The sequence below is a fragment of the Croceitalea sp. MTPC5 genome (assembly GCF_036985505.1).
GTDB lineage: Bacteria > Bacteroidota > Bacteroidia > Flavobacteriales > Flavobacteriaceae > Croceitalea.
The window spans coordinates 114,565-229,907 of record NZ_BTGQ01000001.1 but is presented as its reverse complement, the minus strand read 5'-3'; the positions used below and the strand labels follow the sequence as shown (position 1 = coordinate 229,907).

Below are 115,343 nucleotides of genomic sequence, written 5' to 3'. Positions count from 1 at the left end.
ACTTGTTAGGTGCGACTCAGATGCCCTCACACAACAAGTATTACATAATATTCAAAAGTTAAGAACATGTTGGTTGGGAGGTTCCGTGTGGTTTGGTAAAAAAGTCATGCGCGTAAGTATATGCTCTTGGGCGACCAATGAAAGTGACATCACCATATCGATTGAATCGTTTGAAAAGGCTATGGGAATTGCACTGGCCGACACTACCAAGATATCAAAATAAGTACTTCAAAGCATGCTGAACCCAAAATATACTATAAATTCAGGTTACAAAGGCAGTGTTTTTCAATTGGCTATCATGCTACCCTTGAACCTATAACAAAATAGTAATGGACATTAGTACATTCTTAACGTATTTAAACAACTACATCGATTTAACTGATGAAGAAGAAGCCCTTCTACGAGCTAAAGTAGTTCGAAGAACGTATTTAAAAAACCAATATATCGTTCAACAAGGTGATGTTTGTACTAGTGTGAATTTCATTATTTCCGGCTGTACAAAAACCTTCTTTATGGACGCCGAGGGCCAAGAGCATATCGTAATGTTCTCTATTGAAGAATGGTGGACTTCTGATTTGGGCAGCTTTACCAGCCAAACACCTTCTGATTTTAATGTGCAGTGTATCGAAAACACGCAACTAATACAAATTACCTATCAAAACCTTGAAACCCTATACCGGCAGATTCCTAAACTGGAACGGTTCTTTAGAAAAATAGTGGAACGGGCTTTTGTGGCTTCACAGAAACGGATAATTCGAAACTTCAGCCTTGATGCCAAAGAACGCTACAAGATTTTTGAACATACCTATCCAAGGATCAATCAACGGGTTCCGCAATACATGATTGCCTCATACTTAGGTATTTCAAAAGAGTTTTTAAGCAAAATAAAGAGTCAGCTTATAAACGAACAGTAGATAACCCAGGCATAAGCCTCGAAGATATCAAAAGGAAATTCTAGATAGGTTTCCACACAAGCGTCTGAGGATTCAAATCTCGATCATCGCGTAAAATGTTAATCTAGTTCAACATCATTTGATAGTATAGTTCATTTTTTAGGTTTTGAATGTTACTGAGATTTGTACCATAACATTTAAACAATAAAAGATGGATACTTTATTAGAAAAAATCAGCACGATAAATGACATGATCCTTGACGGAAAAGCTTTGGAGGCTTTTGATGAATACTATCATGATGATGTTGTCATGCAAGAAAATGACAATCCGGAAATCGTAGGTAAGGTGGCGAACCGAAAAAGGGAAGAAGAATTCTTCGCTTCAATCACGGAATTTAGAGGAGCAAAGCCGTTAAACGTAACAATAGGGGAAAACACAACGATGGTCGAATGGCATTTTGACTATACCCATAAAGACTGGGGTGAAAAGAATTATACCCAAGTTGCGCTCCAAGAATGGCATAATGGCAAAATCATTAAAGAAAAATTTTATTACGGATCATAAATTAACAAGCTAAAAACAAGAAATAATGAAAACAATAAAAAAAACAACAGCACTAATTGCCATTACATTGTTAATGGTATCCTTTAAATCTTCAGAAGGTTTAAAAAAGGAGGTAAATATTGAAAAAAGCAACGTAACGTGGAAAGGCTATAAAGTAGCCGGCTCGCATACCGGTACTATCACCATTAAATCAGGGAATCTGGTTTTCAATGACGACAATTTAACCGGAGGAAACTTTGTAATCGATATGACTACGATTAGCGTAACCGATTTGGAGGGCGAATATAAAAACAAGCTAGAGGGACATTTAAAGTCTGATGACTTCTTTGGGGTAGCTAAATTTCCTACTGCAGCCCTTGTTTTCAAGAACATAAAAGCAAATGGTAAAAACTCTTACGATGTAACCGGCAACATTACAATCAAGGGTAAAACCGAAAGCATCGACTTTGATTTATCCGTCTACGGCAATAAAGCAACCGCATCGTTAAAAATCGATAGATCCAAGTTTGATGTGCGCTACGGATCAACCAGTTTTTTTGATGGATTAAAGGATAAGGCCATCTACGATGAGTTTGATATTGTAGTAGATTTGGAATTTTGATAGAAGTCTAAATAAAGGGGTACTACCCAAAGCTATAGGCCCACGAAAAGCACGGATGAAATATTCCGTGCTTTTTGTATTTTGATGCAAATACCCATTTTTATCAAATAAGTTCGGAATAATATGAAGGGCGAAGGTTCATCATTGATGGTGCTGAATCATACCGTAAAGTCTTGTTTTCTTTCCATCCCCGTAATCATATTGCAGCATAAGATGTATATATTTGGATAAAACATGCGTAATGAAGTGCAATATAAAAGTTGTTTCCTGTTTAGTGCTAATTACCTTAATTATAGGCTGCACCAAGCATAAAACCAATGACAGCAACCAACTTGCATATACCTTTTTAAAAGATAACAATACCGTAAACCCCTTGATTCAAGGAGTTTGGAAGTCCATCGGAAATGGATATTATCTTGAGGCCAGACAAGATAGTATTCTATTGTACAGCTTTACGAAAAACTTCTGTTATAAAGAAAAGAACGACTATTTAGAGGGGCTTTTGAATACCCAAAGTCAATTTATCAGAAACGAGGATACCCTTGGTATCTATTTGACCGATTTCGGCAATAATACCAAGAACTTACAAACAAAAAAAGACTTTGTCAAAGTCGACAAACTCCCTGAGAACACTATCGGGTTTACTGAAATGACCCAGTTAGACCCTGAGGAACTGTTTAAATTGTATATGGAAACCATTCAAGGGAATTATGCCTTTAACAAAAGAAGAAATCTTGATTGGGATACGATTTTCAACAATTACAAAGACAGTATTACCGCTGATAATGAAAGGCTCTTCAACATATTAGGTGAAATTGCCACACTCACAGAAGACCAGCATACAAAGGTTATTTCAGAAAATGGGAAGAGCCTTCAATACCGGGTCACACCATCGGCGAAAATTGTTGAGGAAGCCTTCTACAAACAATCGGATGTCCAGAACCTGAATGACTATTTTAATATGTTCTTTGAACATAATTATAAGAACATAACGGACAGTCTATTACATGGAACCGGAGAAAAAACGGCAAATGGAAAATTGGAATGGGGGCATTTAACCAAGGATGTTGGTTACATCCATATTCATTCGTTTTCAGGTTTTCTAGGGAAAGGATATACCAGAAAACAACAAATTGATAGCCTCAATATGTATATGCAAAAAATAATAGGCGCTTTTCAAAATAAAAAAGCCATTGTGCTTGATGTCAGTTTTAACTTTGGTGGCTATGACGCTACCGCATTAACAATTGCTGGTTATTTTACCGATATGCCTGTTTTATCACATACAAGTCAGGTCTACAACAATGGTAAATTCCATGATGAGGATGTCGTTACGATTTACCCCGCCGATTCTACGATATTCAACAAACCGGTATACGTGCTAATGACGGATATTAGCAGAAGTGCCGCTGAAGGTTTCGCTATGATGATGGGTGCTTTACCCAATGTAAAACTTGTCGGGTCCAATACTTTAGGCACCCTATCGGGTATGCTGGGTAAATCAATTGGTGATTTTTATACAACCTATTCCAATCAAAGGTTGATAGATTCTGATGGCAAGTTCTACGAGGTATCAGGTGTTGAACCGGATATTGAACTCAATGTATTTTCTAGGGAGAATGCATTCAATGGACACCGAAAAGCGGTTTATGATATCATAGAATTGGTAGAAAAAGACCATTAGTCATGCGTAGCATGGTTCCAAAACATACTTTTCCAAAAAATAAATATGCAATGACTTGTTGAAGTCAGTACCACGAATGTAGTAGCAATTTTTCAGCTTTACATTTAAAACCTGTTGGCCTTTTGTACGATGTTCTTCCGTGGTTTAGGCATACACTTCACCCTGTCAGCGCTACATTTCTTGAATTATCGACATCGGGAACACCCTTTACATAAATTATTTTAATGCAAATCATATTAAATATAAATAAAAATTTATGAATATTTTTCTACACATTTGTACTATTAAAAATCAAATCATATGGAAAATAATCTTGTACTGGAATCAAAAAAAAATAGTGCCGTAACAAAAAGTACGAAAATCGCTGTGGCACATGGCGATGGAATCGGGCCTGAAATCATGAAGGCTACGCTAAAAATAATGGAAGCCGCAGGTGCCAATATTATGGCAGAACCCATGGAGATTGGGGAACAGGTATATCTTTCTGGAAACAGCTCGGGTATAACCGAAGCTGCTTGGGACACTATTGGACGGAACAAGGTTATTTTAAAAGCACCAATTACCACACCACAGGGCAAAGGGTATAAAAGTTTAAACGTAACCCTTAGAAAATCTTTGGGTTTATTTGCCAACGTAAGGCCTGTAAATGCTTTGCACCCTTTTGTGAAAACGAACTTTCCAAATATGGATATCGTGGTCATTCGCGAAAATGAAGAGGATCTTTATGCCGGTATTGAGCACAGACAGACAGAAGATGTAGTACAGTGCCTTAAGCTGATTACAAGACCGGGATGCGAGAAAATCGTTCGTTATGCCTTTGAATACGCAAAAGCCTACAATAGAAAAAAGGTCACCTGTATGGTGAAGGACAATATCATGAAACTGACCGATGGTTTGTTCCATACCGTATTTAAGGAAATCGCTGCACAGTATCCTGAAATTGAAAGTAATTCACAAATCATCGATATCGGTTCAGCAAAGATTGCAGCTTCACCAGGGCAATATGATGTTATCGTTACCTCAAACCTTTACGGTGATATCATCTCTGACATTGTCGCAGAGATAGGTGGCTCTGTGGGTATGGCCGGTTCTGCCAATATCGGTAGAAATGTTTCCATGTTTGAGGCCATTCACGGTTCTGCCCCTGATATTGCAAGGCAGAAAATTGCCAATCCTTCAGGATTGTTGAACGCCGCAGTGATGATGTTGGCCCACATCGGCCAAGCCGAGATTGCCGATAAAATCAAAAATGCTTGGTTGGCCACTTTAGAGGATGGTATCCATACTGCTGATGTCTACCAAAAGGATATCAGTGTCAAAAAAGTAAACACCGAAGAGTTTGCTGACGCCATTATCGAACGTTTGGGCCGCAATCCTAAAAAACTATCCCTAAGCTCTTTATCAAAAGGTTCTGGAACTATTGAAATACCGGAATACAAGAGACGAGATGAAGATAAAGAATTGGTTGGGGTAGATGTTTTTATCGATTGGAAAGGAACCGATCCAGAAATCATTGGAAAAGGATTGAGCGAAATAAAATCACACAACCTTAAACTCAAAATGATTACCAATAGGGGCGTAAAAGTATTTCCAAATGGATTAAAAGAAACCTACTGTACCGATCATTGGCGATGTAGGTTTGTAGCGCAAGATGCACAGATCAAAACAAAAGAGCCTATTTACGAAGGAATTGAGTATGAGCAGGTAATCGCATTACTCTCGAAACTCCACCAAAATGATTTTGATGTCATCAAAACGGAAAACCTGTATGAATTTGATGGTAAAAGGGGCTTTTCACTGGGTCAAGGTGAATAAAATAAAAATATAGCCTTAAAAACAAACCCCCGTAAGATTCCATCCTACGGGGGTTTTTAGGATAAATGCCATCCACTATTTTGATAGGTACATCTTTCTTCTCGAATACAGGTTGTAAAATTCATCATCTTTTAAACTGTCGATGAACAAGATGCTTTCACCGGTACTTTTCATCTCAGGACCTAAATTTTTATTTACATTAGGAAACTTGTTGAAGGAGAATACGGGTTGTTTTATCGCATACCCTTCCAATTGTGGGTTAAAATTAAAATCCTTGACCTTCTTTTCACCTAACATCACCTTTGTGGCATAGTTTACGTAGGGCTCACCGTAGGCCTTTGCAATAAAGGGCACGGTTCTAGATGCCCTCGGATTGGCCTCTATGATATAGACCGTGTCATCTTTGACGGCAAATTGAATATTGATCAAGCCAACGGTATTCAAAGCCAGCGCGATCTTCTTGGTGTGGTCTTTTATTTGTTGCATTACGAATTCACCCAAATTAAAAGGTGGCAAGGTGGCGTTGGAATCCCCAGAGTGTATTCCACAAGGTTCAATATGCTCCATCATACCGATAATATACACTTCCTCACCATCACAAATGGCATCAGCCTCGGCCTCAATGGCACCGTCTAAATAATGATCCAACAACAACTTATTATTGGGTATTTTACGTAACAGATCCACTACATGAGCCTCCAAGTCCTCTTTATTGATGACGATCTTCATACCCTGACCCCCTAGAACGTAAGAAGGTCTAACCAATAAAGGAAAGCCCAATTCATCTGCCAATTCCAAGGCTTCATCAGCACTTTCAGCAGTACCAAATCTAGGATATGGAATATCATTTTCTTTCAATAATGTGGAAAAACTACCGCGATCCTCGGCCAAGTCGAGTGATTCAAAGCTAGTACCGATAATCTTGATCCCATACTTCGAAAGTTTCTCTGCCAGTTTAAGTGCCGTTTGTCCCCCCAATTGCACGATGACTCCTTCTGGTTTCTCATGTAGGATGATATCGTAAATATGTTCCCAAAAAACAGGTTCAAAATATAGTTTATCAGCGGTATCAAAGTCCGTCGAGACGGTTTCCGGATTACAATTGATCATAATCGTTTCGTAACCACATTCCGCAGCTGCCAAAACGCCGTGTACACAACAATAATCGAACTCAATACCTTGACCTATCCGGTTTGGGCCAGAACCCAAGACCACTATCTTTTTTCTTTCAGTGACCTCACTATCATTGGCCACATAACGTTTACCGTCTGCCGTTTCAATCTCCTCTTCAAAAGTGGAGTAATAATATGGGGTCATCGCTTCAAACTCTGCCGCACAGGTATCCACCAATTTATAGACCCTATTGATGTTTTGCGCAGTACGTTTTTTATGTACCTCACTTTCGTAACAATCCAACATATGGGCAATTTGCCGATCTGCAAATCCTTTCTGTTTTGCTTCTAAGAGCAGTGCCTTAGGTAGGCTTTCAATAGTATATTTTGAAATTTCCTGTTCCAACATATGGAGTTCCTCATATTGCCTTAGGAACCACATATCAATTTTGGTGATTTCATGGATACGGGTCAACGGAATCCCAAGTTGAATAGCGTCATAAATCACAAAAACACGGTCCCAACTAGGTACCGTCAATTTTTGGATGATGGTTTCATAATCTGTGTACCCTTTGCCATCTGCGCCAAGTCCATTTCTTTTTATCTCTAAGGATTGGGTGGCTTTGTGTAATGCTTCTTGAAAAGAGCGGCCAATACCCATCACTTCACCTACGGCCTTCATCTGTAGGCCTAAGGTTCTGTCTGACCCTTCGAATTTGTCAAAATTCCAACGTGGTATTTTTACGATCACATAGTCTAAGGTGGGTTCAAACAACGCCGAGGTGGACTGCGTGATTTGGTTCTGCAATTCATCCAAAGAATAGCCTATTGCCAATTTAGCCGCCACTTTAGCGATTGGATAACCTGTGGCCTTGGAAGCCAACGCAGACGAACGTGAAACCCTTGGATTGATTTCAATAGCAATGATTTCTTCTTCTTCATCTGGGCTAACGGCGAACTGCACATTACACCCCCCCGCAAAATCGCCAATGCTTCGCATCATGTGGATGGCCATGTCACGCATACGTTGGTACGTTCGGTCTGAAAGTGTCATTGCAGGGGCAACCGTAATGGAATCCCCCGTATGGATACCCATGGGGTCCATATTTTCAATGGCACAAATAATGACCACATTATCGTTCTTGTCGCGCAACAGTTCCAGTTCATATTCCTTCCAGCCCATCATGGCCTTGTCGATCATGACCTCGTGTATGGGCGAAACTTCCAAACCATGGCTCAATAAATTGTCAAAATCCTTGGGATCGTGAACAATCGACGCTCCCGCCCCACCCAAGGTAAAGGAAGCCCTTATCACTAGGGGAAAACCAAATTCTTGTGCAATCTCCTTCCCCTTAAGAAAAGAAGTAGCCGTGGCCTGAGGTGCCATGCCAATCCCTATCTTGGTCATGAGTTCACGGAACTTTTCGCGGTCTTCCGTAATGTTTATCGCGTCAATATCAACGCCTATGATCTCGACATCAAAATCTTCCCAAATACCCTTCTCATCAGCCTCAATACAAAGGTTCAATGCTGTTTGGCCGCCCATAGTGGGCAATACGGCATCAATGTTCGGGTGTTTTTTGAGAATTTCTATTATCGATTTAGTATTCAAGGGTTTCAAATAGATATGATCCGCCATTACGGGGTCGGTCATAATCGTAGCAGGATTGCTATTTATCAAAATGGTTTCTATTCCATCTTCACGTAATGAGCGTAAAGCTTGGGAACCTGAGTAATCAAACTCACAGGCTTGACCAATTATGATGGGACCTGAACCAATAATCAAAATCGATTTTAAATCTTCTCTTTTAGGCATTTGTTACTTATAATTTTTATTCGAGCGTTAAAAATAGGCCAAAAAAAAGGTGCTAAACTTGATGAAGTAGCACCTTTATTTAAAAGTTATTGACAGTCATTATTTTTTATGACGTGGTTCTGATGAAACGGTTAATCTCTTTCTTCCTTTTGCCCTTCTTCTAGCAAGAACTTTTCTACCATTGGCAGAGGCCATTCTTTCCCTAAAACCATGTTTATTTCTTCGCTTTCTTTTTGAAGGCTGATATGTTCTTTTCATTTCGAAGTTATTAAGAAAAAGCGATACGCTTTCTGAAATTCTGGGCGCAAATATACGAAGACTTTTTACTTTAACAAGTAGTTGCAAAAATAATTTTGAATTGTTTTTAGTAGCTTTGCAAATCGTAAAAAACATGGGATTTTACGCCCAAACCAAAATAAAACATTTCGCATGTTCAATAAAAACATAAAACTTATCCTTGCCTTCTTAATCATTGCCTACGCAGTTTACCAGTTCATTGAGGGCTATATCGGCAACGGTATTTTTTTGATACTGCTATCACTGATTTTCATATTCCTTTATTTTAGGAACGAAATCATCCTTTTGGCCTTTCTTAGAATGCGTAAACAAGACATGGTAGGCACTGAGAAATGGTTGGGCAAGATAAAAAACCCCGATGCCGCATTGGTGAAAAAACAACAAGGGTATTACAATTACCTGCACGGTATTATCTTTTCACAAAAAAATCTGACACAGGCCGAAAAGTATTTTAAAAAAGCCTTGAAGCTCGGTTTGAACATGGATTATGATGTAGCCATGGCCAAATTGAGTTTGGCTGGTATCGCGATGCAAAAACGTCGTAAAAGGGAAGCGACCACCTTACTACAAGAGGCCAAAAAATTGGATAAAAACAATATGCTTACCGATCAGATAAAGATGATGCAACAGCAAATGAAAAAAATATAATTTTATCGTTTTTGCCTTTTGCGCCTGCAACCTATCGAATGGGAGCTACTACTTTGATTCTTTATAATAGCCCTTATTCGGTATTTCTATGACATATTCCTTTTTTGAGGCATTGTTCAAATGCGGCTCCCGCAACCAGGGATTATGCCTTTTCAAGATTTTGTAATTGATCTCGTATTCTTTTGCAAAATCCGCCCAACTTGCAATGGGTTCGTCCACTTCAACACTAAATGAGGGCACCGCCTCGTAGAGGTCTTTCTTTTCAACATCGAAACCATAGTTGCCCGGGTTCGAAATAATTTCTTTTATGGCCATTATTCGAAATACATACCGACCCGTTTCTTCGCCCAATAAAAGGTCGTAATAGTCATCGGCTTTTTGAATACCCATATATTTTTGAATTCCGCCAGGTCCAGCATTGTATGCAGCAGCGGTCAGTGTCCAACTTCCGAAACGTTTTTTCCATTTGTTCAGATAGTCGCAAGCTACTTGCGTCGCCTTTTCAATATGATAACGTTCATCGACATTGGCATTGACTTCAAGACCATATTCCCTACCTGTAGCTTTCATGATTTGCCAAAATCCGGTTGCCCCGGCCGGTGAGACCACATTTTGCAATCCGCTTTCCGCCACGGCCAAATACTTAAAGTCATCGGGAATATCGTTTTTGGCTAAAATCGGTTCGATGATAGGAAAGTATTTATGGGCCCTTTTCATCAATAAAAGTGCATTGGATTGCCAGTAGGTATTGACCAAAAATTCACGATCGACGCGTTCCATCACCTCTGGATCATCGAAAGGAACGGGTTCACCCGCAAAATTAAGATCATCCGGAATTTCAATTGCACTGATTTTATAACCGTCGCCTGTACTTTTAACATCTTGTGTAACACCTGAAACTTCGTTGTCCAATTCATCTGAGTCTGACATCTGTGTGGCATAGATCAACGTGGCAACAACACATAGGGCGCCGATGGCCGCTAAAATATTCTTAATGTATTTCATTGGTTTCATTTTTCTTTATGCAATATACCCTGAATTTAAGCCTTTGTGGCGATCAAGGATGGTAAATTTTCATTAAACCATCTGGCACGATGAATGATCATCGTATGGGTACCGTTTTTAACGGTGATACAATCCTTAATATTGCCAATTGGAAAAACGGGGTCCTTATCCCCATGAATATGAATCAGGTCTTTGACTTCTTTCTTAGGGCTCCAGTTTACGATATTCTCAATAGACCAATCAATATAGTACTTATCACGGATCGATAGATACATCTCATAAAGGGCCAACCGTTTGGTCACGGTTTCGCCAAAGGCATATTTGGCCAACAACTCAACATTGTTGACCAGACCGGTGGGCAACAGTTTATGTATTTTAGTGTATTTTGCAAAAATCATCCGTTTGGGCAATTCCTTGTTCGATTTGACACTAGAGACTATAATGACTTTTCGTGTAGGAAGGTAGCATGCCATTTCCTGTACCAGCAAGCCGCCAAAAGAAACCCCAAGTAAAACGGGGTTTACATGGGTTATCTTGGCGCACATCTTTTTAGCATAATCTTGAAATGAGATTCCCTTTTCAGGTTGAAACCACGCTAAAGTAACCACTTCGAAACGCGCCGGATCCAATCGAATTCCGTCAAAAATTGAAGGGTTGGCTGCCATACCCGGCATGAGATAAACAGGAATCTTGTTTGCGTCCATATTGGTAAAATGCTATGTTTTGCTAGGAAATCCGCTATTTTTGACCTACCTTTGCATTCCGTTTATAATTCACTTTGCATTATTATAAACCTAAATCAATAGAAAGATAAACAAACCTTACGATCTACAACGAATCGTTTTTTTATCTGCCAGCAAATAGAAAACTATAACTTTATGATAGAGATGGAAATTAATGACAACAGTTTCTTGCGTCAATTTGAGGCCAAAATGGACGGCCATTTAGCCAAAATCGAATACTCTTCTCAAGAACGGAAAGTTTTTCTAACCAAACTTGTTATACCTGAAGAAATTACCGAAAACGGATTTAAGGAATCTTTTATTAAAGCGGTTCTGCATCACATTCAAGAACAAAACTTGAGAGTTGTACCTACCAGTCCACATATTGCTGGTTTTCTGCGGAAAAACAGACAATACAAAGAAATGTTGCCCGTAGGCATTCGAATCTAAAAAAAAGGACCCCGATTAAAATCGGGGTTTTTTTATGCGATTACAGGTTCTTCGATTAACCGAAACCGCACCAAACCATCTTCATCGATTTCCATTAATTCGACCCGTTGTAGGGTATTTACCCATTCTGGGTTCCAAGGGGCCTTCACCTTTACATAGTTCTCCGTAAATCCGTGAATATACCCTGACTTGTTATCCCCTTCAAAAAGAACGGTTCTTTCCTTGCCCAATTGACTTTCATAAAATGCACGCCTTTTCTTCACCGAAAGCCCTCTTAGCATCTTGCTGCGCTTACTTCTAGCATTTTTTGGAACGACACCATCCATTGTCGCCGCCAAAGTATTGTCCCTTTCAGAGTAGGTGAAAACATGTAAATAAGAGACATCAAGCTCATTCAAAAAATGATAAGTCTCTAAAAATAGTGCATCAGTCTCCCCAGGAAACCCGACAATGACATCCACACCGATACAAGCATCGGGCATCACCTTTCGTATACGGGCTATTCTATCTACATATAGATTCGAAAGATACCTACGGCGCATTCGTTTTAAAATGGTGTCACTACCACTTTGCAATGGAATATGAAAATGGGGTACAAAAGACCTGCTCTGGGCCACAAAATCAATAGTTTCGTTCTTTAATAGATTAGGTTCAATCGATGATATGCGCAATCTATGGATTCCATCAACATCATCAAGGGCCTTGACCATATCAAAAAAGGTATGTTCATGCTTTTTATTACCAAACTCCCCTTTACCGTAATCACCGATATTTACACCGGTAAGTACAATTTCCTTAATACCTTTGGATGCTATTTCGGCAGCATTGCGCAACACATTGCCCAAAGCGTCACTACGCGAAATTCCCCTAGCAAGCGGAATGGTGCAATAGGTGCACTTATAATCACACCCGTCTTGAACCTTTAAGAAAGCTCGGGTTCTATCACCTATGGCGTAACTACCGACATAAAAATCAGCGTCTTCAATCTCACAAGAATGCACTTCACCATGGTCATTTTTAGAAAGGCCGTTCAGATAGTCCGTAATCTTGAATTTCTCGGTAGCGCCCAAGACCAAATCTACCCCATCAAGGGCCGCAAGTGCCTCAGGCTTTAGCTGTGCATAACAACCCACCGCAGCTATAAAGGCTTCAGGGTTCGCTTTTTGTGCCTGCTTAACTATGGTTTTAAAACGCTTATCGGCATTTTCGGTCACCGAACAGGTATTGATAACATAAATATCGGCTTCTTGCGAAAAATCAACGCGATCAAAACCCTCGTTTTGAAAGGTTCGTGCAATAGTCGAGGTCTCAGAGAAGTTGAGCTTGCAACCTAGGGTGTAAAACGCTACTTTTTTATTCATAGGAATATCCCCGTATTTTAAGGCTTGCAAAGATACTAATTACTGCGAGTAACCTCAACATGATAAATTTTTCAAAAAATATCCAATAATCAAAAAAGAAGCTGGATTTTATATATTTTACAACTCGTGTACCAATTTGCCCTTACCAAAGGATAAACCGATTACAATATATAGTCGATTACTAAATACATTTTGAAATGAAACCACATGTCAAGTCACTTTTTTTACTAATGACCTTTGTGTGCTGTACATTCGCCAATATACAGGCACAAAAAACACCAAAAGAAGCAGGTTGGTATTTTAGGGCAATTAGCGGATATCCTGCGGCAGTAACCTTTGAGCCTATTGTGCTATTTGAGGATGGTACTTACTTTGAGGTCGCCGAAGAACCATTGGAGGATACCGATCTGGCCAAATCGAAAATCGACGAACCCCAACTATGGGGCACTTGGCAGAGGAAAAATAGCATCTTTACCCTGACCAACGCCGAAGGTAAAATATATGAATACGATTTAAACTCAGGCAATTGGTTTAAGGCGTTTCCCTTCAACGCTGAAACGACCCTTAAAGGCACATATGAAAAAATATCCGGAGGGAATTTTGGAAATTCGACCTATGCGCTTTTCAGGTCTGAAATCGTTTTCTTGGACGATACCCATTTTACCCAAGCCGAAAATGGCGGCATAACCTCTTTTTCTTCCAGTGCCTGGAAAAACAATAACGATTCGGGTACGTATGCGATTGACAAGAATACCATTACGTTCAATTACAATGATGGTAGGGTCTTACGGTTCTCCTTCGCATTTGGTGCAGAAGGTGAAAATATATTGGATACCGATATGATCTTCATCGGAGGGAAAACCTACGTTATTGAGTAATGCCAATTGGTGGTCCAGTTGTAGAAGAAATGGTTTAAGTACTTTGAAAGACTAGTACTTACGCCATTTTTTGGTCAACTCGAAAACGTGGTACAAAATGTCGGCTTCTTTTTCATCAAATTCAACTCCCCGTCGGGCCATCATAACTTTTGCGGCCTCAAAGGCTTTTTTGGGCAAATAGGCACTAAAACCCGAAGCGCCCCCCCAACTAAAGCTCGGAACATAATTTCTTGGAAATCCCGGGGTGTACACATTTACGCTGACCCCGATTACCGTACCCGTATTGAACATGGTATTGATAGCGGTCTTACTATGATCGCCCATCATCAAACCACAAAACTGAAGATCGGTTTGGTCAAAACGCTCGGTAGCATAGTTCCATAAACGTACTTTGGCGTAGTTGTTCTTTAAGTTGGAGTTGTTGGAATCGGCCCCAATATTACACCACTCCCCTAGTACTGCATTGCCCAAATACCCATCATGCCCTTTACTGGAATACCCGAATATCACGGAATTATTGATTTCACCACATACTTTGCCATAAGGGCCTATGGTGGTAGGTCCGTAAATCTTAGCCCCCATTTTTACAACGGCCTTCTCACAAAGTGCAAAAGCACCCCGTATCATATTCCCTTCCATAACCAACGTATCCTTACCCAAATATATCGGGCCGGTCGAAGCATTGAGAATACTATGTTCTACTTGTGCCCCTTCTTCTAAAAAGATGTTTTCTGGTGCTATTACACGATTGGTATCCGCTATCGGGGCACTTTTTCGGCCTGCGGTGATTAAATCATAATCAGCTTGTAAGGCCTCACCATTTTTAGAGAAGATATCCCAAGTGTTTTTTACCGTAATCAAAGTACTGTTAAGTACTATCGATTTATATGCAGCGAGGTCAAACCCTTTCTGCGGATCACCCGTGGCATAAGCAATTACCTCTTCATTCGAAATCAATGCTTCGCCAAGTCTCAACTTGCGTACCGCATCGACAAAATCTTGATTCGGAAGAAAAGAGGCGTGAATGACAACATTCACCTTAGCCAATACCAGTGGATACTTCACTGAAAGATACGACTCCGTTAGCGCACTTACCTCGCAATTCAAAACACGTTCCCATTTTTCACGAATGGTCAGAATACCTATTCGAATGTCTGCAACGGGTCTGGTGAATGTAAATGGAAGCAGGTGCTCTCTGTAATTTCCATCGGCAAGTATAAAATTCATTATCGGATTTTTAGAATGGCATAAAAATAAAAACGCCTTCGCAATAAAACGAAGGCGTTTGTCATATATTTCCAAAAAGACTATTCAGCCTTCTTTTCTTCCTTACTGAACTTTTTGTATTTGTTCTTGAATTTATCAATTCGACCCGCGGTATCGATAAGTTTGGTCTTACCGGTGTAAAATGGATGTGAGGTTCTTGAAATTTCCAATTTGATCAATGGATATTCCACACCATCAACGGTAATGTTCTCTTTGGCCTCTGCAGTCGACTTTGTAATAAATACATCATCATTTGACATATCTTTAAAAGCAACTAATCTATAATTCTCTGGGTGTATACCTGTTTTCATTTTAAATAAAATTGACGTGCCCATTCCGACAGGCACTTATTTCAGGCTGCAAATTTAATCAAATTTTAAACAAGCACAACTTAGAAATCCCAAAAAAGAAAAAAATGTATCTTTAACTGTAACATTTTGACCGTTAGGCTAACTAACACCACATAACCAACAAAAATTAAATCATGGAAGAAACAACACCCACAACTGGTAAATTTTCATTTAAATATGGATTAATCCTAGGATTAATTGGAGTGGTATTCGGTATACTACTCTATACCCAAGACATGCACACCTCACAAAGTTCAGGGGTTATGATCATCAGTATCGTTATGGCTGCAGTGGTAACCTTCTTAGGGATATCAAATTTCAAAAAAGACAATGGGGGCTTTCTTACTTTAGGGCAAGCCCTTAAAATAGGTGCGGGAATTGCACTTATAGCCGGAATTATAACGGTAATTTACAATGTGATCTTAGTAGAATTCATTGACCTCGGAGCGAAAGAAGCCATAATGGATGCCCGTTTGGCACCTGCTTTGGAAAGTGGCCAGATAACCCAAGAACAGTTCAATGTTCAAAAAGAGCAGAGTATACAATTCTGGTGGATGGGATATCCCGTAATAATTATTTTAAACATAATTATTGGGCTCGTTCTCGGTTTAATAACCGGCTTAATCTTAAAAAAGGCAAAACCAGATTACTAAACGAGAAAATGCTACTTTTGGAGGGAATTCCAGATAAGAACAATGCAGTTATCCATTGTAATTCCACTACTTAACGAAGAAGAATCCCTTGAAGAGCTTTATGATTGGATTGCACGGGTCATGCAATCCAATCAATTTTTATACGAAGTCATCTTTATTGATGATGGAAGCACGGATAATTCATGGTCCATCATCAAAAGACTTGCCGATACACATCAAGAGGTAAAAGGGATTCGTTTTCTAAAGAATTTCGGAAAATCCCAAGCCTTGCATGCAGGTTTTAAAGATGCCATTGGTGATGTGGTCATCACCATGGATGCCGATTTACAAGATAATCCTGAGGAAATACCAGAACTTTACCAACTCATCGCAAAAGGTAATTTTGACCTGGTCTCAGGATGGAAAAAAAAGCGCTATGACTCCATCTTAGCAAAAAACCTGCCTTCAAAACTTTTCAATTGGGCCGCACGCAGAACCTCGGGTGTGCAGCTACATGACTTCAACTGTGGTCTAAAGGCCTATGATCAAAGTGTTATCAAAACGATAGAGGTTTCTGGTGAAATGCACCGGTACATTCCCGTATTGGCCAAAAATGCCGGATTTGTTAGAATAGGTGAAAAGGTTGTACGTCATCAAGCAAGAAAATACGGCAGTACTAAATTTGGTATGGAACGTTTTATCAATGGTTTTTTAGATTTGCTCACGATTTGGTTCGTATCGAAATTTGGAAAACGGCCGATGCATCTCTTCGGTGCCTTGGGCGTCTTGATGTTTTTTATCGGTTTTTGTTTTTCACTCTATTTAGGGGTGGACAAACTCTTCTTAAACCCGACCAGTCGTTTGATTACCGATAGGCCCCAGTTCTATATTGCCCTGACTTCGATGATCCTGGGTACCCAATTATTTTTAGCGGGTTTTATAGGGGAAATATTGATTCGTTCAAAACGAACTTCTGAGAATTATCAAATCGGCGAGCGAACGGCCAACTAGCGCTTTAGCACAAAAGAACCCTTGAAAACCCGACCGTCACCAAGTTCTAAGGCATACCAATAGCTATCGGCTGGCATATCCTGGTTTTGGTAGCGCCCGTCCCACCCTTGTTGGCCAGAATCAAACGAAAACAACAAGGCACCATATCTACTGAAAATGGAAACTTTATATTCAGGAAAATATATGGGATTGTCAAGGTTCCAGGTTTCATTCCTGTCATCACCATTGGGCGTGAAAAACGAGGGTAACCCACCTACCACTATTTCTTCTTCGTATATCGAACATCCATTATCAACAATCAATTCATAAAGTCCGGGTAATACGTTTGAAAAGGTGTTTGTATTTTGAAAGTTTTGCCCTCCGTCTATCGAAAAAATGGTGTTTTCAATAAGCTCATCGGCACCCAGAATGATTTGTATCCTGTTGTTACGACTAAAGTCGTCAATGACAATTTCAGCAATATCGATTTCCGGTTCGGGCAATACCTCAATAGTTTGCGTGTAAGCGCATTTACCATTTGCAAAGACGACATCGTACAACCCCGTTTCAGTCACTTCGATTGTTTGGTCGGTCGCACCAGTTGACCATAGGTAATCGGCATAACCCGCTAAAGCGGTCAAGGTAGCCCTTCCGCTACACAATGCGAGGGTCAATTGTTCTTCAAAATTTGGTATTTCAAATACCTTCAAAGCCACCCTGCCCACAAAAGCACAGGTATTTTCATATTCTACCCTAAAAAATAATTCGGGCAATGGAAACGTATTAAAGCTGAAATCTTGAAATGCCAATGAATCCAGTTCTAAAAGTGCATCATTACTATTCAGATATAGGGTGATGTCACCATCGATAAAATCTTCTGAAAGTTGTTCAGCGACCTGCGAAAGATTTGCAGTAACCGAGTTTTCAGATAAAATGCCATCACAAATATAAAGGGTATCATAAAGCCCTAAATCAGTAATTGGTTCAACGCTTAGGGTAATGTCGACGACTACAAAACATTCTGGATCTTTAAAAACCCTGGCATACACCCTTTCATTTTCAATCGCATTGGTATACCCAATCGGTGTAATTTCCCCTACATTGGCGACTGCATCCGCTTCAGAAGTAAAGAATGAGGCCACAATGGTTTCATTTTCGATATTAAATAAGGGCATTGCTTCCAACAGGTTAAATGAGGTTATTCCATCATTGGTGCCATCAATATCACACTGTATCAATTCAACCTCCTGCAATACATTTGGAATTTCTTTGATATCCACATATTCCACGAACTCCCTGGTCGCCCTATTTGCATAAGTTACATCGATGGTGACCTGAAATGTGCCTGCTGACGAGAAACGATGTTCCCCTACCAAGCTATTGGAAAAATTGGCCCCACCGGAATCCGGATCCCCAAAATCCCAAGAAATACTTGAAATATTGGTACTATCTTCTGGAGTAAAGGTGGTTAGCGTTCCGAAACAGAAGCTTTCAATATCAAAAACGGTTTCAAAAAAAGACTGCACGAAGGGTGGCAGCCCGAAAGTTGCTGCCCTTCCCCCTAAATCTATTCGGAATCTTTCTGCATCGATAAGCTGTCCTTCAGCATTCGGATTGCGTATTACCGATAAACTTGGACTTGGCAGGGAATGGTATATTCGCTTGTCTAAACCTATTTGCAGTGCGCCCGCAACAAAAACATCGGATTCATTATCGAAATTCAAAACGACGGTTTCCGAGTCAAAGAAATCAGGCCTTTCCAGATCAAACTGAACGACATCAATATTTTGCAATTGGTTGCTCGTATCGAAATTGACCCCTGATGCATACAATCTATTGGAATTGGAAGAAAATTCGAGCCCATAGTACGCCCTGGTATGCCCCAATGCCTCATCGGGGTTACTGACCACACCTGTTTGGGCATCAAAATCAAAAACGAATAAATTGGAAGCATACCTTGGTTCGGTAATGAGGTATGACATGGCCAACTTTCTGCCATCCGGTGATAATTTCAGGGAACCCCGGCCATTGGCAAAATTGGTTACCGAAGGGCCGATTATGGAAATCACGGGATTGGTATTGACCCCATTTCCATCTACCTTATAAGCATAAAAGCGATCTACATAATGGGTGATGACCCAGTAATGATTATCCTCAAAATTCAAAACCCCAGATACCTTTTCAGAACCCACCGGCAGCAATTCGATATTCTTTTCAATGACCGCCCCTCCACCATTGTCCAATGACATATCCACTACGTTGTAGTTAAAACCATTGAAATCATCTGAATCTGCCAATAATGCGTCATCAGTGGTAAAAATGTAATATTTGGCACTGTTCGTAGGGTCTGGAACAATTAATGCGGTCTGTGAACTTGAAGAGCTTCCTTTTAGTCCCTCCCCATTGGCCATAATTTGATGTCTTCTATTCCAAATGGTAATACCATCGGTATAGAACAACAAGTTACCATTTGCATCAGAAATACTCGCACTGCCCTCAACGGTTCGCACTTGACCGTCTAAAAGGGGTAAGGGTGTCCCCGAATTAAAGTCAAGACCAGCATTTTGTCCAAAGTACCAATTGGCCGCTTCCTTTTGCGAAAAAGAAGTGCACATAGAAGTGATGAAAAAAAGAAAAATCAGCTTCCTCATGACTGCGAAACTTAATGAAAAATCATACTAAAACCCAATTTAGCGGTTGTTTTAATATTTTTGGACTATTAACATTGTCTTTTAAAGATAAACTGACGTAATTTACTATACTATTAAAAAACCCTTTTATGGATTCTATAACTACCACTGCCAAGACCTGGTTAACCGATTTCTTTGATCAAGCCACGCGGCAAGAAATTGAACATCTCATCGCAAATGACACAGAAGAGCTCAAAGAACGTTTTTATAAAAATCTAGAGTTCGGCACTGGTGGTATGCGCGGTGTAATGGGGGTTGGTACCAATAGGATCAATAAATATACCTTGGGTAAAAGTACGCAGGGACTGGCCAATTATTTAAAAAACACCTACTGCGAAGGGGAAATAAAAGTGGTTATTGCCTATGACTGCCGTCATAACAGTGATACCCTATCGCAAGTGGTGGCAGAAGTATTATCGGCCAACGGCATCAAAGTATTTCGATTTTCTGAGCTTAGAACAACACCTGAACTATCGTTTGCGGTTCGACATTTGAAATGCTATGCAGGTATTGTATTGACAGCTTCACACAATCCGCCTGAATACAATGGCTATAAGGTGTATTGGGGTGATGGGGGGCAGATAGTGCCTCCTGAAGATGGTGAGATTATCGCTGAAATTGATTCCCTTTCATTCGAGGACATTAAATTCAAGGCCAATCCTGATTTAATCGAATCCATTGATGTAGCGGTAGATGAGGCCTTCTTTGAAGAATCCGTTAAAAATGGGAGTTTTGGTGCGAAAGGAAAAGATGATTTTAAGATTGTTTTCACCTCCATTCATGGCACTTCGATAACCGCAATTCCTGAGGTTTTAAAACGAGCGGGCTATAAAAACGTGACGGTCATCGAAGAACAGGCCAAACCTGATGGAAACTTTCCTACGGTCAAGTCACCAAACCCAGAAGAACCCGAAGCTTTGGCTATGGCCATTCAAAAAGCGAAAGAGATAGGGGCCGATATGGTAGTGGGTACAGATCCCGATAGTGACCGTTTGGGCATCGCCGTACGAAACCTTGATGGAGAAATGGAACTCTTGAACGGAAACCAGACCATGGTCTTGATGACCAAGTTTTTATTAGACCAGTATCAGGCCCAAGGCTTTAAGGGTAACGAATTCATAGCAACGACCATTGTATCGACCCCGATGATGGAACAAATGGCAAAAGCCTATGGCGTGGAATTCAAAACTGCCCTAACAGGTTTTAAATGGATTGGAAAAATGATAAAAGACTTTCCCGATTCAACGTTTATTGGCGGCGGAGAGGAAAGTTTTGGCTATATGGTCGGTGACTTCGTTCGCGATAAAGATGCGGTGACTTCCACCCTATTGGCCTGTGAAATAGCTGCACAGGCAAAAGCCAACGGCAGTTCTTTTTATAAGGATTTGATTGATGCTTATGTACAGTTCGGATTCTATAAAGAGAAATTGATCTCAATCACCAAAAAAGGGATGAGCGGTGCTGAGGAAATCAAGCAAATGTTGAAAGATTTTAAGGAAAATCCCGTGTCGACCGTACAAGGTTCAAAACTACTTTGGATAGAAGACTACAACACCTCCATCGCCAAGAATGTACAAACCGGAGAGGAAAGGCATATCGACCTTCCGAAATCAAACGTATTGATCTATGAAACCGAAGATGGTACGCGAATAGCGGCCAGACCTAGTGGCACTGAACCTAAGGTTAAATTTTACATGAGTACAAATACGACCTTGGGCGAAGCAGCGGATTTTAAATCCGTAAATTCGCAGTTGGATTCTAAATTGGAAGGAATCGTTGCGGAACTGAACTTATAGTGAATGAACTACTTTAAAAAGATTTTACGGTTTGCCAGACCGTATAAATCGTATGCGATACTCAACATTATCTTTAATGTACTTTACTCGATATTCAACGTATTGTCGATTATCATATTTATACCAACCTTGGGGATTTTATTCGGTACACAAGAAAAAGTGGCACAAGCCCCTATTTATGATGGCCTTGGTAACCTTCAGGCCTATTTGACCGATTCGTTGAACTATTATTTGACCGTAAAAGTGGATCAAGAAGGTCCGGTAGCGGCCTTAGTATTCATATGTATTACCAGTATCATCATTTTTTTTCTTAAAAATGCTTTTCGCTATGCAGCAATGTATGTATTGGCCTTTTTAAGAACCGGTATGGTGAAAGACATTCAAGACAAGCTGTACCATAAGACCTTAGATTTACAGCTGGGCTATTTCACGGAGACCAGAAAGGGAGACCTGCTCGCTAGAATGACCTCTGATGTCAAAGAAATCGAGGGTTCTATCATAAACTCTTTAGAGGCACTGGCGCGCGAACCCATAACAATCATCATTGTTCTGGTCTCGATGCTTGCCATAAGTCCGCAATTGACCCTATTTGTTTTTATTTTTTTACCGATTGCCGGATTTTTAATTTCCGTAGTGGGCAAACGGTTAAAAGCGCAATCTTTAGAGGCCCAACAAGAAACAGGAACCTTTTTATCTTTTTTAGAAGAGACCCTTGGGGCCTTAAAAATTATAAAAGGCTTTAATGCCGAAGAACGTCTGAGTACAAAATTCACGGATTCTACATCACGGTTTAAAAAAATTATGACTGCTGTGTTACAACGAAAAGGCCTTGCCTCACCATTCAGTGAATTTCTAGGGGTAACCGTCGTAATTACCGTTCTATGGTACGGTGGCAGTCTGGTCTTAGGGAACAAAAGCACCTTGACACCACAAGAATTTATGGGCTATATAGGCTTGTTTTACACGATTATCAATCCTGTAAAGTCGATAACCACGGTCAATTACAATATTAAGAAAGGGAACGCATCCGCAGAGCGGATTTTTGAGGTATTGGACAAAGAAAATACCATTAAGGAAAATGCCAATGCTTTGACCATAAATGGACTAACAGATAATCTGACCCTACGGGACATCTCCTTCAAATACGAAGATGAGTGGGTACTTAAAAACTTCAACCTAAAGGTCAATAAGGGGCACACGATTGCTTTGGTTGGGCAATCAGGAAGTGGAAAAAGTACCATCGCCAATTTGGTCACACGATTTTATGATGTCAATGAAGGTGAAATTTTGATTGATGGCACCAATATCAAGGACATTACCAAAAAATCACTTCGCGCATTGATGGGCTTGGTAACCCAAGATTCCATTTTATTCAATGACAGCGTAAAGAACAACATTGCCCTTGGTAAAGAAAATGCTACGGACGAGGCGATTATGGAAGCTGCAAAGATTGCCAATGCCCATGATTTTATCATGGAGCTACCGAGTGGTTACGATACCAATATCGGTGATAGTGGCAATAAGCTAAGTGGGGGACAAAAACAACGTTTGTCGATTGCGAGGGCCGTTTTGAAAAATCCACCCATCATGATATTAGATGAAGCTACCTCAGCCCTTGATACGGAAAGTGAACGTCTGGTACAGGATGCTCTAGAGAAAATGATGCGCAATCGAACCTCTATAGTTATTGCCCATAGATTATCCACCATTCAAAACGCCGATTCGATCGTGGTACTTCATAAAGGCGATATTATGGAACAGGGCACGCATGAAGAACTTATGAAGTCAGCAAAAGGTTATAAAAAATTAGTTGAGATGCAGAATCTTGGTTAATGGTTAAAAATTTGAAAAATTAGTATACCTATTCCTGCTGCATAAACTTCGTTATTGAAATTTAATTAAATATCGCGCATCAGAAATTCCATACAACAATCAATTAAACCTTTTCATAACTTTAGGGTCATAGTAACAAACCAGGCTTTAATTGATATCAGAAGAAACGCTTGTTACCGAATTAAAAGACAAACAAAGCCAAGCCAAGGCCTTTGAGGTGCTCGTAAACACCTACAAAGAGAGGCTCTATTGGCATGTCAGAAGAATTGTATTAGATCACGATGATGCTGATGATGTGCTTCAAAACACGTTTATCAAGGTATACAAAAGCATTGATGGTTTTAAAGGCGAAAGCAAATTATATTCTTGGATGTATCGTATCGCAACCAATGAGTCATTGACTTTTTTAAAACAAAAACAACGTAAAGCAGGTATCACAGACCAAGAAATGAAAGAAAGCATGTTGGGCGCATTGCAATCCGATGTGTATTTTGAAGGCGAAGAAATTCAGTTGAAATTACAAAAGGCCTTGGCCACACTGCCCGAAAAGCAGAAACTGGTTTTTAATATGAAATACTTTCAAGAAATGAAGTACAATGAAATAGCCGAAATTTTAGAAACCTCGGTAGGTGGCCTAAAAGCATCATACCATCTAGCGGTTAAAAAGATTGAAACCTATCTCAAAGAAGATTAAACTATTTTAGAATTTGAGAGTCAAATAGTTGACATGAAAAAGAACCACAAAAATAAATTCAAGACCCCTGAAGGCTATTTCGAATCCTTTAACGAAAGGTTAATGGATAAGATTGCGGCAGAAGAATCCATTATTCCGAAAACGGATGGTTTTTCGGTTCCCGAAGGCTATTTCGATTGGGTTCATGACAACATTGCTAGCAAGATTACTACAGATGAGTCCAAGGTTATTTCATTGGTGGACTATAAGAAAATCTTTTTCGCCGTAGCCTCGATTGCTGCAATTTTGGTGTTGGTATTTTATCTTAGCCCTGATACTACGAAACCGGTACGGTTTGACGATTTGGCCAATGCCGAAATAGATGCTTATTTTGAAAATACGGATATTGGGCTTTCTTCTTATGAAATTGCCCAAGTGGTCGATATAGACGCCTCTGAATTGGGCACTATAAATGACGATGCCATTGAAATTGAAGAAGAGGTGCTTATAGACTACCTTGATTCGAACATAGCGGATTTTGAGGAATTAAATTTAGAATATGAATTTGAAGAATAAACTACTTCTACTGCCTATACTTTTATACGCTTTGGGCATTTTTGCACAACAAGGACCTGGCAGGGAACGTATAAAAACCCTAAAAGTGGCATTTATTACGGAGCAGCTAAGCTTAAGCCGCGAAGAAGCGCAGCTATTTTGGCCAGTCTACAATGCCCACGAGCAAAAGATAGCCGACATTAGAAAAAAAGAACGGCAACAGTTTGGGGGACGTTTGGCCAATCTATCACAGACGTCGCCAAAAGAAGCTGAAGTTATGGTCGCCACTTATGCAAAACTGCAGTCTGAAAAACATGCGGTAGAGCAAGACTTTATTGCGGATTTAAAAGAGGTGATTCCTGCTTTGAAAATCATTAAACTCTTTAGGGCCGAAGAGAGCTTTAAAAAAAAGCTATTGCAGCAATATCAAAAACGTCGTGGAGGGGGCTGATCCTACAATAGTCTCCGTCAAATTTAAAGTACCCTTGAAACATAACGTAGTGCACCTACCTATCTGACCGATAAGCAGTCTAAAATCTTATTTATACAAGTAGTCTGGTTCTCGACGTTATTGAATCCAACGATTACGGCATTCTTAGCATAAGGCATATTGATTTTCAAGAATAGAGCATTGGCTACTACCTTTGATACCATAATTCGACGTACGACCCATAAAAGGGGCCAAAAGGCCTTTTTTTCGATTAAACCTATACCGCTCATAAGGGTCATAGTAACAGTAACCCATAAAATCTACATTATGAAAAATTTAAAAACAGTATTGTTGACTATGGCACTTGTTGGAGCAATGTTTATGAGCAACGCACAACGAAAAGTAGTTCGTGTATATCCTAAACATGGTACCGTGGTAACCACAGTGGTAAAACCGCGTGTTGTCGTTCATAAGAAAACCAATTTCTACGTTGCAGATGGTGTCTGGTATAAAAAAAGAGCCCGAAAATACATGGTCTGTGCTGCCCCTGTTGGAGTTAAGGTAAGAACACTGCCTAGAGGTAATAAAGTGGTGGTTGTAAAAGGTAGAAAGTTCTATAAATACAAAGGCATCTGGTATCAAAAAACAGGACGCAATTATGTTGTTGTCAATGTTTGATATCAGATTTAGTTTGGATTGTTGTTGCAAAGAAGGGGCGTTTATAAACGTCCCTTTTTTTATTCAAAAGTTAATCGGGCAATTCGATTTTTTCCGGCCGCATAAGCGGTATTTTCATTTAAGAACCGAATAGTGTAAAAACCTTCTTTGCTAAGTTCAGACCAAGTAGCTCCCCTATCGTTCGAATATGAGATACCGGTAAACCCCACTGCCACCAAATCTTCCGTCCCTGAATTAGGGATGTATTGTACACAACTTTTATATCCCGGTATTTTCCCGTCAGCTGCGGGCAACCACGTACCACCACCATCGGTGGTCACAATTTTATTCGCCTTGTTCAAATTGGGTTGGGTATAGTCCCCTCCAATTCCATAACCGTTTTTTTTATCGTAAAAATCAATGGAATAGATTCCTTGTGAATCCGTGGTATTGATTATCGGGGTTTTTACGACCTTCCAAGTCAATCCCTTATCAGCAGAAAATAAAACACGACCGACCGAAGTGGCCACCCAAGTATGCTCGCCTATAATATCTATATTGGTATTACTGGCTGCAAAAGCCCCTTCATTGGCTATAGGTTCTGGTAATTGACTGCAAGACAGTTTATTCCAAGTAGTTCCACCATCTCGGGTAATGATAATCGATAAACATCCATCTGTGGCATCACCAATGGCAATTCCCTCTTGGTCGTTCCAAAACTTCAGGGCATCATAGAATACCTTTTCACCTTCTTCTTTATAGACCAATTCCATTTTTCCGGCATCCCCTGTTTTGTACAACAGTGCAGGATTTGCTACCGACAGCATAAAAAAGTCATTCGTCGTATGCCCGATGGCCCGAAACTCTGGTATGCTGGTATGGTACTTCATGACGTTGGAGCGCACTCTACCACTTGTTACATCAACCGTACCATACACTCCCCCACTCCCTGCAAAAGCAAGGGTATTATCATCTAAAAAAGTAATGGCTCGAATACTAACGGAATCTTCAAAAACAGTTTCAATGGCAATTGATGTATATTCATGTGATTTCAGTCGTGACTGACATCCTGCCAAAAAGACCAAGGCAGCCAAAAAAATGAAATAGCGCATAAAAAGAATTTGTTCAAAAATAGAAATAGTTCATCGAGATTCCTTGTGAACCATTCAAGATATCGGTATTTCATAAAATCATTTTAGAGTTCCGGGATTCAAAAATGCGAACAACACCTCGTTTAATCTTGCCTAATTAGCTGGAAAGTCGTTCTGATGACTATACTGATTTTCCTCTAAAATTATGGAACGGAGGGAGGGTGAAAACAAAACCAGTGGATTTATAATACCATTTCACATTAAGTAAAAATAGAGAAGAAGAATATCTAACAGGTATGCCTACCTTTGCACACTTATTTTTAGTTCATGCGTTTACACCGAAATTTAGTATTTGCCGTTATCGATGCCTTAAACTTCATTTTCAATGAAGGGGAGTACGCTGACAAGGTCATCGAAAAAGTTTTACGCTATGATAAACGTTGGGGTGCCAGGGACCGTGGTTTTATTGCAGAAACCACCTATGACATCGTACGTTGGAAACGACTCTATGCCGAAATAGCCGAGGTAAGTGCACCCTACTCCCGCGAAAACCTATTCCGCTTGTTTGCCGTTTGGTGTGTACTACGGGGCATTTCATTGCCCGATTGGAAACAACTGGAAGCCACACCGGTACGGCGTATCAAAGGTCGTTTTGATGAGCTTTCAAAAATCAGGAAGTATCGGGAATCCATACCCGACTGGTTAGATGAATTGGGCGAAAAAGCTTTGGGTACTGAACTATGGACGAAAGAAATCGCGGCACTGAATGCGCAGGCCGAGGTAATTCTTAGAACGAATACCTTAAAAACCGACAAACAACGCTTAAAAGGGCTCTTAAAAAGCGAAGAAATTGAAACGGAAACCATTTCAGGCGCAAAAGCTGCCTTAAAACTGGTAGAACGTAAAAATGTGTTTACAACCCAAGCTTTTAAAAACGGACTTTTTGAAGTACAAGATGCTTCTTCACAGTTGGTTGCACCTTATTTAGAGGTGAAACCGGGACAACGTGTGGTTGATGCCTGCGCCGGTGCGGGCGGCAAGACCTTGCATTTGGCCTCATTGATGGAAAATAAGGGGCAGTTAATAGCCCTGGACATTTATGAAAGTAAGCTCAAAAAATTAAAGATACGTACGAGAAGAAATGGCGTTCATAACGTAGAGACCCGAACCATTGACTCTACCAAAGTAATTAAGAAGCTCCATAATTCAGTAGATAGACTTTTGTTGGATGCACCATGTTCAGGCCTAGGGGTTTTACGTCGTAACCCAGATTCTAAGTGGAAGTTACAGCCCAAGTTTATCGAGAAGATCAAAGGTGTTCAATATGATATTCTTCGTAACTATTCTAAAATGGTGAAACCAGGGGGAAAAATGGTCTATGCGACCTGTTCTATACTACCAGAGGAAAATGCAGAACAGGTGCACTCTTTTTTAGCCTCAGAAGAGGGTAAAACCTTTAGGTTTGAGAAAGATCAAAACATCTATGCATCAGAACACGGGTTTGACGGATTTTACATGGCTTTGCTGCAAAGGACCGAATGATCTTGGTGAAAACTCCTGATTTTGGTCGATGGTACCGAATTTTATCCTAAATGATCATTTTCAAAAGTCTTTAACGCTTCAATCAACAATTAATCTTAAACTTAAAAAAAACCTAAAGTGTCCTGATTTTTTGCAATTCTGCAAAAATCTTTTAAGTTATTTAGATGATATCAAAACAAAAAGAACAAAATCAAGACATTTTAGAACAATCAATTTCCCATTTACAATTCAAGGGTTTCGAAAACATCAAAGCGGATATTCCGGGATACGACACTCCTAAAACCTTTAAAAGTAAAAGAAGCGGTGTCGAGGTCACTCCTGATATTTCAGCTACGAAGAATGGTAAGAAATACTTTTTCGACATTAGTTTAAAATCCACTAAGGTAGATTTACTGAAATCAAAGTGGTTGTTGTTGGATACCTTTAGCCGTCTGAAGACCAACCGGTTTAAAATTATTACAACAAGAGGTCATTTGAAATTCACTAGGGACCTGTTGAACGATATTCAATTGAGCCAAAAAGAGTTCATTAAAATCTAATCTTTTTTTTCATAAGGCATTTAAAAAAACAGCTATTTCTACAATAGCTGTTTTTTTTACATCCATTTTCAAGAGTTATGGCAATATTCGCATTAAGCCCAAGACCCAATCAAAAAAGAGATATGCAACGAATACGGGCATTATCACCACTCAAGTAACTTATGCCAAAAAAGTGGTTTTTGGCCTACCCATAAAAACCGGGGCTTACCAAAAAACAGTATCTTATGATGCGCAATTCAAGGCTTTACATAATCAATTGGAGGTCTTAAAGAACAAAGCTATCGTATAATTCGTTAATACAATTACCGCATGGCAAAGAATAAAACTACGGTTACTGAAATCGATGTATTTGATTTTATCCATTCTTATGTTGAAAATGAGCAAAAGAAATCAGATAGTCTTGAACTCATAAAACTAATGGGCAAATGGTCTGGTTTTGAACCTAAGATGTGGGGACCCACTATTATTGGTTTTGGAAGTTATCATTATAAATATGCCAATGGCCATGAGGGCGATGCACCGATGTTAGGGTTCTCGCCAAGAAAAGCACAATTTTCATTCTACATCTATGCTAAAACAGGCAAGAACGATGCATTATTGAAAGCGTTCGGTAAATTTAAAATGGGGAAGGCCTGTATCTATGTTCAAAAACTTGCCGACATAGATATTTCAATTTTGGAACAAATCTGTAAAGAAACCCTAATCTACCTCAATGAGAATCATAAATGTGGGGCATGTAAAGGTGAATAATAACTTGCTTATAAAGACGTAAACTGACCTATTGCATTGGTTTTTTAGAGTAAGAACTTTAGGGGATACAGCAATGATTCCAACAATATCGTTGAAATGATTTCACTATATTTCCATTAAAATATACATGTACCCTATATGGGGTAAATGGCTTAATCTTAATAATGTTTTGATAAAAACAAAACTCTTTACAATAATGATGTTGTTTGGATTTTTAGCTTGTACCAATAAGCCGAGAATACCTGAAATAAAATATTCAAATAATATCGTCGCACAACCAATTCCATTTGCGAAAGGCATAATCTCCACTGAGGACAATAGTGAATTTGAATTGACTTTTTCCACGGACGGGCTTAAGGCTTACTTCTCTAGAAGGGCCCCTAATGAAAAACAAAAGATTTATGTGAGTGATTTTAAAAACGATGAATGGACAACGCCAAAACTTGCTAGTTTTTCCACGGACAGGGATGAAACAGCATATATTACACCAAACGGAAAGTTTTTTTTCTTTGGTTCAGAACGTCCGATTCCGAACCAACCCAATAAAGGAAACTTTGATATGAATATTTGGATGATGGAAAAAACGGATAATGGTTGGGGTGAACCAAAACCATTACCAGAACCGATAAACGAGGTTCAAATAGAACAGGAAGACTGGCCATCATCAAACAATAACTTCTTTTTTTCGAATGACAACATCACTTTTTATTTCACTACCATGATGCGCGGTACAAAAAGTGTAAAGCTTTACGAAACCAAGTTTGATGGGGAGACTTTTTCCGAACCAAAAACGATAGACGGAATTTTTGAAGATGAAAAGCTTTGGATTTATTCCGCGGTAATTTCCCCGAACGGCGAATATTTGGTTTTCAATTCATATGGTGCGCCAGGCGGAAAAGGAGGTGAAGATATTTTTGTTTCTAAAAAAACAGGAAAGGGATGGAGCCATGCGAAGCCAATCGGACCACTGATCAATTCAAAAGACGAAGAAAGTAGTCCGAGATTTTCGAGGGACGGCAACTATTTCTTTTTTAGTCGAGCTGAGAATTTAGGGAACTATGAATATGGGGAATGGAGCATTTTCTTTATCGAAACCAAATATCTGGACCTAGAAGGATTATTTGATTGAAAATCATGGCCGGACCATGGTGGGATGCAATCATTTTTCAATTTGGTAACATTCGTATCGGTTTCTACTTTTACCCAGGTCGTAAAACCCCATCGGTTGATGAATGTAGGAGGGATAAGGGCATCGCAAATCCATTTTCTAAATAACTATTGGTCCTTTTAGTAAAAGAAAGATAAACCTTGCAAAAAATTGGAATTCTTCAAAACTTAAATAAATAAAAAATAGGGTGTCACGGTTATACGAATGAGTCATTTGGTTCCCCCGTGGTGACTAATTTATGAATACCAAAAAAGACTTCAACGATAAATTAAGAATGAACAAGATACAGGCCAAACCAGCTCGAATAATTGCCCTTTCAGCAACCAGTTTAAGCTATCTGCTTTTGATTTTTATACTGGTATTCGAAACTAGAACTACTGATTATACCTATCTCTTTTATAGCGCTTGGTTTTTTGGTATCGTCAGTGTAATCTCAAACATGATACTGGCCATCAAAATCAAAATAAAATCTTGGTTGATCGTTGTGTTGGGTATTTCTGGCATCATATGGCTTTTTCCACCACTTTTAATGAGTTTTTATGGTTTTCCATGTATCTTCATTTTCTTAATCGTTGCAATTTATCTACACTTAAAGGCGTTCCAGAGCAAAAAGGGTAAGACGCTTTAAATAAGGTTGTAAACTATTGAATCCTTAAGCCTATCAGTCGATTGAGAAAGCCTATTAGGTTTCTCACCTATACCTTGCCAGCTAGATATTGAGATTCGAAATGACAAAATTCAAACTCCAAAAATCAAGTTTCCATAGTGCTGCAAACCGAAAATTTCTCAGAAAAAGTGAAGCGTCTAGCAGAAGTGCGTCCGACGAAGGCGGAAAGAGCATGCAGTGCCAGATGTGAGCGGTTTTATCCGAAGGATAAAAATTTCCTTGAAAGCTTCTTGATTTTTTCGTCCCTTTTGTATCAAGACAAAATGGACAACGAAAAGACTATTTAAAAGGACGGTCTTTAAAACATAAAAACTATCAACACCCTCCGTTAAAAACTGTTTCCGAGCCCTCGGTATAAGGCAGCAAAAAATCGTAAATTTGCACTTTGCTAAACCGCTCAATACGTAAGCACATATGATTCATTTCTTCGGAGATATGGCGACCAAAGTTTTCGCCGTCCAAACTGCTCAAGAAATCACACCTGAAAACGAAAAAAAACTAAGCTGGTTGTTCGGCGACCAACCCAAACTCAACGTGGCGTCTCTTGACGCCTTTTTTATTGGGCCACGGGCCGCCATGATTACCCCTTGGAGCACCAATGCTACTGAAATCACCCAAAATATGGGCATTGTCGGTATAATTCGTATTGAGGAGTTTAAAAGTATATCGAAAGACTTTACCGATTTTGACCCCATGCTATTTCAAAAGTATAACGGGCTCGACCAAGATATTTACACCATAGCAGTTTCACCAGAACCCATCTTAGCCATTGACGATATCGCTGCTTATAATCAACAAGAAGGGTTGGCCTTAAGTACTGATGAAGTGGAGTATCTAGAAAATATCGCGAAAAAAATAGGCCGTAAATTGACCGACTCCGAAGTATTTGGCTTTAGCCAGGTAAATTCAGAACACTGTCGCCATAAAATCTTTAACGGCACCTTTGTAATTGATGGTGAAGAAATGCCGACTTCGCTATTTAAGCTAATTAAAAAGACCTCAGCGGAACATCCAAATACTATCGTTTCGGCTTACAAAGACAATGTAGCCTTTGTAAAAGGACCTAAAGTAGTACAGTTTGCACCAAAAAGTGCCGATAAACCCGATTATTACGAAGAGACCCTATTTGATTCCGTACTCTCCCTAAAAGCAGAGACCCATAACTTTCCCACCACCGTAGAGCCCTTTAACGGGGCCGCTACAGGTTCTGGCGGAGAAATTCGTGATAGACTCGCAGGTGGTAAAGGCTCTTTACCCCTAGCAGGAACTGCGGTATATATGACCGCTTATTCACGATTAGAGCCGGATCGCGAATGGGAAATGGCCTTTCCAGAACGTCCGTGGTTGTACCAAACACCCATGGACATTCTCATTAAAGCCTCCAACGGGGCGTCAGATTTTGGTAATAAATTCGGGCAACCCTTAATTGCTGGTTCGGTACTCACTTTTGAACATACCGAGAATGTCACCGCGAGTACAGTCAAAGGGTCAGACATTCGAGATGACAAAAAGGTCTCGACTGCGCTCGACCTGACAGTTAAACTTGGCTATGACAAAGTCATCATGCAAGCAGGTGGTATCGGCTATGGTAAAGCGGAACAGGCCTTAAAGGACACGCCTAAAAAAGACGATAAAATTGTAATCTTAGGGGGTGATAATTACCGAATCGGTATGGGTGGAGCCGCAGTATCAAGCGCCGATACCGGTGAGTTTGAATCTGCCATTGAACTGAATGCAGTACAACGTTCCAATCCTGAAATGCAGAAACGTGCGGCCAACGCTATACGTGGCATGGTCGAAAGCCACGAAAATCCCATTGTTTCCATTCATGATCATGGTGCTGGCGGACACTTAAATTGTCTTTCTGAACTTGTTGAGGAAACTGGCGGCCATATTGACTTAGATAAGCTTCCGGTGGGTGACCCTACGCTATCCGCCAAAGAAATTATAGGTAACGAAAGTCAAGAACGTATGGGCTTGGTGATAGGAGATTCCGATACCGATCTATTACACCGTATTGCAGACCGTGAACGCTCACCCATGTATGAAGTAGGCAATGTGACGGAAGAACACCGTTTTACGTTTGAATCGGCTACCAATGGTGACAAACCCATGGATCTCGCACTCTCAGATATGTTTGGGAGTTCCCCTAAAACCATCATGGAAGACAAAACAGTCACCACTACATTTAAAGATGCGGAATACACCTTAGAACACTTTCACGAGTACCTGAACCATGTATTGCAAATTGAAGCTGTTGCCTGTAAAGACTGGCTGACCAATAAGGTAGACCGTTGCGTAGGTGGCCGTGTGGCCAAGCAACAATGTGCAGGACCCTTACAGTTGCCCTTGAATAATGTTGGGGTAATGGCCTTGGACTTTAAAGGAAAAGAAGGAATAGCGACCAGTATTGGCCACTCCCCTATTTCTGGTTTGGTAGATCCCGTTGCGGGAAGCCGCAACAGTATTGCCGAAGCACTGACGAACATTATTTGGGCACCCCTAAAAGACGGATTACAGTCCGTGTCCCTTTCCGCCAACTGGATGTGGCCATGCAAGAACGAGGGTGAAGATGCGCGTTTGTACAAAGCAGTTGAGGCCATTTCAGACTTCGCCATTGCCTTGGGCATCAACGTACCCACGGGCAAGGATTCCCTTTCCATGAAACAGAAGTACAAAGACCAAGAGGTTATTGCACCCGGTACAGTGGTAATTTCAGCTGCTGGTAATTGTAACGACATTACCAAGGTTGTAGAGCCTGTGCTGCAAAAAGATGGAGGCGCTGTTTATTACATTGATCTATCAAAGGACAATTTTAAACTAGGAGGCTCTTCTTTTGGTCAAATCTTGAATGCTATTGGCAGCCAGGCGCCAAGTATTACGGATGCCGCCTATTTTAAATCTGCCTTCAACACCCTTCAACAATTGATTGTAGATGGTCATATTCTGGCTGGTCATGACGTGGGTTCTGGTGGATTGATAACTACTTTACTGGAACTCTGTTTTGCAGATAATGATTTGGGTGCGGAACTTGATTTAACCCCACTTGGGGAGCAAGACAGCATCAAAATGTTGTTTGCCGAAAATATTGGGGTCGTCGTACAAACCAAAAATGGAGCCTCTGAAAAAGCACTGGAAGCTACCGGATTGCATTTTCATAAACTGGGTCATGCCATTCAAGAAGGAGCATTGCGATTGAATAATCAAGGGGTTGAAATCGGCTTGAACATAGCTTCGTTACGGGATACTTGGTACAAAACCTCGTATTTATTGGATGACAAACAAACAGCAAAAGACTTGGCCAAAGACCGTTTTGCCAATTACAAAAAGCAGCCGTTGACATACAAGTTTCCGACTTCGGCTGCGCTCAGTCTCCCAAACCGCACGAGTATGGCGAAAGGTAGATTCAAGGCCGCTATTCTTCGTGAAAAAGGAAGTAATTCTGAACGTGAAATGGCGAATGCCATGTATCTGGCCGGTTTTGATGTGAAAGACGTACACATGACCGATTTAATTTCGGGTCGTGAAACCCTTGAAGATATCCAATTTTTGGGCGCCGTGGGTGGATTCTCAAACTCTGATGTTTTAGGAAGTGCCAAAGGATGGGCCGGTGCCATTAAATACAACGAACGCGCCAATAAGGTAATCAAAGACTTTTTTGCACGCCCCGATACGTTATCGTTGGGTATCTGTAACGGGTGCCAATTATTTATGGAGTTGGATTTAATCAATCCTGACCATGAAACCCATGGTAAAATGACCTATAATGATTCTAATAAGCACGAGAGTAACTTTACTTCCGTGAAAATCCAAAAAAACAATTCAGTGATGCTCTCTTCTTTAGAGGGTTCCACTTTAGGGGTTTGGATATCGCATGGGGAAGGAAAGTTCAGTCTTCCAAATGCTGAACACAATTACGATATCGTTGCGAAATACGGATACGAAGGATATCCTGCCAATCCGAATGGTAGTGATTTCAATACGGCCATGCTCTGTGATAGCACAGGGCGCCATTTGGTCACCATGCCACATATCGAACGCTCCATCTTTCCATGGAACTGGGCGCATTACCCAAAAGACCGCCAAAACGATACGGTTTCTCCATGGTTGCAAGCTTTTGTGAATGCTAGGGAATGGATTGAAAAAAATAATGAAAAGTAGTATGCAGGTCTTGGGCCTTGGGCCTTAGGCCTTAGGCCTTGGGTCTTGGGTCTTGGGTCTTGGGTCTTGGGTCTTAGTAGACGAAAACATTTCAAATAAGAATGAAAATTCGCAAAGCAAAAAAAGAAGATATTCCCGCTATAGTTTCGATGATTGCCAATGATAAATTAGGCCAACTTCGTGAGGATTATCGAGATCCACTTCCTCAAAAATATTTTAGGGCTTTTGAAGCTATTGATTCAGATTCCAACCAAGAGCTTATGGTCTGTGAAGCTTCTGCAGGTCAAATTATAGGTACTTTGCAATTGAGCTTTATACCATACTTGACCTACCAAGGCGGCATAAGGGCACAGATTGAAGCGGTCAGGGTGCATGAGACTTATCGCGGCAAAGGTATCGGGCAACAATTGTTTGAATGGGCAATCGCACGGGCCAAAGAAAAAGGCGCCCACGTGTTACAATTGACCACTGACAAAAAGCGACCCGAGGCCCTAAAATTTTATGAAAAACTAGGTTTTAGTGCTTCGCATGAAGGTATGAAATTACACTTATAACCTTAATTGCAATTTGCCAGTTTAGCATCAATTTGCACCAATAAAGGCCATAGATAGGTTGCGTAGTCTTTGGTATGATATCCCCAAAAATCAAAAAGTGGGTGCTGCTCTTCTATTGCCAGGTCATTGATTCGTAAATCACCTTCCTCTGGCATAAATGCCACGTTAAGTCCAATTTGATTATTTGAATCCCTTCTCATTCTAGCGACGTACAGATTATCATGCCCTATATAATTGAATCCATAGTTTGCATTGACATTGCCGCCTAAAACAATATATCTGAAAGAAGTCAAGGTGTCGGGAATATATGCTTCATCCATTACAAACCAATCTGTCTGCAAATCGATTGTTCTATTTATTACCCCATACCGTACAAATTCTTCATTAAACCAAGGTAGATCTGTTGTGAAAAAGTTGATGGGCTGCCCCTCTTTGAAACTCGCCCAATTCTGAATACAACCGCACTCATCGACCTCCCTACACAAAGGAATATTTTCAAATTGTCCACCTGCGTAGTTCCCCTCATCAGCATATACATTGACCATACCTGCTAAAACAGCCGTGACAAGCTTATCGCGCATCTGAACATCATTGTCAAAAAGATCTCTGAGTAACATTGCTATTAAATAAGAACCTTGAGAGTGCCCGGCAAGAATTATTTTATTGCCCCTATTATAGTTGTTCAAATATTCAACGAACGCAGCTTTGATATCGCTATAAGATTGCATTATGATATTTGCCTGCACGGTTTTATCTACTCCATCCTGTAAGTACGTAGGACCGGTAGACTGCCTATATCTTGGGGAAAATATTCTTCCGTATTTGGCGAATTGGCCGGCTTGTGCAACAATGGTCAAGTCAATTCGCGATGTGGGTTGTTCATCAAGCGGTATAAGTTCAGGTGCGGTAGCGATACCGTCTAATAAGGTTGGGTGCACAAAAAACACATCAACCCCTGTATTGATTTTAGCATTATTCGCTATTGGTATACTACCAATTAGTGCTAAGTCTTTATCTACAAGTCCTATGTCTAAATCATAATTTGAAATTAGATTTACCACTTGATCGGGGTGAAATGCCCAATTACCTATAGAACTATAATCTAATAAAGATATAGGTTGTTCCAGTACTTCCCGTGGTTCTTCTTCAACAATATCAATAACAGGTTCCATATTGTCCGTACAAGTCCACATAACAACCGGAATGAGGTAGGCAAAAATCTTTTTCATAACAAAAAGTATTTTCGCAAAGTGCCAATATACACTCTGACTCTATATATAAATCAAACGTGCAGATAGCCCGTAAATTTCATTTAATTCAATTGGCAAAGGAAAGCTTAAAAATATCCATTAAAAACCCGCACTTAAAAACAATACGTTTCTTTTCTATTAAACTGTATTTTTTGCCTTTTCAAAATCTTCAAATCCATTCAATTTATAGTAGATCCCGTGTCTTAAATTGACATGTTTTGTTTTGGTATTCGCAAATATAAACCAACAATTTTAGCGGTACCATTTTAAAATCCCGCCTCCTTTGCCTATTTTGCAATTACCAAATAGAAACTTGATATGCAGACGGTAACCAGACTTTTCGATTTTCCTTATTACCAGAAAGAAAAATACAACCTACAAAATGCGTTGGTAAGTAAAAAAGATGGAAAATGGGTCAGTACCTCTACCCAACAATATATCGATCAGGCCAATGCCATAAGTAGGGGGTTGTTGCGTTTGGGGGTCAAACCCAATGATAAGATCGCTATCATTTCGATGACCAATAGAACGGAATGGAACATTTGTGACATTGGTATTTTACAGACCGGGGCCCAGAATGTGCCTATATATCCCACGATTTCAGAAGAAGACTATGAATATGTACTTAATCATTCTGAAGCAACATATTGTTTTGTGTCATGTCAAGACGTCTTGGACAAAGTATTGTCCATCAGTGGAAAATTAAAAAAGCTAAAAGATGTGTTCAGTTTTGACGACCTCCCAAATTGTACACATTGGTCAACGGTTCTTGAAAAAGGAGCGGATACTTCCAATCAAGATAAGGTAGAAGAACTTAAAGCGGCGGTGAAACCAGATGACTTGGCCACCCTTATTTATACTTCGGGCACGACCGGAAGACCTAAAGGGGTAATGCTGTCCCATGATAATATCGTTTCAAACGTCATTGCCAGTGAGCTACGGGTACCTTTTGAAGCAGAAGCTTCTGCGCTCAGTTTTCTGCCCGTCTGCCATATATTTGAACGCATGATCTTGTACTTATACCAATATTGTGGAATTAACATCTATTTTGCCGAAGGATTGGATAAGATAAGTGATAACCTCAAAGAGGTAAAACCCAATGTCATGACAGTAGTACCCAGGTTACTTGAAAAAGTCTATGATTCCATTATAGCAAAGGGTACGGCACTTGAAGGTATAAAGCAAAAGCTTTTTTTCTGGGCCGTCGAACTCGGTTTAAAATATGAACCATATGGTGCCAATGGCTGGTGGTATGAGAAAAGGCTTGGATTGGCCCGTAAATTGATTTTTAGCAAATGGAAAGAGGGCTTGGGTGGCAATTTGGAAACCATGGTATCGGGTAGTGCCGCGTTGCAACCTCGATTAAGTAGAATTTTTGGGGCAGCCGGCATTCCAGTAATGGAAGGGTATGGTCTCACTGAGACCTCACCGGTTATTTCCGTCAACCAAGAAGCTGGGAGTGGTTGGAAAATAGGATCGGTAGGTCGTATCATTGACAAGGTTGAGATTAAGATAGCAGATGACGGAGAAATTTTATGTAAGGGACCCAATGTGATGCTGGGCTACTACAAAGATCCTGAAAAGACAGCCGAAGTATTAAAGGACGGGTACTTTCATACCGGTGATATCGGAGAGGTGGATGCTGATGGTTTTTTGCGGATTACCGACCGTAAAAAAGAAATGTTCAAAACCTCTGGAGGTAAATATGTAGCGCCGCAATTATTGGAAAATCGTTTCAAACAATCACGGTTTATTGAACAGATCATGGTTGTTGGTGAAGGGGAAAAAATGCCCGCTGCCCTTATCCAACCTAATTTTGAATTTTTATTCGCATGGGCTGAGCGACACAACATTACATTGAGTGAGAATTCAGATATTGTGCTAAACGAAAAGGTTATTGCCCGAATTCAAGAAGAAGTCGATCTCGCCAACGAGGAGTTTGCAAAATGGGAAAAGGTAAAACAGTTTCGTTTGACCCCCGATGTTTGGAGTATTGATGATGGACATCTTACACCAACCATGAAATTGCGCAGAAAAATTGTCAAAGAGAAATACATTAAGTTGTACAATAATATCTATGGGCATTAAGAATTGTACGGGTCGATAATCTTCCTCAATTGAACCAGTAGCAATGGCATTTGAAAAGTATAGTACGGAAAAGCTCAAAAGAACGCAAAAAAGCCTACTTATTTTTAGTATTGTAGCACTGCTTTTAATGTGTGTTGCGCTGGCATTTGGTTTGTACCAAAGTTCGAAACACCATAACAACACCCTTATATTTTTGGTTCCGACGGTCTTTGGCCCTTTGGCAATTATACCTAATATGGTTTCCGCATCCATAGGTAATGAACTGAAAAAAAGAAATAAAACCAATTCTTGAATACCCGGTAAACCGTTTTTGAGGTAATCCCAAGCGGGATTAAATTTATTATGCATGCATAATAAATTTTCATTATCTTTGAAATTGAATGTATCGGTTTATGCAAGATTTAACCATTGACTATGCCTTAAGGGCAACTTGGCAAGCTGTCACCAAAATGTATAATGAAGAAGCCAAAAATTATGGGTTGACCATGGCGATTGGTTTCACTTTGCTAAGTATTGACCCAAAAAAAGGTACTCCAAGTACAGCACTTGGCCCTAAAATGGGGATGGAAGGTACCAGTCTATCAAGAATATTGAAAAACATTGAGGAAAAAGGCTATATTGAGAGAAGACCCAACCCTAACGATGGTCGTGGTGTGCTCATTCATTTGACTGCTTTGGGGCTTGATAAAAGAAAAGATTCAAAAGAAGTAGTACTTCGTTTCAATGAAGCGGTTAAAGGGCACATTGCCATGGAAGACCTCAACGGTTTTTTTAAGACCATTGATTTAATAAATAAATTGATCCTCGACAAAAGTATTTACGCAAAAACAACAACTAATTAATTCATTTCTTATACATGAAGCGACATATCAATAAAGTTGCCGTAATCGGTTCTGGTATCATGGGCAGCGGTATCGCCTGCCATTTTGCCAATATCGGAGTCGAAGTTTTACTATTGGATATTGTTCCAAGGGAGTTGAATGATAAAGAAAAAGTGAAGGGTCTCTCCCTCAACGACAAGGTAGTTAGAAATCGCTTGGTCAATGAGGCGCTTACAACTGCCCTTAAATCAAAACCTTCGCCCATTTACCACCAAAAGTTCGCCCAGCGGATTACCACGGGCAATTTAGAGGACGATATTGCAAAAGTAGCCCAAGTAGACTGGATCATTGAGGTCGTAGTGGAGCGATTGGATATCAAAAAACAGGTGTTTGAAAATCTTGAAAAGTATAGAACACCCGGCACCTTGATCACTTCAAATACCTCGGGTATCCCGATTAAATTTATGAGTGAAGGTAGAAGTGATGACTTTCAGAAGCATTTCTGCGGAACCCACTTCTTTAATCCTGCACGTTATTTAAAACTTTTTGAGATTATTCCAGGTCCAAAGACCGACCCCTCAGTACTGGAGTTCTTGAACGGCTACGGCGAGCAATTTTTGGGCAAAACTTCAGTCGTGGCCAAAGATACGCCTGCTTTTATTGGTAACCGTATCGGTATTTTCAGTATTCAAAGCCTATTTCATGCGGTGAAAGAATTGGGAATGACGGTTGAGGAAGTAGATAAATTGACCGGACCCGTAATTGGTAGACCAAAATCGGCAACTTTCAGAACTGTTGACGTTGTTGGGTTGGATACCCTGGTTCATGTGGCCACGGGAATTTCAGAAAATTGCCAAGATGACGAAAGGCACGAACTGTTCGCGCTACCCGACTTTATCAAGACTATGATGGAAAACAAATGGCTGGGGAGTAAAACCGGACAAGGCTTTTATAAAAAAGTTAAAGGAGACAAAGGCCAAAGCGAGATTTTGACCTTGGATTTGGGCACCATGGACTACCGCTCCAAAAAAAGCGCCAAGTTTGCCACCCTTGAGCTAACAAAAACCATTGACAATGTCATTGACCGCTTTACGGTACTTACCGGTGGAAAAGACAAGGCTGGGGAGTTTTATAGAAAGAGTTTCGGACAGTTATTTGCTTATGTATCGCATCGTATTCCAGAAATTACGGATGAACTGTACAAGATTGATGATGCCATGAAAGCTGGCTTTGGTTGGGAACACGGTCCTTTTCAAATTTGGGATGCCGTAGGTCTCGACAAAGGATTGGAATTTATCGCAGCGGAAAATCAAGAAGCCGCCAAATGGGTCGGTGAAATGAAAGCTGCAGGAATGGATTCATTCTATTCGGTCAAAGATGGGGCGACCTACTTCTATGACATTCCGAAGAAAGAAATGGTAAAAATTCCCGGACAGGATGCCTTTATCATTTTGGATAACATTCGTAAATCCAAAGAAGTCTTTAAAAATAGCGGCGTCGTAATTGAAGATCTAGGTGATGGTATCTTGAACTGTGAGTTCCAATCTAAAATGAATACCATTGGTGGTGATGTTTTGGCCGGGCTAAATAAAGCTATCGACCTTGCCGAAAAAGATTTTCAGGGGTTGGTAGTCGGTAATCAAGCTGCTAACTTCTCTGTTGGCGCCAATATAGGTATGATATTCATGATGGCCGTCGAACAAGAGTACGATGAATTGAATAGGGCCATCAAAATGTTCCAAGACACGATGATGCGTATGCGTTATTCGTCCATACCCACAATTTCCGCACCACACGGAATGACCTTGGGTGGAGGTTGTGAATTGTCATTACACGCCGATAAGGTCGTTGCCGCAGCGGAGACCTACATCGGATTGGTCGAATTTGGCGTTGGGGTGATTCCCGGTGGTGGTGGCTCAAAGGAGTTCGCCTTAAGGGCATCGGATTCCTTTAGAAAAGGGGATGTGGAATTGAATATCCTTCAAGAATACTTTTTGACCATTGGTATGGCCAAAGTATCAACATCCGCTTATGAAGCCTATGATTTAGGAATCCTTCAAAAAGGAAAGGACATTGTAGTCGTCAATAAAGACAGACAAATTGCAACCGCCAAAGCACATGCACAGTTAATGGCCGAAGCAGGTTACACTAGACCCCCAAAGCGTAACGATGTCAAGGTTTTGGGCAAGCAAGCGTTGGGAATGTTCTTAGTGGGAACGGATTCCATGGAAGCCAGTAGATATATCAGTGAACATGACAAGAAAATCGCCAATAAACTGGCTTATGTCATGGCGGGTGGAGATCTTTCAGAGCCAAGTTACGTATCAGAGCAATACCTTCTTGATATCGAACGGGAAGCGTTCTTATCACTCTGTACAGAGCGCAAAACCTTAGAACGTATCCAACATATGTTGAAGACGGGGAAACCTTTGCGCAACTAGGGCCCCTAATCCCAAAGGGGGAACAAAAGTGAAATTCAGTAATGATGAAGAATAAAAAATTAAATCAAAAATTTTAAACTAAAATCCTATTGACCCCTAATAGGAATTCCCCCTTTGGGGGTTAGGGGGCTAATATGAAAACAGCATACATAGTAAAAGGATATCGTACGGCAGTAGGGAAAGCTCCCAAGGGAGTCTTCCGATTTAAAAGAACCGATGAATTGGCGGCGGAGACCATTCAACACATGATGAAAGAACTGCCCCAACTGGACAAAAAGCGTATTGATGACGTTATTGTAGGTAATGCGATGCCCGAAGGATCCCAGGGTCTGAATATGGCGCGATTAATATCGTTGATGGGGTTGGATATTGTTGATGTTCCTGGAGTCACCGTAAACCGTTTTTGTTCTTCGGGAATAGAAACTATTGGTATCGCGACCGCAAAGATTCAAGCCGGTATGGCAGATTGCATCATTGCTGGTGGTGCGGAAAGTATGAGTGCGGTTCCCATGACAGGTTATAAGACCGAATTGAACTATGATATTGTAAAGGCGGGTCATGAAGACTATTACTGGGGTATGGGCAATACGGCTGAAGCTGTCGCCCAAGAGTACAAGGTTTCGCGTGAAGATCAAGACGAATTTGCTTATAATTCACATATGAAAGCACTTCGTGCGCAGGCCGAAGACCGTTTTCAAGATCAAATAGTTCCTATTGAAGTGGAACAGACTTTCGTTGGGCCTGATGGAAAAAAAGCAACTAAAAAATATACAGTTACTAAAGATGAAGGTCCAAGAAAAGGCACTTCTACGGAAGTATTGAATAAGCTGCGACCCGTATTTGCTGCAAACGGCAGTGTTACTGCTGGTAATTCTTCACAAATGAGTGATGGCGCTGCATTCGTAATGGTCGTAAGCGAAGAACTCATGAAAGAACTCAATTTAGAGCCTATTGCCCGATTGGTAAACTATGCAGCTGCCGGTGTACCGCCACGCATAATGGGTATCGGCCCTGTTGCAGCTGTGCCAAAGGCCCTCAAACAAGCTGGTCTAAAACAAGAAGATATTGAGTTGATTGAATTGAACGAAGCATTTGCGTCGCAATCCTTAGCCGTAATTCGTGAATTGGGCTTAAATCAAGATATCGTTAATGTGAATGGTGGTGCAATTGCGTTAGGGCATCCCCTGGGCTGTACCGGGGCGAAGTTATCAGTTCAATTATTTGATGAAATGCGCAAGCGTAACATGCAGGGCAAATACGGTATGGTAACGATGTGTGTAGGAACCGGTCAGGGTGCCGCAGGGATATTTGAATTTTTAAATTAAAAAGATATAAGACTTTAGTATTGAGTACTAAGATTGCAATCAAAGCCCTCAATACGCATTACTTAATACTAACACGAATAAAATGAGTGCTGAAACCTTAGAAAAAGAAATACTACGAGGAGGTCAATTTTTGGTCAAGGAGACCAATTGTGAAGATGTATTCACCTTAGAAGACCTTAATGAAGAACAAAAAATGATGCGCGAAAGCACCAAAGAGTTCGTTGACAGGGAGCTTTGGGCGCATTGGGAACGATTTGAGAAAAAAGATTACGCCTACACTGAAGAAACCATGCGTAAAGCAGGTGAACTGGGCTTGTTAAGTGTTGCCGTACCAGAATCATATGGCGGTATGGGAATGGGCTTTGTTTCCACTATGTTGGTCTGTGATTACATTTCTGGCGCAACAGGTTCTTTTAGTACCGCTTTTGGAGCCCATACGGGAATTGGCACCATGCCGATTACCTTATATGGAACAGAAGAACAAAAGCAAAAATACGTGCCCAAACTAGCTTCTGGTGAATGGTTTGGTGCTTACTGTCTAACGGAACCAGGAGCTGGTTCTGATGCCAACTCTGGTAAGACCAAAGCAGTCCTTTCCGAAGATGGTAAATACTACAGTATTACCGGACAGAAAATGTGGATCTCCAATGCCGGATTTTGTAATCTTTTTATTGTTTTTGCAAGAATAGAAGACGACAAGAACATTACCGGATTTATTGTTGAAAATGACCCATCAAACGGAATCACCCTAGGTGATGAAGAAAAGAAGTTGGGCATTCACTCCTCCTCTACTCGTCAGGTATTTTTTAATGAAACCAAAGTTCCCGTTGAGAATATGCTTTCAGAGCGTGGTAATGGATTTAAAATTGCCATGAACGCCTTGAATGTAGGTCGCATCAAGTTGGCTGCTGCCTGTTTAGAGGCACAACGCCGTGTGATCAACGAAGCGACCAAGTACGCCAACGAGCGAATCCAGTTCAAGACGCCTATTATGAATTTTGGGGCTATAAAAGCGAAAATCGCTGATATGGCCACCAATGCCTATGTTGATGAAGCAGCATGTTATCGTGCAGCCAAAAACATCGAAGACCGAATTGCCATTCGCGAGGCAGAGGGAAATACCCACCAAGAAGCCGAATTGAAAGGCGTTGAAGAATATGCCATAGAATGTTCCATCTTAAAAGTGGCCGTTTCAGAACATGTACAACAGACAACTGATGAGGGTATCCAAATCTTTGGGGGTATGGGCTTTAGTGCAGATACGCCTATGGAATCGGCTTGGAGGGATGCCCGTATTTCACGAATCTATGAGGGTACCAATGAGATCAACCGTATGTTGGCAGTCGGTATGTTGGTCAAAAAAGCGATGAAAGGCCATGTAGATTTGTTGGGACCGGCAACAGCTGTTGGGGAAGAACTTATGGGAATCCCATCATTCGACACTCCGGACTTTTCTGAACTATTCGCTGAGGAAAAAGATTTGATCAAACGCCTGAAGAAAGTGTTTTTGATGGTAGCTGGTAGCGCCGTACAAAAATTCGGTCCGCAATTAGAGGAGCACCAGCAGTTATTAATGGCCGCTTCTGATATTTTGATTCAAGTTTATCTGGCAGAATCGACCATTCTAAGAACAGAAAAAAATGCCAAGCGCTCAGGTGAGGATTCCCAGGCAACACAAATAGCCATGTCCAAATACTACTTGTACCGTGCAGTGGACATTGTAACCCAAAAAGGCAAAGAAGCCATTGTTTCATTTGCTGAAGGTGACGAACAGCGCATGATGCTTATGGGCCTCAAACGTTTTACGAAATATACAAACCAACCCAATGTGGTGACACTGCGCACACAAATCGCAGATAAAGTGGCTGCAGATAACGGGTATACCTTTGACTAATTCAAATAACCACTTCATTTGAAGTGTAATTTGAGAAACCGCCCTTTACCTAGGGCGGTTTTTTTTATGTATCGTTTTGTCGTATGTCTATTAGCCACTAATTTTATACGATGAATAAGAACCTATTTGACCAGCTTTATGACACCACTACCTTTGAATCTTTCGGTCATGAGCTGATTGGTGAAATCAAAGCCCATATTCAAAACACTACATCTGACAAAAACCCAAAAACCCTATCATGGAACGAACCTGAGAAGGAACTGGCCTTTTGGAAAGACTTTTTGATAAATGGTGCTAAAGAAGATTTTTTTTCAGAAGTACTAAAACGTACGACCCATACCCATCATCCCAAATATGTGGGGCACCAAGTGTCCGCTGCCGCTCCGATAACCACACTATCGGCAATGGTCAGTGCGTTGTTGAACAACGGCATGGCCGTTTATGAAATGGGGATGGCCCCTTCTGCAATCGAAAAAGTGGTCACCGATTCCATATGCCAGAAAATTGGCTACAAAGCGGATTATGGTGGATTGTTGACCTCTGGGGGAACCTTGGCCAACCTCACTGCTTTATTATCCGCAAGAAGGGCGAAAATTAAACGCGATATTTGGAACGAAGGATATTCTGAACAACTTGGCATCATGGTCTGTGAGCAGGCCCATTATTGTATCGATCGTGCCGTAAAAATAATGGGGCTGGGCGAACAAGGTATTATTAAGGTTCCGTCCAAAGACAATTTTGCTATGGATACTGCCCAATTGCTATCCTCTTATGAAGAAGCAACAGCAAAGGGAATCCATATTTTTGCCATCGTAGGCAGTGCTCCCTCAACTGCGACCGGAGCCTATGATGATTTAAATGCCATAGCTGATTTTGCCAAAGAAAAAAACCTATGGTTTCATGTAGATGGAGCCCATGGTGGTGCGGCCATATATTCCAACAAGTATAATTATTTGCTCGAGGGTATAGTGCATTCTGATTCCGTAGTCATTGATGGCCATAAAATGATGCTTATGCCAACCATAACCACGGCCTTGTTATTTAAAAACAAAGGGCACGCACAGCATACGTTCAGCCAAAAAGCGGATTACTTACTGAATGAGGATGAAGAAGCTGATTGGATCAACAGCGGCAAAAAGACTTTTGAATGTACCAAAACCATGATGTGTATGCATTGGTATGTTTTACTCAAATTCTATGGAGAACAGGTATTTAATGAATTTGTAACGCGTCAATATGATTTGGCCAAAGATTTCGAAAAAACACTTTTAAAAGATTCAAATTTTGAACTGGCCACGTCTCCCATGTCCAATATTCTCTGTTTTCGGTACACTGGCAATACGCTTGATGATTCAAAGCTAAATCAGCTAAATACAGCCATCAGACAAGAATTACTCGTCGAGGGTGAATTCTATTTGGTGCAAACAAAACTTAACGGAAAACAATACTTGAGAACCAGTTTGATGAATCCGTTTACCACCATAGATCATTTAGAACGGTTACAGGAAAAAATCAAGGTAAAAGGGCAGCACCTGTCGAAAAACGTACGCTGGGTTTAACTTATTGATTCCAATATCTTTTCTTCACTTTGCTTTCTAGAAAAATTGATGGCACATTCAATCAATGCCAAGTGCGAGTAGGCCTGAGGGAAGTTCCCTAAAAGCCTTTTCGTCTTAAAATCAATATCCTCACTGAATAAGCCCAAATGGTTACTATAGCTCAATAATTGCTCAAAATGGGCCAAGGCTTTTTCCTCTTCCCCTATTTTGAACAGTGCATTGATAAACCAAAATGTACAAATGGTAAACGAAGACGATGGTAATCCGAAATCATCCTCATTTTTATAGCGGTACAATAGGCCATCATTACTCAACTCTTTTTCAATGGCTTTTACCGTACTGATGAATTTAGGGTCTTTGGCATCGATAAACCCATACGATTCCATCAATAAAATAGAGGCATCCAAATCTGATGAGCCATAAGACTGTACAAACGCTTGTACATCTTCATTCCAGGCATTCGCATGGATATCGGCTTTGATTTCCTTTTCCAATGCCGACCATTGCTCAATTTTACGATGCTTACCAAATATTTTAGCGACTTTTATGGCCCTATCCAAAGCCACCCAACACAATACTTTTGAGAAGGTAAAATGCCTGTCCTCACCTCGAAACTCCCAGATACCCTTATCTGGTTCTTGCCAGTGTTTGTTGACGATCCATACGATACCTTTGGTAATGCTCCATAGTTCTTCCCCATTTTCGATATCGTTGCTGAACTTGGCCAATTGCTCATAGATAACATCCATCAAAATACCGTAAATATCGTTTTGCTTTTGCTTGTATGCCGCGTTTCCGATACGTACCGGTTTAGAGCCTTTGTATCCATCAAGATGTTCCAACGTTTGTTCGGTAAGCTTCTTTTCTTTATTGATACCGTACATGATTTGAAGCTTTTCGTCCTTATCGGGCATCAAATCAATAATAAACTGAAGGTATCGTTTTGCGGAGTTTTTATGCCCGAGTTCAGAGACCACTTTTATCACCATGGACGCGTCGCGTATCCAACAAAAACGATAGTCCCAATTACGTACTTCACCGATGGTCTCAGGTAAAGAAGTTGTTGGTGCTGCCAGTACCGCACCCGTTTTGTCGTAAGTAAGCATTTTCAAGGTAAGTGCACTGCGGATGATTTGGGGATTGAACTTTTTGTACGTAGGCGTCCTATCGACCCAATCCAACCAATAAATCTTAGTGCGCTCCAATTCAAGGGCCATCTTCTCAACACTACACTTTAGTATTTTCTCATTGTAGCATACCGAAAAATAGCCGTCCTCCTTTAGGGTGATCTCTTCGCCATTGACCACATGGTTTTTATTGAATGAGGTATATAGAAAAAGTGTATCGAACTTTTCCTTATTGGTAAGGCTGACGATAAAATTGTTTTTGACATGATTGGCTGTTTCCCCTTTGGCATATTCAAGCTTTGGATCGTACAATACCGAAAATTTAGGCACGCCCGATATGTGTTTGACGTACCGAACGATCTCAGGAGGGGCATTGTACTTACCGGTCAGTTTATGATACCTAGGCATGAAATCATGCAATTCAAATATATTTTCCCCATCAGAATACCGCGTAATCAGAATGGAGGTGTTGGGGTGGTATCGTTGTGTAATCTCGTAGTTGTATTTTGTGATGATTTCAAAACTTCCCCCTTTTTTCTCATCTAACAGTTTTGCAAATACCGAGGTAGAGTCAAATTGGGGTAAACAACACCAGTCTAAAGATCCTGTGTTAGAAATTAAGGCGGCACTTCGGCAATTTCCAATTATTCCGTAATTTAGGTTATTCATGTGGGAATCTTATTTTCTTGTAGTTATTGTAGGTTTTTTCTTTCTTATTAATCGAAAAAACACCATTTTTATTTCATTTTTACACTAAAACTTATTTATGAGTAAAACTATAATTATTTCCAATAGGCTGCCAGTACAATTGCAAATAAGTGATGGTGGTTTATCGGCAATACCAAGTGTTGGTGGTTTGGCCACAGGTATGAAGTCCGTACATAGCGGTAGTGAAAGTCTGTGGATAGGTTGGTCAGGGCTTACCGATGAGGATATCCCAGAAGAACTTTCGGCGACCATTGATGCGGCATTAAAGGAACATGGTTGCTCTAAAGTAAGGCTCACTGCGCAAGATGTTGATGGATTTTATTTTGGCTTCAGTAATCGAACCATTTGGCCGTTGTTCCATTATTTTTTGGAATACTCTGAGTTCGAACTTGATTTTTGGGAGAGCTATAAGGCCGTAAACCAAAAGTTCGCGGACGCCATTTTAGAGGAAGCCGGTGATGACGATATCATTTGGGTACATGACTACCAACTCATGCTGGTGCCCCAGATGGTCAAAGAAAAACGGCCCAACGCTACCATAGGGTTCTTTTTGCATATTCCGTTTCCCTCATACGAGATATTCAGGACCTTGCCCTGGCGTGAAGAAGTTCTAGAAGGACTGCTCGGTGCCGATTTATTGGGTTTTCATACCTATGATTATGAACGTCATTTTTTAAGCTCGGTAAGAAGGCTTTTGGGTCTAGAGGTCAGTTTCAATGATATCTATCTTGAAAACAGGGTCATAAAGGTAGATTCGTTCCCCATGGGTATTGATTATGACAAGTTTCACAAAGCGGCCAAGACCAGTGCCGCCTTAAAGGGTACGGAACGCTCGGACCTACAAAAAAAGTTGGACGAACACAAAAAATCAGCTCCAGATACCAAATTAATAGTTTCCATCGACCGTTTGGACTATAGTAAGGGTATTGCAAAACGCCTCAATGCTTTTGAGTATTTTTTGAACAAATATCCCGAGTACAAAGAAAAAGTGCGTTTGATCATCTTGGCCGTACCCTCAAGATCCAATGTACCGCAGTACCAATTGCTCAAAAGGGAAATCGATGAGTTGGTGGGGCGTATCAATGGCGAACTTTCAACAGTGAACTGGACGCCTATATGGTATTTCTATCGATCTCTACCTTTTGAAAATCTAATAGATCTGTACACCTCTAGCGATATTGCGTGGCTCACCCCACTTCGTGACGGTATGAATCTGGTCGCAAAGGAATACATTGCCACACGAACTGATAAGACCGGGGTCTTGATCCTTAGTGAGATGGCAGGTTCAGCCTATGAGATGAACGAGGCCTTACTGATCAATCCCAATAATTTTGAAGAACAGGCAGATACCTTAAAACAAGCGATAACCATGCCCAAAGAAGAACAAATGGCCCGTAATATGTTCTTACAAAACCGTTTGAAACGTTATAATGTGGAAGTTTGGGCGAACGAGTTCATGAATTCGTTACAAGGGCAGCGCCAAGGCTTGGGCACCAATGTATCCCAAAAAATGGATGCCAATTTATTGGAATCTGTGGCAAAAGAGTATAGAGCTTCCAAAAAACGGCTTTTGTTCTTGGATTATGATGGTACCTTGACCGGTTTCCATAAAGATCCGCAAAAAGCTTCTCCAGATGAAGAACTATACAATTTGTTAGACCAGCTGCACCAACAAAAAGATACTACGGTATTCTTGATCAGTGGTAGGGATAAAGAAACGTTTTCAAGATGGTTCTTACCAAAAAAATACAATATGATCGTAGAACATGGCGTCTGGATTTCAAGGGATGGGGAAGAATTCAAACTCTTGGAAAATGTAAAAGGGGATTGGATGGAAAAAATACAACCTGTATTGGAATCATTCGTAGACCGAACACCAGGATCATTCATAGAAGAAAAAAACTATTCCCTGGCATGGCATTACAGAAATACGGACCCCGACTTTGGCCAAAAAAGGGCTACCGAACTCAATACCGTACTTACGAGCCTAATTGGCAATGACGATATCAGTGTCTTGAACGGTAATAAGGTTATGGAGGTCAAAAGTAGTAATGTCAATAAAGGTCGTGCCTCAGTGCGTATTTTAGGGGAAGATGATTACGATTTTGTCTTCGCTATAGGTGATGATTGGACCGATGAGTTCATGTTTCAAGAATTACCCGAAAGTGCGGTCACGATAAAGGTCGGACTTCAAAAAACACAAGCCAAATACCATGTAGAGGGCACTAAGAAGGTTCGTGAATTATTAAAACGGTTTTCAGACCTGTAAGCGCATGAAGAAAAATATCGTCTTCCCCATACTCGTTTTTTTGGCTTCCTGTTCTACAGAAGGTACTCAAGATGAAGTTTTCAATGAAACTTCTGAAGCGCTTCAACTTCTATCCGGTGATATGCGCTTAAAACATGAGGGCATTCCAAGCGGCGTTCCCGAAACTTACAATTGGGTTGAGGGGCCAAGAATTGGGTACGGCAATTTCCCTCCGGAAGGATGGAACGCTTTTTTACCATGGGGACAGGTGTATTTGGAAAAAGGGGCGACCCCAAAAGCAAGCACTTGGTTTCAAATAAAAAACCTCCAAGCATGGTATTTAAGTGAAAAAAGTAATACTTGGATAGAATGGGTCAACACCTCGACTATTGACGGGGCCAATTATGCAGAGAATTTTCAAGATGACACCAATATTCCTGCTGACATTGTGGTCAATGGCATAAACGGAATCTCATCTACCCTTCAAGCAGGATATAATTTTCATTTTTGGAACGGCGAAGGAAGAACTAGCATTGACCCTGATGATATAGCGGGTATTTGGGTATCCCTAGAATCAAGGATAGTCAAAAATGCGGAAGGGGATGAAAATGACACCGAACCGCCCAAGTTGTTGATGGGCGCGGGTGCCGATTATTGGCGAAGTTTAGATGCCCCTTGGGATAATTTTACAACGAATGGCGATGTGATGATCGGCAGGTTTAGGTTCTTGACCAATGAATGGCAGACGTTTCATGCACATACTTTAAACGACCAGCAAATCAGAACCAATCCCCCACCAATATAAAAATGACATGAAAAAAATTTTGACCCTACTATCATTGATGATTGCCGCGGCTTTGTATTCCCAAACGGATACTGAAGTCTACCTATTTGATCTTGATATTGAGGGTGATAAAGTTGAATTATCAAATCCAAAAAATATTTCAAATAATCAAGGATACGACAATCAGCCTTCCTTTTTTGATAAGGACAAGGTGCTGTTTGCCGCTACCCGCGAAGAACAGACAGATGTATTGTTATTCGATATCGTCAATGGAAGTGCTAAAACTTGGTTGACCGACACCCCTACCGGCGGTGAATATTCCCCACTTAAAATTCCTGGTAAAAATGCATTTTCCGCCATTCGTTTAGACCTTGACGGCCTTCAAAGATTGTATGAATACGACGTGAAAACCGGTGCTTCAAAGGTATTGTTAGAAGGCTTAAAAGTTGGTTACCATGTATGGTTTAATAAACATATTATTGTATGCACCGTTTTAAAGGAGAACCGAATGGACCTGGTTGTTTCCAACCTAAAGGACAATACGAACTATACCGTTCAAAAAAATGTGGGTAGGTCGCTTCATAAGATTCCTGATACCGAAACAATAAGCTATATCAGTAAAGAAAGTGGGCATTGGGCCATAAAGTCACTGGATCCCATTTCTGGGAGTACGTTCAAAATAATCGACACCTATGGCAAAACGGAAGATATGTGCTGGCTACCCAATGGTTCCATTCTGGCCGGAGCTGGAAAAGCCCTCGTTTATGCACAACCTGAAAACGGGTTGGAATGGAAGCAACTTACCTATTTCCCCCATGAAGAAATTCATTCCATAAGTAGGATAGTTGCCAATACTGACGGGACTCGATTAGCCTTTGTTTCGGAAATATCACCAAGAACAATAGTTCAAAAACAATTGGATGCCTATAATGCCAAGGATATTGATAGGTTTCTTGCGACCTTTAGCGATGATATCGAATTATTCGACTACCCAAGTAAATCCGTTGGAAAAGGAAAGGCTAAGATGCGCGAAATGTATCAGGGCTTTTTTGCCAAAACACCAGATCTCAATTGTGAACTAAAAAACAGGATTGTTTTAGGGAACAAAGTCATTGATGAAGAGTATATTACGGCAAACGGTTCAAATTTTAGTGCGGTGGCGATTTATGAGGTTAAAAATGGTAAAATTGCCAAAGTCACTTTTATTCGATAATTTTCGACAGTGAAATATCTTCATAATATCAGCCGAATCGAAGCCTTCAGTGATGGTGTTTTTGCATTTGCGGCCACGCTGATGGTAGTCAACTTTAATATGGAGAATGACCTATCTTTTACAAAATCAACGGTTACTGGTTTTCTAAGTTTTTTCGTAAGCTTCTTTGTTTTGGTAGCACTTTGGTGGGTGCATTACAACTTTTTTAGAAGAACCAATTACATGGACAATTTGATCATAGCGTACAATGGGATCTTATTATTCGTTATTCTATACTACGTTTTCCCCTTAAAGACCCTAGTGCAATCGTGGATGGGTGAAGGGGTTACTTCGCAAAATAGCCTGGCCTCTTTGTTCATGCTATACGGAGTTGGCTTTTTGTTGATATTCCTGTGCTTTGCCCTGATGTACCATAGGGCATTCAAAAAGTCAAAGGATACGGCAAATTCATTATCCCTTTACTTTTATGCCAGACACTTTTTAGTCTTTGTTCTTGTGGCACTTATCTCTATAGTATTGGCATATTTCCAAATTGGAATACAATTTGGTTTGCCTGGTTTTATCTATGCGATTTTAGGTCCCCTATGTGCCTTACACTCCTACCTATTTTACAAACAATTTGATTTTAGTTGATATGAAAAAAATTACACTACTTATTTTGATGCTATCCCTTAACGGTTATGCGCAAACCGATACACGAATGTACGATATCATCAATGCGGTCTCTGCGGAGCGTATCGAAAATGATATTACCACCTTGGCCAATTTCGGAACACGCCATACCCTAAGCGATACCGTTTCGCAGACCAGGGGTATTGGTGCTGCTAGACGTTGGATTAAAAGTGAATTTGATAAAATATCCTCAGCATGTTCAGACTGCCTTGAAGTGTTCTACCAAAAAGACTTGGTTGAAAAAGGCACAAATCAACGTATTGTCAAAGATGTATGGGTAGTCAATGTCGTTGCGATCAAAAGGGGTACCAAATACCCAAATCGATTTATCATCATGAGCGGGGATATTGATTCGCGGGTCAGTGACCCCAACAATTTCACCTCAGAATCGCCAGGGGCGAACGATAATGCAACGGGTATGGCAGGCACCATTGAAGCTGCCCGTGTTCTTTCTAAATACGATTTTGAAAGCAGTATCATCTTTGTTGGCTTGTCGGGCGAAGAGCAGGGCTTATTTGGCGGAAAGGGCCTAGCGGCACATGCCAAAGAAAAAGGCTGGGATATTGTCGGAATTCTAAACAACGATATGATAGGCAATATCAAAGGGGTCGATGGGGTCATCAGTAACCGCGACTTTAGAATATTCTCTGAACCGGTTCCCCCTACCGAAACCGAAAGCGAACGTAATAGACGTCGATTTTATGGGGGTGAGGTTGATGGAATCTCACGCCAACTGGCGCGTTATGTACACAAAAACGTAAAAATGTACATGCCCGAAATGAATCCGATGCTCATCTACCGTTTAGACAGGTTTGGTCGCGGCGGGCATCATCGCCCTTTCAATGATGCCGGTTTTGCCGGAATTAGAATTATGGAATCCCACGAAAATTATACCCAGCAACATCAAGATATTCGAGTTGAAGATGGCATTGCGTACGGTGATGTGCTAGAGCATGTCAATTTTGAATATGCAAAAAAACTGACTGCAGTAAATGCAATCAACTTAGCGTCAATAGCTTGGGCTCCGCCAGCACCTGAAAAAGTTGAAATTGGGGGTATTGTTGAACCGTCTGCAAAATTCCGTTGGAGTGTCGTGGATGGTGCCATAGGGTACAAGATTTATTGGCGTGATACGACCTCTCCTACATGGGATAATTATAAATTTGTAAGAAATACCAACAATTTTACGTTAGATGGTATTGTAATTGATAATTATTTTTTCGGAATTGCCGCAGTAGGGAAAGATGGACACGAAAGTCCTATTGTTTTTCCAAACGCTGTATTTAGATAAAGGTTTACTATTTTATGAGAAATTCATTACTATTTATTTTAAGCCTGTTCGGCGTGATTTGTTATGCCCAAAGGGATTTAAGTTATACCAAGGCAGATTTTTTAAGGGGTAGTATTACCCCCGAACGTGAATGGTGGGACTTGAATTATTACCACCTTGATATCGAGGTCGAACCTGACAAAAAATTTATTTCCGGTCAAAATACCATTCGTTACAAGGTCTTAAAAGAAAATAACGTGATGCAAATTGATTTGCAGCCTCCGATGAAAATCGACAAGGTTATTAGCGAAGGCGAAGAATTGACCTATAAAAGTAGTGGTAACGTTCATTTGATTTTGCTGAATAAAGAACAAAAGAAAGGGGATTTCAATGCGTTGACCATTTTCTATTCAGGATATCCGAAAGAAGCAGTTCGCGCTCCTTGGGATGGCGGCTTTTCATGGAAAAAAGATAGCAATGGTAATCATTTTATTGCCACTTCATGCCAAGGGCTTGGTGCCAGTGTATGGTGGCCGAATAAAGACCACATGTATGACGAGGTCGATAGTATGGCCATCAGCGTCAAAGTGCCTAAAGCACTCATGAATATTTCAAACGGGCGCTTGCGAAAAGTGGAAGAGGATACCACTACCAAAACCTATCACTGGTTTGTCAATAACCCCATAAACAATTACGGGGTCAATGTGAATATCGGTGATTATGTCCATTTTGATGAAAAATATATGGGTGAAAAAGGGGAATTGGATTTGGACTACTATGTACTCCCAGAAAATTTAGAAAAAGCCAAGGAACAGTTCAAACAAACCCCAATGATGCTCGAGGCCTTTGAGCATTGGTTCGGCCCCTACCCCTTCTATGAAGACGGGTTCAAGCTGGTTGAAGTGCCCTATTTGGGTATGGAACATCAGAGCTCCGTCACCTACGGCAACGGATATGAAAACGGCTATCGTGGAACTGATTTATCGGAAAGCGGATGGGGACTCAAGTTTGACTTTATTATCATTCATGAGGCAGGCCATGAATGGTTCGCCAATAGCATTACGTATAAGGATATTGCCGACATGTGGATTCATGAAGGGTTTACTGCGTATTCAGAAAACCTATATGTAGATTATCACTTTGGAAAACAAGCTTCGGCAGATTATGTAATCGGCACCCGCAAAAGAATTCAGAATGACAAGCCTATTATCGGGCGGTACAATCTAAACAAGAAGGGCTCAAGTGATATGTACTATAAGGGGGCCAATATCTTACACACACTTCGACAATTGGTTGAAGATGACGATAAATGGCGTCAGGTATTGCGCGATATGAACAAAACATTTCACCATCAGACCGTAACGACCCTGCAGGTTGAATCGTTTCTTTCAAAAGCAACCGAAAAAGACCTAACCGCTTTTTTTGAACAGTATTTGAGAACAACAAAAATTCCAACTTTAGAATACAAGATCAAAGATGGGAAACTAAAATACCGTTACACCAATATTGTCGAAGGTTTTGATATGCCTGTTCAAATCAAAATTGGCGACAGTGAAAAATGGATTTTTCCTTCCGCTAAGTGGAAAACAGAACCTGTAAAAGGGAATTCGCTTCAGGTGGACCGTGATTTTTATATTGAAAGTAAATCGCTGTAATGAAAATCTATTTCCCGCAATGGCAAGGTTCGGGCACGGGTACCATTATCGAACCAGGGGCAAAAACCATTTTAGACTATTTGGATGACGAAGAATTCGTTTCGGTACCATTATCGGAATTACCGGCAGGAAATAATCGGGAAAAACGATATGACATCAACAACTATGATGCGATAACCGAACAATTGCACCGCCTCAAAGAAACCATTGAAAGAGCAAATCCCCGCACGCTAAAAACTATAGGAGGGGATTGTGGATTGGAAATCGTACCGGTATCCTACTTGAACAAAAGGTATTCAAACATGGGGGTGATCTGGTTTGATGCCCATGCCGATATCAATAAGCCTTGCGACTCCCCGAGTTGTAATTTTCATGGTATGCCATTGAGAACATTATTGGGTGAAGGGGAAACAAAGATGTTCGGGCTGTTAAGTTCTACGATTAAAGCTGCACAAATACATTATGTAGGTTTGCGTGACATTGATAAAACGGAACAAACCAGAATAGACCAAGGAAATATTTATGCCCCTAGATTACTTGATGTCCCAACTTTGGTTCAAACGTTAAAAAGCAAAGGCATCAAACACCTTTACCTTCATTTTGATTTTGATTGTTTAGAACCGAACGACTATGCCAAAACCTATTATCAGGTTCCAGACGGTATAACGATTATGGAAGCCGAAACCTGCATTGCGGCTCTAAAAAAAGAATTTACCATTGTTGGTACCAGCGTATTGGAATCCATAACCACTTTACAAAAAGAACTACAACCAATTACACCTATTATCGATTTGCTAATGCGGTAGAACTTTCCCATTGGTTCACCTTCTATTTTAAACATTTTTCCGATAACAATCACTAACTTTCGTCTGCTTGGAAATTATTTAAAATGACCAAAACCATGAGGGTAAAAGTAGGCTTGGTACAAGATAGTCCTGTGTTTTTTGATAAGACAAAGACATTGGCAAAAATGGCGCATATCATTGAAACAAATGCTTCAAAAGGATATCAATTACTCGTTTTTCCGGAGTCTTTTGTTCCGGGCTATCCTCGAGGTTTTGATTTTGGGGCCAAAATTGGCAGTAGAACCCCAGAAGGCAAAAAATTATACGCGAAGTATTACGCAAACAGCATGTCTTTGGATGATGATGACATGAAAAAGCTCGTCAAACTTTCAAAACTACATCACATCTATCTTGTTGTAGGGATAACCGAAAGACAAGAAACCAATGGAAGTCTCTACTGCAGTATGGTATACATTTCACCGACTGAAGGAATTTTAGGAACGCATCGCAAGATAAAACCAACAGGTACCGAACGGCTTATTTGGGCGGAAGCCGACGGCAAATCACTGGTGACCTTTGATACTAAAATCGGAAAACTCGGTGGTCTTATTTGTTGGGAGAACTATATGCCCCTAGCCCGAATGGCCTTATTTCAAAAAGGAGTGGAAATTTACATTGCACCAACGGCCGACTCAAGGGAAGAATGGACAGCTACCATGAAACATATTGCTTTAGAAGGAAGATGTTTCGTATTGGGCTGTAATCAGTATTACACCAAATCAATTTATCCCGACCCCTATAAAGATTTGGTCAAAGGCGAACCTGAAGAAATGTGTGCAGGAGGCAGTGTAATCGTATCCCCACAAGGTAAAGTATTGGCAGGTCCTTTTTTTGGGGAAGCAGGAATACTTACCGCTGAACTCAATTTAAATGACATTATTGAAAGTAAGCTCGATTTTGATGTAAATGGACATTACGCTCGAAATGATATTTTTAAATTCAAAGCAAAAAATCAACCGGAAATCAAAAAGGAAAAACGTGACCTATGATAAACCTACAACCTAGGCTTGAAAACGACTTGGTGCTGGTACGCCCCCTACGAGTTGAAGATTTTGAAAAACTGTTTCAAGTGGCCAGCGACCCAGCAATTTGGGAACTTCATCAAAATCCCGATAGGCATGAGTTATCGGTATTCAAACAGTTCTTTAAAGAAGCCATTGCTTCTAAAGGAGCTTTTGTAATTGTAGATAAACTAACCAATACCATTATCGGTAGTTCAAGGTATAGACTAGCTGAACATTCTGAAGAAGCGGTAGAAATTGGTTGGACCTTTCTTTCAAGGGATTATTGGGGTGGGCGATATAACAAATCATTTAAAACCTTACTCATCGATTATGCCTTTAGGTATTTTGACTATGTACTTTTTCACGTGGACCAAAACAACTTTCGTTCACAAAAAGCGGTTCAAAAACTGGGGGGTACCTTAATCGATAAAAACGGACCACTACGTCATTTGCATACTGCTACGAAAACAGGATTGACCTTTGTTTTAATAAAAGAAGGAATCGCTTAGTACCATGACAATTGATTGCTCAAAATATTTGACAAGAAAGAAGTATACCTTATGAAGGCCGCAGTTTTTGAAAAGTTTCAAGGGAAAATCGCCGTTCAGAACGTACCTGACCCGAAACCCAATGACGCTGGGGTCGTCGTTAAAGTATTGGCAACAGGTTTGTGCAGAAGCGACTGGCATGGCTGGATGGGTCATGACCCTGATATCGTATTACCCCATGTACCTGGGCACGAATTAACGGGAATTGTTGTGGCAAAAGGAAAAAACGTCAAAAAATTTTCCCTAAATGACCGTGTGACCGTACCCTTTGTTTGTGGCTGTGGAACTTGTGAACAATGTGCGACCAATAACCAACAAGTTTGTGACAACCAATCGCAACCCGGTTTTACACATTGGGGGTCTTTTGCTGAATATGTGGCCCTTGACTATGCAGATACCAATTTGGTCAAATTACCAGATGAAATATCAAGTATCACGGCAGCTACCCTAGGGTGTCGTTTTATTACCTCATATCGCGCAATTGTTGCCCAAGGCATGGTATCTGAGGGAAAAACCATTGCTGTTCACGGGTGTGGCGGGGTAGGGCTTTTAGCTGTCATGATTGCCCATTCCCTTGGCGCGGAAGTCATCGCCATAGACATCAATACAAAAAACCTAAACCTGGCCAAAGAGTTGGGTGCCAGTTTTACGATTAACCCATTAGAGACCAATGTGGTCCAAGAAGTAAAAGAATATACCCGTGGTGGTGTCGATGTGTCCTTAGATGCCTTGGGAAGTGCAGAAACCTGTTTCAACTCCATCGCCAATCTTAAAAAGAGGGGGAGGCATGTTCAGGTTGGACTGGTGACAGGCAATCACAAACACCCAAAAATTCCAATGGATCTAGTGATTGCCAACGAATTGGAGATTGTGGGCAGCCACGGCATGCAAGCACATAAATATCCTGAACTGTTGGCCATGATTCAGCGAGGTGAATTGCATCCTGAAAAATTGATAAACCGAACGGTTTCATTACAGGAAGCTACCCAGCTTTTGCCCCAGATGAACGCCTTTGAACACCATGGTGTCTTGGTGATTGATTCTTTTTAGTCTCGGACGTATTCGCAAAATAGCTAGAGGATTGCTACATTTAAGGGTAAACAACCCTTTTCAATGAAACCACAATACCTCGTCAGTACCTGTCTCTTCATGCTAATAATAGGTTTTAACAGCCATTGCTTTTCCCAAAAGCTAGATTCTGAGAAGTTGGATGCAATTACCGAAAAATATACTTCTGCTTCTTTTCCATTGCTAAAAGAATTGCTGAGCATACCCAATGATGCTTATTATCCCGAAGACATTGAAAAAAATGTACAGTGGTGCGAGAAGGAATTTGCGAAACGAAGCTTCACTACCACAAGAATACCCACGGCAACCGTTCCCCTTCTGTTAGCAGAGCAAAAACATAAAAGGGCAAAAAAAACGGTACTCATCTATCTACAAATTGATGGGCAACCGGTAGATACTACCCGATGGTTTCAAGAAAGTCCGTATGCACCGACCCTCAAAAAGAAAAATGCCAATGGGGATTGGGAAGCATTACCATGGCAAAACATAGCAAACTATGACGATGATTGGCGGGTATTCGCCAGATCCGCAAGCGATGCCAAAGGGCCTGTGGCCATGTTTTTAACTGCGTTGGATGCCATAAAATCAAGTGATGTAACGCCAAATTACAATATAAAGGTCATTATGGATTTTGAGGAAGAGTTGGGTTCACCCCATCTTCCAGAAGCGGTATTAAAAAATACCGAATTGTTAAAAGCCGATATGCTTATCATTTTTGATGGCCCCAGGCATATTACCAACCAGCCCACACTCACTTTTGGGGCTCGGGGCATTGCCACGCTACAGCTAACGACCTATGGACCCAATGTACCACAACACAGTGGCCATTTTGGAAACTATGCCCCAAACCCGGCCTTACGACTTTCAAAATTATTGGCATCCATGAAAGATGAAGAAGGCCGAGTTACTATTGATGGGTTTTATGATGGGATTTCCATCGATGCAGAGACCGAAAAAATTTTAAAGGCAGTTCCCGACAATGAGGCCCAGATCAAGGCCCGTCTTCAGGTTGCGGAAACGGATAAAGTGGGTAGTTATTATCAAGAGGCCATTCAATACCCGTCCCTCAATATTCGTGGAATGCAATCAGGATGGATCAATGAAAAAGTACGAACCATAATTCCTGGGTGGGCCCGAGCGGAGATTGATGTGCGATTGGTCTTAGAATCCAATCCTGAGCGTTTGATACGGCTAATCAAAGAACATGTTGAAGATCAAGGATATTTAGTCTTAAATCGGGAACCTACCAAGCAAGAACGCCTTGAACATGCCAAGATCGCTACTATTACCTATGAAATATCGTACCAATCTTTTCGAACCGATTTCGACTCAGAGGTCGGACTTTGGTTGACCAAAGCACTTCGAACCGCCTTTGGTAAAGAGCCCATTCGCATTCGAATGAGTGGAGGTTCCATACCCATAGCTCCTTTTGTGACCACTTTAAATATACCAGCAGTTACCGTACCCACGGTCAATCGAGATAATAACCAACATAGTCCCAATGAAAACCTACGATTGGGTAATTATCGGGAAGGCATTAAAACCATGATTGCCATTTTAGCCGAAAAGTTATGATCTCGTTCGAATGTTATACACTTTAACCATGAGAACTCCTTTTTCCCAAAGGCTTATCAATTAAAGGTTGCATTGACCAAGGCCACTACCGAAGGCTCTTTTCCCTCTTCCATCTTATAGGAGATATAAAGGTCTTTTTTGCCCGTAGTTTTTTCATTTAGCTGTAATATGGCTGCTCCTCCAGGTTGCGTGGGTTGTGGCTGTGACATACTTCCTGATGCGATTACCGGACCATTCGCATCATCTAAACGAATTTCAAAATCATAACCTGCTTTCGGAGCTTCTTGCCACCCTAGGGTCATCATAACCGATTGCACCCCGGTCAAATCAATTTCCTCCAACAGAAGTCCACCCTCAGCTGCAGTGAGCAATTGTAGATCCATTCCATTGAATTGAACGGCTTGCATGCCTTCTGTTTTGGTTTTCTCAGGAAACGTTACCGTATTGCTTGACAATGCTATGGATTTTGAACCTGTTAGCGGGATAGCTCCTTCGGCCCCGACATCGGTATAGCTTGCCGTTATGACCATCATCTGGCCTGGATTGGCCTCTGCCTTTATGCTTCCCTTTGTAGGCAACGATTGTTTTTCTGAACCATCATCCACTAAAGACAAAATATACGTTGCTATTTGTCTTGACTCGTCAGAAGTCACATTAGGATGCGCAGGCATCATAACTTCTCCCCAAACCCCGCCGCCACCTTCGACGATTTTCTTTTGCAGATACCCCAAGGCATCTTTTTGGCCCTTATATTTTTTAGCAACCTCCAAATAATTTGGTCCGATGGAAGCTTCTGCTTCTTTGTGACATGTTTTGCAATCCATTGCTTGGGCCAAGGCTTTACCCGTAACTGCAGCCGAAACTTGTTGGTGGCCTAGTGACATGGCTGCCTTGTCCAACCCTTCCAAATAATCGACACTCACATAGATGTCTTTTTCATTGATGCTTTGGTCTTTATCTGAATCGGTTACTGAAACCTCATAGGCAACTTCTTGACCGGGTACGAAAAAAGAGGAATTTCCCCCTACCAAATCAATCGTAACTTCAGGCCTGCTGTTGCCCGCGACCACCATGACCGATTCGCTTTTGGCAGTTTCACCCCCATCATCACTTACGCTTACAGAAATACGGTAATCGCCCGCCTCATCGTAGGTATAGCTTATTTCCGGAGTAGTCGTTTCTTTGGTTTCGCCATTCCCAAAATCCCATACGTAACGCATGGTATCCTTTTCGCGATCGCGGGCCTCCACCTTTGCGACAATCTGCAAAGGTAACTGACCCGAGGTCTTATCGACGACCATATGATCAATAAGTGGCGGCCTGTTTCCGCCGTTAAACTCAATATACCCCAGGCCAGAATCATCATTTTTGGTAAACCAACCACTACCGTATTCCAATAGATAAATCTTACCGTTGGGGCCAACCTCCATATCCATAAGATTGTTCACTTTAATATCTGAGGCAAAAGGTTCCATTTTATTGAAACTACCATCTTCATTCAAATGAACGGCCATCATCCAGCCACGCATCCATTCATAGATAATGACCTTACCATCATAATAACTAGGCAATTTTTCAGTACCTAAGTAAAGGTCTGAGTAATACGTTGGTCCAGCCATGGCATTTCGACCTCCAGAACCTACCTGGGGAAAGTCTTGTATCTCGGCATAGGGATAATACACAAATGCCGGTTTAGCCGGGGGAAGCTCTTGAAGCCCCGTATTGTTTCTAGAATCGTTTATGGGTTTCTTGGCATCAAAGGCCCTACCTGATTCCCCGGTTTCATAATCATACGCCCTGTAGGCCTTGTTATCTGCTATGAACATCGGCCATCCAAAATTACCAGGCTCACGGGCTTGGTTCATTTCATCATAACCCCTTGGCCCTCTTGTTTCTAGACTATCAACCCTAGAATCGGGTCCGACATCGCCCCAATACACATAACCCCGTTTAACGTCCACAGAAATACGATACGGATTGCGGTGGCCCATCGTGTAGATTTCGGGACGTGTTTTTTCGGTACCTACGGGAAATAAGTTACCTTTTGGGATATCATAACTGCCATCTTCATTCACTTTGATACGCAATATTTTGCCCCTTAAATCATTGGTGTTGGCAGAAGACCTGCGCGCGTCGAATTGTCGGTGGCCGGGCACATCATTTAGTGGGGCATAACCGTTATTGACATATTTGACCTCTTTCTCGTTAAAAGGAGTTGAATTGTCACCTGTAGAGAGGTATAATAATTTCTCAGGTCCGAAAGCTATAGAGCCCCCGGTATGGCAACAAATTTCACGCTGACTGCCGACTTCTAAAATGATTTGTTCCGAAGCCATGTCAAAAGTATCATTGGTGAACTTAAACCGTGATAACCGATTGATTTCGGCATCTCCAGTTGGGGCATAATACACATATATCCAATTGTTCGTTTCAAAATCAGGGTCTTTTTGAAGCCCCATTAAGCCTTCTTCAGCATTTACGCCTGGGGTTTTCAGGGTTTTATGATATACATCAAATTTCGCGACTTCGGTCAGTTCTTTCGTAGCATCCTTATAAAGCAAGACCTCTCCCCTTCTTTGGGCAATCAATACATCACTATTCGGCAAAACCGTCATCTCAGTGGGTTCAAAAAGCTGCCCATCAACCAAGGTCACTTTAGAAAACCGATCTACCTCTGGTGGAATTTGGGATGTTACCAGACCATAATCCAATTCAGTATTGGCTCCAATGGCATATTGAATTCCGCCCAACAAATGTTTTAGAAATAACTCTTCTTGAAAACTTTCATCGGTATGGCCTGCACCTGTGTAAAATGCGCGTCCCCCATCAAAATCATGATACCACGCTATGGGATGGAAACTTCCATTCTCCCCACCTTCATAGGTAGACTCATCCAAGGTCATCAATACATTGACATCTTCATTGATATTCTTGTAATTATAGAGTTCATCTGTTCGGTGCCAAATAGAATCAGTAAAGAATTCAGTGGCCCCGAAATTTTTATCCTTTATGATAAAGTCTGCTTCGGGAGTCCCCGATGGATGGCTTAGAAATTGGGCGCCGACCAATTTATTATACCATCCCCAATCGTATTCGGTATCTGCCGCGGCATGTATGCCTACAAAACCGCCTCCCGCTTGTATATATCGCTCAAAAGCGGCCTCTTGATAATGGTCGAGAATATTGCCCGTGGTACTTAGAAAAATAATGGTTGAATACTGTTTTAGATCCTCATCGTTGAAAAAGGCAGCATTTCGGGTCGTATCCACTACAAATCCATTTTCCTTTCCTAGTTTTTGGATTGCGGCAATACCTGCAGGAATTGAAGCGTGTTTAAACCCCATGGTCTTTGAAAAAACCAATACTTTTGGTTCTCCGGAACGTTTTTTATCACAGCTATTTAGTAGGATCAAAAATGAAATCAAGGTAAGGGCGGTGGTAAACAGTTTTTTCATTGGTAGTAGAATTGATAGTACTCAAAGCTATCAATTAATCTTGATATTTTAGAACTGTTCTTAACTTTATGACAAGGTTCGACATATGACACAAATTACAGCACACTATTTTGAGAACGATTCAGCCTGGCGAAAATGGTTGCATGAAAACCATGCAACCTCAAAAGGAATCTATCTTATTTTCTACAAGGTTGACCATCAAATGCCCAGTATGCGATGGGAAGAGGCAGTGCGGGTCGCACTTTGCTATGGTTGGATAGATAGCACGGTGAAAAGTCTGGGAGATGGCAAACGCAGACAATACTTTTGCCCACGAAAAGCTAAAAGCGTTTGGAGTAAGGTAAACAAAGACCATTTGATTGAATTGGAAAAAGCAGGACTTATTCACGAAAGTGGATTCCATGCAATCAAAATAGCCAAGGAAAATGGTTCGTGGGCTGCTTTGGATGATGTTGAGAATGGAATCATACCGAAAGACCTACAAGAGGCTTTTGATCAAAGCCCCAAGGCCTACGACAATTATCAAAGTTTTACCAGAGGTCAACGAAAAAGCTATCTATACTGGCTAAATCAGGCCAAACGGGAAGCGACCCGTCAGAAGCGAATTGCAGAAATTATAAAGCTTTGTGCGCAGGGCGTAAAATCACGGAGTACTTTTTAAGGTTATTCCACTTCTTTTAAAAGCTCTGCTATAGAACGTTCCAATTGCTGGTCAATACCTTTATCAATGACATCGGGCATGTTTTTTACTTGAATCATTGGTGCTGTCTGATTGTTCTCCATCCACTCCCCTGCTTTATTCCTGGCACTAACGGGAACAACCCCCCATCTACCGCCATCAGGCAACCGTTCCCAACCCGCAAAACTACAGGTACCCGGTACGGGCATACCTACCGTTTTACCTATTTTTAAATCCGTATAGCCACTGGCAAAACAATGTCCATCACTGTACATGGATTCATTGAATATGGCAAGGGTGGGTTTCGTCCATCGCGATGTGGGTTCGCCACCAACTTGACGATCTTCCGTTTCGTAGGTAATAAAAGATTCCCCGGTAAAAAACATCGCCAAGTCGGCAACTAAATCACCACCCCCATTGAAACGGGTGTCTACGATGACCGCTTTCTTATCGGCAAATTTGCCCAACATTTGTTCGTAGATGTTACGATATGGGCCATCACTCATCCCTGGTATATGCACATACCCCAGTTGTCCATTACTCTTTGCAGCTACCTCTTTTTCATTCTGTTTTACCCAACGTTTGTACAATAACCTATTCTCTTGTCTTAGGGTAATGGGTTTTACCGTAATTTGTTGTCTTTTTTGGGTTTTGGGATCTACAATGTCAAGTAATGTAAATTGATCGGTCAAACGATTTAAATATTTCGCCCAGTCGGAATCAGCAAGTATCGTTTCACCATTTATTTTTTCAATGATACTGCCCTGAGTAATTGAAAATGCAGCCTTATCTAAAGGTCCACCTTTTATGATTTCGGCTATTTTGATTCCATTACCGGTATGCGTGTAGTCAGTAAATATACCTAAACTGGCAGTGGCATCCCCATTGGGGATATTCGTATTAAACCTACCTCCCGCATGACTTACATTCAATTCCCCCAATAGTTCAGATACCATTTCCGCGAACTCATACGAATTTCCTAAGTGCGGAATGTATTTTTCATATTCTTTACGCAACATTTCCCAATCTTGACCGTGAAAATTTGAATGATAGAAAATGGCATTGGTTCGCAACCATACGTGTTCGAACATATGCTGTCTTTCGGCATCGGTATCCAACTGCATTTCAGATTTCATTTTAACGGGCTTGGTCGATGCCCCACCCAAATCAACTTTTGAAATGGTACCATCCTTTAATAAAAACAGGTTTTCTTGCTTTGCGTCCCACTGTAAACTTGCCCTTCTCGCGCCAAGGGAAATAAGCATTTTGGTCTTTTTAGTGCGCAATTCGGTCTCCCAAAGGTTCATGTTTTTTTCAAAACGTGCGAGATAGTAAAGCTTTTCGCCATCTTTTGATAATACGGCATCACCAAGGCTAGAAGAGTGTATGGTCAATCGGGCTTTACGCTCGTTTACATCATCCCAATCAAATTGTAACGGTTTAATTTTGGTTTCTTCTTCTTTATCGGCGTTCTTTTTCTTTTTTGAAGCAGCGTCATCTTCAACTTTCTTTTCATCATTTTTTTCCTCCAAAAGCTTCTTCAAATCAAAGTCTTCTTTGGTCATGTTGAATTTATCCCAACTTTCTTGGGTCAAAAACATACTATACACATCGCCCTGAGTTCTACCACTTGTGGCGTAACTTTTGAGTCCGTCACGATTGCTGAACCATAGAATCTGCTCTCCTCCATTGACCCATTTTGGCAGGTAATCGTAATAGCCACTTTGGGTAAGGTTCATTTTTTTGGTTCCATCGGCAGACATTACTAAAATCTCACCGTTACTAAGTGTAGCTCCCCATCCTATTACCAACCATTTGCTATCGGGGCTCCATTTAAAATATTTGTCACCGTCTTGAAAATGATACAATTCTTCAGGTGTCAACATGGTTATTTCCTCCTTGGTTTTCAGATTCAAAACTTTGAGGGTCCTTCGATCTTCGATGAAAGCCATATATGTTCCATCCGCCGAAAACTCGGGCAAGTAACAGTCCACATCTTTTTGCAATAGCACCTCTTCCTTCAATAAGGTGGCAGCAAAAAAGTAAGGCTCTTCACTTCGAACCTTTGAGGTTTGATAGATTCGCCACTTGCCTTCACGTTCACTGGCATAGGCAACTTTTTTTCCATCTGGGGTAAAACGAACAAAACGCTCTTGCTCAGGGGTATTGGTCAAGCGTTTTGTCAATCCGCCCTCAACCGCGGTCACAAATACCTCACCCCTAGCGATAAAGGCGATTTCTTTTCCGTTTGGCGAAATGGCCATTTCACGTACCCCTGCGTTAATCGAAATGTATTGGTCGGTATTTGCTCCGTTCTGCGTTCTAACAATGATTTCAACTTTTTGCGGCGTTGCCCCGTCCACCATGGTGTAGATTTCACCATCGTAACCAAAGGCCAATGTTCCATTTCCATACGATAGGGAGCGTACGGGATGGGTCTTTAATGTGGTCAGTTGCTGATTCTGTGAAGGATTGTCCAAAGCAAAGCGATGCACATTGAAATTACCACTTTCCTCACTTAGATAATACACCGTTTTTTCATCTTTGGATAAGACTGGATTTCTATCCTCACCTTTGAAAGAGGTCAACATACGATGCTTGTCCTGTGTTTTGTCGTAAAGCCAAATATCACGGGTGATGGAAGAAACATGGTGCTTTCTAAATTCATTTTCATACCCTTTTTTATCGTGATACAGCAGAAAGCTGCCGTCAGCACTTACCTGAACGTCTTGCGCGGGAACGGTTAAGACTTGACCTACACCACCAACATTTGAGGCCACTTCATACAGTTCGGGCTGCGCGCTTGTCGGATATTGCCTATGGGCAACGGCATCTTGACGGACGGCACCAAAAAGCACGGTGGCATCATCATGTGCAAAGGTGTAGGGCACCTCATCGGTACTATGAAATGTCAAGCGTTGGGCCTCACCGCCCAAAGCATCCATTACAAAGACATCAAAATTACCGTACCGATCTGAGGCAAAAGCAATACGTTTACCGTCTTTGCTCCAAACCGCTTTATAATCGTGTGCTTTATGAAACGTAAGCTGTGTAGCCGTGCCACCGGCAGTAGCTACCCGAAATAGATTTCCTTTGTAGGTGAAGACAATAGCAGAACCGTCGGGAGAGATTGAAGGGTACCGTGCCCATTTTGGATTGGTTTGGCTTATTAAAAAAGTGGTAAATAGAAGGGATAGCGCGAATGCAAGACTTCTCATGCGTTTCTGGTTTGATTTAGCCCTGAAAGATAGTGAAAAGAGGGATTGTTCACTACTATTCTTTTCGCTTATTAGGGCTTTCAAACAACCTATAATAGACGAATGCCGCCAAGGCGCCTACGGCTGAAAACCCGGTAAGCATCCAGAAAACATATTGATAACCCTGCACTCCAGGATAAGTATCTAAAAAATAACCATAAGCCGGTCCTGCAAAAATATCAGGGGTGTATCCGACCAAAGAAATCAAGCCTACTGCAGTACCGGTAAGTACAAGCGGAATCTTCCCTTTTTTCATAACCCCGAAATACAGGGCACGAGCGGCATATACCCCTAAAGCAATCAAAACCACCGCCATAAAAAATAATAAGGTCGTTGAAGGTACTATCAAACCCGAGCTAAACAAGACTCCGGCTGCAATACATAAAATCAAGCTCAGAAAAAGCCAAAAAGTGATTTTAAAGCGGTCAACCACAAAACCTACCAGTAATCCGGTAGTTGGTCGTAAAAACTGTAAAAAGGTACCTACCTGTGCCGCTTTGACTTGGTCATATAACATGACCTCATTTGCGAACTGTGAGACTACGTCAGTAATCTTGTAGCCCACATAGGCACATAAAATAATGACCATTAACAACCAAACAGCGGGTAGTTTGAGTACTTCTTTGACTTCGGTTACCGAAATGCGTTCAATCAAGATCTCTTTTTCATCGACACCCGATTTCATGAAGAACCACACGAAAACCCCAATAAGCACAATTATGGCCATCGCGGTATAAATGACATAGGCAAAGGCTTCTTGACTTTCCAATAAAGAGGATTCCTGAACTTGTTCCCCAACAAAAAGCGAGAAAATAAATACCCCGAGCAATCCAAATAAAAAGCCAGTGAGCCCCCTTCCGCCATCCAAAAAGCCAAAGGCCCTACCTTGTGAATTATTACCACCCCAGACCCTAGTCGCTTTTATCATGGGCGCCCAAAACAAAAAAATGGTGGTAAACCCCCAATATCCGTATAAAACCTGCAGTGTAATTACATCAGGATAAATAGCAAACAAAAGCCCTCCCAAGGCAGTCATCCATAATGCAATGGCAATCAGTTTTCTTGGTGGAAACTTATCAGCTAAAGGGCCACCCATCAAATATGAGGGTACCGCCACTAGGCCATAAATCGAAAAGCAAAGTCCTAGCTGTACATTATCCAAATCAAAGACCGCTAGAACCGTCGGTCTAAAAATACGGGGTAGTACAAAAGGAAGTATAAATACTGCCTCGCCCGCTAAAATCAATAGTAAGAGATAATACCAAGAAGGTGTCTTCATAATTTCATCATCGGTCTTTGGGATCTACATTGACATTCTTTTTCTTCAATGCCTTGAAGCTTGTCATATCTACGGGCTTGTATACCCGATTTCCTTTTGGTGGATTTTTAACCAATTGGTTTTGCGGCCGTACGGGTCTTTTTTCAAAACCACCACCACAATTGGGGCACACGTTTTCAAGAAGTTCCGTGACGCATTCTACGCAAAAAGTACATTCATAGGTGCATATCATGGCCTCTTGGCTATCAGGCGGTAACGGTTTGTCACAATTTTCGCAGGTCGGTCGTAATTCGAGCATCGAAACGATTTATGCCCTAAAGGTAACGATATCCCTTTTTAAATTATCGACCATGGTTACAATACCTTGCCCTTATTTGAATCAGTCCTTTTTTATAAAACCCGTTGTATCCATATGGCGCCCCGACCTTAATAACCCTATAATGATGCATAGCAACATCAGATCAACTACTTAAATTAAGTTTATATCTTATAAATTTAACGTTACTTTTGTGTTAGGTTTTTAAGAATACTTTTGGCCAGCGTGTTCTCGTTCCCACATTGTTCTTAAAACGATGGCAATGTCAAAATTACCTAAAGAAAATCGTTTTTTAGATCTATCTGATTACGGCAGACCTGCTGCAAGTGTTATTGCCAAAGCACTTCAGAATACGTCTTTTACCCCAATACACGTGACCTTATTGTTCGTGGTTTGCGGTTTTGTAGCCATTTATTGTATACTTCATGAAAATTATTGGGCTACCACTTTGTTTTTAATTTTAAAATCAATTTTAGATGCCGCTGATGGCGAGTTGGCGCGACTTAAAAATACGCCCTCCTATACGGGTAGGTATTTGGATTCCATTTCAGATAGTGTCTTAAACCTCTTGATTCTAATAACTATTTGGTACAGTACCAACGGCTCTTTGCTTTATACTTTCCTCGCATTCTTCGGAATTCAACTGCAAGGCACCCTGTATAACTACTATTATGTCATTCTGAGAAATAAGTATAATGGCGATACCACTAGTCGTATTTTTGAAAAAGAAACCCCAATCGCCCTTAAAGGTGAAAAGCAACGCGACGTGGACATCCTTTTTTCCTTATATCGTTTGCTCTACGGGGTTTTTGACAAGATTATCTATCGTTTGGATAAAAAAGCCGTTGAGAGCACCCATCTTCCCAATTGGTTCATGACTGCTGTTTCTACCTTCGGATTGGGCTTTCAATTACTCATCATAGGTATCATGTTAGTAATGGGATTAAGGGAATATATCATCCCCTTCTTTATTACCTACTCTATTTTCATTTTCATTTTTATTGGTGTCAGAAAGTTTCTCAATGAAGAATAATTGCTTTGTTTTCAAGTCATTTTTAAATCAACCGATACGTTTATTTTTAACGGTCTTGGGTAGTTTTCTTTTCATAGGATGCCCACCGTTACCGGAAAAAAGTGATATCCGAATTAAAAATGTCAACCTCATCGATATCACTACCGGTGAAGTTGAAAAGCGGGATATTTTCATTTCAGAAGGACGGATTACAAAAATCAGTGGCGGTGACAGTACGAATGTATACCGTGGAGCCGAAGTCAGCATCAATGCCAAAGGCAAATATGCTTTACCGGGGTTTTGGGACAATCATGTTCATTTTCGTGGAGGGGATTCGTTGATTTCCGATAATAAAAACCTATTGAAATTATTTATCGTAAATGGAATAACAACAGTTCGCGATGCAGGGGGCGATTTAACGCCACAGATTATGGAATGGAAGACTGCAATTGAAGAAGGCCACCTTTTAGGACCTACTATTTTTACCTCAGGACCAAAATTGGATGGGCCAAACGCAACTTGGGCAGGTTCCCTGGTCGTCGAAAACGAAATGGATATTGCCCATGCCCTTGATTCTTTAGGGCGCATACCCGCTGACTACGTAAAACTGTATGATAGCCGAATCAGTGCAGAAGCCTATCTAAAAACGATTATAGAAGCTGAAAAGCAGGGTATCATCAGTTCAGGACATATGCCGTTCACCGTAGAACTACATGATGCCATAGATGCCGGAATCGATGGTATAGAACACCTTTATTATATCATGAAAGGATGTTCTGGCAAAGAAGCTGAAATCACCGAGAAACTACGAAAAAAGGAAATCGGTTTTTGGGATGCCATGCCCGTACTTCAAACGTCCTATAATGATTCGGTTGCGGCAAAGACTTTTGCCAGAATGAAAGCTAATAGGGTATATTCGATACCGACCTTACATATTGGCCGGATATTAAGTTATTTGGATGAAGTGGACCATAGTCAAGATGACTACTTGAAATACATGGGCAGCGGTATTATCAAAACCTACGAAGGGCGAATCAACAGGGTCAAGAATTCGACCCCAGAAGCCATTCAAAACCGAAAAGAGCTGGATGCCTTTTTCGGTCAATTGGCCAAGACCATGTCAGATGCCGGGGTTTCACTATTGGCTGGTTCAGATAGTGGGGCATTCAACTCACACACCTATCCGGGAATTTCGCTTCATAACGAATTGGCGGCCATGGTAGCCGTGGGTATATCCCCCTTAAAAGCCTTACAGAATTCCGCCTATAATGGTGCTTCATTTTTGAAAAAAGATGCAGACTATGGTCAACTGGCCGAAGGGAAAATTGCGGATATCGTTCTACTCAATGGCAATCCGTTGAAAGATATTACACAGACCCAAAATTTAAGCCATGTCATTAAAGGCAATCAAGTTATGAATGAAAAGGACTTGAAAGCGCTGTTGGCTTCGGCATTGAACCAAAAATAGTATTAAAGGCGCCCTTTTTTCATTGCTTTTCCTATTTCCCCCCAAGTGATGGGCCGAATGTTATTTGCGACCAATTTTGACCTATTCGCCTCATTGGTAAAAAAATCAAAATCAATCTGTCGCCATGCCGAGCCAAAATTTGGATGGTCAACAGTAATACCTTTCATTTCATGATCATCAAAAGCGGGATGGATCAAAATTATATTCAAACCACAAACCAGATTCTCAAAAACCTCAGCGTAATAATCGTTCAACCCCGCAGACTTGAAACGTTCAAAGGTTCCATAGTAAACCTGGTCAACCAAAAAGTCACTCTCTTGAATGTATTTTTCAGGATCAAGACCCCCCATTTCAAGCAACTGTCCGTTTATCATTACAGGTAGTCCATACTTTTCACCAAGCTTTTTATATACCTCAAAAAAATCGTGACGTGCACCCACACTATACATATGTGAATCAAGATGGGTTGGGCGTAACCCCATTCGAAGTGCGCCCTGAATTTGGGCATTAAGCTCTTTTTCAACATCTTCAATAGTCGCATTCATTGCGAGCATTTCCCTTTTTTTAAAGAAATGGCCGTTTTCGTCCACTAGACTAGGTATTTCGGTAGCAGGTAACATAGGCCCGAATTTATAATACTGCCACTCACAAGTGAGTGTCAAATGGACTCCATAATCATATCTGGGGTTGTTTTTGGCAAAAACGGCCATTTCGTAAAACCAGGGGCAGGGCACCATAATGCTGTACGAGTTGACCATTCCAAATTGCAAGGTTTGAATAGTAGCCCTGTTTTCGGAATGTGAAAGGCCCGCATCGTCGCCATGTATCATCACTAATTTGGTGTCTTTGACAAATCCTAAACGTTGTGCCAGGTTCATTTTATATTGTTTTTCCTTTTAGGGCGATGTCCATCGTCCACCAATAAAAATCAGCGCCATTAAGTCTATAAAAGGGATTTCTGGCCTGTTTCATGGCCAAAACATCCCAGTGCCCTAAATAGACCCATTCCCAAGTTCCGAATAGCGACCATTGTATCCTTTTTTTTATTTTTTCCTGTTCTGCCAATGAAAACCCTAATTTCTTCAGTCGCACCCTATTTTCTTCCAATACGGCAGCTTCAATTTCAGTATCTAAAAAAGTTTCGCAGAACAATTTCCACACATCGATCTTTTTCGATTCAAGAATGTTGTGCTTTTCAGCAAAATCCCTAATTGTTGACTTGTCGTCATGATTGAAGAAAATGACTTCCCCATCATCAATTTCCATGGAATACGGAAAAGTAGTAAAATCCACTTCCTTGATCCTATCTAAGGTCAATACCTTGTTCTTACGCAATGAACTAAAATAGAATTCGTAATAGTCGAATACGATTCGGTCTTCATGAATGTGGTATGTACTGTATTTCATTCTGCCCAAATCAAGTAGTCCATATTTTCAAATGTTCAAAATTACTGATACAAAACATACCTTGGTGGAACAAGTCCGTTAAGTCTCATATACACTACCATTTGGGCTCTGTGATGGGTAATATGGTCAGCTAGTAGCATGAAAATTTGACGTTTCGTTCTATCGAGTCCAAAATAGTCTAACCTGTCCTCAAATTGACTCGTGTCAAATTTTTGAAGCAATGTAATGGTATCATCAAAAGTCTTCGTAATGATGGTAATCATCTCTTCTTTAGATTTGTTCGTGACCTTGTACACTTTGTCAGTACTCCAATTTCGGGCTTCACGTCCGTTTAACAATGACTGACTATGCCAATCCATCGCAAACCCCACATGCATCAAATTTTCGGCAAATGATAACGATTCTGGTGACGCTTTAAAGTTGTATTTCGCCTCAGGCATCATTTCGGCTACAAGAAGTACATACTTTTTTGAGTTTTCCAATCTTTCCAAGTACTGCTCAATAAAAGCATCTTTTTGGGCAACAAGGGTATTTGCACATAGGAAACCCAAAACGGTCAAGATTAGAATTAGAGTATGTTTTTGAATTTTCATTTATTAAGGTTTTGGATTTTCATTGCGTCTGGTCTAAATCAATTGCAACTATTTTGGATCACATTACTTTCCTATTTTTTGGTAGTGTTACAAGTTGTTCTTCTTTTTCAATATTACCCTGGCTACTTCTTTAGCTTCATCCGTAAATTTTGAGTTAACGTCTGCAATATCCTTCAATTGCCTTGCAGTCTTACTTTTAAATTTGGATTCAAATGAATTCATCAAATCTTTGTCTAAAACCTTTTTTTGCTTTCCATTTTTCTCAGGAAAGAACTTATTGATTTGATTTTTACTTAAGGCGAAAAACAGAATCAAAAGACCCACATAAACTGGATTAATCCCAAATTGTACAAACCCGACCCTATAGGTTTTATAATAGAAATCAAGCACCCCGAATATGCCTAGTGTAAGAACTATTGCAAAGAAAATGAAATAGACTTTCTTTTTTTTGAAATATAAGCTTGTCGCTATTATTAAAGATATAATTGCAATGTATTGCCGGTAACCAAATACAAAGTTTGATGTCAAACAAACTCCAAATCCAATCAAAAGAATCAAAATAGATACTACTAGGGGTATGATGTCTAATTTTAGATTTTTCATAAATATGTCAGTACAATTTCCTCATTTTTATAAGAAACTATTAGTTCTTATCAACCATTATATATCCTTTAGCTTTGTAATTTACGTAATCTGAAATAGACAATGAACAGCGAACAAAACTATTGGTCCAAACGCTATAAAGAAGAACGAACCGGTTGGGATATCGGGTATCCCTCAACACCCTTGAAGACCTATATCGACCAACTTACCGATACCTCCTTAAAAATTTTAATTCCCGGTGCGGGCAATGCCTATGAGGCCGAATACCTCTGGGAGCAGGGTTTCACCGATGTGTTTGTGTTGGATGTCTCGCCAATACCCTTAAAAGCCTTTCAAGAGCGTAATCCAGATTTTCCGAAAACACAGTTGCTGCAAGAAGATTTCTTCCAACATCAAGACCAATACGACCTTATTTTAGAACAAACGTTCTTCTGTTCGTTTGTACCTACTGCTAAAAATCGGTTCGCCTATGCCCAACATATGGCCTCACTTTTAAAACCTACAGGAAAACTGGTTGGGGTCTGGTTCGATTTTCCATTGACCGATGATATGGAAAAACGTCCTTTCGGCGGTGACAAAGAATTATATTTAAAGTATCTGACAAGGCATTTGAACATGCTTGTTTTTGAACCCTGTAACAATTCAATAGGCCCAAGAAAAGGGAAAGAGCTCTTTGGTATTTTTAAACAGCAGTCTGGTTACCGTTAAGCGGTTTTTCTAATTATCGCACAAACACTTCGGTTGTGTAGTCCATAAAATGCCAACATCAGTTTACCGGTTAAATTTTGAAAACGATAAAATAAGAAGCCCCTCAGTGATTTCCTTGAGGGGCCTTTCTTTGTTTTTATTGGAAAGTAATCAATCTTCCAAGCGTTCAAATGACCATTGTTGATTCGTCCTTCCATGAAATGGCCATGTAATGATCGTGGTACCAAATGAATTTCGACGCCCGAATACATCCAAGTATCTATTATCACCAAGATTCCTTAAATAAAAGTACCCCTCTTGCGCACCGGGTTCGATGACCCATTGTTGGTCCGCTTCACTTCCAAACTGCCATTGTTCAACGTTGGTATTTCTACTGGCAACGGCTTTATTTGAAAAATTTGAGGTTAGTACATAGGCCCCGGAATCAAGCACTTCAAGATGCCATTCCTCATTTTCCGTATCGCCAGTTCTGGTACGTTGGTCAATATTGATTCCGTCATCAGTCGAAAGACTGGACAAGCCCATGGCACGACCACTATTTCTGGCCCTTATAATATAGTTCCCTTCTGGTATGACCAAGCTTTCTTGGGTACGGATTTTATTGATGATCTGTAAGCCTCTGGTACCGGAAGCCGCGAATATAAAATCCCCATCGGTGGCCACGTAATTTATAGAGCCATTTAATTCGACAACACCCATTAGATCTATGATATCGTTCTTGACCCTAATGGCCAAGCCGGCTCCCCCGTTTGCTAAAAGGGTCACATTACCTTCAACATCAACGGCATTGGTGACCTTATCCGCCGCTATGACATTATCTGGATCAATGAGAATTGGTAGTCGTTCTTCTAAGGTTGCCGTATCCAAATCAAATATGGCGGCCCCATTATTACCTTCGGCAACAATCAGTTTATTATCCGAAATAGCTATGGTACGTTTGGCGCCAGCGACAAAGTCTGTTCGTGTACCAATCTGTGAAACTTCATTTAAGTCGGTATCGAGGATCCGAACCCCTGCACCACCGTCCAAAACCGCAATCTTATTATTTGAGGATGCTACCCAACGTAAATCATCGTAAGCAACTTCATTGGTCTTTACAAAGCTATCGGCATCATATTTCGCGATAACCCCTTCAACGCCACTAGAGACATAAAAGGAATTCCCCAATCGTGTTATGCCGGTTGCCGTTTGACCTTCTTGGTAAACATAGTTGATGTCGTTTAGATCTATACTACCATTATTAACGCCGATCTTTGCGATAAATGATTCACCAGTAGCTTCTAGAACCCTTTCCGTATTTACACCTCCGATAACATACAAATAACCATTGTCGTGTAAGACTACATTAGCATCCCTATCATAAAGGTACATTCTCGAGGTAAGAACCGGCACCAACGGATCACTCAAGTCGATGACGTCTACGGCACCCGCATAAACTTCGCCCACGGTGTTGTACGAAACATAAGCAAAATTACCATCTACATCTATATGTGTCGCGCCAAGATTCGTATTGCCGTCAAAACTCGGACTTTGCACTTGACCGACTAAATTGAGATGGAAATCGCTACTGGCATTTGAAGTACTTGTATTATTCTTGGATGCCCTTTCCACGCCGGAACGGTTTAAACCATAAAAACGGTTCTTTTCTATGATTTCGTTGTCGTATTCTTCATGCTCAAAGTAGATTTCCAAAATACCATTCGATTCCATTGAAACCGAATTTAAGAGCGTAGTGTTATTTTCTTCGAGGATTAAAGCTTTTCCTTGGCTTTGTAAATCAAAAACCGTTGTCTCATCAGAACAACCGATTGCCAATAATACAACCACAACAGCTATAACGTAGTAGTTCTTCATACTTCAGTAGGTTAAAGATTAATTTGGTCAACACACAACCCTTTATTTACCCATTTATTGCATTGGGGTTTCATTTTTCGATAAAATTCTAAGTATCAATGCAGTTCATCGATAAAATTCGTTAACAACCTTTTAAGAATTGTGGTTGCTCATTTCTTTATCTTTAGGCGACTAATTTCCAACTGACACTTAAAATGAAAAAATTACTTTCCTTTTTGGTGCTTTTAGCATCGACAACCTTATTTGCGCAAGAATTTACCATGGATTTGGTTCAAGACCTAAAGCCCCGAAATATAGGCCCAGGAGGAATGAGTGGCCGTGTTACGGCCATCGATGTGGTGACTGGGAATCCTGACGTGATGTATGTGGGCACCGCTTCTGGAGGTCTTTGGAAATCTACCTCTGGAGGTATCAAATGGGAACCCATATTTGATAAGGAAGTGACCGCCTCCATCGGTGCCGTTGCGATTCAACAATCAAATCCCTCGGTTATTTGGGTAGGTACGGGAGAAGGTAACCCCAGAAATAGTCTAAATGGTGGTTATGGAATCTACAAATCACTGGATGGCGGTAAGACCTGGAAAAGCATGGGCCTCGAAAAGACCCGTCATATCCATAGGGTCATCATTGATCCAACAGACCCCAACACCGTTTATGTAGGGGCTATCGGTTCCCCTTGGGGCGAACACCCAGAGCGTGGGGTCTTTAAAACCACGGATGGTGGAAAAACATGGAATAATATCCTTTTTGCCAATAATAAGACGGGAGTCGGCGATATGGTCATGGACCCCAACAACCCCAATAAGCTTATCGTCGGTATGTGGGAGCACAAACGTGACCCATGGTTCTTTAAGTCCGGTGGGCAAGACAGTGGTCTTTATATGACCCACGACGGAGGTGAAAATTGGAAACAACTTACCGATGAAGACGGATTACCAAAAGGGGAGCTTGGTAGGATAGGCATTGCGATTGCAAAGAACAAACCCAATATTGTCTATGCCCTAATAGAAGCAAAAAAGAATGCCTTGTACAAATCAGAGGATGGCGGTTTCAAATGGAAAAAAATCAATGATAAAAATGATATTGGCAACCGGCCATTTTACTATTCTGATATTCATGTAGACCCTGAAAACGAAAATCGTGTGTTCTCTGTATTTACGTATGTCAACGTTTCTGAAGATGGTGGAAAAAACTTTACGCAATTGATGCCGGCATACGGCGTTGACAACGGGGTACATCCTGATCACCATGCATGGTGGATCCATCCTGATAACGGACAATTTATGATGGACGGTAATGATGGGGGTATGAATATTACCAAAGACGGGGGTAAGACCTGGCGCTTTGTGGGCAATATCCCCGTGGCACAGTTCTACCACATCAATGTGGACAATGAATTTCCATATAACGTATATGGCGGTATGCAAGATAACGGCTCATGGAGGGGACCCGCATATGTATGGCGCGCACAGGGCATTCGAAACGACTACTGGCAAGAAATCAGTTTTGGCGACGGATTTGATGTGGTACCCGATGTAGAAGACAGTCGCTACGGTTACAGTATGAGCCAGCAAGGTTTTGTATCCCGTTACGATTGGAAAACGGGCAACAACTATTCGGTACGCCCTACCCCACCCGATGCAGAAACCAAACTACGCTTTAACTGGAATGCGGCCATAGGCCAAGACCCTTTTGATGCCAGTACCGTTTACTTCGGAAGCCAATTCGTACACAAGTCTACCGATAAAGGATTGACCTGGCAGGTCATTTCACTGGATTTGACCACCAATGACCCCGAAAAGCAAAAGCAAAGTGAAAGTGGTGGCCTGACCATGGATGCCACCGGTGCTGAAAACCACTGTACCATTTTGGTTGTAGAGCCCTCAATAGTCGAAAGGGATATGCTATGGGTGGGCACCGATGACGGACGTGTGCATTACACCCAAAACGGGGGTGCCAATTGGACCGAGGTCACGGCGAACATCAAAGGCTTGCCAAAAGGCAGTTGGATTCCACAGATAAAGGCATCCAAAAAAAATAAGGGAGAAGCCCTGTTGGTGGCCAACGATTATCGAAGGTTCAACTATACACCTTACGTGTACCGTACCAAGGACTACGGTAAGACCTGGAATCGAATCGTAGATGGTGCTGACGTAGAGAGCTATGCGCTATCCATCGTTGAAGATGAGGTGAATCCAAACTTGGTGTTCTTGGGTACCGATGATGGGCTTTACATTTCCTTCGACGCCGGAAACCAATGGATAAAATGGACAGAAGGTTTTCCAACGGTTTCCACCAAGGACCTCGCCATACATCCGAGGGAACATGACTTGGTTATTGGAACATTCGGACGAGCGGCTTGGGTTCTGGATGATATCCGCCCCCTACGCGCTTTAGCCGCAAATAAATCCATCCTACAGCAAGACATCAAGCTATTTGAAAGTCCAACAGCATATCAATCGGCATATCAACAGGCGACAGGAAGTCGCTTTGGGGCCGATGCCATCTACAATGGTGAAAACCGAAAGAGAGGTGCCATGCTTACCTACTATCTTAAAGAAGGCAAGAAAGATTCAAAAAAAGACAAGAAGAAGTCTGACGAAAAAGAATCGGAAAACGACAATACCGAAACTGAAAAAGAGCTTACCGGAGTGCAAAAGAAAGACTCGGTACAGTTCGATTTTTATGATGCTGACCGTTTAATCCGAACTTTGAAGTATAAAACACCTGAAAAGGCAGGTTTCCACAGAATTTATTGGGGTATGAATGAGAAAGGCCCTGATAGGCCCGCTCGAAAAATCAGTAAGAAAACCCGTGAAAGAGGTGGAGTTGCCGTTAAACCAGGTACCTATAAAGTAAAGATGAGTTTTGGTGATACCACTGATGAAACCACGATAACCGTAAAGAGCGATCCAAGATTAAATATAGATCCTACTTCAATCAACGAAGTCTACACGTATGGCAAACAGATAGAAAAGCTAACACAAACCGCCGCTGATGCCGTAAAACAATTGGTTCAAAGTAAAGATTTAGCCAATAAATATTCTAAAGAAATGAAAGATTTGGACGAGGATAAATACAAAGACCAAATCAAAGCTTCAAAAGATATCGTAAAAGCCATTGATTCGGTAGTTGCCCTATACTTAGGAAAAGAGGACAAACGTCAGGGTATCACCCGTAATCCCGAGGTGACCGTTATGCAGCGTATCGGTTTGGCAAACAGATATGTCTACACCCGAAAAACAGGAATAACCCAAACCGAAAAAAATCTCATAAAGTATGCAGAAGATGAACTGAAATCAGCTTTAGACAAGACCAATACCTTCTTCAATGGAAAATGGAAACCTTATCGCAAGGCTATCGAAAGTCTTGATCTATCGCCTTTCAAAGAAACCCAGACATTTACGATCAACTAAAGTGTACAACAAGAAAAATATGCTTTACAGTAGGATATTTATGCAATGCAGTCTATGAAAAAAAATCTTCTTCTATGTTTATTGGCTACCATCGCAACGTATGCCCAACAACCAGGTGAAACCGATACCGGTATTTGGTATATGTATTTCGGAACCAACCGTATCTCAGAACGCTGGAGTATTCATACCGAGGCACAGTTTCGATATTACGAGACCTCAAGTAATTTCAATCAATTGTTATTACGGACCGGATTGAATTATCATATCAATGAAAATGCCATCGCGACCGGAGGATATGCTTACATCGACACCGATCCCTCATTTGAGGATTTTGACATCATCTTTGGTGATATTATTACGGATGATAATAGCATACTCGAACATCGTTTGTTCGAACAGTTCATTTTGAAGAATAAAGTCTGGGAATTTTTATTTGAGCATCGCTATCGACTGGAACAACGTTTTATTGAGAATGTGAACCTTAACACCAATGAGACCCAACATCGCGCCCGTTATCGCATTCAAATGACATTGCCCTTGACAAATACGTTTTTCTTGAATTTTTATGATGAGCTTTTCATCAACCTGCAAGATGACCTTTTTGGTCAAAATAGACTATATGGGGCCTTCGGGGTGCATATTACCGACAACAGTAGTCTACAACTGGGGTATTTGCGCAATCAGTTTTCAAATGCTGTTTTTAATCGCTGGCAGATAGGTTTCTTTTTTAATCCCGACCTAAGAAAAAAATCAAAAAAGAAACCATGAACCTCCAAAAAATAAAATTCGAGAACAAAGAAGGACAAACCCTTGTCGGCCGCCTTGAATTTCCGGCAGACAGGCATCCGCATAATTTTGCTTTGTTCGCACATTGTTTTACGTGTACCAAAAACCTATCGGCCGTTAAAAATATCAGCAAGGCATTGACCTCGAATGGATTCGCCGTTTTACGCTTTGATTTTACGGGTTTGGGGGAAAGTGATGGTGATTTTGCGGATACCAATTTTTCAGGTAATGTCAATGATTTGATCGCCGCCGCAGACTACTTGAAAGAAGACTATCAAGCCCCCTCACTATTGATCGGGCATTCATTGGGTGGGGCCGCGGTTATTTTCGCCGCGGGTGAAATTGAGTCCGTAAAAGCCGTTGCCACCGTAGGGGCGCCCTCAAACCCCAAACATGTTCAACATTTATTCAAGAGCGGATTGGAAGAAATCAAGGCAAATGGTGAAGCGGTTGTCAATTTAAGCGGTCGTGATTTTAAGATCAAAAAGCAATTTGTCGATGATCTAGAGACCAAATCGCTTCCTGATACCGCAAAAGCCCTACGCAAACCGTTACTGATCATGCACTCGCCCCAAGATGATATGGTAGGCATTAAAAACGCCGAAGAAATTTATATGGCCGCACACCACCCAAAAAGTTTCGTATCATTGGATGGTGCAGACCATTTACTTTTTGACCGCAAAGACTCCACTTACGTGGGTGAGGTAATCTCAGGATGGGCAAAACGGTACCTACCGATTAAAAAAAAGGTTGAAGAAGGCCTACGTACCAAACATCAGGTCGCTGCAAGTTTAGATGCCCAAGATGGTTTTACAACACAAATGAAAGTGGGCAACCACTACATTATTGCCGATGAGCCAGAAAGTTTTGGAGGCAATGATTTTGGGCCATCACCCTATGAACTGATTTCTGCCGGTCTTTCGGCCTGCACGGTTATGACCATTCAAATGTATGCCAAGCGCAAAGATTGGCCAGTTGATAATGTTGAAGTACATACGTCATACAGTAAAACGCATGCTGAAGACTGCCAAAACTGCGAGGATGACAATGCGAAAATCGATACGTTCCATCGTGAAATAAAGTTTAGCGGTGATTTAAATGCAACACAAAAAGCACGACTTCTTGAAATTGCGGATAGATGTCCAGTACATAGAACATTGCACGATGAAACGCAGGTCATCACCAGCATGGTCGATTAAATGCGCATGTGCAAAATATCAAAATAGCGTATTTCAAGCTCTATGACACCATGTTGCAGGTTTCTAAGCGCCTTTACATAGTCTGTTTGACCTATTTCCCCCAGGGCCTTCATTGCCTTTAGTTTGTGGTAACTTTTACAGAATAACCTACGCTGTTTGCAATAGTTAAAAAAATCCAGATACTTTGATGGTTGTTGAACCAACATAATGGTTTGTGTTTGTGGTTAAATGGTTTTATCCAATTGGGGGAATTTAGATGTATTTCTAACGTAGAATTACCGATAATCGTATTTTTCATACATTTTAACGATAGTGCGGATGAATTTGGTTCTTCGAAGGATTAGGTGTCAACAGTGGTTCGAAATGCTCAAACCGGGTTCAAGGTGAGCGTTCTTCTTCATTAAAACCCTTTTGATGATCTTTGGCGTATAGCGGTAAGCATAGTTTTTTTAAATTTATGGAAACCATGTCACCACAACATGACCATCACTTGAAATTAACAAGGATGACCCTTTACGAAGAAAAGATAAACCACATCAAAAATAGCTGTTATTCCAATGACAAACAGCTGAAAACTGTAATAGCCACACGTAATTTCATTGATGAAAATTTTGACAAAGACCTCAATTTAAACCTTTTATCAGATGTGAGATTTACTTCAAAATACCATTTGCAACGCCTTTTCAAACGATATTATGGGCTCACACCAAAACAGTATATCATTGACAAACGAATTCAGAAGTCAAAGGAATATTTAAAAAATGGACTTAAGGTCACTGAGACCTGTTTCGCCGTTGGGTTCGAAAGTCTAGGTTCGTTCAGCAAATTATTCAAGACCAAAACTGGCAAATCTCCGAGCGAATTTCAAAAAGAGCAAGTTTCGATAAATAAATTAAATTCAGAGTACTGAACTTTGGCAAAATGAACAAAATTAACCAAAGATGAAAGTAACACTGATAAGCATTCCCGTTAGGGACCAAGAGAAAGCCGTACAATTTTATACCAAAAAATTAGGCTTTATCATAAAGAAGGATGCGCCATTGGAAGGCGGCCACCGTTGGGTGACCCTAGTTTCAGCAGAGTGGCAAGATGGGCCGGAATTGTTGTTGGAACCAGCACCAAACCACTTTGAGCCTTGCAAGGTCTTTCAAGACGCATTGATGGAAGCGGGAATTCCGTGGACCCAATTTGATGTTGATAATGTTGACGCCGAATATGAAAGACTGGTAGGGCTTGACGTTGAATTCAGTGTGCAACCAACTAAAATGGGAACGGTAAAATTTGCCGTTTTTAATGACACCTGTGGAAATAATATTCAAATCATCGAAACCCTTTAGGCTAAAAACCGTGTCAGGTTACGTTTAAAACATTTCGAGCTACGCATACATCATTGCCCATAAGAACCGATATTTCCCTTAGGCGTATACGTTCAAGAAAACGGGATGTTTGGTTTAGAATTTCCGCTAATTTTGTTTTAAACCAAACTTAAGATGCTTAAAAGCCCTGTCTTTAAAATTACCCTAAACCATATGCTGTCCTTACCCGATGAGATCATCGCACCATTTTTGGCCCAGAATCAAAGAAGGGTAAGGGCCATTGCCACTTTTGAGGGTAAACGGCTTGAATTTTACGGTGCCATACAAAAACGGAATGGCAATCACTACATGATGTTCGGAAAACGCTATCAAAAAGAGTTGGGTATATTCCCCAACGACTTGTTTGAACTTCAGTTTTTTGAGGACACCTCTAAATATGGCGTGGAAGTTCCAGAAGAATTTGAGGCCGTAATGCTTACCGATATTGAGGCATACCAAATTTTTGAAACCCTCACCGATGGTAAAAAGAGGGGGTTGATCTATGCCATTACACGATATAAAAACACCCAGACCAAAATTGATAAGACCCTATTGTTGTGCGAAAATCTAAAAAAAGGAATTCGTGACCCGAGGGAATTGTTTCGATGAATACCTCAAAAGAACAACGCATTTTCCAAATGAAGTTGAAATGCCATGAATTATTCTTTAATTTAGTAAAAACTTAAAACACTAAAAATGAAAAAAATACAATTACTGGCCCTCGCAACCCTTATAACTATGGCGTTTAGTTGTAAACAAGCAAAAAAAGAGGCTGATGCGGCCTCTGAAGGACTTGAAGAAGCTGTAGAGGTGGTAAAGGAAGAAATAGCCGAGGTGACTTCCATAAAATTTCAGCTGGAACCAAAAAGTGATAGCAATGTAAGTGGTGAAGTTACCTTTACCGAAGAAAATGGAAGTGTGGTAATGAATGCCTCTTTATCTGGTCTTACCCCAGGTGAACATGCCATACACATCCACGAGAAGGCAGATTGCTCATCAGCAGATGGCAAATCAACAGGTGGGCATTGGAACCCAACCTTTCAGCCCCATGCGCAATGGGGAGCTGAGGGAGGTTATCATAAAGGGGATATTGGCAACTTTACTGCTGATGCCGAAGGTAATGCCACAAAATCCTTTTCAACTGATGAGTGGTGTATCGGTTGTGGCGATGAGACCAAGAACATTGTTGGTAAGGCCATTATCGTACATCAAGGTGTTGATGACTATACCTCACAACCAAGTGGTGCAGCCGGAGCACGTGTGGCGTGCACGGGAATCATACAGTGACTTAAAAATGAATTTTGACTGTAAAAGCCACCTGGGAAGGTGGCTTTTTAGTTGTAAACCCTATTGGATCCACTTTAAATCAATTCGCCTCGTTTCGCAATACCGCCAAAGGGGAACTTCGTAATACCGTTCTGCTGTTGAACAAACCTATGGACAATACCAGTAGGGTTATCATGGGCAATACGATCACAAATGGTTGCCAAGAAGGCATAAATGCAGTCTCAAATATGAATTGGGCCAATAAAAAACTACTGCAAAATGCTAAAACAAGACCTATACCACTACCTATTAGTCCCAAGTACAGATATTCCAATGCCGCGATTTTTAATAACTGTTTGCTTTTTGCCCCCAACGTACGCAGTAAAACATTTTCTTTTATCCTCTGGTATTTACTGGTTCGTACAGAACCTATCAATACAATGATACCGGTTAGTATACTAAAAAACGCCATAAAATTAATGACCCAGGAAATTTTGTTCAAAATTCCTTCCACCACCGTCAATATTTGGCGTAGGTCAATGACGGAGACCGTTGGAAACTCTTTGACCAACTTTCGTTGTAGTTTGGCCGAGGCGGCAGCGTCGGGCACATTGGTGGTCAAAACATGAAACTGGGGGGCATTTTCAAGTACCCCTTTCGGAAACAGGATTGAAAAATTGATTTGCATTCGTGCCCAGTCAACCGTTCTAATATTGGCCACTACGGTCTCCATTAGAACGCCTTGCACATTGAATATCAGTTTATCGCCAATATCAACTTGGGCATCATTGGCAACATTTTCGGCCAGTGATATGGCAATCGCACTGTTATCGGTACTCGCCTGTGATGGCCAAGAACCTTTTTGCGATGTCTCTGAGTCGATAAGTTCATCGCGATAGGTCACCCTGAACTCATGGTGTAAAATCCATCGATTGATGGTGCTGGTGGAATCTAAAATAATTTCGCGTACCGGCCTATCCTTAATCTGATGCATTCTCATGGTGATGATAGGGATGTTATTCAATACTTCCAATCCAGAAGCCGTAATACGCTTCGCTGCTGCCTCTTTTTCATCGCTTTGTACATCCATCAATATCAAATTCGGAGCTTTTGAGGTACCCGTTATCGAGGTCTTTGCCAAAAGGATATCCTTCGTAAAATACAAGGTGCTTATCAGAAAAGTGCCGACACCTATGGCCAAGATCAAAACGGTTGTTTGATTATTGGGCCTAAAAAGGTTCAAAAGGCTTTGCCGTACCGAAAAATCCCAAGTTTTTGGAAAATATCGTTTAATCAATCGCATGAAGAGCACTGCAATACCCCCCAATATCATGAAAACCAGCATGATGCCCAAAACAAAAAATAAGGCATACCAGCCATCTTTCAATAACCAAAATGCAAAACCATAAACAAAAATCAATATCGCTAAGAGTACCGCGACCCTAGAAATAAGAGACCCCTTAGAACTATCCCCTTGTGCGCGTAATACCTGTAAGGGTGATACAAACCAAGTACCCAACAATGGTGAAAGGGCGAACAAGACCGACATAAGCACGCCCAAGATCAAACCGACACCAATGGCTTGGGGCGCTATATCGATTTCAACATCAAAAGGTAAATAGCCCTGCAACAGCAAAGGAAATAATTGCTGGAGCATCAGCCCTGTCAAGACCCCTATCAATCCCCCTAAAAAACCCATTCCGAAAATTTGGATCAAATAAATGAGAAAAGTCTGTTTTCTTGTGGCACCTATACATTTAAGCACGGCGACGGCACTTAGTTTTTCCTTGATGTAAATATGTACCGAACTCGCAATACCGACGCAACCCAACAATAAAGCTATAAAGGCAACGAGGTTCAAGAACTTACCAAAATTTTCATAACTACGGCCTAAACGTTGTCCCGTCGAAATATGGGTGTCTAAATCCGCATTCTCAACATCTAGCATGGGATCGACCAATCTATCCAATTCTTCCAATTCTTGGTCTGGTTCGGCCACAAAGTAAAAATCATATCCAATGCGACTACCGGTTTGAACAAGTCCGGTTTCCTCGATTTTTTCATAGGGAATCCATATCGGGGGAGCGATGGACGCCCCTACCCCATTCGTGCCGGGTGCGGAAACCAAGGTTCCTGAGATAGGCAAGACCACATTACCAACCTTGATGGAATCTCCGGTCTTTACCCCGAATTGCAACATTAATGTGGCATCGACCAAGGCCCCTCCTTGCTTTTGATAGTTTAAGGCCGCCTCAACGGGTTTTGTTTCCAATTCCCCATAAAAGGGATAGTTATCTTGAATTCCGCGAATACCGGCTAACTTGGTATTACCGCTTTTAGGAAACACTACCATCGATGGAAAGCTAACCGCACTTGCGTCTGCGCCGCCCAATGAATCAATAATCTCGGTTACCCTTGGGGTGGGTGCCTGATTACTGTCAATACGATAATCCGCCCCCATTAAGGCCTTGGACTGTGATGCGATATTACTTTTTAAATTAATGCTAAACGACTGTATGCTGACAACGGCCGCAATACCCAATACTATAGAAGCCATAAAAAGCAATAGGCGTTTGCCACTGGCCCGACTATCACGCCACGCCATTTTCAGCAACCAATCAAAGCTGGCTCTTTCCATCTTCATCACGATTCTGCGGTGATTTTATGCGCCACTATTTTTCCGCCTTTTAGTTGTAGTATCTTTTGTGTTTTCTGGGCAAGCTCTAAATCGTGGGTAACGATGACCAAAGTCGTGCCTGCTTCTTTATTAAGATTGAACAATAATTCGACCACTTTTTCCCCAGTCCCTTCATCTAAATTACCGGTAGGTTCGTCAGCGAACAAAATCGAGGGTTTACTCGAAAAAGCCCTTGCTAGGGCCACACGTTGTTGTTCACCACCTGATAACTGTGAGGGATAATGGTGAAAACGTTCTTCAAGGCCGACCTTGGCCAATAAGTCCATACCTACTTTCGTCGGATTTTTGGCCCCCTGAAGTTCAATAGGCACGATAACGTTTTCCAATGCCGTAAGTGTAGGCAATAATTGAAAGTTTTGAAAAATAAACCCTACTTCGCGATTTCGTAAAAGAGCCAGTTCATCTTCGGTTAAACCAGAAAGTCGCGTGCCACATAACTCAACATAGCCCCTATCTGGTTGGTCTAACCCCGCACAAAGACCCAATAAGGTGGTTTTTCCACTTCCTGAAGGGCCTACAATGGCAAAAGTCTCCCCTTCTTCGATAGTAAAAGAAATAGCATCTAAAACGGTCAATGCCCTTGAACCGCTGGTGTACGTTTTTCCAAGTCCGTCAACGTTTAATATCTTTGACATATAATGTACGATTCCTTAATTTGATTAAACCCGAAAAATAGGTAATTGTATTTGATTTTTACACCCTAGCACCATGCACACCTTCTTAAAGTTTCGTTATTTTTTTTGTTTGGTTTTCTTGTTCTCATGTGCTGATCAACCCAAAAAGGAAACCGAGGACGAAACTGTCGAAAATACTGGGATCGTTAGTGAAGAAAATGTCAAAAAAACGATATTGTTTTTTGGGGATAGCCTTACGGCTGGATACGGAATTGAGGTAGAAGAGGCTTTTCCAGCATTGATACAAAATAGACTGGATTCGTTAAACCTTGATTATGTCACCATAAATTCAGGTTTAAGCGGGGAAACCACTTCGGGAGGATTAAATCGTTTAAACTGGGTGCTGAATCAAGAGGTTGCTATTTTCGTGTTGGAACTTGGCGCCAATGATGGCCTTCGTGGAATTCCACTTGAAAAGACCCGAGAGAATCTGCAAGCCATCATTACTTTGGTAGAAAAGAAAGATCCTGCGATAAAAATTGTTCTAGCAGGTATGCAAATACCCCCAAATATGGGTGCTGAATATACCACGGGGTTTCGTAAAATATTTCCTGAACTAGCTAAAGAGAACGAAATCCCCCTAATTCCATTTCTTTTGGAAGGGGTAGCAGGTATACCCGAATTGAACTTGGAAGACGGCATCCACCCCACCGCAAAGGGACATCAAATCGTTATGGAAAATGTTTGGCAGGTTCTGGAAGAGGTCGTACGATAACCCTATCAAAATCAATGGTAATCCATTCAGAAGGCCCTTTTTTAAGGATGCGATTTCAATCATCATGCCCACCACAACTAGTTGAACAAATCAAAAAGTAGCCCCCACCGTCTGAAAATGCTATTACCCTTGGCATTCGTAAAAAAATTGTAAGTTTAAGAACAACCTTTAATTCAATAAACGATGAAATTAGGCGCTTTCTCCGTGAGTCTTTCCGTAAAGGATTTAGAAACTTCAAGAACATTTTATGAAAAATTGGGCTTCGCCATATTTGCAGGGTCCATGGAACAGCACTATTTGATCATGAAAAATGGCAATGCACTTGTAGGGCTTTTTCAGGGCATGTTCGAAAACAATATCCTCACCTTTAATCCTGGATGGGATGAGAATGCCCAGAAAGTACCAGGTTATGATGATGTGCGTACCATACAAAAACATCTTAAGGCAAATCAAATTGAATTGGTCAAGGAAGCGGATGGTAGTACTAGCGGGCCGGCCAGTATCGTTGTAATGGACCCTGATGGCAATACCATTTTAATAGACCAACATATCTAGTTATTTATATCCAATAATTTTGGTTTTACATTATCTTTAAACCCTAATGGCAGTAAATATAGATACGCTCGTAAGTCAGTTTCAACAAAAGGACAAAAGTGCTTTTGAAACCCTTTATTCCATGTACGCAGAAAATATCTGTGGGGTTATCCATGTCATAATCAAAGACCAAGAGCGTGCCCAAGAGCTTTGTCATGATGTTTTTATGAAAATTTGGGATAAGTCAGCTACCTACGATACTTCAAAAGGACGGTTTTTTACGTGGATCTTGAATATTGCAAGAAACACGGCTATCGATGAGTTACGTTCAAAAGCATATAAAAACCAAAAGAAGAACCTTCAAATGGATTCTTTCGTAGGTATATTGACACCTGAGCATGAGATGAACATAGACACCATTGGTCTGCAATCTTTACTTAAGGGCATTAAAGAAAAATGTATTCAATTGATCGATTTACTTTATTTCAAAGGATATACCCAGAAAGAAGCTGCAGAAAAATTAAAAAAACCTGTCGGCACGATTAAAACACGTATCAGGGCCTGTATTTCTGAAATTAGAAAAAACGGGGGATTATAAATGGATGTAAAAAAATACATAGCATCTGGAATTCTAGAACTTTATGTTTCTGGGGGCCTAAGTCCTGAAGAAAATCTAGAGGTACAGCACTATGCCATCAAACATCCTGAAATTCAAGAAGAAATCGAAGCCATTGAAAAGGCCATTCTTAGACTTACGGCGGCTGCATCACCGGGTTTGCCTGAAAACGGTTTTACGAGTATTCGAAGTGAACTGGATGATGTGATCCCTTTTGCCCCATCAGCATCAAAAAAGAAAACCCCATGGATCCATTACCTAGGCTGGGCGGCCTCTTTGATATTTGCGATAGGGTTGATTTGGGTCTACCTTGAAAATCAAGACCTTAAAACCGAAGTTCAAATGGTCAATGGACAAAAACAACAGTTGGAGGAAGAGATTTTGAATGCTAGGGAACTTGTTGCCGATAAAGATGCCATTGAAACCATGTTGAACATGCTTCGAAATAGGGACATTACGGTAATTCCATTGGGTGGGCAAACGATAGCACCAGAATCATACGCACGGGCATATTGGAATAAAAAGGAAAAGAAAGTATACCTAGATGTGCAAGGGCTACCTGACCCCCCATCAGGCTATACCTATCAAGTATGGTCTTTAAAGTTGGACCCTTTGACCCCAACCAGCATAGGGATATTAGATGATTTCGTAAGTAATGAAACTGCCATTTTTGAATTATCGAATCCAAATGAGTCAGAGGCTTTCGGTATTACCCTTGAACCCGAAGGCGGCAGTGAGACCCCAACCTTAGAACAACTCTATACCCTTGGGGCCGTAGGACCTTAATACCACCAATTGCACTTATTTTGAATACCACAATAAGGGAAATTTCGCATAAAGATGCCTGGCCGATCCGCCATAAGGTCATGTGGCCCGAAAAATCATTTGATTTTATAAAATTACCTGATGATGACAAGGGGCTACATTATGGACTTTTCATTGAGGAAAGATTGATTTCCGTGGTATCACTTTTCATAGAGGCGAGAACAGCCCAGTTTAGAAAGTTTGCGACCCTCAAAGAAGAGCAAGGAAGAGGGTATGGTACTACATTATTACGATTTTTAATGGACCAAGCACACCAATTGGATATTACCAAACTGTGGTGTAATGCGCGAAAGGATAAAGTTCATTTTTATCAGGCTTTCGGAATGCGAAAAACAGAACGTGATTTCTCTAGGGAAGGAATTGACTTTACTATCTTAGAGAAAGAATTCTAATACAAACGGATATATGGGATTACGTGATAGAAAACCGGCATTATTGCTTGTGGATATTCAGAAAGGATTTGAAGACGAGGCTTATTGGGGCGGCAATAGAAACAATAAGGATGCTGAAACAAAGTGCGCCAAGTTATTGGATAGGTGGCGCGAGCTTCACCTGCCCATCTTTCACATCATGCATGGTTCTCGTAACCCGAACTCACCTTTGCATCCCTCACAACCAGGTTTTGAACTGCACGATTTGATACAACCTAGAAGTCAAGAACCTATCATCGTTAAAGATGTCAATAGTGCCTTCATCGGCACCAATCTAGAAAACGATCTGAAGGATAATGAAATTACTACCCTCGTCATCGCTGGTCTAACTACCAACCACTGCATTTCAACAACGACGCGGATGGCAGGAAATCTCGATTTTGAAACTTTTTTAATCGCTGACGCCACTGCAACATTTGACCGCTTGGGCATCAACGGCAGTAAATTTGATGCAGAACTTATCCATCAAACCACTTTGTCAAGCCTGAACGAAGAATTTGCAACCGTTTTAAACACGAATGCCATATTGGCGATGCTATGACCGAAAAAGAAAAAATGCTCCGAGGTGAATTGTATAACCCACTTGATCGAAGTTTACTCTCAGAAAGGGCACAGGCTAGGCTTTTGTTACAACAATTCAATGAATGCCCTGCCGACGATGGAAAAAAGCTACAATCCTTGGCAAAGCGATTGATTCCCAATCAAGGCAAGAGCTGTTTTATACAAGCCCCTTTTTATTGTGATTATGGTTCAAATATCCATTTGGGAAAAAGGGTCTTCTTTAATTTCAACTGCGTTGTTCTCGATGTAACCCCAGTTACCATAGGGGATAGAACCATGTTTGGCCCCAATGTCCAAATCTTTACGGCGACACATCCTATCGAGGCTGTGGCCAGGGCCTCGGGTAAAGAATTGGGTAAGCCCATTACCATTGGTCAAGATGTTTGGGTCGGCGGTAATGTAACCATATGCCCTGGTGTTTCCATTGGTAGTAGAAGTGTTATTGGTGCAGGTAGCGTGGTGACCAGAAATATTCCCGAAGATGTATTTGCCGCAGGCAATCCATGTAGGGTCATTAAAGCCATCGAAAATTAAGGCTATTGTGAGATTACGCTATTGCAATTGTGACCACATTAGTGCAGGTTCTTCTTTTCTGGCAAAACCACTTTAAAAACATGCCTGCAACCTACTTTACAGCAGCTTATTTCCAATGCTTTGAACTGGCACCGATATCGAATAAACCAATCCCCAAAAATCTAACACGATTGGATTCGATAAAGTACACGAATACTTGCTTAAAAAAGGTAGGCATAAGACTGCACTGGGTTACTTCATAATTATGTATCCCTATTAATGGAAGAACGCCCAAACAAAATATAAGTCTGGACGTTCTCAAAACAACCAATAAATCACTCTTTTATTAAAGCAATGCTATTTTTTCACCGACTATGGGACCCAATTCATATAAACTGTCTTCAAGTTCTTGCTTTAAGGTCTGAACTTGATCGACCAATCCATTTGCCTTATATATTTCGGCTACACTCAATAATATGGCTGGCTCAAAAGTTTTTCCCGCTATATGTTCTTGTACAATACCCAAAGCCTTTTCCGGTTTTCCCATGTTCAGATAAGTATTTGCCAATAAATGATATGATTCTGGCGTCGGCCTATTTTCCACTTCCGCTAAGGCTAAATTCAAAGCACGGTTGGTTTGCTTAGTATGTTCTAAGGCAAAGTCAATGGTATAGGCGTTGTACATATTGCCGTAGTTCTTGTCCATTACGCTCTTACGGTATTGCTCACGGTTTTTTACCGCTCGTTTGGCATCACCCATAAAATCAGCAATCTCCGCTTTGAGTAAGTAATAATCAGGGGACTGGTAATTTTCGGTAATGGCATCCAATATACGCATGGCTTCCTTTCCATTTTTTTCATGGGAGTATACGATCCAAGCAATTCCTTTTTTTGCATAGGCATTGTTCGGGTCTAGTGCTAGGGTCTTTAGGTAATGTTGATAAGAATCCGATATTCTACCGGCATGCCCATAATAATCGGCAATGTTTGAATACGACCATAACATCAACTTCTTATTCCTTGAAGATTCTGCTTTTGCAAGGGCTTTTTCCATAAACCGAATCGTCGTGTCCAAGTCCCCTTTGTAATCATTCCATTTAGCAACCCGAATTAGGTAACCAAATTCAGACGGGTTGTGAATACTGTCTAAATAAGCTTCGGCCTTCGCATAATTTCCCAATTCCATGTGAACATCGAATAGTAGACTTTGGGTGTCTTTCAACGCTCCCTCTAGCTGTCGAGCCATCTCTGCTAGTTCAAGCGCTTCTCTAAAGCGATGCTGCGCTATATAATTTCTCGCTAGTGCACGCAAATAGCCTTCTTTATTGATATTGGCGATTTCAACTGCTTTATCCAACGCTTTTTCTGCCTTTTTCAAAAATTTTATATTTCCGGTACCCTTGAAGTAACGACTATATTCACTGGCCACATTGCCAAAACTGAGTAGTTGCAAACTATCAGGCTTTATTTTTTTATTCCAAAGCTCGAAGAACTTTGAGGTTGTCTTAATTTTTTCGGAATTTAAATGGTTATCGTAGTCGGCTACCGAAGTGACTTGATCTTGATTGTTAGGACATGCCATACATACAAGGGCCATGGCCATGATGATACCTGTTTTTTTCATAAGATTGTGTTTTGAGGTTTTTTAAATATGGGGAAGACCAAATCCATCTTCCCCATATAATCTCTCATAGCAATTTTACTATTCTGGATCACTTACGTATGGAAACGTAGTGGTAATCGTCGCTGTCAACCCTACACCATCAGAGGTTAATCTGGGTAGATCCGATATACCGTCCATGTCAAGGTCTTGACCACTGAACCGGTCTCCTTCGGCACCACCGAATAACAGGATTAACGAAACGTCGATGATATCATCACTTAATTTTCTACCGGTAAGGGCAACTTCATCACCATCGGGTACCAAGATTCTACCATCATTGTCGAAATCCGTTCCTGGATCAAAATAGGTCGTTGGTAAATCGGGGGCTACTTGCAACACATCTGCCGAAAGCACAGTCGTCAAAGTGGTGGCATCTAGACCAAGTATGTTGTTTTCGTAATTGACATCATTTGGATCAAGACCCAATTTCAGGGCGTAAACATCATGATATTGTTCCAATCTTGCCTCAAATGGGGCTTGAAAGGTTGCTGTCATTTCTGAGGGAATTGCGACGTTATGGGCGTCTTTTGTAGCCCCGTCTACACTAAGCACGGTATTGATTCCCGGTCTTCCCATAAAATCGACTTGTGAAAAAGTACCACTAAAATCGGGATCCATTCCCATAACCTCGCATGGGGTGCAACTACCGCCACAATCTACCCCGGTCTCATCGCCATTCATCAGGCCATCATCACATGTTGCCATAGGTTCCATCACAGTATCATCATCGTCACTACATGAAGCCAAAATCAATACAATAATGAACGGCATCACAATATATTTTACTTTATAAAATTTCATTTTACTATGTATTAAAGATTAGCTATTGTTTTCTGTTAGTGGTTACCCATGTATTATAAACATTGAGGCCCAAGGCATTCGTTGCAGTGGGTGCGCCCAAAAGACTGTTAGGAAGCTCGATTGCGATACTCAGGGTGTTGGCACCATCAAAGGTGTCAGTTGCTTCATCAGGAGGTAAAAAGCCACCGGGTGCAGAATCAAGCTCTGGACTTATCACTGCATTGAACTGGAAAAAATCAAAAAAGAAGGGATCTTGTCTTGGCCCGGCAAAAAGCTTTACATTATTCGCAGTCGTTTCTACAATTGCGGTGCTCCCTGAAATTTCAACACTACCCAGCGGTGCATCGGTAAAAACTGAACTGGACAAGCCTGTTTGACTTGGTGCGACAGGACCGAAAAAGTACATCGTCCCATCACGTGGAATGGCCTGTATCACCAAATCTTCTACCAAATCACCATCTACGTCAATGTTAATCTCAGTAAGTACATCCTCGTCAAAAGTACCAAAGGCAAGATCAGGCAAAACATCCGATTGCAAATCGACAATGAAGGTAGTATTGTCAGAACCGGTTGTGGGTTCAAAAGCAAAATAATCGGCGATGTCAGCGGTCGTTCCCATGCTGCCCGGTGCATCAATATGGTCGGCCGCCACCAATATAATGGCGGTAACCAACAAAGCACCCAGTACCATGGCATAATTAGTTGTTTTTTTCATTTTAAATGTTTTGAAAGATTAATACAGCCCTACCTACGAAAGGTTGTGCACCGAGGTTTGGTTTTAAATGTTAAATAATTCTTAATAAAATAGTATGGCAATTCTTTCAAAATCAAATCACCCCGTGTAGTCAAAGTCTTATATTTTATGTTTCTTTGGTATTGTAAAATTTATGTATGAACCCCTCTGCCCCAGGTTGGATTAATAAATTCGGTTCCCTTTTACGAACCACGACCACTACCTACGCCTCATACAGCGAACTTTATGATGAACTTTTAAATCATGGTTTCATCTATGGCATCCATCTTAACATTCCCACCTTTATCGAATCTGAACACTCCCTCTCAGAAGATGAAATTGCCAAGATCAACCTCTTGTCCGCCTTATATTTCTCTTATGAATTTGAAACGGGGGATTCCAATTTTGAAAAATTCATTGATACTGTCTTTGAGTATTATCAAGAAATGGAAGTTGGCAGGATCTCGTTTCTCAATAAAATATTATCGGGTAATAAGACCATAACCCAGCTTGAAAAGCTTTTAGAATCTCGAATATACCTCAACGGAAATGTATTCAACAAAGCATTTGGTAACAGCTTAACGAATTCCTTATTATATGTAGACGTTTTAATTTTTAGGGCTTATTTAGCCAAAACACCGTCACTTATGGAGCACGCGGGTATATTGGAATACATTACCATCAATATTGCCTACCATGCGCTAAACTCTAAAAAAAGCAATGAAAACGATCTAAAACTGATCCAATTATTGGAATCTTCACTATCATATGTCGATATGAACGAGGCAAAATTTGAAGGTTCTTACTTGCAAATGATCCCAAAAAATTTAAATGCATTCGAAAAAGACTACCTGCTTGATTTTGCCTGCTTGACAGTTTGGGAAGACGCGACGCTCGACTATGCAGAATCTGAATTTATCTTCACTGTTTCAAGGGCCCTTGGAAAGACAAAAAACAATGCTAAAACGGCATTAAAAAATGTGAAGGATTTCTTCGAAAAAAACCATCACGACATACCCTATTTACAAGACACCAATTTGGCCTCAAAATTCTATGATGGCATGAATAAAAATGTCAGTAAATTGATCTTAAGAAATAGCAAACGTTTAAAAAAAGAACTTTCAGAAAGTAGGGAGCTAGTTCAACTATTGGCCAAGTCTGCCTCTCAAGAATTGAATGTCGAAGAACGGAAAAAAATACAGGGGCAGTTATTGGATATTTTCAAATCCATTCCCTCTTTGGCCATTTTTATGTTACCGGGTGGGGCTGTTCTTTTACCGATCTTTATTAAATTGATACCCAAATTACTGCCATCGGCCTTTGATGACAATAGAGTGGAGGAAAACTAATTGGATTTGATGGAAAAGGCCAGTATAAGAAAAATCTATGGTTATATTTAAAAAATTGAAAACCAATTATTTGAATACATTTACTCTAACCACAACTTGAAATCTTTGACACGTTCCCTGCTCACGATTATTTCTTGCTCTTTAAAGGTATTCAATTTAATTTGAAGTCTAGAATTCGTGTAAGAGACAATGTCTTTTATGTGATTGATATTAACATAGAATTTTCTACTCACCCGAAAGAACACTTTTGGTGAAAGTTCTTCTTCAAGGTTTTCAAGGGTGGTATCCAACAAATAATTCCTGCCGTCATTGGTGCCTGCATAAGTGCCTTTGTTCTCACTATAAAAACACTCAACATCATCGGCATTTATTATCTTGATATGTTGACCGACCTTTGCTGTAAATCGCTTTTTATATTCCCTTTCAATCGGATTGACCAAAAGCTTTTTTATGTCTTCAAAATCCACTGAAATACGTTCTTTTTGGGGCTGTAGATCTTGATACTGCCTTACCGCTTTTTCGAGCTCTTCGTCATCGATGGGTTTTAACAAATAATCGATACTGTTCAACTTAAACGCTTGAAGGGCATATTCGTCGTAAGCGGTCGTAAAAATGATGGCACTTTTCACTTCGATCACATCAAAAATCTCAAAAGAAAGACCGTCTGAAAGTTGGATATCGAGAAATATCAAATCAGGATGATCATTATTCTGAAACCACTCAATGGATTCTTCTACGGAATGGAGCATTATCGATACCTCTACATTCAATTCGTTGAGCAGCCTACCCAATCTTCTGGCCGCTGGTTTTTCGTCTTCTATTATTATTACATTCATTACATACTATTTATAGGGCTTCGTTTGCTTACTTTCCTTTTCCATCAACCTTCGGATCTGCCTTTCTTCCCATTTTTTGGTAAAGGCCCATTTATTGCGATGTAAAAGTATGAAGTGAACCAGTAAAATAAGAAACCAGATCAGTAAATTAGGACCTATCCAATCAAAATAATAGTCCTCAGTAGGAAAACCATCAGGAAGCCATGTATGCAACCATCCGCTTTGAATCAGAAGTAACACCCCATTACCAATCAAAAAAATCTTAAGGTGGTTGTAAAAACCCTTTAGTGCCTTTACCCTTTTGGTCGCCCTTTCGTACTTGGTTTCATTTTTTTTCATAATAGGATTAAACAAATTTATTGGTTTCGCCCTGATCTTTATCCATATAGGCCTTGATCTTTCGTTTTTCCCATTTCTTGAAAGGACTCGGCACATAAACATAGCAGGCATGTATAAGAAGCGCTATTCCCCAAATAATGGGTGTACCGTAAACATTCCAATTGATCCATTCCAAAAAATCAGGATTTCCTAGCGCCTCTTTGCTTAAAAGTACAAAAGTGACCTTTTTCGCAAATAACAATAATGCCATGGTCACCAAAACATAGACGGTAACATGCTTATAGAAACCTTTTAATTGTCTTACCCGCGACTGTGCCCTTTCCAATTGGGTCGTTTCATACGGTCCCTTCTTCATCGTTTGGTAAATTTTTCGGCTTCTTTTCTATATTCCTCCATATATTTCCGGATTTTCTTTTTCTCCCAGACCTCATTGAATAAGGGATTAAACCTAAAGGCCTTCGATGCATGGAACAGAAGTCCTATTCCCCAAAAGAAAGGGGTAAAAAAATGTCCAAATTGCCAGAAACTTTCACCGTCATATCCGCTTCTAACAAGAATATTAACCAAAATAAAAGCATTTATAACGGTATAAATAGCTGCATGAATATAAAATCCTTTCATTTCTTCTACCCTCTTCTTGGCTCTTGCTAACCTATCACTATTCAAATCTTCCATAATTATTGCCATTTTCTTTGATCGTCTTCTTTCTGCATGATTTCCTTAATCTTACGCTGTTCCCAGTTTTTTCCAAAAAATGGATTCAGGTTAAACGTTCCTATCGCATGTGCGGCAAGACCTATACCCCACCCGAATGCTGCCCACAGAAACCACATGTACCGCCACCCATCGACCAAGTAGTTAAGCGCCGCCAGCCCGATCATAACAAGGGTATATGAAGTTAAGTGTCCGTAAAACTTTTTAAGTTCCCCTACCCGCTCCTTAGCCCTTAAATATTTAGTATTGTTGTTAGTATTTCCTTCCATATCCAGCTATTTTTTGTGAATTAAAATTCATTACGGTTTACCAGTTCCTTGATTTTTCGTTCTTCCCAGTCTTTACCGAAAAAGGGGTTTAAATTGAAAACCCTGAAGGCCCTAACCAAAATGCCTACGGTTACTCCGAAAACCACCCATAAAAACCATGGCTCTTCCCATTCGTTAAGGTAATAATTTATTGCCGCGACAATACATACCGCAACAAGGCCTCTTAAAACTTTTGCATAGAACTTTCTTAGCTCGGTTATGCGTTCTTTTGCCCTAATATATTGATCTTCTGATTGATTTGTTCTCATGATGTTGGTATTTGATGTGTTCTATGCTTAAAAATTATCACTTTTCATTAATTCCTTGATTTTTCGTTCTTCCCAAGCTTTACCAAACAAAGGATTATATCCATAAGCATGTAATCCATTTATCAATAAACCGAATCCCCAACCTACCGCTGGAAAAAGAAACCAAAGAAAACTCGTTGTTCTATAGTTCAAATATGCTAAAAAAGGAATGATGATCAAGTAGGCCAATAGACTGCCATAAAACCCTTTGATACAGTTGACTTGTTCCTTTGCTTTTTTATAACGGTACTCCTGCGTATTTTCCATAATTCCTTATTTTTTGATTACCCCTCAAATCTCTTAAAAAGAAAGGCCTTTCAAAAAAAGGGATGACCGAATTGTGGTTTTTTGGGGATGGATTGAAGGTAATGGGGTAAAAGGAGAAGGGAGAAGGGTGAAGGGTGAAGGGTGAAGGGTGAAGGGTGAAGGGTGAAGGGTGAAGGGTGAAGGGTGAAGGGTGAAACTAAAATTCGAAAGTCGATATCAAAAGTCACATCAATTTTGAACAATCATATCTTCTTCATTAATTACAGCTGCTAATGGCCCTAAAAATCTTCGTCATCCATCAACTCTTGGATCTTCTTTTCTTCCCATCGTTTTCCCCAAATAGGATTATAACCAAATGCCTCCAAAGCATGTATGGTGAGACCGAATCCCCAGCCCAAAGTGGGGAAAATTGCCCAAATGAAGCTTGTAGTCCTTGAATTCAGCCACCACAAACAAGGTATGACTATGAGGTAAGCCGTTAGATTACCGTAGAATCCCTTTAATGCTTCTACGCGTTCTTTTGCCTTAAGGTATCTTTTTTCCTCAATATGTTCTTCTTGGGTTTCCATTACCGAGACCTGTTTAGAGAGCATAGGTAAGGCCACACTAAAGTCTGAGCCTGTTTTATGAATGTGCACCTGCTTATCGGTCAAAATATCGTAACGTTCACGTATATTCTGAAGACCAACGCCGCTACTTTTCTTAACTACTTGCTTTTCTTGTAGGTTATTCTCGACCACTAAATTTCCGTTCTTTTCAAATACCTTGATATGCAATGGCCTTGAAGAGGTGACCACATTATGCTTTACAGCATTTTCCAACAATAACTGTAATGAAAGTGGAACTATTTTTGCGTCTGGCTGGGTAGCTTCTTCCGGTATCTCAAATACGATACTGTCTTCAAATCGCATTTTTAACAGGCGAACATAAGTTCGGGCAAAATTGAGCTCTTCATTAACGGTAACCAAATCTTTGTTTTTCTGTTCAAGCACATAACGATAGACCTTAGAAAGGGATGTAGTAAATTTTTGGGCTTGATGCGGGTCTTCTTCAATTAAACTTGTCAAGACATTCAGACTGTTAAAAAGAAAATGGGGATCTAATTGATTCTTCAAAGCGTTAAAACGCGCTGAAGCCGTACCTGCGATAATTTTTTGTTCCTTGACTTTGTTTTCTTGACGGTATTTGTAATACCAAAAAGCATAAAAGAGTAAGGAAATCGTAAGCGCGATTATGATAGGTTGTAGATACGAGTTCGGCTTTTCATTGGCTAAAAATTCTTCTACAGGTACCCCATGTAAACTTACGATGACGATCAATCGGGCTATAAAAACACCAATACATGACAAAACGATATTGCCAGACACGGCAAGCACCATTCTTTTTAGCGTATAAATAAAGCCCTTGTACCTGTTCAAGAGATAATAGAACCATAAGGCATTCACCATGTAGAGCACTATGGAAAAAACCATATTATCGGCATATTCACTCCAAAAATCATTGATTATCCAATCGAATACCCGACGGTTCGCGACATAGTAGTACCCTACGAAACTTAGAAAAATCAACGTTCCGATAACGAAGGCCCTAATAAACTCTTTCAGAATCCTATTCATTCTTTATCCTTTACATTCCTTAAGTACCTCTTCTGCCCTTTCTTTACCCCAGACTGGATAGAACGGAATTTCAGACTTAAAATTAGTGAAAAGTTCCAAGGCACGCTCCACATCATTACAATATGGGGTGGTATCCTTACCAAAATAACGTGCCGTACCCATATCCCATTCGGCTTTTGAAAGAACGACCCTGGGGTTTTCAGGTGCAATTTTAAGGGCTTGGTCGTACAGCTTTGCGTTCTTTGGCGAAAGTGTTATTCCGTAGGTAGCTCCGTCAAAAGCAATCCAAGCCGTATTTATCATTGCTTCTTGTATCAACAGCTCTGGATTGTTCGGGGAAAGCCTTTTGGCAATATCAGAGAACTCTTTGGCCCTTTCCAATTGTTGGGTTAGTTTCACGGCATCCTTTTCACCGAATGAGGCAGTTGTATTTACAACGGCTACATAGAAATAAGGAATCCAATTATCATCTTCAGCCATTGCGATTCGCTCAAAAAGGTTGGAAGCTTCGAGCGTTTGTCCATTTGACCAAAGCTGTAGCGCTTTTTCCATACCCTTGTTGTATTGGTCTTGCGAATTTGCGATAAGGGCAAATAAAAATAATACCGTGAAGATTGTCTTATTCATGACTGTCTGTTTTTTGATTATACCACAAAGATGTTTTCGATTAATGGCCTTTTCCAATTGTACTTACCGAACTGTGGTTTTTTGGCGACGAACCGTACTAAAGATTATTCAATTGATTGCTTTTCTTGTCGGTGCTTATAGTCCAGAAGAAGCCTACAAAAAAGAAACTATCAGCAGCTGGCCGAATAGCCCGTCTTTCAAAGATGCCTTCCATATTTGGGGTATTGGCATATTGAAAATCATTGACATTGTTGAAGCCCAGAACATTATTGACCGAAAAATAGAGGATTTTCTGTTGGTCTATCAAATAGGCCCAATTAAAGCTCAAATTATGGAATGCCGGGGTTTTTTCGGCAAAGAACCCCGTAGTATTTGGGTTATCAAAGGGGCGCCCCGATCCATACTGATATGAAAAACCAATCTGTGATTTTAGCTTGTCGACCCAATATTTGGTCACAAGTGAAAAGCTATGTGAAGGTGCGAAATTCGGTGTTGCCCGTTCCCTGAAATTTCTAAAATCACGTTCGGTATCCAAAAAGGAATACGAGACCCAATAATCAAGGTTGCCGATACTCTTGTTGTCACGCCAAAAAACATCGAGTCCCGTTGCGTACCCAAATCCAGCGTTATTGAACTGTGAACTGAATTCAGGCAGTTCGGTATCAAATTTTACAAGATTATCATAATCCTTATAATACGCTTCAGCCCTAAAGGTCTTACCATTGTTCAGGTATTGATAGTTCAAGATGTAATGTTCCGTACGCTCTGAAATCAAATTGGTTTCAAAGCGAAGTATCTCGTTCAAAGGGTTTTGATAAAAATTGCCATAGGCGAGGGAGAATTGACCCTTTTCACTGCTTTTATAGGCCAATGATATTCTCGGGGAAAATGTGAAATCATCCAATACAGTCGTATTTTCCAAACGTGCCCCCACCTTGATGGCTAAATCATTGCTAAAAAAAACATCGCTTTCTACAAAACCCGCAAAAAACCTATCGTCAAAGCCGCTTTCAAACTGCGATTCATCTGGGGCATTTACAGTCTCTTGATAATCAATGTCGAATAATTCTGCCCCGAAATTGATATTGAATCGATTGGTAAATGTTTTTCGAAACTTCAGTTTGAAATGTGCAGCGGTTTCACGTGCATCAATGTCAGTATCAAAAACGGTTATGTCATTAGAGTCCCATGAAATACTCGAACCTGTGGTCAACGTCCATTCGTTTTCAAAAAAGTGTTTGTATGAGGCATTGAAATAGAGATTGTTATTTGTAAGTTGAAACCGGACAAAATCTTCAAAATTGATATCCTCTTGGTCAATATCAAGATTGGAATGGTTAAAATTCGTATATAACTTGAACATACTTTTTTCACCTTTACTTCTAAAGACCGTCTCCCCCGATATGGATTCAAAAGGGCTGTTCCAGCGTATGCCCTGTGTTGATGGAATTAAGGCTTCATAGGGCGCTAAATTGATATATTGTGTATTGAAGGTCAGTGATTGGTCTCCCCAAATTTCGGTATGGCCAATACCCGTACCCACTGACATGATATTAAAGTCGGTTTTTTCTTGGTCGGGCACATCGGTCGTGTTGAGCAGTAAGACACTTGATAAGGCTTGACCATATTCTGCGGAATACCCCCCGGTACTAAATGTAATACCCTTAAATAAAAATGGAGAGAACCGCCCCCTTGTCGGAATATTGTTCGCCGTGGCATTGAAAGGTTGAAAAACCCTAAGACCGTCTATAAAAACTTGGGTTTCACCTGCCGCCCCACCCCTAACGAACAAACGACCATCTTCATTGATGGTGCTGGTACCCGGCAAGGTTTGCAATGCAGCTACAAAATCCCCTACTGCCCCGGCAGTGGTAACAATATCCAAGGGTTTCAAAACCGATACCTTTGAATTATCGCCCGCTTCAAAAGTTCCGGCAGATAGCGTGACCCCGGTTAGTGAATTAATGGCTTCTACTAGGCTAATACTTAAATCACTAAAAAATTTGACATCCCCCATTTCGTAGTGTGGTTCGTAGCCCAACATGGAGACCACTAAAGTCTGGGTACCCGTTTCCATGGTCTCGAATGAAAATTCACCGCTCGCATTGGTGGAGCCCCCATCATAGGTACCCTCTAAATACACATTGGCACCTGCGACAGGGCCGTTTTTTTTATCGATTACCCTACCATAAATAGTAGTTTGGGCTGATGAGGCCCAGGTAACGCTCACTAAGAGTATCAAGAAAAGTTGTTTCATGACCATTCGTTTAAATTGAAGTAACAAATATCCATTCAGGCCGGTCATCATTTAAATAAGAGGGACTGAACTGTAATTTTTTAAGACTGGGTTGTTATTATTTGAACTACCTTCGCCGCTTACTTAGAATTATGACCTTTAATGAGCTCGGCTTGGCCGAACCTATACTAAAAGCCTTAAAAGATGAAGGCTATACCAACCCAACACCTATACAACAACAGGCGATTCCCATCTTATTAAGGGGCAAGGACCTTCTTGGCGTAGCGCAAACAGGAACGGGCAAAACAGCTGCTTTTGGTATTCCTATCCTACATCACCTTTACAAAGCAGGGCAACAACAAGGAAAAAGAAAGATCAAAGCCCTTGTGGTAACCCCGACAAGGGAATTGGCCATTCAAATCGGTGAAAGTTTTACCGCTTATGGAAAGTATACGGGACTCAGAAATACGGTTATTTTTGGTGGGGTCAAACAAGGCAAACAAGTAAACGTTCTGGGCAATGGGGTAGATATCCTGGTTGCAACACCGGGTCGTTTATTGGATTTGATCAATCAAGGTTTTATTTCGCTTCGAGATGTCGAATATGCGGTATTGGATGAAGCAGATCAGATGCTAGACATGGGTTTTATCCACGATATCAAAAAACTCATTGCAAAGCTTCCTCCCGACAGGCAGTCATTATTCTTTTCGGCGACAATGCCCAAGACGATCGTAGCACTTTCCAGAAAATTGTTAGGTGATTTTGAACAAGTGACCATCAAACCACAGCAGGCCACTGCTGAGCGCGTGGAACAGGGTGTGTACTTCGTTTCAAAGACCAATAAGCCCAAACTACTGGTACACCTGCTTGAAGATCGGGGAAACGATTCCGTTCTGGTCTTTTCAAGAACAAAACATGGGGCCAATAAAATTGTCAAAAAGTTAGGGCAATCAAATATTGAAGCTTCAGCCATTCACGGTAACAAATCACAGGCAGCACGTCAAAAAGCCTTGGGTGCTTTTAAAGAAGGGAAATTAAAAGTGCTGGTAGCTACCGATATTGCCGCTCGGGGTATTGATGTGGCAGAACTTGCCTTAGTGGTAAACTATGATCTGCCAAACGTACCAGAGACTTATGTTCATCGTATCGGCCGAACGGGGCGTGCAAGCGCAAGTGGTATTGCCATTTCGTTTTGTGATGTGGAAGAACGGGGTTATTTAAGGGATATCGAAAAACTGATCAAACAGTCCGTTCCAAGATTACCCGACCATCCCTTTATGGATGATGTACCCACAGAAAGTACACCTACAAAACCTAAAAGTCAACCAAACAAAAATCGCAATCGCAATAGAAACAGAAATCGCAACCGTTCGAACAATAGCAGGAATAGAAACAGAAACAGCAGTGGAGGACATAAGGGAAAGGAGTAAGACCTTGCGCCGTGGGTTATTCGCTATGCGCTATTGCCTTTAGATTTTTTGTTATTCGGTATTGGTCAATGGTTAATTGTTAAAATCCCAATTTTTGGATAAGATAAAAAGTCTTTGTTTTTTAATTGAATCTGAATTTGATGTTTTGAGTTTGAGCTTGAACTTGTATTTGTACTTGAACTTGAACTTGAACTTGACACTTGAACTTGACACTTGACACTTGACACTTGAACTTGTATTTGACTTTTAAATTTGAGTTTGTATTTTGTAAGGATGAGAAAGCAACTTTTGATATACGGTAGTGGCAGGCACCGACTGCCCTTTTTGCGATATTTAGCCCAGATTACGGAAAAGGAAAATCCGAATATCTGTTTTTTACCCACCGCAAGTGGGGATGACAAAGATTACATGATTTCCTTTTATGAGGTTTGTAAAGAATTACCGGTTACACCTCATGTATTAAAAGTCTGGATAAACTCATACGACCAGAAAGAAACCTTCTTGGAAATTATTTCAAAAATGGATGCCATTGTCGTGGGTGGCGGCAATACGCTGAATATGTTGGCCATATGGAAGGCACAGGGTATTGACCTCCTTTTAAAACAAGCTTATGAAAAAGGTTGTGTCATGGCAGGTGGCAGTGCGGGTTCTTTGTGTTGGTTCAATGGAGGCACTACCGATTCAAGACCAGCTGAATTGAGCATTGTCAAAGGTTTGAAGTTTATTGATAAAAGTCATTGCCCGCATTACAATTCCGAAGCTTCAAGAAGGCCTTTGTACCATCAAAATATTTTAGAAGGCCATCTTACCGATGGGTATGCCTGTGATGATCGTTCTGCTATCCATTTTATCAATGGAAAAGTGAAAAAATCCATTTCGTTGGATGCCGAGAATCATTCGTACTATGTATATCGTAAAGACGATAGCGTTTTTGAAGAAGAATTGGAAAGCGAACTTTTAAGCTGAAAGCGACTTAGGTATCTAAAATCTATACCATAATGGGATTTACTACTGTTTAACCTAAAAATATTTGAGCAAAGCTATTGTAGGTGGAACAAGCCAGCAGAAAGCCATTTTCAGTATCTTTAATATCCAATGCATCGATCATCATTCAAAAAAGAAATCCGTAATGCCATTGTCATTTACCTATTGACTTGGTTGTGTGTTTTTACCTTAGCCTCTGTCATACTGTCTAGGGGAAAACGTACTTTCTTCGAAGCGACCGGTCTATTTTTTGAATTTTTGGGGAACCCCAGTTTTGTGATGGCCATTCACTTACTTTTTGTGATTGTGTTCTCATTGTTCTTAGTGGTCAGATACTTTATCAGGCTCTACAAAAAAAAGGGAGGCCACATCTTTTTCAAGCAACTTGCGTACCGTTTACTCATACCCATCTTGGGTGTTTTTATAGTATTCAAAAGCATCATCTACGTAAACGCCAATGAAAACTATGATTTCAATTGGGATGAAAATTTGATGAACTTAGCCCTAACCCCCAATGATTTCTATGAATTGGACCGGATGCATCGTGGAATGAGTGTATTCGGATGGGATACCAAAACGAATGATGCTGCCATTGATTCGCTCATCAAGGCCAATGTGGAATGGGTTGCGGTAATCCCATTTATTGACCAAGAAGATGAAACCTCTATAACGGTACGTCGCCCCGTGGCCAAGGATGCGGTTTGGAAATCAAGGGATTCCATATTTATTCAATCCATAAAGCAACTAAAAGCCAAAGGTTTACATGTAAACCTGAAACCCCATCTATGGACGTTTAGCGGATGGCGTGCGAACTTGACCTTAAACTCAGATGAAGCATGGAATACCTGGTTTGATTCCTATGAAGCCTATATCTTGTATTACGCCCGAATGGCAGAGTTTACGGGAGCGGAATTATTCTGTATTGGCACCGAGCTCAAAACTTCGATTAAAAAGCAACCGGAAAGATGGAAAGCACTCATTAAAAAGGTTAGGGCAATTTACTCAGGCCAATTGACCTATGCCGCGAATTGGCACGATGAATATGAATATATAGATTTTTGGGATCAATTGGATTTTATCGGTATACAGGCTTATTTTCCATTGACAAAAAACAAGAATCCCGACTTAACGACCATCGAAAACGGTTGGACGAAGCATATTAAAAAACTGGAAAGGTTATACCAAATGTACAATAAGCCTATTCTCTTCACGGAAATAGGATACAAGAGTGACGCCTCAGCAACCATCAAACCTTGGGAATGGGGTTCGTATTTAAGTGTGCTTTCCGAAAAGAAATCAGATAGAACCCAACAGCTGGCCTACGAGGCCTTTTTTAAACGATTATGGCATAAGAAATGGTTTGCTGGTGCCTACTTTTGGCAATGGCATACATATAGTAAAAAAGGGGATGTCGACTTAAATTTAGATTTTTCACCCAGATTCAAGCCTGCAGAGAACACAATGGCAAAATGGTATGGAAAACGCGCAGGGAAAGAAGACTTATGAATACGTTCGATAGTATAACCTTGGTAACCATAAAGCGCTTCGCAAAACATGGTATTCCCCTGCATTCTAGGTATTAAAATCTAAAAAAGAAGTAAAAAAATATAACATAACACCTATATGTCATCTATAAATCAAAACTTAACTATCTTGTAACCACTTCCCCGTTTAACCAATAAACCGACCAGAATGAAATCGACACATTCCCTACTCAAAGACCGTTACGATTATGTTATCAGTATCTTTTTTTTGCTGACGATATCAATAGGATGTTCGGAAGTGGCCACATACGACATCTTAATCAAAAATGGGCAGCTAGTTGATGGTTCAGGTGAGACCCCTTACATCGGTGATATAGGCATCAATGCAGATACGATAGCTGCCGTGGGAAAACTGGATGATGCCAAGGCATTGCAAGAAATAGATGCTACTGGGCTTACCATTGCCCCTGGTTTTATCAATATGCTTAGCTGGTCTACGGAATCGCTCATCGTTGATGGCAAATCAGAAAGTGACATTCGCCAAGGTGTTACGTTAGAGGTCATGGGCGAAGGGTGGTCAATGGGGCCACTAAACGAAAAAATGCGCCAAGAACAATTAAATGCTCAAAAAGATGTCAAATATGCCATTGAATGGACCACACTTGGCGAATACTTGGAGTTTTTGGAACACAAGGGCATTTCCACAAATGTAGCATCATTTGTAGGCGCCACCACACTTCGTATCCATGAACTTGGCGAGGCAAACAGATCCCCTACCGAAGTGGAGTTAGGGAACATGAAAGTCCTTGCCAAAACTGCGATGGAAGAAGGTGCAATGGGCATAGGCTCTTCTTTGATTTATGCCCCTGCTTTTTATGCTGATACCCAAGAACTCATTGAACTGTGCAAAGTCGCCTCAGAATATGACGGTATGTATATCTCACACATGCGCAGTGAGGGAGATTATTGGTTAGAAGCAATTGATGAATTATTACAAATAGCACATGAAGCGGACATTGCCGCAGAAATCTATCATCTAAAAGCGGGTGGCAAAAACAATTGGGGCAAATGGGAGGCCGCCATTGCCAAGATTGACTCTGCCCGTAATGCCGGATTGAACATTACTACCGATATGTACAATTATACTGCTGGTGCTACAGGTTTGGATGCCTCCATGCCACCATGGGTTCAAGAAGGTGGTTATGGTAAGTGGGCAGAACGATTGCAAGACCCCGCAATTCGAAAAAAGGTCATAAAAGAAATGAAGGCCAAAGGTGATGGGTGGGAAAATCTATATTTCGCTGCCGGAAGCCCTGAAAAATTGATTTTGAACGGTTTTAGAAATGATAGCTTACGGTATTTGACGGGTAAAACACTTGGCGAAGTCGCCCGAATGCGAGGTACCAGTCCTGAAGAAACCGCTATTGATCTCGTAGTACAAGACAGTAGCCGTGTGGGAACTGTCTATTTTTTAATGTCAGAAGAGAATGTCAAAAAACAAATAGCATTGCCATATATGAGCTTTGGGTCTGATGCCGCATCAATGGCCCCGATTGAGCCGTTCACCAATTACAGTCCGCACCCTAGGGCCTACGGAAACGTTTCAAGGTTATTAGGTAAGTATGTACGTGAAGAAAACGTAATATCGCTTGAGGAGGCCGTTTACAAACTGAGCGGTCTACCTGCAAGTAATCTTAAAATCAAGAAAAGAGGAACCCTAATAACAGGAAATTTCGCTGACATAGCCATTTTTGATGCCAATGCCATTATTGATAAGGCTACATTTGATGATCCACATCAATTTGCTGAAGGCATGGTACATGTATTTGTTAATGGCGAACAGGTATTAAAAAACGGGCAACATACTGGGGCGACACCAGGTAAAGTGGTCAGGGGGCCAGGATGGAAAAAATAACAACAGAAATCATAACTACATGAAGCATTTATCAATTTTGTTCGTTTTGCTCTTAAGCGTCGCGACAAGTTGTAGAAACGAAAAAGCCTATGTCGAACCGGAACTATCGGGCTTGGAAAAATACACCGATTCCCTATTTAAAGCGTCAATAGATAGTAGTATGGTCGCTGGTGGAGCAGTTCTGGTACATCAGAAAGGCAAAACGCTTTTAAAAAAATCATACGGTCTCGCAAGTTTGGAATTGGAGGTACCCATGCCCGAAAACGCCAGTTTTGAAATTGGCTCGGTAACCAAACAATTCACCGCAGTGGCCATTCTTAAATTGGTGGAGGCAGGCAAACTTTCATTGGATGAAGACTTCACGACCTATATGGATTTTAATACCAAAGGCAGAAAAATTACGATTGGCCATCTACTCAACCATACATCTGGTATTGCGGGTTATACGGAAATTGAAGAGTTTGGCAGTTTGGTGCCCCAAGACTTGCCTAGGGATTCTTTAGTTCGGATTGTAGAGACCAAAGATTTTTTATTTGAACCGGGTGAGGCTTTGATCTACAATAATTCAGCCTATTTCTTCTTGGGGCTGATTATTGAAAAAGTGACAGGTAAAAGCTATGAAGCCTACTTAAAAGATGTCATCTTTGAGCCTTTGAATATGCGAAATACATACTACTGTTCTACCAGCCAAGTAGTAAGTGATAAGGCCAATGGCTATGATTTCAGCCCTGATGGACTACAACAAAAACAATATCTAAACCACGCCTGGCCCTATGCCGCAGGTTCCCTCTGTAGCACAACTGAAGACCTTTTAATTTGGATGGACGCTTTGCACAATGAAAAAGTACTCAACAAAGCCCAGTATCAAGAATTGGTCACCCCAAAGACCCTAAATAGTGGTGTCAAAGTCAATTATGCCATGGGGCTTACAAATTTCATGAACTATGGCCATCAAGAAATAAGTCATGGTGGGGGTATCCCCGGTTTTTTATCAGATACACGATACTATCCTAAAGAGGACCTCTATATTATTTGCCTGGTGAATACCACCGGACCCCATGGAGGAAGTTTTTTTGCCGACCTTATTACCTGGAACATCCTTGAAAAAATAGAGTACCAGAGTATTGAATTGGATTTTGACCCAGAAGAACTGGTGGGCACCTATTCTGGACAGACACGGGGCGGTAGACAATCCGTTAAAATAGATGCCGTTACAAATGGCATTACCATGCAGTTCGATGGTGATGATAAAATAGATACCTTAAAAACCTATATTGGAAACCATACCTGGATGGACGGAAATACCAAAATCAAAATCAGAGATGGCCTTTCTACGACAAATCAGGTGTACGGCTTTTATATCATGAAAAAGGAATAAGGCTTAAACCATATCAAAATGAAAAATAGAATGCATCACATCATCGTACTGATGTTGTTTTTTCAACTAAGTGCCATCAGTGCACAACAAAAAAATCATCAGGATCGATTGGATGCTATGATAGTCAATGGTATGAAAGATTGGAAAGTACCCGGTTTGGCCACCATTGTAGTTAAAGATGGAAAAGTGGTTTTTCAAAAGACCTATGGCGTTAAAAATTTAGCCACCAAAGAACCCATCGATGAAAACACCCTTTTCAATATGGCATCGACAACTAAGGCCATTGTAGCCATTGCCATGGGCATGCTGGTTGATGAGGGCAAATTGGATTGGGATGATAAGGTAGTGGACCACGTACCCTATTTTAAATTATCGGACCCCTATATCACGGCAGATGCGAGGGTGAAGGATTTATTTACCCATAATTTGGGCATCGGAAATGCCGATTTTTTATGGACCTTGGACAGTGTATCCACAAAAGAAACCATTAAAAGGTTTCGATTTGCCCAAGGATCCTATCCCCTACGCGGCGGGTTTACTTATCAAAACATAATGTATGCCGTCGCCGGTGAGGTCATTGCTGCCGTCAGCGGGCAACCTTGGAACGAGTTTGTTACTGAACGTGTATTCAAACCTTTGGGCATGAATAGAACGCAGGCCGTTGCCAGTGATATTTTCAAGGTAGGTAATTATGTGACCCCATATTATGATGATGCCGAAGACGGTATAGTGCAGGTTGATTATGGCTTTGCCGACCAAATAGGCCCTGCAGGGATGATTTGCGCTACCCCAGGCGACATTTCGAAATACTTGACTTTTTTGGTCAATGATGGAATCCATAAGTCCGATACTTTATTACGACCAAAAACCTTTAAATATCTTTTCGAACCAAAATCCTTTTTGGGTGATACGGGCACTTATCCGACCAATGCATTGACAAAACCAAATTGGAACACCTACGCCATGGGTTGGTTTCAACAAGACTACAAAGGCCATAAACTGGACTTTCATACTGGAAGCCTTTTCGGCCTTGTGGCCATAGCAGGTATCGTACATGATAAAAATATGGCCGTATATGTATTTGCCAATCTAGACCATGCCGAGTTAAGGCATGCCATCATGTACAAGGCCATTGACCTTTTTGCCTTCGATGACGACTCCCGCGATTGGCATACTGAGGTTTTTGACCTCTACCAAGGCTTTAAAAAATCAAATCTGGAATATCAAGAAAAGCAGAAAAAAGCACGGGTACGGAACACAGATCCCAGTTTGGCACTACAGGCTTATGAAGGGGTGTATCGTAACAAAATGTTGGGTGCGGCCACTGTTACATTACAGAACGATAAGCTTCAAATTGATTTTAACGAGTTTGTTGATTACAATATGGAACACTGGCATTACGATACCTTTATCACCAATAAGGATTCCAGGTTTCGACAAAAAATGACCATTCATTTCAAATTGAATACTGACGGCAAGGTCAATGCATTTGATCTATTTGGTGAAGAATTCACAAAGTCAAAATAAAATTATAACGCTGAAAATGTACATACCCCATCATTACAAAAATGAGGATATTGATGAAGTAAAGAAATTCATCAAGCAGCATAGCTTTGGTATTTTGGTCAATCAAGTCGATGGTAGGCCATGGGCGACCCACATTCCATTGGAGTTGGATACTGATGAAGGACACAAACCTATTTTGGTCAGCCACATCGCAAGGGCGAACCCGCAATGGAAAGAGTTCGAAAAACAACCTGAAGTGTTATGTATATTCAATGGACCCCATTCGTATATTTCTTCTTCTTGGTATAAGGAGGAAGAGGTACCTACGTGGGACTATATCGCA

The 115,343-nt window shown here is 40.9% G+C and carries 103 protein-coding genes (2 of these 103 only partly in view); 67 read left to right on the top strand and 36 right to left on the bottom strand.

Annotation, left to right across the window (positions count from 1 at the left end; all coding sequences use genetic code 11):
• The 6 genes from AACM45_RS01025 to AACM45_RS01000 form a co-directional block, all read left to right on the top strand.
• Positions 1-223, top strand: partial view of a pyridoxal phosphate-dependent decarboxylase family protein gene (locus tag AACM45_RS01025; RefSeq protein WP_339140203.1) — the 3' portion only. It extends 1,193 nt beyond the left edge of the window; the window shows 223 of its 1,416 coding nt (coding positions 1,194-1,416); its start codon lies beyond the left edge, outside the window; its stop codon occupies positions 221-223.
• Between the two features lie 106 nt (positions 224-329).
• The gene (locus AACM45_RS01020; RefSeq protein ID WP_339140202.1) at positions 330-914 is read left to right on the top strand and encodes a Crp/Fnr family transcriptional regulator; all 585 of its coding nucleotides are present in this window, start codon (positions 330-332) and stop codon (positions 912-914) included.
• Between the two features lie 190 nt (positions 915-1,104).
• Positions 1,105-1,458, top strand: coding sequence for a nuclear transport factor 2 family protein (locus AACM45_RS01015; RefSeq protein ID WP_339140201.1), 354 nt, complete (start codon positions 1,105-1,107; stop codon positions 1,456-1,458).
• A 25-nt stretch (positions 1,459-1,483) separates the two neighbouring features.
• Entirely contained in the window at positions 1,484-2,059 is a 576-nt protein-coding gene (locus AACM45_RS01010; protein ID WP_339140200.1) for a YceI family protein, read from the top strand.
• 241 nt (positions 2,060-2,300) lie between these two features.
• The gene (locus AACM45_RS01005) at positions 2,301-3,743 is read left to right on the top strand and encodes a S41 family peptidase (RefSeq protein WP_339140199.1); all 1,443 of its coding nucleotides are present in this window, start codon (positions 2,301-2,303) and stop codon (positions 3,741-3,743) included.
• Positions 3,744-4,043: 300 nt separating this feature from the next.
• Complete coding sequence (locus AACM45_RS01000; protein ID WP_339140198.1) at positions 4,044-5,558, top strand: NADP-dependent isocitrate dehydrogenase; 1,515 nt, start codon at positions 4,044-4,046, stop codon at positions 5,556-5,558.
• A 75-nt stretch (positions 5,559-5,633) separates the two neighbouring features.
• Here AACM45_RS01000 and carB read toward each other — a convergent pair whose 3' ends face one another.
• On the bottom strand, positions 5,634-8,486 hold the full coding sequence (gene carB / locus AACM45_RS00995; protein WP_339140197.1) for a carbamoyl-phosphate synthase large subunit: 2,853 nt from the start codon (positions 8,484-8,486) through the stop codon (positions 5,634-5,636).
• Between the two features lie 99 nt (positions 8,487-8,585).
• Positions 8,586-8,744: a 50S ribosomal protein L34 gene (rpmH, locus tag AACM45_RS00990; protein ID WP_339140196.1), complete on the bottom strand. Its 159-nt coding sequence runs from the start codon at positions 8,742-8,744 to the stop codon at positions 8,586-8,588.
• Between the two features lie 171 nt (positions 8,745-8,915).
• Between rpmH and AACM45_RS00985 the strand changes: the two genes are divergently transcribed.
• Positions 8,916-9,431: a DUF2892 domain-containing protein gene (locus tag AACM45_RS00985; RefSeq protein ID WP_339140195.1), complete on the top strand. Its 516-nt coding sequence runs from the start codon at positions 8,916-8,918 to the stop codon at positions 9,429-9,431.
• Positions 9,432-9,479: 48 nt separating this feature from the next.
• On the opposite strand, the gene AACM45_RS00980 is transcribed toward AACM45_RS00985, so the two are convergent.
• Together AACM45_RS00980 and AACM45_RS00975 are read right to left on the bottom strand one after the other, a co-directional pair.
• Positions 9,480-10,436 carry a lytic transglycosylase domain-containing protein gene (locus AACM45_RS00980; protein ID WP_339140194.1) on the bottom strand — a complete coding sequence of 319 codons (957 nt, stop codon included), beginning with the start codon at positions 10,434-10,436 and terminating at the stop codon, positions 9,480-9,482.
• A 35-nt stretch (positions 10,437-10,471) separates the two neighbouring features.
• Positions 10,472-11,140 carry an alpha/beta hydrolase gene (locus AACM45_RS00975; RefSeq protein WP_339140193.1) on the bottom strand — a complete coding sequence of 223 codons (669 nt, stop codon included), beginning with the start codon at positions 11,138-11,140 and terminating at the stop codon, positions 10,472-10,474.
• Positions 11,141-11,314: 174 nt separating this feature from the next.
• Between AACM45_RS00975 and AACM45_RS00970 the strand changes: the two genes are divergently transcribed.
• Positions 11,315-11,608 carry a GNAT family N-acetyltransferase gene (locus tag AACM45_RS00970; protein ID WP_339140192.1) on the top strand — a complete coding sequence of 98 codons (294 nt, stop codon included), beginning with the start codon at positions 11,315-11,317 and terminating at the stop codon, positions 11,606-11,608.
• A gap of 32 nt (positions 11,609-11,640) precedes the next feature.
• On the opposite strand, the gene mtaB is transcribed toward AACM45_RS00970, so the two are convergent.
• Positions 11,641-12,969, bottom strand: a complete 1,329-nt coding sequence (mtaB, locus tag AACM45_RS00965) for a tRNA (N(6)-L-threonylcarbamoyladenosine(37)-C(2))-methylthiotransferase MtaB (RefSeq protein WP_339140191.1) — start codon at positions 12,967-12,969, stop codon at positions 11,641-11,643.
• Positions 12,970-13,166: 197 nt separating this feature from the next.
• Here mtaB and AACM45_RS00960 point away from each other — a divergent pair, with 197 nt between their 5' ends.
• On the top strand, positions 13,167-13,847 hold the full coding sequence (locus AACM45_RS00960; RefSeq protein WP_339140190.1) for a hypothetical protein: 681 nt from the start codon (positions 13,167-13,169) through the stop codon (positions 13,845-13,847).
• A 51-nt stretch (positions 13,848-13,898) separates the two neighbouring features.
• On the opposite strand, the gene AACM45_RS00955 is transcribed toward AACM45_RS00960, so the two are convergent.
• Positions 13,899-15,074, bottom strand: a complete 1,176-nt coding sequence (locus tag AACM45_RS00955) for a GlmU family protein (protein WP_339140189.1) — start codon at positions 15,072-15,074, stop codon at positions 13,899-13,901.
• 80 nt (positions 15,075-15,154) lie between these two features.
• The gene (locus AACM45_RS00950; RefSeq protein WP_339140188.1) at positions 15,155-15,424 is read right to left on the bottom strand and encodes a type B 50S ribosomal protein L31; all 270 of its coding nucleotides are present in this window, start codon (positions 15,422-15,424) and stop codon (positions 15,155-15,157) included.
• 173 nt (positions 15,425-15,597) lie between these two features.
• On the opposite strand from AACM45_RS00950, the gene AACM45_RS00945 reads away from it, so the two are divergent.
• Positions 15,598-16,116 (top strand): DUF4199 domain-containing protein, encoded by a 519-nt coding sequence (locus AACM45_RS00945; RefSeq protein ID WP_339140187.1) that lies wholly within the window; start codon positions 15,598-15,600, stop codon positions 16,114-16,116.
• A 42-nt stretch (positions 16,117-16,158) separates the two neighbouring features.
• Positions 16,159-17,106, top strand: coding sequence for a glycosyltransferase family 2 protein (locus AACM45_RS00940; RefSeq protein WP_339140186.1), 948 nt, complete (start codon positions 16,159-16,161; stop codon positions 17,104-17,106).
• On the opposite strand, the gene AACM45_RS00935 is transcribed toward AACM45_RS00940, so the two are convergent.
• Positions 17,103-19,736, bottom strand: a complete 2,634-nt coding sequence (locus AACM45_RS00935) for a T9SS type B sorting domain-containing protein (RefSeq protein WP_339140185.1) — start codon at positions 19,734-19,736, stop codon at positions 17,103-17,105. The genes AACM45_RS00940 and AACM45_RS00935 overlap by 4 nt on opposite strands.
• Before the next feature lie 128 nt (positions 19,737-19,864).
• On the opposite strand from AACM45_RS00935, the gene AACM45_RS00930 reads away from it, so the two are divergent.
• The 6 genes from AACM45_RS00930 (at position 19,865) to AACM45_RS00905 (ending at position 25,740) form a co-directional block, all read left to right on the top strand.
• Complete coding sequence (locus AACM45_RS00930; RefSeq protein WP_339140184.1) at positions 19,865-21,571, top strand: phospho-sugar mutase; 1,707 nt, start codon at positions 19,865-19,867, stop codon at positions 21,569-21,571.
• A gap of 3 nt (positions 21,572-21,574) precedes the next feature.
• The gene (locus AACM45_RS00925; RefSeq protein ID WP_339140183.1) at positions 21,575-23,404 is read left to right on the top strand and encodes an ABC transporter ATP-binding protein; all 1,830 of its coding nucleotides are present in this window, start codon (positions 21,575-21,577) and stop codon (positions 23,402-23,404) included.
• 151 nt (positions 23,405-23,555) lie between these two features.
• The gene (locus tag AACM45_RS00920) at positions 23,556-24,098 is read left to right on the top strand and encodes an RNA polymerase sigma factor (protein ID WP_339140182.1); all 543 of its coding nucleotides are present in this window, start codon (positions 23,556-23,558) and stop codon (positions 24,096-24,098) included.
• A 33-nt stretch (positions 24,099-24,131) separates the two neighbouring features.
• Entirely contained in the window at positions 24,132-24,653 is a 522-nt protein-coding gene (locus AACM45_RS00915) for a hypothetical protein (protein ID WP_339140181.1), read from the top strand.
• On the top strand, positions 24,637-25,083 hold the full coding sequence (locus AACM45_RS00910; RefSeq protein WP_339140180.1) for a hypothetical protein: 447 nt from the start codon (positions 24,637-24,639) through the stop codon (positions 25,081-25,083). The genes AACM45_RS00915 and AACM45_RS00910 overlap by 17 nt, the downstream gene beginning before the upstream one ends.
• A gap of 306 nt (positions 25,084-25,389) precedes the next feature.
• A complete protein-coding gene (locus tag AACM45_RS00905; RefSeq protein WP_339140179.1) occupies positions 25,390-25,740 on the top strand; it encodes a DUF6515 family protein in 351 nt (116 codons plus the stop codon).
• A 59-nt stretch (positions 25,741-25,799) separates the two neighbouring features.
• Here AACM45_RS00905 and AACM45_RS00900 read toward each other — a convergent pair whose 3' ends face one another.
• Entirely contained in the window at positions 25,800-26,831 is a 1,032-nt protein-coding gene (locus tag AACM45_RS00900; RefSeq protein WP_339140178.1) for a WD40/YVTN/BNR-like repeat-containing protein, read from the bottom strand.
• A 306-nt stretch (positions 26,832-27,137) separates the two neighbouring features.
• On the opposite strand from AACM45_RS00900, the gene AACM45_RS00895 reads away from it, so the two are divergent.
• The 7 genes from AACM45_RS00895 (at position 27,138) to AACM45_RS00865 (ending at position 36,191) form a co-directional block, all read left to right on the top strand.
• A complete protein-coding gene (locus AACM45_RS00895; RefSeq protein WP_339140177.1) occupies positions 27,138-28,352 on the top strand; it encodes an RsmB/NOP family class I SAM-dependent RNA methyltransferase in 1,215 nt (404 codons plus the stop codon).
• A 164-nt stretch (positions 28,353-28,516) separates the two neighbouring features.
• Entirely contained in the window at positions 28,517-28,891 is a 375-nt protein-coding gene (locus AACM45_RS00890) for a hypothetical protein (protein ID WP_339140176.1), read from the top strand.
• Between the two features lie 309 nt (positions 28,892-29,200).
• Positions 29,201-29,641, top strand: coding sequence for a DUF1801 domain-containing protein (locus tag AACM45_RS00885; protein WP_339140175.1), 441 nt, complete (start codon positions 29,201-29,203; stop codon positions 29,639-29,641).
• Between the two features lie 196 nt (positions 29,642-29,837).
• Positions 29,838-30,770 (top strand): hypothetical protein, encoded by a 933-nt coding sequence (locus AACM45_RS00880; protein WP_339140174.1) that lies wholly within the window; start codon positions 29,838-29,840, stop codon positions 30,768-30,770.
• A gap of 277 nt (positions 30,771-31,047) precedes the next feature.
• Positions 31,048-31,437, top strand: a complete 390-nt coding sequence (locus AACM45_RS00875) for a hypothetical protein (protein WP_339140173.1) — start codon at positions 31,048-31,050, stop codon at positions 31,435-31,437.
• A gap of 453 nt (positions 31,438-31,890) precedes the next feature.
• Positions 31,891-35,637, top strand: a complete 3,747-nt coding sequence (gene purL, locus AACM45_RS00870; RefSeq protein WP_339140172.1) for a phosphoribosylformylglycinamidine synthase — start codon at positions 31,891-31,893, stop codon at positions 35,635-35,637.
• 101 nt (positions 35,638-35,738) lie between these two features.
• Positions 35,739-36,191, top strand: coding sequence for a GNAT family N-acetyltransferase (locus AACM45_RS00865; RefSeq protein ID WP_339140171.1), 453 nt, complete (start codon positions 35,739-35,741; stop codon positions 36,189-36,191).
• A gap of 2 nt (positions 36,192-36,193) precedes the next feature.
• Here the strand turns inward: AACM45_RS00865 and AACM45_RS00860 are convergent, their stop codons facing one another.
• On the bottom strand, positions 36,194-37,420 hold the full coding sequence (locus AACM45_RS00860) for a DUF3089 domain-containing protein (RefSeq protein ID WP_339140170.1): 1,227 nt from the start codon (positions 37,418-37,420) through the stop codon (positions 36,194-36,196).
• Positions 37,421-37,759: 339 nt separating this feature from the next.
• Between AACM45_RS00860 and AACM45_RS00855 the strand changes: the two genes are divergently transcribed.
• The 6 genes from AACM45_RS00855 to AACM45_RS00830 all read left to right on the top strand — a co-directional run bounded on the left by AACM45_RS00855 (position 37,760) and on the right by AACM45_RS00830 (position 47,569).
• Positions 37,760-39,529, top strand: coding sequence for an AMP-dependent synthetase/ligase (locus AACM45_RS00855; protein WP_339140169.1), 1,770 nt, complete (start codon positions 37,760-37,762; stop codon positions 39,527-39,529).
• Between the two features lie 392 nt (positions 39,530-39,921).
• Positions 39,922-40,371 (top strand): MarR family winged helix-turn-helix transcriptional regulator, encoded by a 450-nt coding sequence (locus AACM45_RS00850; protein WP_339140168.1) that lies wholly within the window; start codon positions 39,922-39,924, stop codon positions 40,369-40,371.
• Between the two features lie 14 nt (positions 40,372-40,385).
• Complete coding sequence (locus AACM45_RS00845; protein WP_339140167.1) at positions 40,386-42,791, top strand: 3-hydroxyacyl-CoA dehydrogenase/enoyl-CoA hydratase family protein; 2,406 nt, start codon at positions 40,386-40,388, stop codon at positions 42,789-42,791.
• Between the two features lie 134 nt (positions 42,792-42,925).
• Complete coding sequence (locus AACM45_RS00840; protein WP_339140166.1) at positions 42,926-44,116, top strand: acetyl-CoA C-acyltransferase; 1,191 nt, start codon at positions 42,926-42,928, stop codon at positions 44,114-44,116.
• An 82-nt stretch (positions 44,117-44,198) separates the two neighbouring features.
• Positions 44,199-46,010, top strand: a complete 1,812-nt coding sequence (locus AACM45_RS00835; protein ID WP_339140165.1) for an acyl-CoA dehydrogenase family protein — start codon at positions 44,199-44,201, stop codon at positions 46,008-46,010.
• 110 nt (positions 46,011-46,120) lie between these two features.
• Positions 46,121-47,569 carry a pyridoxal phosphate-dependent decarboxylase family protein gene (locus AACM45_RS00830; protein ID WP_339140164.1) on the top strand — a complete coding sequence of 483 codons (1,449 nt, stop codon included), beginning with the start codon at positions 46,121-46,123 and terminating at the stop codon, positions 47,567-47,569.
• Here the strand turns inward: AACM45_RS00830 and AACM45_RS00825 are convergent.
• On the bottom strand, positions 47,566-49,365 hold the full coding sequence (locus AACM45_RS00825; RefSeq protein ID WP_339140163.1) for a glycoside hydrolase family 15 protein: 1,800 nt from the start codon (positions 49,363-49,365) through the stop codon (positions 47,566-47,568). The genes AACM45_RS00830 and AACM45_RS00825 overlap by 4 nt on opposite strands.
• 97 nt (positions 49,366-49,462) lie before the next feature.
• On the opposite strand from AACM45_RS00825, the gene AACM45_RS00820 reads away from it, so the two are divergent.
• The 11 genes from AACM45_RS00820 (at position 49,463) to AACM45_RS00770 (ending at position 62,286) form a co-directional block, all read left to right on the top strand.
• Complete coding sequence (locus AACM45_RS00820; protein WP_339140162.1) at positions 49,463-51,673, top strand: bifunctional alpha,alpha-trehalose-phosphate synthase (UDP-forming)/trehalose-phosphatase; 2,211 nt, start codon at positions 49,463-49,465, stop codon at positions 51,671-51,673.
• Between the two features lie 4 nt (positions 51,674-51,677).
• On the top strand, positions 51,678-52,457 hold the full coding sequence (locus AACM45_RS00815) for a hypothetical protein (protein WP_339140161.1): 780 nt from the start codon (positions 51,678-51,680) through the stop codon (positions 52,455-52,457).
• Between the two features lie 7 nt (positions 52,458-52,464).
• Complete coding sequence (locus tag AACM45_RS00810) at positions 52,465-53,649, top strand: nuclear transport factor 2 family protein (protein ID WP_339140160.1); 1,185 nt, start codon at positions 52,465-52,467, stop codon at positions 53,647-53,649.
• A 9-nt stretch (positions 53,650-53,658) separates the two neighbouring features.
• Positions 53,659-54,282: a TMEM175 family protein gene (locus AACM45_RS00805; RefSeq protein ID WP_339140159.1), complete on the top strand. Its 624-nt coding sequence runs from the start codon at positions 53,659-53,661 to the stop codon at positions 54,280-54,282.
• A gap of 1 nt (position 54,283) precedes the next feature.
• Positions 54,284-55,612: a M28 family metallopeptidase gene (locus AACM45_RS00800; RefSeq protein WP_339140158.1), complete on the top strand. Its 1,329-nt coding sequence runs from the start codon at positions 54,284-54,286 to the stop codon at positions 55,610-55,612.
• A 14-nt stretch (positions 55,613-55,626) separates the two neighbouring features.
• The gene (locus AACM45_RS00795) at positions 55,627-57,246 is read left to right on the top strand and encodes a M1 family metallopeptidase (RefSeq protein ID WP_339140157.1); all 1,620 of its coding nucleotides are present in this window, start codon (positions 55,627-55,629) and stop codon (positions 57,244-57,246) included.
• Entirely contained in the window at positions 57,246-58,052 is an 807-nt protein-coding gene (locus AACM45_RS00790; RefSeq protein ID WP_339140156.1) for an arginase family protein, read from the top strand. Before AACM45_RS00795 ends, AACM45_RS00790 begins: the two co-directional genes overlap by 1 nt.
• A 95-nt stretch (positions 58,053-58,147) precedes the next feature.
• On the top strand, positions 58,148-59,080 hold the full coding sequence (locus AACM45_RS00785; RefSeq protein ID WP_339140155.1) for a carbon-nitrogen hydrolase family protein: 933 nt from the start codon (positions 58,148-58,150) through the stop codon (positions 59,078-59,080).
• Positions 59,077-59,604 (top strand): GNAT family N-acetyltransferase, encoded by a 528-nt coding sequence (locus tag AACM45_RS00780; RefSeq protein WP_339140154.1) that lies wholly within the window; start codon positions 59,077-59,079, stop codon positions 59,602-59,604. Before AACM45_RS00785 ends, AACM45_RS00780 begins: the two co-directional genes overlap by 4 nt.
• A 15-nt stretch (positions 59,605-59,619) precedes the next feature.
• The gene (locus AACM45_RS00775) at positions 59,620-60,693 is read left to right on the top strand and encodes a zinc-dependent alcohol dehydrogenase family protein (protein WP_339140153.1); all 1,074 of its coding nucleotides are present in this window, start codon (positions 59,620-59,622) and stop codon (positions 60,691-60,693) included.
• 63 nt (positions 60,694-60,756) lie between these two features.
• Positions 60,757-62,286, top strand: coding sequence for a M20/M25/M40 family metallo-hydrolase (locus tag AACM45_RS00770; RefSeq protein WP_339140152.1), 1,530 nt, complete (start codon positions 60,757-60,759; stop codon positions 62,284-62,286).
• 56 nt (positions 62,287-62,342) lie between these two features.
• On the opposite strand, the gene AACM45_RS00765 is transcribed toward AACM45_RS00770, so the two are convergent.
• On the bottom strand, positions 62,343-65,741 hold the full coding sequence (locus AACM45_RS00765) for a ThuA domain-containing protein (protein ID WP_339140151.1): 3,399 nt from the start codon (positions 65,739-65,741) through the stop codon (positions 62,343-62,345).
• An 85-nt stretch (positions 65,742-65,826) separates the two neighbouring features.
• On the opposite strand from AACM45_RS00765, the gene AACM45_RS00760 reads away from it, so the two are divergent.
• Complete coding sequence (locus AACM45_RS00760) at positions 65,827-66,402, top strand: YdeI/OmpD-associated family protein (protein ID WP_339140150.1); 576 nt, start codon at positions 65,827-65,829, stop codon at positions 66,400-66,402.
• A 2-nt stretch (positions 66,403-66,404) separates the two neighbouring features.
• On the opposite strand, the gene AACM45_RS00755 is transcribed toward AACM45_RS00760, so the two are convergent.
• Genes AACM45_RS00755 through AACM45_RS00745 form a run of 3 tightly spaced genes read right to left on the bottom strand, consistent with a single transcriptional unit; the run spans position 66,405 to position 71,254 of the window.
• Positions 66,405-69,638 carry a S41 family peptidase gene (locus tag AACM45_RS00755; protein WP_339140149.1) on the bottom strand — a complete coding sequence of 1,078 codons (3,234 nt, stop codon included), beginning with the start codon at positions 69,636-69,638 and terminating at the stop codon, positions 66,405-66,407.
• A 55-nt stretch (positions 69,639-69,693) separates the two neighbouring features.
• Complete coding sequence (locus AACM45_RS00750; protein WP_339140148.1) at positions 69,694-70,956, bottom strand: MFS transporter; 1,263 nt, start codon at positions 70,954-70,956, stop codon at positions 69,694-69,696.
• Positions 70,957-70,963: 7 nt separating this feature from the next.
• Positions 70,964-71,254, bottom strand: coding sequence for a DUF1272 domain-containing protein (locus tag AACM45_RS00745; RefSeq protein WP_339140147.1), 291 nt, complete (start codon positions 71,252-71,254; stop codon positions 70,964-70,966).
• A gap of 280 nt (positions 71,255-71,534) precedes the next feature.
• Between AACM45_RS00745 and AACM45_RS00740 the strand changes: the two genes are divergently transcribed.
• Entirely contained in the window at positions 71,535-72,305 is a 771-nt protein-coding gene (locus AACM45_RS00740) for a CDP-alcohol phosphatidyltransferase family protein (protein WP_339140146.1), read from the top strand.
• Complete coding sequence (locus AACM45_RS00735; RefSeq protein WP_339140145.1) at positions 72,295-73,752, top strand: amidohydrolase family protein; 1,458 nt, start codon at positions 72,295-72,297, stop codon at positions 73,750-73,752. Before AACM45_RS00740 ends, AACM45_RS00735 begins: the two co-directional genes overlap by 11 nt.
• Positions 73,753-73,754: 2 nt before the next feature.
• Here AACM45_RS00735 and AACM45_RS00730 read toward each other — a convergent pair whose 3' ends face one another.
• The 4 genes from AACM45_RS00730 to AACM45_RS00715 all read right to left on the bottom strand — a co-directional run bounded on the left by AACM45_RS00730 (position 73,755) and on the right by AACM45_RS00715 (position 76,355).
• Positions 73,755-74,630, bottom strand: coding sequence for a polysaccharide deacetylase family protein (locus AACM45_RS00730; protein WP_339140144.1), 876 nt, complete (start codon positions 74,628-74,630; stop codon positions 73,755-73,757).
• Between the two features lies 1 nt (position 74,631).
• A complete protein-coding gene (locus AACM45_RS00725) occupies positions 74,632-75,159 on the bottom strand; it encodes a hypothetical protein (RefSeq protein WP_339140143.1) in 528 nt (175 codons plus the stop codon).
• Positions 75,160-75,200: 41 nt separating this feature from the next.
• Positions 75,201-75,752: a DinB family protein gene (locus tag AACM45_RS00720; protein WP_339140142.1), complete on the bottom strand. Its 552-nt coding sequence runs from the start codon at positions 75,750-75,752 to the stop codon at positions 75,201-75,203.
• Between the two features lie 87 nt (positions 75,753-75,839).
• Entirely contained in the window at positions 75,840-76,355 is a 516-nt protein-coding gene (locus tag AACM45_RS00715) for a hypothetical protein (protein WP_339140141.1), read from the bottom strand.
• 102 nt (positions 76,356-76,457) lie between these two features.
• Here AACM45_RS00715 and AACM45_RS00710 point away from each other — a divergent pair, with 102 nt between their 5' ends.
• Complete coding sequence (locus AACM45_RS00710) at positions 76,458-77,063, top strand: methyltransferase domain-containing protein (RefSeq protein ID WP_339140140.1); 606 nt, start codon at positions 76,458-76,460, stop codon at positions 77,061-77,063.
• 150 nt (positions 77,064-77,213) lie between these two features.
• Here the strand turns inward: AACM45_RS00710 and AACM45_RS00705 are convergent, their stop codons facing one another.
• Positions 77,214-78,917: an RICIN domain-containing protein gene (locus AACM45_RS00705; RefSeq protein ID WP_339140139.1), complete on the bottom strand. Its 1,704-nt coding sequence runs from the start codon at positions 78,915-78,917 to the stop codon at positions 77,214-77,216.
• 194 nt (positions 78,918-79,111) lie between these two features.
• Here AACM45_RS00705 and AACM45_RS00700 point away from each other — a divergent pair, with 194 nt between their 5' ends.
• From AACM45_RS00700 to AACM45_RS00690, 3 genes are read left to right on the top strand one after another with little or no spacing between them, the layout of a single operon-like run.
• Entirely contained in the window at positions 79,112-82,333 is a 3,222-nt protein-coding gene (locus tag AACM45_RS00700; RefSeq protein WP_339140138.1) for a WD40/YVTN/BNR-like repeat-containing protein, read from the top strand.
• Positions 82,334-82,387: 54 nt separating this feature from the next.
• Positions 82,388-83,101, top strand: coding sequence for a DUF2490 domain-containing protein (locus AACM45_RS00695; protein ID WP_339140137.1), 714 nt, complete (start codon positions 82,388-82,390; stop codon positions 83,099-83,101).
• Positions 83,098-84,318, top strand: coding sequence for a bifunctional alpha/beta hydrolase/OsmC family protein (locus tag AACM45_RS00690; RefSeq protein ID WP_339140136.1), 1,221 nt, complete (start codon positions 83,098-83,100; stop codon positions 84,316-84,318). Before AACM45_RS00695 ends, AACM45_RS00690 begins: the two co-directional genes overlap by 4 nt.
• On the opposite strand, the gene AACM45_RS00685 is transcribed toward AACM45_RS00690, so the two are convergent.
• Positions 84,315-84,524 carry a hypothetical protein gene (locus AACM45_RS00685; RefSeq protein WP_339140135.1) on the bottom strand — a complete coding sequence of 70 codons (210 nt, stop codon included), beginning with the start codon at positions 84,522-84,524 and terminating at the stop codon, positions 84,315-84,317. The two genes, AACM45_RS00690 and AACM45_RS00685, sit on opposite strands and share 4 nt — an antisense overlap.
• Positions 84,525-84,784: 260 nt before the next feature.
• Here AACM45_RS00685 and AACM45_RS00680 point away from each other — a divergent pair, with 260 nt between their 5' ends.
• The 4 genes from AACM45_RS00680 to AACM45_RS00665 all read left to right on the top strand — a co-directional run bounded on the left by AACM45_RS00680 (position 84,785) and on the right by AACM45_RS00665 (position 86,960).
• Entirely contained in the window at positions 84,785-85,228 is a 444-nt protein-coding gene (locus AACM45_RS00680) for a helix-turn-helix domain-containing protein (RefSeq protein WP_339140134.1), read from the top strand.
• 31 nt (positions 85,229-85,259) lie between these two features.
• A complete protein-coding gene (locus tag AACM45_RS00675) occupies positions 85,260-85,655 on the top strand; it encodes a VOC family protein (RefSeq protein WP_339140133.1) in 396 nt (131 codons plus the stop codon).
• A gap of 153 nt (positions 85,656-85,808) precedes the next feature.
• Complete coding sequence (locus AACM45_RS00670) at positions 85,809-86,282, top strand: YdeI/OmpD-associated family protein (protein WP_339140132.1); 474 nt, start codon at positions 85,809-85,811, stop codon at positions 86,280-86,282.
• An 87-nt stretch (positions 86,283-86,369) separates the two neighbouring features.
• A complete protein-coding gene (locus AACM45_RS00665) occupies positions 86,370-86,960 on the top strand; it encodes a superoxide dismutase family protein (protein ID WP_339140131.1) in 591 nt (196 codons plus the stop codon).
• Positions 86,961-87,039: 79 nt separating this feature from the next.
• Here the strand turns inward: AACM45_RS00665 and AACM45_RS00660 are convergent, their stop codons facing one another.
• Positions 87,040-89,577 (bottom strand): ABC transporter permease, encoded by a 2,538-nt coding sequence (locus AACM45_RS00660; protein WP_339140130.1) that lies wholly within the window; start codon positions 89,575-89,577, stop codon positions 87,040-87,042.
• A gap of 5 nt (positions 89,578-89,582) precedes the next feature.
• A complete protein-coding gene (locus AACM45_RS00655) occupies positions 89,583-90,272 on the bottom strand; it encodes an ABC transporter ATP-binding protein (protein WP_339140129.1) in 690 nt (229 codons plus the stop codon).
• Between the two features lie 73 nt (positions 90,273-90,345).
• Between AACM45_RS00655 and AACM45_RS00650 the strand changes: the two genes are divergently transcribed.
• From AACM45_RS00650 to AACM45_RS00620, 7 genes are all read left to right on the top strand, one after another.
• A complete protein-coding gene (locus tag AACM45_RS00650) occupies positions 90,346-91,026 on the top strand; it encodes an arylesterase (RefSeq protein WP_339140128.1) in 681 nt (226 codons plus the stop codon).
• 183 nt (positions 91,027-91,209) lie between these two features.
• Positions 91,210-91,581, top strand: coding sequence for a VOC family protein (locus AACM45_RS00645; protein ID WP_339140127.1), 372 nt, complete (start codon positions 91,210-91,212; stop codon positions 91,579-91,581).
• A gap of 46 nt (positions 91,582-91,627) precedes the next feature.
• Positions 91,628-92,158 (top strand): RNA polymerase sigma factor, encoded by a 531-nt coding sequence (locus AACM45_RS00640; RefSeq protein ID WP_339140126.1) that lies wholly within the window; start codon positions 91,628-91,630, stop codon positions 92,156-92,158.
• Positions 92,159-92,962, top strand: a complete 804-nt coding sequence (locus AACM45_RS00635; RefSeq protein ID WP_339140125.1) for an anti-sigma factor — start codon at positions 92,159-92,161, stop codon at positions 92,960-92,962.
• A gap of 20 nt (positions 92,963-92,982) precedes the next feature.
• Complete coding sequence (locus AACM45_RS00630; RefSeq protein WP_339140124.1) at positions 92,983-93,393, top strand: GNAT family N-acetyltransferase; 411 nt, start codon at positions 92,983-92,985, stop codon at positions 93,391-93,393.
• A 13-nt stretch (positions 93,394-93,406) separates the two neighbouring features.
• Positions 93,407-93,973, top strand: coding sequence for a cysteine hydrolase family protein (locus AACM45_RS00625; RefSeq protein WP_339140123.1), 567 nt, complete (start codon positions 93,407-93,409; stop codon positions 93,971-93,973).
• A complete protein-coding gene (locus AACM45_RS00620) occupies positions 93,970-94,527 on the top strand; it encodes a sugar O-acetyltransferase (RefSeq protein WP_339140122.1) in 558 nt (185 codons plus the stop codon). The genes AACM45_RS00625 and AACM45_RS00620 overlap by 4 nt, the downstream gene beginning before the upstream one ends.
• A gap of 325 nt (positions 94,528-94,852) precedes the next feature.
• On the opposite strand, the gene AACM45_RS00615 is transcribed toward AACM45_RS00620, so the two are convergent.
• From AACM45_RS00615 to AACM45_RS00605, 3 genes are all read right to left on the bottom strand, one after another.
• Positions 94,853-96,130 carry a tetratricopeptide repeat protein gene (locus AACM45_RS00615; protein ID WP_339140121.1) on the bottom strand — a complete coding sequence of 426 codons (1,278 nt, stop codon included), beginning with the start codon at positions 96,128-96,130 and terminating at the stop codon, positions 94,853-94,855.
• A gap of 78 nt (positions 96,131-96,208) precedes the next feature.
• Entirely contained in the window at positions 96,209-96,940 is a 732-nt protein-coding gene (locus AACM45_RS00610) for a DUF4331 family protein (RefSeq protein ID WP_339140120.1), read from the bottom strand.
• A 52-nt stretch (positions 96,941-96,992) separates the two neighbouring features.
• A complete protein-coding gene (locus AACM45_RS00605) occupies positions 96,993-97,685 on the bottom strand; it encodes a DUF4331 family protein (RefSeq protein ID WP_339140119.1) in 693 nt (230 codons plus the stop codon).
• 176 nt (positions 97,686-97,861) lie between these two features.
• On the opposite strand from AACM45_RS00605, the gene AACM45_RS00600 reads away from it, so the two are divergent.
• Entirely contained in the window at positions 97,862-99,052 is a 1,191-nt protein-coding gene (locus AACM45_RS00600; RefSeq protein WP_339140118.1) for an LETM1-related biofilm-associated protein, read from the top strand.
• A gap of 80 nt (positions 99,053-99,132) precedes the next feature.
• On the opposite strand, the gene AACM45_RS00595 is transcribed toward AACM45_RS00600, so the two are convergent.
• The 10 genes from AACM45_RS00595 to AACM45_RS00550 form a co-directional block, all read right to left on the bottom strand.
• The gene (locus AACM45_RS00595) at positions 99,133-99,888 is read right to left on the bottom strand and encodes a LytR/AlgR family response regulator transcription factor (protein WP_339140117.1); all 756 of its coding nucleotides are present in this window, start codon (positions 99,886-99,888) and stop codon (positions 99,133-99,135) included.
• Positions 99,889-99,894: 6 nt separating this feature from the next.
• Positions 99,895-100,227 carry a 2TM domain-containing protein gene (locus tag AACM45_RS00590; RefSeq protein ID WP_339140116.1) on the bottom strand — a complete coding sequence of 111 codons (333 nt, stop codon included), beginning with the start codon at positions 100,225-100,227 and terminating at the stop codon, positions 99,895-99,897.
• 7 nt (positions 100,228-100,234) lie between these two features.
• Positions 100,235-100,582, bottom strand: coding sequence for a 2TM domain-containing protein (locus AACM45_RS00585; protein ID WP_339140115.1), 348 nt, complete (start codon positions 100,580-100,582; stop codon positions 100,235-100,237).
• The gene (locus tag AACM45_RS00580) at positions 100,579-100,902 is read right to left on the bottom strand and encodes a 2TM domain-containing protein (protein ID WP_339140114.1); all 324 of its coding nucleotides are present in this window, start codon (positions 100,900-100,902) and stop codon (positions 100,579-100,581) included. Before AACM45_RS00580 ends, AACM45_RS00585 begins: the two co-directional genes overlap by 4 nt.
• A gap of 2 nt (positions 100,903-100,904) precedes the next feature.
• Positions 100,905-101,210 (bottom strand): 2TM domain-containing protein, encoded by a 306-nt coding sequence (locus AACM45_RS00575; protein ID WP_339140113.1) that lies wholly within the window; start codon positions 101,208-101,210, stop codon positions 100,905-100,907.
• 20 nt (positions 101,211-101,230) lie between these two features.
• Positions 101,231-101,518, bottom strand: a complete 288-nt coding sequence (locus AACM45_RS00570; RefSeq protein WP_339140112.1) for a 2TM domain-containing protein — start codon at positions 101,516-101,518, stop codon at positions 101,231-101,233.
• 27 nt (positions 101,519-101,545) lie between these two features.
• Positions 101,546-101,824 (bottom strand): 2TM domain-containing protein, encoded by a 279-nt coding sequence (locus tag AACM45_RS00565; RefSeq protein WP_339140111.1) that lies wholly within the window; start codon positions 101,822-101,824, stop codon positions 101,546-101,548.
• Positions 101,825-102,102: 278 nt separating this feature from the next.
• On the bottom strand, positions 102,103-103,440 hold the full coding sequence (locus AACM45_RS00560; RefSeq protein WP_339140110.1) for a 2TM domain-containing protein: 1,338 nt from the start codon (positions 103,438-103,440) through the stop codon (positions 102,103-102,105).
• 3 nt (positions 103,441-103,443) lie between these two features.
• The gene (locus AACM45_RS00555; protein ID WP_339140109.1) at positions 103,444-104,067 is read right to left on the bottom strand and encodes a hypothetical protein; all 624 of its coding nucleotides are present in this window, start codon (positions 104,065-104,067) and stop codon (positions 103,444-103,446) included.
• A gap of 97 nt (positions 104,068-104,164) precedes the next feature.
• On the bottom strand, positions 104,165-106,324 hold the full coding sequence (locus AACM45_RS00550; protein ID WP_339140108.1) for a TonB-dependent receptor: 2,160 nt from the start codon (positions 106,322-106,324) through the stop codon (positions 104,165-104,167).
• Positions 106,325-106,455: 131 nt separating this feature from the next.
• Here AACM45_RS00550 and AACM45_RS00545 point away from each other — a divergent pair, with 131 nt between their 5' ends.
• From AACM45_RS00545 to AACM45_RS00515, 7 genes are all read left to right on the top strand, one after another.
• On the top strand, positions 106,456-107,733 hold the full coding sequence (locus tag AACM45_RS00545) for a DEAD/DEAH box helicase (RefSeq protein WP_339140107.1): 1,278 nt from the start codon (positions 106,456-106,458) through the stop codon (positions 107,731-107,733).
• 273 nt (positions 107,734-108,006) lie between these two features.
• Positions 108,007-108,699 carry a Type 1 glutamine amidotransferase-like domain-containing protein gene (locus AACM45_RS00540; RefSeq protein WP_339140106.1) on the top strand — a complete coding sequence of 231 codons (693 nt, stop codon included), beginning with the start codon at positions 108,007-108,009 and terminating at the stop codon, positions 108,697-108,699.
• A 129-nt stretch (positions 108,700-108,828) separates the two neighbouring features.
• A complete protein-coding gene (locus tag AACM45_RS00535) occupies positions 108,829-110,223 on the top strand; it encodes a glycoside hydrolase family 113 (RefSeq protein WP_339140105.1) in 1,395 nt (464 codons plus the stop codon).
• 186 nt (positions 110,224-110,409) lie between these two features.
• On the top strand, positions 110,410-112,116 hold the full coding sequence (locus AACM45_RS00530; RefSeq protein ID WP_339140104.1) for an N-acyl-D-amino-acid deacylase family protein: 1,707 nt from the start codon (positions 110,410-110,412) through the stop codon (positions 112,114-112,116).
• A 19-nt stretch (positions 112,117-112,135) separates the two neighbouring features.
• Positions 112,136-113,494, top strand: coding sequence for a serine hydrolase domain-containing protein (locus tag AACM45_RS00525; RefSeq protein WP_339140103.1), 1,359 nt, complete (start codon positions 112,136-112,138; stop codon positions 113,492-113,494).
• Positions 113,495-113,512: 18 nt separating this feature from the next.
• A complete protein-coding gene (locus AACM45_RS00520; RefSeq protein ID WP_339140102.1) occupies positions 113,513-115,021 on the top strand; it encodes a serine hydrolase in 1,509 nt (502 codons plus the stop codon).
• Positions 115,022-115,037: 16 nt separating this feature from the next.
• Positions 115,038-115,343: the beginning of an FMN-binding negative transcriptional regulator gene (locus AACM45_RS00515; protein ID WP_339140101.1), read on the top strand. It continues 312 nt past the right edge of the window; 306 of the gene's 618 nt are visible here — the first part of the coding sequence; it begins with the start codon at positions 115,038-115,040; the stop codon falls past the right edge of the window.

Excerpts from the sequence above, each read along its gene's own strand:
- AACM45_RS00950 (WP_339140188.1), bottom strand. The coding sequence starts at position 15,424 with ATGAAAACAGGTATACACCCAGAGAATTATAGATTAGTTGCTTTTAAA.
- AACM45_RS00660 (WP_339140130.1), bottom strand. The coding sequence starts at position 89,577 with ATGGAAAGAGCCAGCTTTGATTGGTTGCTGAAAATGGCGTGGCGTGAT.
- AACM45_RS00875 (WP_339140173.1), top strand. The coding sequence starts at position 31,048 with ATGAATACCAAAAAAGACTTCAACGATAAATTAAGAATGAACAAGATA.
- AACM45_RS01000 (WP_339140198.1), top strand. The coding sequence starts at position 4,044 with ATGGAAAATAATCTTGTACTGGAATCAAAAAAAAATAGTGCCGTAACA.
- purL (WP_339140172.1), top strand. The coding sequence starts at position 31,891 with ATGATTCATTTCTTCGGAGATATGGCGACCAAAGTTTTCGCCGTCCAA.
- AACM45_RS00635 (WP_339140125.1), top strand. The coding sequence starts at position 92,159 with ATGGATGTAAAAAAATACATAGCATCTGGAATTCTAGAACTTTATGTT.
- AACM45_RS00810 (WP_339140160.1), top strand. The coding sequence starts at position 52,465 with ATGAAAAAAATTTTGACCCTACTATCATTGATGATTGCCGCGGCTTTG.
- AACM45_RS00600 (WP_339140118.1), top strand. The coding sequence starts at position 97,862 with ATGAACCCCTCTGCCCCAGGTTGGATTAATAAATTCGGTTCCCTTTTA.
- AACM45_RS00580 (WP_339140114.1), bottom strand. The coding sequence starts at position 100,902 with ATGGAAGATTTGAATAGTGATAGGTTAGCAAGAGCCAAGAAGAGGGTA.
- AACM45_RS00890 (WP_339140176.1), top strand. The coding sequence starts at position 28,517 with ATGATATCAAAACAAAAAGAACAAAATCAAGACATTTTAGAACAATCA.
- AACM45_RS00830 (WP_339140164.1), top strand. The coding sequence starts at position 46,121 with ATGAATAAGAACCTATTTGACCAGCTTTATGACACCACTACCTTTGAA.
- AACM45_RS00575 (WP_339140113.1), bottom strand. The coding sequence starts at position 101,210 with ATGGAAGGAAATACTAACAACAATACTAAATATTTAAGGGCTAAGGAG.
- AACM45_RS00820 (WP_339140162.1), top strand. The coding sequence starts at position 49,463 with ATGAGTAAAACTATAATTATTTCCAATAGGCTGCCAGTACAATTGCAA.
- AACM45_RS00735 (WP_339140145.1), top strand. The coding sequence starts at position 72,295 with ATGAAGAATAATTGCTTTGTTTTCAAGTCATTTTTAAATCAACCGATA.
- AACM45_RS00530 (WP_339140104.1), top strand. The coding sequence starts at position 110,410 with ATGAAATCGACACATTCCCTACTCAAAGACCGTTACGATTATGTTATC.
- AACM45_RS00565 (WP_339140111.1), bottom strand. The coding sequence starts at position 101,824 with ATGGAAAATACGCAGGAGTACCGTTATAAAAAAGCAAAGGAACAAGTC.
- AACM45_RS00885 (WP_339140175.1), top strand. The coding sequence starts at position 29,201 with ATGGCAAAGAATAAAACTACGGTTACTGAAATCGATGTATTTGATTTT.
- AACM45_RS00765 (WP_339140151.1), bottom strand. The coding sequence starts at position 65,741 with ATGAAAAAACTGTTTACCACCGCCCTTACCTTGATTTCATTTTTGATC.
- AACM45_RS00725 (WP_339140143.1), bottom strand. The coding sequence starts at position 75,159 with ATGAAATACAGTACATACCACATTCATGAAGACCGAATCGTATTCGAC.
- AACM45_RS00555 (WP_339140109.1), bottom strand. The coding sequence starts at position 104,067 with ATGAATAAGACAATCTTCACGGTATTATTTTTATTTGCCCTTATCGCA.
- AACM45_RS00685 (WP_339140135.1), bottom strand. The coding sequence starts at position 84,524 with ATGTTGGTTCAACAACCATCAAAGTATCTGGATTTTTTTAACTATTGC.
- AACM45_RS00815 (WP_339140161.1), top strand. The coding sequence starts at position 51,678 with ATGAAGAAAAATATCGTCTTCCCCATACTCGTTTTTTTGGCTTCCTGT.
- AACM45_RS00845 (WP_339140167.1), top strand. The coding sequence starts at position 40,386 with ATGAAGCGACATATCAATAAAGTTGCCGTAATCGGTTCTGGTATCATG.
- AACM45_RS00945 (WP_339140187.1), top strand. The coding sequence starts at position 15,598 with ATGGAAGAAACAACACCCACAACTGGTAAATTTTCATTTAAATATGGA.
- AACM45_RS00750 (WP_339140148.1), bottom strand. The coding sequence starts at position 70,956 with ATGAAGACACCTTCTTGGTATTATCTCTTACTATTGATTTTAGCGGGC.
- AACM45_RS00800 (WP_339140158.1), top strand. The coding sequence starts at position 54,284 with ATGAAAAAAATTACACTACTTATTTTGATGCTATCCCTTAACGGTTAT.
- AACM45_RS00850 (WP_339140168.1), top strand. The coding sequence starts at position 39,922 with ATGCAAGATTTAACCATTGACTATGCCTTAAGGGCAACTTGGCAAGCT.
- AACM45_RS00585 (WP_339140115.1), bottom strand. The coding sequence starts at position 100,582 with ATGAAGAAGGGACCGTATGAAACGACCCAATTGGAAAGGGCACAGTCG.
- AACM45_RS00915 (WP_339140181.1), top strand. The coding sequence starts at position 24,132 with ATGAAAAAGAACCACAAAAATAAATTCAAGACCCCTGAAGGCTATTTC.
- AACM45_RS00855 (WP_339140169.1), top strand. The coding sequence starts at position 37,760 with ATGCAGACGGTAACCAGACTTTTCGATTTTCCTTATTACCAGAAAGAA.
- AACM45_RS00680 (WP_339140134.1), top strand. The coding sequence starts at position 84,785 with ATGTCACCACAACATGACCATCACTTGAAATTAACAAGGATGACCCTT.
- AACM45_RS00650 (WP_339140128.1), top strand. The coding sequence starts at position 90,346 with ATGCACACCTTCTTAAAGTTTCGTTATTTTTTTTGTTTGGTTTTCTTG.
- AACM45_RS00835 (WP_339140165.1), top strand. The coding sequence starts at position 44,199 with ATGAGTGCTGAAACCTTAGAAAAAGAAATACTACGAGGAGGTCAATTT.
- AACM45_RS00620 (WP_339140122.1), top strand. The coding sequence starts at position 93,970 with ATGACCGAAAAAGAAAAAATGCTCCGAGGTGAATTGTATAACCCACTT.
- AACM45_RS00975 (WP_339140193.1), bottom strand. The coding sequence starts at position 11,140 with ATGGACGCAAACAAGATTCCTGTTTATCTCATGCCGGGTATGGCAGCC.
- AACM45_RS00770 (WP_339140152.1), top strand. The coding sequence starts at position 60,757 with ATGAAACCACAATACCTCGTCAGTACCTGTCTCTTCATGCTAATAATA.
- AACM45_RS00935 (WP_339140185.1), bottom strand. The coding sequence starts at position 19,736 with ATGAGGAAGCTGATTTTTCTTTTTTTCATCACTTCTATGTGCACTTCT.
- AACM45_RS00640 (WP_339140126.1), top strand. The coding sequence starts at position 91,628 with ATGGCAGTAAATATAGATACGCTCGTAAGTCAGTTTCAACAAAAGGAC.
- AACM45_RS00880 (WP_339140174.1), top strand. The coding sequence starts at position 29,838 with ATGATGTTGTTTGGATTTTTAGCTTGTACCAATAAGCCGAGAATACCT.
- AACM45_RS00610 (WP_339140120.1), bottom strand. The coding sequence starts at position 96,940 with ATGCCGTTCATTATTGTATTGATTTTGGCTTCATGTAGTGACGATGAT.
- AACM45_RS00715 (WP_339140141.1), bottom strand. The coding sequence starts at position 76,355 with ATGAAAAATCTAAAATTAGACATCATACCCCTAGTAGTATCTATTTTG.
- AACM45_RS00570 (WP_339140112.1), bottom strand. The coding sequence starts at position 101,518 with ATGAGAACAAATCAATCAGAAGATCAATATATTAGGGCAAAAGAACGC.
- AACM45_RS00535 (WP_339140105.1), top strand. The coding sequence starts at position 108,829 with ATGCATCGATCATCATTCAAAAAAGAAATCCGTAATGCCATTGTCATT.
- AACM45_RS00980 (WP_339140194.1), bottom strand. The coding sequence starts at position 10,436 with ATGAAATACATTAAGAATATTTTAGCGGCCATCGGCGCCCTATGTGTT.
- AACM45_RS00520 (WP_339140102.1), top strand. The coding sequence starts at position 113,513 with ATGAAAAATAGAATGCATCACATCATCGTACTGATGTTGTTTTTTCAA.
- AACM45_RS00655 (WP_339140129.1), bottom strand. The coding sequence starts at position 90,272 with ATGTCAAAGATATTAAACGTTGACGGACTTGGAAAAACGTACACCAGC.
- AACM45_RS00925 (WP_339140183.1), top strand. The coding sequence starts at position 21,575 with ATGAACTACTTTAAAAAGATTTTACGGTTTGCCAGACCGTATAAATCG.
- AACM45_RS01020 (WP_339140202.1), top strand. The coding sequence starts at position 330 with ATGGACATTAGTACATTCTTAACGTATTTAAACAACTACATCGATTTA.
- AACM45_RS00525 (WP_339140103.1), top strand. The coding sequence starts at position 112,136 with ATGAAGCATTTATCAATTTTGTTCGTTTTGCTCTTAAGCGTCGCGACA.
- AACM45_RS00790 (WP_339140156.1), top strand. The coding sequence starts at position 57,246 with ATGAAAATCTATTTCCCGCAATGGCAAGGTTCGGGCACGGGTACCATT.
- AACM45_RS00970 (WP_339140192.1), top strand. The coding sequence starts at position 11,315 with ATGATAGAGATGGAAATTAATGACAACAGTTTCTTGCGTCAATTTGAG.
- AACM45_RS00690 (WP_339140136.1), top strand. The coding sequence starts at position 83,098 with ATGAACCTCCAAAAAATAAAATTCGAGAACAAAGAAGGACAAACCCTT.
- AACM45_RS00930 (WP_339140184.1), top strand. The coding sequence starts at position 19,865 with ATGGATTCTATAACTACCACTGCCAAGACCTGGTTAACCGATTTCTTT.
- AACM45_RS00785 (WP_339140155.1), top strand. The coding sequence starts at position 58,148 with ATGAGGGTAAAAGTAGGCTTGGTACAAGATAGTCCTGTGTTTTTTGAT.
- carB (WP_339140197.1), bottom strand. The coding sequence starts at position 8,486 with ATGCCTAAAAGAGAAGATTTAAAATCGATTTTGATTATTGGTTCAGGT.
- AACM45_RS00670 (WP_339140132.1), top strand. The coding sequence starts at position 85,809 with ATGCTTAAAAGCCCTGTCTTTAAAATTACCCTAAACCATATGCTGTCC.
- AACM45_RS00900 (WP_339140178.1), bottom strand. The coding sequence starts at position 26,831 with ATGCGCTATTTCATTTTTTTGGCTGCCTTGGTCTTTTTGGCAGGATGT.
- AACM45_RS00840 (WP_339140166.1), top strand. The coding sequence starts at position 42,926 with ATGAAAACAGCATACATAGTAAAAGGATATCGTACGGCAGTAGGGAAA.
- AACM45_RS00860 (WP_339140170.1), bottom strand. The coding sequence starts at position 37,420 with ATGAAAAAGATTTTTGCCTACCTCATTCCGGTTGTTATGTGGACTTGT.
- AACM45_RS00590 (WP_339140116.1), bottom strand. The coding sequence starts at position 100,227 with ATGAAAAAAAATGAAACCAAGTACGAAAGGGCGACCAAAAGGGTAAAG.
- AACM45_RS00720 (WP_339140142.1), bottom strand. The coding sequence starts at position 75,752 with ATGAAAATTCAAAAACATACTCTAATTCTAATCTTGACCGTTTTGGGT.
- AACM45_RS00910 (WP_339140180.1), top strand. The coding sequence starts at position 24,637 with ATGAATTTGAAGAATAAACTACTTCTACTGCCTATACTTTTATACGCT.
- AACM45_RS01010 (WP_339140200.1), top strand. The coding sequence starts at position 1,484 with ATGAAAACAATAAAAAAAACAACAGCACTAATTGCCATTACATTGTTA.
- AACM45_RS00825 (WP_339140163.1), bottom strand. The coding sequence starts at position 49,365 with ATGAATAACCTAAATTACGGAATAATTGGAAATTGCCGAAGTGCCGCC.
- rpmH (WP_339140196.1), bottom strand. The coding sequence starts at position 8,744 with ATGAAAAGAACATATCAGCCTTCAAAAAGAAAGCGAAGAAATAAACAT.
- AACM45_RS00795 (WP_339140157.1), top strand. The coding sequence starts at position 55,627 with ATGAGAAATTCATTACTATTTATTTTAAGCCTGTTCGGCGTGATTTGT.
- AACM45_RS00755 (WP_339140149.1), bottom strand. The coding sequence starts at position 69,638 with ATGAGAAGTCTTGCATTCGCGCTATCCCTTCTATTTACCACTTTTTTA.
- AACM45_RS00675 (WP_339140133.1), top strand. The coding sequence starts at position 85,260 with ATGAAAGTAACACTGATAAGCATTCCCGTTAGGGACCAAGAGAAAGCC.
- AACM45_RS00605 (WP_339140119.1), bottom strand. The coding sequence starts at position 97,685 with ATGAAAAAAACAACTAATTATGCCATGGTACTGGGTGCTTTGTTGGTT.
- AACM45_RS00780 (WP_339140154.1), top strand. The coding sequence starts at position 59,077 with ATGATAAACCTACAACCTAGGCTTGAAAACGACTTGGTGCTGGTACGC.
- AACM45_RS00905 (WP_339140179.1), top strand. The coding sequence starts at position 25,390 with ATGAAAAATTTAAAAACAGTATTGTTGACTATGGCACTTGTTGGAGCA.
- AACM45_RS00940 (WP_339140186.1), top strand. The coding sequence starts at position 16,159 with ATGCAGTTATCCATTGTAATTCCACTACTTAACGAAGAAGAATCCCTT.
- AACM45_RS00695 (WP_339140137.1), top strand. The coding sequence starts at position 82,388 with ATGAAAAAAAATCTTCTTCTATGTTTATTGGCTACCATCGCAACGTAT.
- AACM45_RS00865 (WP_339140171.1), top strand. The coding sequence starts at position 35,739 with ATGAAAATTCGCAAAGCAAAAAAAGAAGATATTCCCGCTATAGTTTCG.
- AACM45_RS00955 (WP_339140189.1), bottom strand. The coding sequence starts at position 15,074 with ATGAATTTTATACTTGCCGATGGAAATTACAGAGAGCACCTGCTTCCA.
- AACM45_RS00700 (WP_339140138.1), top strand. The coding sequence starts at position 79,112 with ATGAAAAAATTACTTTCCTTTTTGGTGCTTTTAGCATCGACAACCTTA.
- AACM45_RS00550 (WP_339140108.1), bottom strand. The coding sequence starts at position 106,324 with ATGAAACAACTTTTCTTGATACTCTTAGTGAGCGTTACCTGGGCCTCA.
- AACM45_RS00705 (WP_339140139.1), bottom strand. The coding sequence starts at position 78,917 with ATGAAGAACTACTACGTTATAGCTGTTGTGGTTGTATTATTGGCAATC.
- AACM45_RS00730 (WP_339140144.1), bottom strand. The coding sequence starts at position 74,630 with ATGAACCTGGCACAACGTTTAGGATTTGTCAAAGACACCAAATTAGTG.
- AACM45_RS00560 (WP_339140110.1), bottom strand. The coding sequence starts at position 103,440 with ATGAATAGGATTCTGAAAGAGTTTATTAGGGCCTTCGTTATCGGAACG.
- AACM45_RS01015 (WP_339140201.1), top strand. The coding sequence starts at position 1,105 with ATGGATACTTTATTAGAAAAAATCAGCACGATAAATGACATGATCCTT.
- mtaB (WP_339140191.1), bottom strand. The coding sequence starts at position 12,969 with ATGAATAAAAAAGTAGCGTTTTACACCCTAGGTTGCAAGCTCAACTTC.
- AACM45_RS00615 (WP_339140121.1), bottom strand. The coding sequence starts at position 96,130 with ATGAAAAAAACAGGTATCATCATGGCCATGGCCCTTGTATGTATGGCA.
- AACM45_RS00710 (WP_339140140.1), top strand. The coding sequence starts at position 76,458 with ATGAACAGCGAACAAAACTATTGGTCCAAACGCTATAAAGAAGAACGA.
- AACM45_RS00645 (WP_339140127.1), top strand. The coding sequence starts at position 91,210 with ATGAAATTAGGCGCTTTCTCCGTGAGTCTTTCCGTAAAGGATTTAGAA.
- AACM45_RS00745 (WP_339140147.1), bottom strand. The coding sequence starts at position 71,254 with ATGCTCGAATTACGACCGACCTGCGAAAATTGTGACAAACCGTTACCG.
- AACM45_RS01005 (WP_339140199.1), top strand. The coding sequence starts at position 2,301 with ATGAAGTGCAATATAAAAGTTGTTTCCTGTTTAGTGCTAATTACCTTA.
- AACM45_RS00625 (WP_339140123.1), top strand. The coding sequence starts at position 93,407 with ATGGGATTACGTGATAGAAAACCGGCATTATTGCTTGTGGATATTCAG.
- AACM45_RS00595 (WP_339140117.1), bottom strand. The coding sequence starts at position 99,888 with ATGAATGTAATAATAATAGAAGACGAAAAACCAGCGGCCAGAAGATTG.
- AACM45_RS00540 (WP_339140106.1), top strand. The coding sequence starts at position 108,007 with ATGAGAAAGCAACTTTTGATATACGGTAGTGGCAGGCACCGACTGCCC.
- AACM45_RS00545 (WP_339140107.1), top strand. The coding sequence starts at position 106,456 with ATGACCTTTAATGAGCTCGGCTTGGCCGAACCTATACTAAAAGCCTTA.
- AACM45_RS00985 (WP_339140195.1), top strand. The coding sequence starts at position 8,916 with ATGTTCAATAAAAACATAAAACTTATCCTTGCCTTCTTAATCATTGCC.
- AACM45_RS00740 (WP_339140146.1), top strand. The coding sequence starts at position 71,535 with ATGTCAAAATTACCTAAAGAAAATCGTTTTTTAGATCTATCTGATTAC.
- AACM45_RS00760 (WP_339140150.1), top strand. The coding sequence starts at position 65,827 with ATGACACAAATTACAGCACACTATTTTGAGAACGATTCAGCCTGGCGA.
- AACM45_RS00895 (WP_339140177.1), top strand. The coding sequence starts at position 27,138 with ATGCGTTTACACCGAAATTTAGTATTTGCCGTTATCGATGCCTTAAAC.
- AACM45_RS00960 (WP_339140190.1), top strand. The coding sequence starts at position 13,167 with ATGAAACCACATGTCAAGTCACTTTTTTTACTAATGACCTTTGTGTGC.
- AACM45_RS00665 (WP_339140131.1), top strand. The coding sequence starts at position 86,370 with ATGAAAAAAATACAATTACTGGCCCTCGCAACCCTTATAACTATGGCG.